Raw genomic sequence first — 110,281 nt, forward strand, 5'->3', positions numbered from 1 at the left:
CGTGAAACGCGCGCTGATGGTGGTGGACATGCCCTTTGCCTCCTACGAGGAAGGCCCCACGCAGGCCTATCGCAACGCCGCCCGCCTGATGGCGGAAACCGGCTGCGGCGCGGTCAAGCTGGAAGGCGGCCAGCACATGGCCGAGACGATCCATTTCCTGACGCAGCGCGGCATCCCCGTCATGGGCCACGTCGGGCTGACGCCGCAATCGGTCAACACGCTGGGGGGCTACCGGGTGCAGGGCAAGGGCGCGGATGCCACCCGCGTCATGCACGACGCGCAGGCAGTGGCACAGGCTGGAGCCTTCAGCGTGGTGCTGGAGAAGGTCCCCGCGCGGCTCGCGGACGAGATCACCGCCACCATCGACGTGCCCACCGTGGGCATCGGCGCCTCTGCCGGCTGTGACGGGCAGATCCTCGTGATCGACGACATGCTGGGGCTCTTCGATGCCTTCAAGCCGAAATTCGTGAAACGCTATGCTGCGCTTGCCGATGACGCCCGCGCCGCGATTGCCGCCTATGCCGAGGAGGTGCGCGCACGGCGCTTCCCCGCGGCCGAGCATATCTTCGAGGACCAGAGCAAATGAAGATCATCCGCGACAAGGCAGAGCTGCGCAAACTGGTGCGCGACTGGCACCGCACCGGCGAACGGATCGGCGTCGTGCCGACCATGGGCGCCCTGCACGCCGGGCACCTGAGCCTCGTGGATGCCGCCAACGGGCGGGCCGAACGGGTGATCGTGACGCTCTTCGTGAACCCCAAGCAGTTCAACAACCCCGAGGACCTCGACAAGTACCCCCGGACCGAAGAGGACGATGCCAAGAAGCTCGCCCCCTACGGGATCGACGTGCTCTATGTGCCCGGGCCCGAGCAGATGTACCCGGACGGCTTCTCGACCAATATCTCGGTCGCAGGCGTCAGCGAGGGGCTCTGTGGCGCGGCGCGTCCGGGCCATTTCGACGGCGTGGCGACGGTGGTGACGAAGCTGCTGTTGCAGACCGGCGCGGATTTCGCCTTCTTCGGCGAGAAGGATTACCAGCAGTTGCAGGTGGTCAAGCGGCTGGTGGCGGACCTCGACATCGACGTGGAGATCATCGGCTGCCCCACCGTGCGGGAAAAGGACGGTCTGGCGATGTCCTCGCGCAACCTCCGGCTGGGCGACGGCGCCCGGGCCGAGGCGCCGGTGCTGCAGGAGGAGATGCAGCGCGCGGCAGACGCAATTGCCGGCGGGACCCCGGCGGCCGAGGCGATGGCTGCGCTGCGGTCGGCGCTGGAGGCGGCGGGTTTCGGCGAGGTGGACTATGCCGAGGTGCGGCGCGACGGCGATCTGGCGCTGGTGGAGGGCCAGCCGGACAGTGCCGCGCGGGTCTTCGTGGCGGTCTGGCTGGACGGTGTGCGGCTGATCGACAACGTGGAGATCGGGGACCTGCGGTCTCTGGCTGCGGAGTGAGGTGGCGGGCGCGCTCTGTCTCGCCCCCCTGTCCATCACCCACCCGCCCGGCCTCAGGCCGGGCAGCGCCGTCCCGCCCCCATGGGGCGGCGCTTATGCGCCACCCCGCGGGACGGCGCTGCCCTTCGTGGTCGATCGAGGACGAGGCATGCCGCCCGGCATCCCTCGCACTTGATCAATAGACGTAGGGCGATTTCGTCAGCACTTCGTTCCCGTCCTTGCCGATGATCAGGATATCCTCGACAAAGGCCGATCCCACGCCCTCGTCGGCGAGGAAGGCCTCGACGCCGAAGACCATGTTCTCGCGCACCACGTCCTCCGGCTCGGACATCACGGTGGAAATCCGCGGCTGTTCGAAGCTCAGCCCGATGCCGTGCCCGTAAAAGGGGAAGTTCTTCATGATCGCGGACTCCGTGCCGCCGAAGGCAGCTGTCAGCCGGTCCCCCTCTGCCGCCACGTCCAGAAGCTTCACCCCCGGCCGCATCATGGCCGCGAGCGCCTGCACGATCTCTGCCGTCGCCTCCATCAGCCGTGATTGCCGTGCGTTCGGCGTGCCGCAGACCGCCGTGCGGCCCGGGTCGAGGTAATAGCCCTGCTGGAACGCCGCATGGACCGTCCCGCGCACGAGGTCGCCCGGCGCGGGCGCATCGGCGGCAGAGCCGGTCAGCGGGAAGCGATAGTCGTAATCCATCGTGTCGCCGTGGTTGGTGCCGATGGCCTGCACCCGGCCGCCGCGCGCGACGACGACACGGGACGCCTCGCCCGCCGCCTCGCGCTCGATCCGGCCAGCCACCAGCGCCTGCATCAGCACGTCGGTCGCCTCGGTCGCCGCTTCGCCCGCGATCCGGTAGGTGTCGAGCTCCCGCGGGCTCTTGATGGCCCGGGCCCGGCGCACGAGGTCGTCCACGTCGATCCACTCGATGTCGGGCGTGGCTGCGGCCAGCTGACGCCAGAACTTCACCGGCGCGAACCAGCTGCCGCAGAAGGCGACGCGGCCGGTGATGCCGCGTTCGTTCAGACGCCGGGCGATCGACAGGAACGGGTGGTTGTCGCAATAGACGCTCTCGACGCTCACCAGATCGCGGCGCGGCTCGGGCTCGTCGATGTGCAGCTCGGGCGCGTGGCCCTTCTGCAGGATGATCCCCGAGAAGGCCCGCGCCGACCAGAGGCGCGAGTCCATCCCGCCGCTGACCGAATAGTGGTTCGAGAGGTAGAGAATATCCCCGCAGTTATCCATCGTACCGCCCCCGCGGCCGATCACCACGGCGGCGTCGAACCCGTCGCCGGTCATGATCTCTTCCACCCGGCTCCAGCGGGCTTCGTATTCGTCGAGGGGGAAATGGCGCAGCATGGCGGTCTCCTGCGAGGGGTCGTCGAAAGAAAAGGACGGGACAGGCCCGAAAGCCCGCCCCGCCAAGGTCATCCACGGGAGAGGATGTTCGCTTAGGGGAAGATGGTGCGGATCGGGTCCTTGGGGGCCACGTCCACGCCGATGAGCTCTTCCGTCAATGTCGCATAGGTGCCGTCGGCGATCATGTCAGCCAGTGCGCCGTTCACCGCCTTGGCGAGGTTCGGCTTGCCCATCTTGATCGCAAAGCCCTTCTGGATGGAGCTCACGGGCTCTTCCACCAGCTTGAGCGGCAGGTTCGAGGTCTGGATCGCGTAGGCAGCGGCCACTGCATCGGTGATAATCGCGTCGACCTGGCCGTTTGCGAGGTCCTGCATGGCGTCGGATTCCGCCTTGTAGGATTTCACCTCACCGCCGAGCTCTTCGGCGATCTTGGTCCAGTTCGAGGCGACCAGGCCGCCGACTTTCTTGCCCTTCACGTCTGCGGGCGTGGTGATGTCGCTGTCCTTGCGCACCACGACGCGGCCGCCGGATTCCAGCCAGCCGTCCGAGAACATGACCTTCTGCTGGCGCTCTTCGGTGATGTCCATGGCGACCGAGACGATGTCGTACTGGTCGGCTTCCAGACCGATGAGCACGGATTCCCATTTCACGAGGACGGGCTTGTACTCGAGGCCGAGGCGCTTGGCGATCTCGCCCATGACGCGGATCTCGAGGCCGTCGAGCTTGCCATCGGGGGCGCGCATCGAGAACGGAGGATAGGTGCCCTCGGTCGCCGCCGACAGGACGCCGGGCTCCAGCAGTTCGAGGTCGCCGTCCTGCGCCTGTGCGGCGCCGAAGGGCAGAAGGAGGGTCGCGGCGAGGGCCGCAATCGTGTGCTTGATCATGGGTCGGTTCCCTGTTGGGTCGTCGGTTTCGGTTTCTTGTTCTCTGCGGGCGGAGGTCCCGCGTGGCGCGGCGGCGGACCGCCGCACCGGGTCGTCTGGGCCCTGAGCGGGTGCTCAGTAGAGCCGGGCGTAGCGACGCTCGAAGAAGGCCGCCAGCTGGGTGAGGATCGTGGTGAGCACCAGGTAGATGATCGCCACCGCGATGTAGAAATCGAACGGCCGGAAGGTGGCCGAGATCAGCGTCTGCGCGTAGAGCGTCAGTTCCACAACCGTGATCGTGGAGAGGAGCGAGGTGTTCTTCAGGGTCGAAAGCGCCTCGTTCGTGATCGCGGGCAGGATGATCCGCGCCACCTGCGGCAGGATGATCGTGCGCATGGTCGCCCGCTGCGAGAAGCCGAGCGCGAGCGAAGATTCCATCTGCCCCTTGGGGATCGCCTGCAGACCAGATCGAATGATTTCAGTCACATAGGCGCCGGAGTTGATGGCAAGCGCGAGGACACCAGCGGTGTAGGGCGAGAGCCGGATACCAAGCTGCGGCATCCCGAAATAGACGATGAAGATCTGGATCAGCGCGGGCGTGCCCCGGATGAACCAGACGTAGAAGGCCGCGATGGCGCGGACCCAGGCCAGGTCCGACCGCTGGCCAAGGGCTGCGGCAAGGCCGAAGACCCAGCTGAGAACGATGGTCAGCAGCGTGAGCCAGAGCACCGTCCAGGCGGCCGTGAGGAAGCCCGGGCCATAGACCTGGATGTCGTTCAGATAGCCGCTCATTGGATCAGCCCCTTCCCGGCGCCGGCCTGCGAAAGATCGTCATGCAGGATGGAGTGGAGGAACTGCCGCAGCCGCGGGCTCTCGGGATCGCGCAGCACCTTGGAGGGCGCGCCCTCCTCGCCGATCACGCCCCGGTCGAAGAAGAGCACGCGGGAGGAGACATCGCGGGCAAAGGACATCTCGTGGGTCACCAGCAGCATGGTCATGCCTTCCTTGGCGAGCGAGGCCATGAGCATCAGCACCTCGTGCACCAGTTCCGGGTCGAGCGCAGAGGTCACCTCGTCGAAGAGCATCAGCCGGGGTTTCATGGCAAGCGCGCGGGCGATGGCCACCCGCTGCTGCTGACCGCCGGAGAGACGCTGCGGCGAGCTGTCCTTCTTGTCGTAGAGCCCGATCCGGTCGAGCAGCGCGCCCGCCACCTCGGTCGCCTCGGCGCGGGACTGGCCGAGGACATTCATCGGCGCGTGGATCACGTTCTCCAGCACTGTCTTGTGGGGCCAGAGGTTGTAGCTCTGGAACACCATGCCGATCCGGGCCCGCAGCGCCTGCAATTGCCGCGCCGTGGGATAGAGACCGGAGGCCCGGTCAAAGTCGAACTGCTGGCCGTCGAAATCCATCGTGCCGCCGTCGGCGGGTTCGATGGCGTTGATCGAGCGCAGGAACGTGCTCTTGCCGGAGCCGCTGGCCCCGATGATCGACACCACCTCGCCCTTCGCCACGTCGAGGTCGATGCCCTTGAGCACCTCCAGATCCCCGAACGACTTGCGGATATTGCGCAGCTTCAGCAGCGGGGCTGGCGCTTCTTCGGTCATGCCTTGTCCTTCTTTCGCCGGCCTGATGCGGGAGACTCACCCCCGCGCCGGTCACTTCGTTGTGCCAGCGGTATACTGAAAAAATCGGCCTATACACCCGTTCGGTATACCAGCGGCACTTATCGGGCCGATTTTTCCGCAACGCCGCACAAGAATTAGGCAGCGCACTGCGCACCCACCTCAGGGTTGTGCAAAGGCGGCGATGGTGACGCCATTCGCCTCCAGCGCGCTGCGCAGGGTGCGCGCGATTTCAACCGCGCCGGGGGTGTCGCCATGGACGCAGAGCGTGGCCGGCTCCACAGGAAGACGCGCGCCGCCGGTGGTCGGTATCACGCCGTTCACAACCATTTCCAGCACCTGGTCGAGGCTCTGCTGCGGGTCGTGGATCACCGCGCCGGGCTCGCTGCGCGGGGTCAGCTCGCCCGCATCCGTATAAGAACGGTCGGCATAGATCTCGCAGGCGACGGCAAGGCCCAGCTTCTCCGCTGCGGCGTAGGTTTCGGAATAGGGCAGCGAAATGAAGGTCAGCGACGGGTCCACCGCATGGACCGCGCGCACGCAAAGCGCGGCGAGGTCCGGGTCCACAGCGGCCATGTTTCCAAGGGCTCCGTGGGTTTTCACATGGGTCATCCGGTGGCCTTCCACGGCGGCCATGCCCTGCATCGCGGCAATCTGGTAGATCAGCTGCGCCTCCAGATCCTCGGGCCGCTCGCCGCTGATCCGCCGCCGCCCGAAGCCGTAAAGGTCGTTGAACGAGGGGTGCGCCCCGATCGAGACACCGGCCGCCTTCGCCATGCGGATCGTGCGGCGCATCACCACCGGTTCCCCGGCGTGGAACCCGCAGGCGATGTTCGCCGTGCTCACCAGCTCCAGCATGGCGGCATCCTCGCCCAGCTTGTAGGCGCCAAAGCTCTCGCCCATGTCGCAATTCAGATCCAATGTGCGGGTCATTTACTCTCTCCGGGTGGGGATGTGCCGCTGGGTGCACAAGTTTCGATCAGACGCCAATTAGAACCAGCTGAACCGGGCGCTGCTCTTTCCAATCGAGTACAAGTGGTATACCGAAATGACAAGTCCGGGGCCTCCCGCCCCGAAGACACGCAAGAGACAGATGACTTCCACCCCTCCCTCCACAGACGCCGCCCGCCAAGGCCCCATCATTCTTCCGCTCGGCGACAGCGCCGTCAGTGTCGAATTCGGCCGCAGCATCGACCCCGATATGAACGAGGCGGTGATCGCCCTCGCCGCGCTGCTCGACGCCGCCCCCTTCGACGGGTTTGTCGAGGCGGTGCCGACCTACCGCTCGCTGCTGGTGGCCTATGATCCGCTGGTCATTACGGGTTCGGAGGTCGAGGCCCTGCTACGCGATCGGCTGACCGGGGGCGACCGCCCTGCCCGCCCGCGACGGCTTTGGCGCATCCCGGTGCATTACGGCGGACCGGCGGCGCTCGATCTGGAGGACCTCGCGCGGGAGAAGGACATGGAGGTGGCCGAGGTGATCGCGCTGCATTCCGGCGCCGACTACCGCGTCTACATGATCGGCTTCGCGCCGGGCTTTGCCTATCTCGGCGGGCTGTCGGCGGCGCTGCATACGCCGCGCCTGCCCGTGCCGCGCCAGTTGATCCCGGCAGGCGCCATCGGCATCGGCGGGCAGCAGGCCTCGGTCAACTCGGTGCCCGGCCCCTCCGGCTGGCGCTTCATCGGCGAAACCCCGGTGCGTGCCTACGATCCGGCCCGGGCCGCGCCCTTCCTCTTCGCCGCGGGCGATGCCCTGCGGTTCACCCCCATCAGCGCCGAGGAGGCAGCCGACCTTGCGGCGCGCCGCGACGCGGGCGAAGAGATCATCACGGCGGAGGCGCTGCAATGAGCCTGACCGTTCTCTCCGCCTCGCCCATGCTCACCGTGCAGGACCGGGGCCGCCCCGGCTGGCGTCAGTTCGGCGTCTCTGCCGCGGGTGCGATGGATCCGGGCGCTTTGCGGCTGGCCAATGCGCTCTGCGGCAATGACACGGGTGCTGCGGCGCTGGAATTCGCGGGCTTCGGCGGCCGGTTCAAGACCGAACGCGCCCTGCGCTTTGCCGTCACCGGCGGTGCCTGCGACATCCGCGTGGGTGACCGCCTGCTGCAACCGGACGAGAGCCACAAGCTCGAACCCGGCGAGGTCCTCTCCATCGGCGCGATGCGCGGCGCGACATGGGGCTATATCGCGGTCTCGGGTGGGATTGCCACGGCGGAGGTGATGGGCGCGCGCAGCACGCATCTGCGGTTCGGCGTCGGCGGGCTTGACGGGCGGCGGCTGCAGGATGGCGACAGCCTGCCCCTGCACGACGACACGCCCGGCCCCCTGCTGCGCGCCCCCGCCCCCGCGCCTGCCCGCGCGGATCAGCCGATCCGGGTGCTGGCCGGTCCGCAGGATGATTACTTCGACGAAACCATACTCGCGCGTCTGGAATCCGAGGATTTCTCCCTCACCGCGCAGCGCGACCGGATGGCCAGCGTCCTCGACGGGCCCGATCTGCCCGCGCAGGGCGGCCATGACATCATTTCCGACGGCACGATGCCCGGCGCGATCCAGGTGCCCGGATCCGGCAAGCCCATCGTCCTGATGGCGGAATGCCAGACCACCGGCGGCTATCCCAAGATCGCCACGGTCATCACCGCCGACCGGCCCCGGCTGGCGCAGATGCCCACCGGCACGCGCTTCCGCTTTGCCCGCGTCACCCGGGACGAGGCCGAGGCCGCGTTGCGGCAGGCGGCAGGCGCGCTCGACGCACGGATTGCCGCGCTTGCGCCCAAGCCCGCCGATCCCTTCGCCTCGGACTACCTGTTGTCCTGCGATCTTGTGGGCGGCATCTTCGATCCCGAGGCCCTGATGGAGGGAGGACCGTCATGACCGCCACCGAGACCGCACCCGGCAACCGCGCCCATGAGGCGCACCGGCGCATCCTGCAGATGATCCTCGACGGGACGCTGAAGCCCGGCGAAATCCTGCAGGAGGCCGCCCTTGGCGATCAACTGGACATGTCGCGCACCCCGGTCCGCGAGGCGATCAAGCGCATCCTCTCAGAGGGGCTGGCCGAGGTGCAGGGCCGGTTCACCCGCGTCCGGCGCCTGACCCCCGACGATGTGGACGAGATCTTCTTCCTCCGGCTTGTGCTGGAGCCCGCCTGCGCCCGCGAGGCGATCAACATCGATCGCGAGGCGCTGGACGACATGGAGGCGCGGATCATGGCCTTGATGCGCGCGGGCCCGGGTGAGGATGACGTGGAATGGACCACCGACAACGCCTTCCACCGGATGATCTGCGACGCAGCGGGCAACCGTGCCATTGCGCGCCAGATCGCGGACCTGCACCGGCGGACCTGTATCTTCGACCATACCCAAGTGCCGGCGCGCTTCCTGAAGGGTTGCGCCGAACACCTTGATATCATTGACGCACTGCGCCACCGCGACGGCCCGAGGGCCGAGGCGGCGATGCGGCTGCACCTGACCGGCGCGCGCGATGCGATCTTCCGCCGCCTCGATGCCATAGAGACCGAAAGGGCCAAGACCGAATGAAATGCCTCATCGTTCAGCCGATCCATGAAGAGGGTCTGGAGATGCTCCGCGCCGCAGGCGTCGAACCGGTGCGCCCCACCGGAACCGATGGCGCCTCGCTGGCCTTGGCCGTGCGCGGCTGCGATGCCGTGATCACCCGCGATGCGGGCTTCCCGGCGGCGGCCTTCGAGGGCGCGGACCGGCTGCAGGTGGTGGTGGTGCATGGCACGGGCCATGACGCAGTGGACAAGGTCGCGGCCGCCTCCAAGGGCGTGCTGGTGGCCAATACCCCTGGCGCCAATGCGCGTTCGGTCGCGGAACATGCGCTTGGCCTCATGCTGGCCGCCGCGCGCGGGATCGCGGGCGCAGATGCGGCGGAACGCGCCGGGCGGACCGGGTTCCGCGAAAGCCGCGACTTCGCGGAGCTGGAGGGCAAAACCGCCCTCATCGTCGGCTGGGGCGCGATTGGCAGCCGTCTGGGCCGGATGCTGGATGCGGCCTTCGGGATGCGGGTGCTGGTCCACTCGCCCAATGCCAAGGACATCGGCGGGTTCGAACGCGCCGCCTCGCTCGAGGCCGGTCTGGCCGAGGCCGACGTGATCTCGCTCCACACGCCGATGAGCCCGGAAAAGTACCACATGATCAACTCCGCGCGCCTCGCGCTCGTGAAACCGGGTGCCGTGCTGGTGAACGTCGCCCGTGCGGGCCTCGTGGACGAGGCCGCTTTGGCCGAGGCCATGGCCACAGGCCGGATCGCGGGCGCGGGGCTCGACGTCTATTCCCACGATGCGCCCAAAGGCCCGCTGGCGGATCACGCGGTGGTCTTCACCCCGCACCTCGGCGCCACGACCGAGGAAGCCCTTGCCCGCGTCGCCCGTGGTGCTGCCGGTCACGTGCTGACGGCACTGTCGGGTAAGCTGCCCGAGACGGTGCTGAACCCGGAAGTGCGGAGCGCGGCCCAGTGACGTCAAACCCCGTGAATACGACGCCCGTGACGGCAACGCCCGCCCTCCGCCCGGCGGCCTGCGCCGTGATCCGCGAGACGATCACCCGGGGCCTTGCTTCGGTCAACGCGCTCTCCGAACCGGGGCCCGGCTGGACGCGGCCCTCCTACGGCGATCTGGAAACCGAGGCCCACGGGCTGATCGAGGCGGAATGCCTCGCCCTTGGCCTGACGGTCACGCGCGACGCGGCGGGCAACCTCTTTGCCCGGATGCCGGGGCGCGATCCCAAGGCCACACCGCTCTACATCGGCTCCCACCTCGACACGGTCTCCATGGGCGGCGCCTATGACGGTCAGGCCGGGGTCGTGGGTGCGCTCGCCGTCATCGCCGCGCTGAAGGCGCAGGGCGTGACACCGGCCAGCGACCTGATCCTGATCATCACGAGGGCCGAGGAAAGCGTCTGGTTCCCGGTCTCCTACATCGGCTCGCGCGCCGCCCTCGGCCTGCTGCTGCCCGAGGATTTCGACGCCACCCGCGCCGACACCGGACGCACGCTGGCACAGCACATGGCCGAACAGGGCTATGACGCCGAGGCGGTGCGCAGCCTCACCCCGCCGCCGCCGGCCCGCTTCCTCGAATTCCACATCGAACAGGGTCCGGTGCTCTACGACGCGGGCGAGCCCTATGGCATCGTCACCGCCGTGCGCGGCGGGCTGCGCTATCGCAACGCCATGGTGAAGGGCACCTGGGCCCATTCCGGGGCCGCCCCTCGTCAGGGCCGCGCCGATGCGGTGGTGGCCCTGGCCGAATTGATCGTCGCCATGCAGGGCGTGTGGGACCGGATGCTGGCCGAGGGCCATGACCTGACCGTCACCTTCGGCAAGGTCGATGCCGCCTCCCCGGCGCACGCCATGGCCAAGGTCGCGGGCCGCGCGGGCTTCGTCCTCGACATGCGCTCGGGCGATCCCGAAACGCTCGACGCCGCCGATGCCGCCTTCCGGGACGAGATCGCGCGGATCGAGGCAGCCCATCCCGGCGTCACCTTCGACCTCGGCGCGCAGAGCCGGTCGAAACCCGCACGCCTCGCCGACAGCATGGTGGAGTTCGTCGCCCGTGGCGCCGCCGCGCAGGGCGACAGCCCGCGCCGGATGCTCTCGGGCGGGGGTCATGATGCCGCCGCCTTCGCCACTGCCGGCTGGGACAGCGTGATGGTCTTCATCCGCAACTGGGACGGCTCCCACAACCCCGACGAGGGCATGGACGAGGCCGACCTCGTCCGCGCGGTCGAGGCGGTGACGCTGGCCGTGATCGGAGAGGCCGGATGAGCGGTGAAACCCTGTCCCAGAGCGCCTATCGCAGGCTGAAGGAGGATATCGTCGAGGGGCGTATCCCGGCGGAATCCGTGCTCTCGGAACGGGGTCTGGCCGACAGCCTCGGCATCTCGCGCACGCCGCTGCGCACCGCCGTCTCGCAGCTGGAGGCCGAGGGCGTGCTGGACCGCCTGCCCAACGGCGTGATCCTCGTGCGCTCGATCACGGTCGAGCAGCTGATGGAGATCGTGAAGATGCGCCAGCTTCTCGAAAGCGCCGCGGCGGGCCGGGCCGCGGGCTTCCCCATGACGCCCGACCTCGCCGCCAGCCGCGACGAGATGCAGGCCCTCGCCGAGGGCGAGGCCGTGGTCTTCGACCGGTTCTGGGAGAAGGACGAGGTCTTCCACATGGCCGTGGCCCGGGCCGCCCGACTGGCGCTTCTGCCCGACATCCTCGTGGAGCAGCGCGCCATCGCACGGCGCTGCTCGCTCACCCGGACCTATGACAGTTTCCGCGATCAGGCCCGCGAACACGTCGCCATCGCCGATGCCATCGCCGACGGCGACGCCCCGCGTGCCCACGCCGCCATGTGGCACCACTTCGACAACGTACGGGCCCGTTTCCTGCAGACTTTCGGGGGCTAGCCCCCGCCCGACATTTCAAACCCGATTGCTTCGCGCATCACCTCCACTCACGACAACAACCATATGGAGACGTTCATGAAATCGCTCTTCCACCTCGCTATCCACGTCAAGGACCTCGACGAGACCCGCGCCTTCTACGGCGGTGTCCTCGGCTGCGAGGAAGGCCGCTCGACCGACACCTGGGTCGACTTCGACTTCTTCGGCCACCAGCTCTCGTTCCACCTCGGCGAGCCCTTCCCGACCACCCGCACCGGCAAGGTCGGCGATCACATGGTGATGATGCCGCACATGGGTGCGGTGCTGGCGCTGGACGACTGGTTCGCCCTTGCGAAACGTCTCGAAGACGCGGGCATTGCCTTCGACATCCCGCCCGTCGTCCGCTTCGAAGGCCAGCCCGGCGAACAGCGCACGATGTTCTTCTTCGACCCCTCGGGCAACCCGATCGAGATCAAGGGCTTTGCCGATTTCGCCGGTCTCTTCGCGAGCTGAGGCCCCCATGACGACGATCACCCTCGCCGCCCGTATGGGCGGCGCCTACCGCATGAAGGCGGGCCAGACCGTCCGGATCGAGAACCCCTATGGCACGCAGGCGGTGGACGCCTGGGCGCTTGCCGATGACGGGGCCGAGACCGGCGATGGCACGGTGCAATATTCCTCGATGGAGCACACCCGCTCGGTCAATTCCTCGATCTACGTCGACAGGGGGCTGGCCGTGATGGGGATGGACCGTCGTCCGCTCTTCACAATGGTGGAGGATACGACGCCCGGCCATCATGATACCCAGCTCTGCCCCTGCAACGGGCCGCTTTACGCGGACCTCGACCAGCCGGCGGAGCATCGCTCCTGCGCGGGCAACTTCCACGATGCGCTGTCGCAGATCGGCCTCGCGATGCCCTTCACGCCCGCCTCGCTGAACCTCTTCATGCGGGTCGCCGTGGGCCCCGAGGGCGAGGTGCTGCGCCAGCTGCCCGAGGCCAAGCCCGGCGATCACGTGACCCTGCGCGCGGACCGCGACATCGTGCTGGTGCTCTCCGCCTGCCCGCAGGACGTGACGCCGATCAACGGGCCCGACTGCATCCCGCGCGAGATCGTCCTGCATTTCAGCGAGGCCGCATGACCACCGCCCCCACGGACAGCCTGAACGTCCCCCGCTTCGTCGGCGTGCCGACCTTCATGCGCCTGCCGCTGCGCGAGGCGGCCACCGGCCTCGACGCCGCGATCCTCGGCCTGCCCTCGGACAGCGGCGCGCCCTTCCGCACCGGCGCACGCATGGGGCCGAACGCGGTGCGGCAGGCCTCGATCATGCTGCGCCCGTTCAACCCCTATCGCGGGAATATCGACGTCTTCGACGTGCTGAAGATCGCCGACGTGGGCGATGCGCCGGTCGTGCCCGGCTACGAGATGGAAACCCTCGACTGGCTGGAGCAGAGCGTGACCCGCGTGGTCGAGGCCGGGGCCGTGCCCTGCTGTATCGGCGGCGACCATTCCGTCACGCTGGCCGAGCTGCGCGCGGTGGCGAAAAAGCACGGGCCGCTGGCGCTTGTGCATTTCGACAGCCACACCGACACTTGGGACAAGTATTTCGCCGACAAGAAGTACTCCGCCGGGACGCCCTTCCTGCGCGCGGTCGAGGAAGGCATCGTCGATCCGCACCGCTCGATCCAGCTGGGCATGCGCGGCTCGCTCTTCCGCGACCGGGACATCACCCAGTCGCTGGAGCTCGGCTACGAGGTGATGACCACCGACGACATCTTTGCCGCCGGGCTGGAGGCCACCGCCGCGCGGATCTCCGAACGGGTGAACGGCGCGCCGGTCTTCCTGACCTTCGACATGGATTTCGTCGATCCCTCCGCCGCGCCCGCCGTCGAGACGCCCGAAGCGGGCGGCCCGACGGCCCGCGAGACGCTGGCGCTGCTGCGCGCGATCAAGGGCCTCGACATCCGGGGCTGCGACGTCGTCGAGATCACGCCGACCTACGATGGGCCGGGGCAGATCACCTCGCTCCTCGGCGCGACGGTCATGGCCGAGATCCTCGCCATGATCGCCGAGGCCAAACTGGGCTGAGCCCGCGCGGCCCCGGGACTCCGGGCCAGAAGACACCCAAGACCCGCGCCCGGCCTCGCCCCGGCGCGGGTCCCTCTCACTGATACGTGACGTCGCCCCTAGCCATATGCCGCGCTGCGGCGTAAAAATAGGTCATGTGTCCTGCCCCAGTTCCGATTCCCACCGAATACAAGCGCCCCCACACCCCGCTGGAGGATGTGCAGGGCTTTGCCATCGGCCTGCTGACCGCCTCGGTCGGGCTGGTGATCCTCTCGTCGCTGGGGTTCATCACCGGGCAGACGGCGGGGCTGGCGCTGATCATCTCCTACCTGACGGGATGGTCCTTCGGCGTGGTCTTCTTTGCCGTGAACCTGCCGTTCTATGCCTTCGCGTGGAAGCGGCTGGGGGCGGAGTTCACGCTGAAGAGCTTCTTCTGCGTCACAGCCCTCTCCGTCATGGTCGAATGGCTGCCGCGGGGCATGCAGTTCGAGTACCTCAACCCGATCCTCGGCACGACGATCTTCGGCGTGCTCACCGGCTTCGGCCTTCTGGGCGTGTTCCGGCACAAGGGCTCCCTCGGCGGGCTCGGGGTGATCGCGCTGATGATCCAGGACCGGACCGGCTTCCGCGCGGGCTATGTACAGCTGATCATCGACGCGGTGCTCTTCAGCGCCGCCTTCTTCCTTTTCGAGACGCGGGTCGTGCTCTATTCCCTCTACGGGGCGTTGATCCTGAATGGCGTCATCGCCTTCAATCACCGCCGCGATCGGTATATCGCAGATTGAGGCAGAGATGAGCGAGACGACGGAGAAGACCGCCAAGAAAGCCAGCGGCAAACATGGCCCGCTGGAGGACGCGCAGGGCATTTTCTACGGCACCGTGATGGCGGCCTTCGGGATCGTCATGCTGACCCACATGGGGCTGGTGACCGGCCAGACCGCGGGCCTCGCCGTGCTGCTGAGCTACGTGACGGGCCTCTCCTTCGGCACGGTCTTCTTCCTCGTGAACCTGCCGTTCTACTGGCTGGCCTTCCGCCGGATGGGCGTGCCCTTCACGCTGAAAACCTTCCTCTCGGTCGGTCTGCTCTCGCTCTTCGCGCAGCTGCTGCCCAAGGTCGTGAGCTTCGACATGCTGCACCCCGCCGTGGGGGCGGTGATCTTCGGGCTGATCACCGGATCGGCGCTGCTGGCGCTCTTCCGGCACGGGGCCTCGCTGGGGGGCGTCGGCGTGCTGGCACTCTACCTGCAGGAAAAGACCGGCTTCCGGGCCGGGCTGACGCAGCTGCTCTTCGACCTCTGCGTCTTCACCTTCGCGCTCTTCGTGCTCGACCTGCCGTCGGTGCTCTACTCGCTGCTCGGGGCGGTGGTGATCAACTTCGTGATCGCGGTGAACCATCGGAAAGATTGGTACGTGGCGACCTGAGCGAGCGATGCGCTTGAGGAGAGCGCCGGGGGCTGTCTGCCCCCGGACCCCCGAGGATATTTTTGAACAGTGGATGAGGGGCGGCCGCGCCCCTCTTCTCTTTGGGGGTCAGAGCCTTAACCAACGTCGTTCAGGCGCTTGATCAGGCTGGACGTGTCCCAGCGGCCGCCGCCGAGCTTCTGGACGTCCTTGTAGAACTGGTCCACCAGCGCGGTGACGGGCAGCGAGGCGCCGATCTCGTCCGAGGTGTCGAGGCAGATGCCGAGGTCCTTGCGCATCCAGTTGACCGCGAAGCCGTGCTCGAACTCGTCCGCCAGCATGGTCTGGTAGCGGTTCACCATCTGCCACGAGCCTGCGGCGCCCTGGCTGATCACCTCCACCACGGCGGCGCCGTCGAGACCGGCCTTCTGGGCGAAGTGGAGCGATTCCGAGAGACCCTGCACGAGGCCCGCGATGGCGATCTGGTTGCACATCTTGCACATCTGGCCCGCGCCGCTTTCGCCGAGGCGGCGGCAGATCTTGGCGTAGGCCGCGATCACCGGCTCGGCCGCGTCGTAGTGGTCCTGATCGCCGCCGCACATGACGGAGAGCACACCGTTCTCGGCCCCCGCCTGGCCGCCGGAGATCGGCGCGTCGACGAAGCCGAAGCCGGCCTCCTTGGCGATCCCGTAGAGCTCGGCCGTGACCTTGGCCGAGACGGTGGTGTGATCGACCAGAATCGCGCCGGGCGCCATGCCGGCGAAGGCCCCCTCGGGACCGGCGCAGACGGCGCGCAGATCATCGTCGTTGCCGACACAGGTCATCACGAAATCGGCACCCTTGGCGGCCTCGGCCGGGGTCGTGGCGAAGGCCCCGCCGTGCTGTGCCACCCAGGCTTCGGCCTTGGCGGTCGTGCGATTGTAGACCGTGACGTCGTGCCCCTTGGCGGCCAGATGGCCCGCCATCGGATACCCCATCACGCCCAAGCCCAGAAATGCGATCTTTGCCATGGTCTTTCCCCTTGCATTCAACTGTCCTAAGAGTTCTGGAGACCGCGAACAGGAATGGCAAGCCGGGAGGCCGTAGAATTGGGGATCGTCTTTCGCTGGCTGCTGAGGATCGCAACAGCTTTGGTCGCCCTCGTGGCCCTCGGGGCTGTGGTGGTATACTTCCTCGCGGCACGCTCTCTGCCCGAATACGACAAGACGCTGGTGGTGCCGGGCATCACCGCGGAGGTCGAGATCGTGCGCGACCACGCCAACGTGCCGCATATCTTCGGCAAGACCGACGCGGACGTCTATTATGCGCTCGGCTATGCCCATGCGCAGGACCGTCTGTGGCAGATGATCACCATGCGCCGCACGGTGCAGGGCCGGCTGAGCGAGATCTTTGGCCGTCGCACCCTCCGCATCGACCAGCTGATGCGGCGCTACGATTTCTACACGCTGGCGCGCGAGGCCTACCAGTACCAGGACGATGACACCAAGGCCGCGCTCAGGGCCTATTCGGCGGGCGTAAACGCGCGGCTGCAGGAGGTGAACGAGGAGTCGCTGGGACGCGGCGCGCCCGAGATGTTCCTCTTCGACGTGGCCGTGGCACCCTGGACCCCGGCGGACAGCCTCGCGATGATCAAGCTGATGGCGGTGCAGCTCTCGGGCCAGATGGCGGACGAGGTAAAGCGGGCCCGCGTGTCGCTGGCCCTGCCCGATCCCGACCGCATCAAGGACATCATGCCGGATGATCCCGGCTCGGGCCTGACCGCCCTGCCCGAATATGCCGCGCTCGCGCCCGGCTTGCCCGCCACGCTGGATTATGCCACCGACGATCCCGTGCCGCTCTTCCCGGACGAGCCGCTCTCGCCCTTCCCGAGCGAGGACCTCGCCGGGGCGTCCAATGCCTTTGCCGCGGCGCCCTCGCGCTCGGCCAGCGGCGGGACGCTGCTGGCGAATGACCCGCACCTCGGCTTCACCGCGCCGACGATCTGGTACCTCGCCCGGCTGGAGCTGCAATCGGGCGGCGTCATCGGCGCCACGATCCCCGGCATGCCGCCGATCCTGATCGGGCGCTCGGCCAAGCTGGGCTGGGGGCTGACCTCCTCCTACCTCGATGATCAGGACCTGCACATCGAGGAGATCAACCCGCAGAACCCCGACCAGTACCGCACCCCGGACGGATGGAAGGACTTCCGCACCCGGCGCACCATCGTCAACGTGAAGGACGACACCGCCGTCACCATGACGCTGGCCTGGACGGACAACGGGCCGGTGATGCCCTCGTCGCTCTACTCCCTCGGCGAGGTGACTCCGCCGGGCCACGTGATGTCGCTGAACTGGACCGCGCTTTCCGCCGAGGACCGCTCGATGACCGCGGCACTGAAGCTGATGCAGGCAGGCTCGGTCCAGGAAGGGATCGACGCGGGCGAGGATTTCCTCGCGCCCTCGCAGAACCTGACGCTGGCCGACAAGGAGACCATCGCGCTCAAGACCATCGGGGCCATGCCGCGCCGGGACGCGGGCAGCGAGGCGCAGGGGCGGATGCCCTCGCGCGGCTGGGTCGAGGCGAACCGGTGGCAGGGCATGTTGCCCTATTCGGCCAACCCGGCCTTCGTCTCGCCCGCGGGCGGGATCCTCGGCAACACGAACAACAAGCTGCTGGACCGGCCCTTCCCGCTCCATGTCTCCTACAACTGGGGTGACACCCAGCGGGTGCATCGCTGGGAGCGGCTGATGCAGTCGCGCGAAGTCCACACCCGCGACAGCTTCATCGAGGCGCAGCTCGACACCGTCTCCTACACCGCGCGGACCCTGCTGCCGCTGATCGGCCGCGACCTGTGGTTCACCGGCGAAGCGGCCCCCGACGGCACGCCCGAGCGGCTGCGCCAGCGGGCCCTGACCCTGCTGGCGGACTGGAACGGCGAGATGAACGAGCATATGCCCGAGCCGCTGCTCTATGCCGCCTGGCTGCGGGCGCTGCAGACCCGGCTGATCCAGGATGACCTCGGCCCGCTGGCGGATGAGTTCACCCATGTCGATCCGATCTTCATCGAGCGGGTCTATCGCAACATCGACGGGGCCGCGGAATGGTGCGACGTGCGCCAGTCCGCCCCCACCGAGACCTGCACCGAGATGGCGCGCCTCGCGCTCGACGATGCGCTCGTCTGGATCAGCGACAATTTCGGCACCGCGCTGGAGAGCCTCCGCTGGGGCGATGTCCACCAGGCGACCCACGACCACCAGACCCTGAAGGACGTGCCGGTGCTGCGCTACTTCGTGAACATCCGCCAGAGCACCTCGGGCGGGGACAACACGCTGATGCGCGGGATGACCAAGGGCTACGGGCCCGATCCCTTCCTGAACGTCCATGGCGCGGGCTATCGCGGGGTCTACGACTTCGCGGACCCGGACAGCTCGGTCTTCATCCTGTCGACGGGGCAATCGGGGCATTTCCTATCGCGCTACTATGACGACATGGCGCAGCTGTGGCGGCGGGGGGAGTATATCCCGATGTCGCTGGATGCGAATCTGGCGCGGGCGGCAGCCGTGGGCGTGACGAAGCTGGAGCCGGCGGAGTAAGGGCGGGCTGATACTGCGCGGCCTGCACAGTGGATACTGGCAACGGGCGTCGCTCCGAGGTGCACCTCCGGCTGAGACTTGGAACTGCTCCGGCCTACCGGCTCTCGACAAGGGCAGCGCCGTCCCGCGGGGTGGCGCATAAGCGCCGCCCCAGGGGGGCGGGACGGTCAGAGGGCAATGTGATCAGGCGCATAAGGCGGTCAGGCAGCTAGAGACCCCAATAGCGAGACCTAACCCTCCAAACGTCCCACTGTCGGAGCAACCTGTATCGCGACGCGCGTCGCCACGAGCCCCCAAACGAAAAAGCCCGGCGAAACGGCCGGGCTTTTCGTCGTTCTGTTCGGTGCCTCACGCCCGGCCGAGCGCCTTCATCCGGTTCTCCCGCAGGCGGGCGAAATCGTCGCCTGCGTGGTAGGACGACCGCGTCAGCGGCGTGGCCGAAACCATCAGGAAGCCCTTGCCCCAGGCGGCCTTCTCGTAGGCCTGGAACTCCTCAGGCGTCACGAAGCGTTCCACCGCGTGGTGCTTGGGCGTCGGCTGGAGATACTGGCCGATGGTCAGGAAGTCGATCGAGGCCGCGCGCATGTCGTCCATGACCTGCAGCACCTCGGGGCGCTTCTCGCCAAGGCCCACCATGATCCCCGACTTGGTGAAGATCGTCGGGTCCAGCTCCTTCACCCGCTGCAGCAGCCGCAGGGAGTGGAAGTAGCGCGCGCCCGGGCGGACCTCGGTGTAGAGGCCCGGCACGGTCTCAAGGTTGTGGTTGAAGACGTCCGGCTTGGCCGCCACCACGGTTTCGAGCGCCGAGGCATCGCACTTCAGGAAGTCCGGCGTCAGGATCTCGATCGTGGTCGCCGGCGAGCGATGCCGCACGGCGCGGATCGTCTGGGCGAAATGCTCCGCCCCGCCATCGTCGAGGTCATCGCGGTCCACCGAGGTGATCACCACGTGGTTAAGGCCCAGCTTCTCGACCGCATGGGCCACGCGGCCCGGCTCGAAGGCATCGAGGCTGTCAGGGCGGCCCGTGGCGATGTTGCAGAAGGTGCAGCCGCGGGTGCAGATGTCGCCCATGATCATCATGGTGGCATGGCCCTGCGACCAGCATTCGCCCGCATTGGGACAGCTGGCCTCCTCGCAGACCGTGACCAGCATGTTCTCCCGCATGATGTCGCGGGTCCGCTTGTAGCCTTCGCTGGTCGGCGCTTTCACGCGGATCCAGTCGGGCTTGCGAGGCTGGGCGTTGTCGGGGCGATGCGCCTTCTCAGGGTGACGCTGCTCGGGGATCTTGAGATCACGCACGGGTATTTGTCCGTTTCTGGCCGTGTCAAAACTTTGCCCACCATACCGGAACTGACGGCAGAGGCAAAGCGACGCAGCGCCGCAATGCGCGCGACGCAATGCAGCCCCGACCTGAGCGCAAGGCACGATATGCAGCCGCAGCATCGCACGGCAGGAAACCCTTGCCGATCAGGGCACTACGCCCTCAAGTCACGGTAAAAATTCAGGAAACCGCATTTCGCAGGCGCGGCAAAGACCTTGCGGCCAGTTTTGAACGATTTTAAGTTCCGGGCCATCCCATCATCCCCAACCATCCAATTGGAGGTTCAGACATGCAAGCTGGCGCAAAGCTTCCCGAGGTCACGTTCCGCACCCGCGTCCGTGACGAATCCATCGGCGGCCCGAATCCCTTCCGCTGGGAAGACAAAACCACCGCAGACTACTTCGGTGGCAAGCGCGTGATCCTCTTCTCGCTGCCCGGTGCCTTCACCCCCACCTGCTCGACCTACCAGCTGCCCGGCTTCGAGAACAACGCGGCCAAGTTCGCCGAGCTCGGCGTGGACGAGATCTACTGCATGTCGGTCAACGACAGCTTCGTGATGAACCAGTGGGCCAAGGCCCAGGGCATCGAGAACGTGAAGGTCATCCCCGATGGCTCCGGTGAGTTCACCCGCCGCGTCGGCATGCTGGTCCGCAAGGACAACCTCGGCTTCGGCCTGCGCTCCTGGCGCTATGCGGCGATCATCAACGACGGTGTCGTCGAGGCTTGGTTCGAAGAGCCCGGCATCTGCGACAACCACGGCGAAGACCCCTATGGCGTCTCCTCGCCCGAGAACCTGATGAAGTACCTCGAAGAGGCCAAGGCAGCCGCCTGAGCCCTGCGCTGAGACCTTCAGACGGCCCGCCTATGGCGGGCCGTTTTCGTTTCTGGGGCCGCCTCTCCGGCGGGCCGTTTCCGTTTCATCGGCCGCCGATCCGGCGAGCCGCTGGCGCGAGATCGCCCGGCCCGGTCAGGCCCGCGCCCGCCGGACGCGGGTCATCCGCAGGCCGTCGCGCATGTTCAGCACCAACAGCGTGATGTTCACGGCGCCCGCCAGCAGTTCCACCGCCTGCAGCGTGTAGAACGTGGCATCGAACCGCCCGGCCCCGGCGCGCTGCGCCAGCAGCAGCGCCATGGGCACCAGCACCAGCAGCCCGTTGGCGGCGATCACCTGCATCCGCCGCGCCTTGACCCCGAGGAGCCCCTGCCTGCGCCCCCCGGCCAGTCGGAACCCGCTGCCGCCTGTCGCGGCCATTGCCGGGATCAGCAGCAGCAGCCCCCAGGGGATCGCGCGTTTCACCGCCACCACCTGCGCCGGGCCCAGCAAGAGCTCCGACACCAGCGTCGCGCTCCAGAACGTCGTGATCAGCAGCAGCGCGAGCGCCCCTGCCACGGGATGTATCCGTCGTGTCATGTTGCCTCCAATTTCCATCGTGAACATGGGGAATCGATATTTGGATAGCATGCTATATGTAATTGCATAGCACGCTATATGAGTGCTATGCCAGCCCCATGACAGCCTCCGACACATCCTTCGACCGCGACACATCCGCCGGCTATCTCGTCAACCACATGGCGCGGCTCTTTGCGCGCGAGCTTGAGGCCGGCCTCAAGCCGCTCGGCATCGGGATCGGCATGTTCCCGGCCCTGCTTCAACTGTGGGAGAAGGATGGCCGCACCCAGCGGGAGCTGGTCACCGCGCTGGATATCGAACAGCCGACGCTGGCCAACACGCTGACCCGGATGGAGAAGAAGGGCCTCATCACCCGCAAGCCGGATCCGGAGGACGGACGCGCACAGCGCATCCACCTGACGGACCGTGGCCGGGCGCTTCAGGCCGAGGCAGAGGCCCGGGCGACGGCAGTGAACACACGCGCCCTCTCGGGTTTCAGTGAGAGCGAAAAAGACCGCTTCCTGAAGGACATAGGCCGCGTCATTGACGCGATGAAAGCACCGACCTGAGGGCGGTCAGGCGGCCTCGGGCGCGGTGCCGCCGTGGCGCACCTTCTGCACGACATCCTCGCCCACCTTGGCGAGGATGTCGCCCAACTCGGTGAACCAGCCATCGTCCGGGCTGCTGCTGCGCCGGATCAGCCCGATGGTCCGGAACGGTTCCGGCGCGGCAAACCGGTGAAGCGCAAGGTCCTCGGCCTCTTCCCGCACCGCCAGTTCCGGCAGCAGCGTCAGCCCGAAGCCCGCCGCGACCAGCCGCGACAGCGTGGCCAGCGACGAGGCCCCCATGTTGATCTGCGCCGCACTCCGATCCCGGTGGCAGACCTCCAGCGCCTGATCGGTCAGGCAGTGGCCATCCTCCAGCAACAGCAGCTGCGTCACGCCGATCTCGTCCGGGCGCAGGCTGTCCAGACGCGCGCCCATGGAGGCCAGCCGCTGGGGCGAGCCCGCCAGCAGGAAGCGATCCTCGAAGAGCGGCCGTTCCACCACGTCGAGCCCGCCCGAGGGCAGCGCCACGACGGCGGCGTCCAGCTCTCCGACCATCAGCACCTGCAACAGCCGGGCGGTCTTGCCCTCCTGCACCTGCACGTCGAGGTGAATGTCCCGGGTCCGCAGCTGCGCGAGGGCACCGGGCAGGATGTAGGGCGCGATCGTCGGGATGATCCCCAGCCGCAACTGGCCGGACAGCCCCTTTTTCCAGCGCGCGGCTTCCTTCAGCGCCTGCATCTCGTCCAGCACCTTTTCTGCATGGGCCAGGATGATCCGGCCGAAGGGCGTCAGCACCACGTCGCGGGCCTGCCGCTCCACGAGGGCACCGCCGAGCGCGGCCTCCATCTCGCGGATCTGCACGGAGAGCGCAGGCTGCGAGACATGGACGACACCCGCCGCCCGGCCGAAATTGCGCTGCTCCGCGAGGGCCTTGAAGTACAGCAATTGGCGCAGAGAGATATTCATAGGGTTTGATTATCACAACGCCGGAAATAGGCAATTGGAACCTATGACGGGGCCATGACAGGGCCGACGGCCGCACCCGACGGGCACCGGCGGAGGGCCGGAGGTCTCAGTCCGGCTGGCAGGTCGCGGCGATGCTGGCCCCGCGCGCGGGCGAGCCGCCCTGCCCGGTCATCGGCGCTTCCCACGCCAGTTCGCCAAGCCCGGTGGCATCCATCCGGAAGAGCACACGCGGCTTGTCCCCGCTGCCCTGGTTGCGCCAGATCCCGAAGCCGGCAAAAGGTTGCGGCTGCCCACCGGCAACGGCCAGCGTGCCGCGGGCAAAGAAGGTGGCATCGGGATGGGTCGTCAGGCGCACGTCGATCACCCGCGCGGCCGGTCCCGCGCCGGTGCCGTGGCACTGCCAGTCGCCGACGACATCCGCGTCGGTGGCAGGCGCAAGACCCGCGGGCAGGCACAGCGCCGCGGCCAGGAAGACGGTCAGGTAATTCATCTTTCGAAAATCCAATCTGTCGCGGAGACGAGACTCGCGCCCGAAAATGCGGACGCGGCGAAGATAGGTGCTGCAATGCGGCATCTGCAACCCCCGGTTCGCGGGGGCGCGTGCCGCCGCCGATGGACAGGCCCCGGCCGCGCGGTCTATCACCGCAATAGCCTTGCCGGAGAGCCAGATGACCACGGTCCAGCCAGACGACGCAGAGCGCCCGCTCGGGCGGGTTCAGGAATACCTCAAGCAGATCGTCTATGGCGGCAACGACGGGATCGTCACCACCTTTGCCATCGTCGCGGGCTTTGCCGGGGCCGGTGCCGAGGGCGCAGGCCGGATCGGCGGGCTGGCGGTGCTGGTCTTCGGCCTCGCCAATCTCTTTGCCGATGCGGTCTCCATGGGGATGGGCGATTTCCTGTCGGACCGGGCGCGGGCCGATCTCTACCGCGCACGTCTGAGCGCGACGCGCCGCACGCTGCGGGCCGATCCCCGCGCGGCCATCCGGGCGGTGTCGGAGGCGCTGCGCAGCCGCGGCCTGCCCGAGGCCGAGGCCGCCGAAGTCGGCGCGATCCTCGCCCGTCACCCCGACACGGCAGCGGACCTGCACCTGACCATCACCGAGGGCATGACGCCCCCGGACGAGGCCCACCCCTTCCTGTCCGGGCTGGTGACCTTTTGCAGTTTCGTGCTGTTCGGATCGGTCCCGCTGCTGCCCTACTTCGTACAGGGCGCGTCGGGCGGCTCCTTCGGGCTGTCGCTCACCGGCGCGGCGTTCGCGCTTGCGGGTCTCGGCCTGCTGCGGTGGTACGCCACCGGGCTGAGCCTGCTGCGTTCGATCGGGGAAACATTGGCCGTCGGGGCGGTCTGCGCCCTCGTCGCTTTCCTCGTGGGGTTCCTCGTTGGCGCCTGATCGATGCCGTATCGGAAACGCTGACCAGCGTCGGCGTGCGCGGTTGCGATCATGGCTCAGACATTCGTTGCCTCAATGGCGACAATTCAGCCAATCAGGCCAGCTTTGTCCCCAAGCGCCTCATAATGTGCCTTCAAGCGCTGGAGCGCGATGCGCAGCACGATCTTGCCCGACCGCGCGGACCAGCCCATGCGTTTCTCCGCGCTTTCGAGCCCTTCGAGATGACAGCAGCACCGCAACGCCACATCCCCGAGACCGGGCCCCAGCTCGCGCAAGGCACCGATCACCCGGGCGCGCGCCGCCTCTGCGCCGCGCAGGCCGTCGAGGTCCGGCAGCCCGCCAGAGGTTCCGGCGGTCAGGAACCGATCCCAGTTCTGCGTGGTCCGCGGCTCCATCTGGGCCAGTTCGAAATCCTCGCGCAGGCGCTCTCCGGCCCGGACGAGATCGGCCGACAGGAAGGGTTCACCATCCCGGTCCCGGCGACGGGCCAGCGCCGACACCGGGCTGTCGATCCCGGCAAAGCGCAGCCATCGGGTGCAGACATCCCCCACGGAGGCGCCGTCAAACCCTTGCTGAGCCTCGGAAAACCCGGAGGCGCCCCGCGGTCCGTCGATCATGTCACGCAGGGCGGCACGCCCGGCGGAGGTGATCTTGTAGCGCGAGATCCGGCCCGGCACCTCGCAGGCGATCCAATCCTTCAGGGCCAGGGCCTGCGCGAGGCCACGTTCCACCACCGCGCGGCGCAACGTGCCGCCGTCGGGCTGATCGCGCACCACCACGGCCTTCTCCATATCCTGCGCCACCGCCAGCACCGCGCCCTGTTCACACAGGCGGCGCAGCACGCGTCGGCCCTCACGCATCAGGGTTTCATCGTCGGGCGTTTCCGCCTCTGGCAGGTTGGGCAGTGACGTCATGGCCTTGCTTTCCTCAGCTGGTCCCCGCGTGGTGGCGCGCACCAGCCCGAGGCACCGCAGCGCCCCGTCCACGAGGAGGTCATCCCGCTGGGTCTCGATCCGCCGGATCTGCCGTAACACCGTAGAGGCGTGACAGCCCCCGGACCGCGCCAGCGACCGGATGGATTGCCCCTCCTCGGTATGTGCGATGTAGCGTTTGGCCGATACCGGTACCCACGCAGGAAGGCGCCCGCCCTCGGCAGGCTGAATTCTATTTCCCGACATATGTCCCCCCAAAGGTCTTACCCCTCCGCCCTCTGATGTGGCGGTAGTTGTCCCCAGAATTATCCACAGCCTAAAAAGGGATTGGTTTCTGAGAGGTTAACAGTCCACTTGTCGGACCATCATTGTTTCCACTGGATAAATAAATCTTCTCGCTGCGTGCGCGATTGTGGCCCAATCCGCAACGCCCGCAAGGGTTGTGCAAGCATGGTCCTCCCCGGTGCCGCGTGCACCGCGACTGGAGGCAAGACCATGCAAGACATCTGGACCCGCCTGACGGCCCTGACCCGACCGCGCCTGCTGATCCGCGCGGCGCGGATCGGCGCAGAGGAGTATCGCCGCACACCGCAGTTGCGGCGGCTGCTGGGGATGCAAGTGCCGGGGACCGGCGCCGCGCTTCTGCAGTTGTTGGAGATCGAGCAGGAACTCGACCAGAGCCGCCGACATGGCGACGCGGCCTATTCCGTGCAGCGCCACGTGGAGGTGCTGATCGCTCTCGTGGCCGAGGCGCGCCTTTACCGCGCAGGACTGTGTACAGCCCTGATCCATAGCTGATCCGGCCCCGAACTGGCCCCAAATTGGCCGGGTGGCCCGGACGAGCCCGGGCCGTCTCTCGCGCGGCGGGGTGTTATCCCAGGCCGCGCGGCAGGTCTTACATGAAGGCGTCGGGCATCTCGGCCTTGCGCCGTGCGATATAGGCGCTCAGCGCCTCCGCCACCGACGGGTCCATCTGCGGCTGCTGGTAGCTGTCGAGCATCTTGCGCACCCGGGCCGCGGCCAGCACCTGGCTGTCGCGCGCGCCTTCCTCGTCCCAGGTCTCGAAGGGCTTGTAGTCCAGCACCTCGGTCCGCCAGAAGGCGGTCTGGAAGTTGCGCTGCGTGTGGCCACAGCCAAGGTAATGGCCCCCCGGCCCCACCTCGCGGATGGCGTCCATGGCCTGCGCTTCTGTGTCGTGGGACACGCCCGCCGCCATCCGGTGCAACATGCCCAGCTGATCCGCATCCAGCACGAACTTCTCGAAGGAGGAGACGAGGCCGCCTTCCAGCCAGCCGCAGGCGTGGAGCATGAAGTTCACGCCCCCCAGCAGCGCCGCATTCAGCGTGTTCGCCGTCTCGTAGGCCGCCTGCGCGTCGGGCAGCTTGGAGCCGCACAGCCCCCCGCCCGACCGGAACGGCAGCCCCATGCGCCGGGCCAGTTGCCCCGCGCCATAGAGGATCTGGCTCGCCTCCGGGGTGCCGAAGGTCGGCGCACCGGAGTTCATGTCGATCGAGGTCACGAAGGCGCCGAAGATCACCGGGGCACCGGGGCGGATCAACTGCGAATAGGCGATGCCCGCCAGCACCTCGGCCAGCACCTGCGTCAGCGTGCCCACGACCGAGACCGGCGCCATGGCGCCGCCCACGATGAAGGGGCTGATGATCGCGGCCTGATTGTTGCGGGCATAGACTTCCAGCGCGCCCATCATCACGTCGTCGAAGGTCAACGGCGAGTTGATGTTGATGAGCGAGGTCATCACCGTGTTCTGCTGCACGAACTCCTCACCGAAGAGGATGTTGCACATGTCGACGCAATCCTGCGCCCGGCTCGGCTCGGTCACGGAGCCCATGAAGGGCTTGTCGGACAGGGTCATATGGGCGTGTAGCATGTCGAAATGCCGCTTGTTCACCGGCACGTCGGTCGGTTCGCAGACCGTGCCGCCGGAGTGGTGCAACCACTTCGACATGTAGCCCAGCTTCACGAAGTTGCGGAAATCCTCCATCGTCGCGTAGCGGCGGCCGCCGTCGATATCGCGCACGAAGGGCGGGCCATAGACCGGGGCCAGCACAAGGCTCTTGCCGCCGATCTCGACGCTGCGCTCGGGGTTGCGGGCGTGCTGGGTGAAGCGTGCGGGCGCCGTGGCGCAGAGCTTGCGGGCCAGACCGCGGGGAATATGCACCCGCTCGCCCCGGACATCGGCCCCGGCATTGCGCCACAGCTCCAGCGCACCGGGGTTGTTGACGAAGTTGACGCCGATCTCTTCCAGCACCGTTTCGGCGTTGGTCTCGATGATCTCCAGCGCCTCGTCCGAGAACATGTCGAGGTTGGGAATGTTGCGCTCGATGTAGCGCGCGGTGTCGAATTTGACCGAGGTCCGCTCGGCCCGGCGGGCCGCCCCGCCGCCGCCGCGGGTCCGTCTGCGTTGGGTCACTTCAGTCATGGCGCGAATCTCCCATCCCGGAATTGCCTTCCTTTGTAGCCCCGCCGTCCGGGGTGCTGATCCCCAAGAACGGCATCAATGGTTGAAAAACGACACCTGACCTGAGGCTTGCGCCCCCGCGCCAACCGGCTAAACAGGCTCTTTCCCTTACCGTGCACGGGCCCCTTGCCTGATGCGCCCGAGCCGAATAAACGGAGCCATGAGCCAGACATCCCATGACCGCCTCCTGATCATCGACTTCGGCAGCCAGGTGACGCAGCTGATTGCGCGTCGTCTGCGGGAGCTGAACGTCTATTGTGAAATCCATCCCTACCAGAACGTCACCGACGCGTTCCTGGCCGAGTTCGCGCCCAAGGCCGTGATCTTCTCGGGCGGGCCCGACTCGGTGGTGCGCGAGGGCTCGCCCCGCCCGCCGAAGAGCGTCTATGACCTCGGCGTGCCGATCCTTGGCATCTGCTATGGCCAGCAGGTCATGATGCAGGACCTCGGCGGCATGGTCGAAGCGGGCGAAAGCCACACCGCCGAATTCGGCCGCGCCTACGTGAACCCGACCGACGACCGGATCGACCTGCTGAACGGCTGGTTCCTGGACGGCGCGGGCCGCGAGCAGGTCTGGATGAGCCACGGCGACCACGTCAGCAAGATCGCCCCGGGCTTCACCGTCTACGGCACCTCGCCGGGCGCACCCTTCGCGATCACCGCCGATCTGGACCGCCGTTTCTACGCCGTGCAGTTCCACCCCGAGGTGCACCACACCCCGAACGGCGCGACGCTCTATGAGAACTTCGTGCGTGACGCGGGTTTCACCGGCGACTGGACGATGGCGGCCTACCGCGAAGAGATGATCGCCAAGATCCGCGAACAGGTGGGCTCCTCCCACGTGATCTGCGGCCTTTCCGGCGGCGTCGACAGCTCGGTCACCGCGATCCTGCTGCACGAGGCGATCGGCGAACAGCTGACCTGCGTCTTCGTGGACCACGGGCTGCTGCGGCTCAACGAGGCGACCGAGGTCGTCAAGATGTTCCGCGACAACTACAACATCAAGCTGATCCACGCGGATGAGAGCGACCTCTTCCTCGGCGCGCTCGAAGGCGTCAGCGACCCGGAAGTGAAGCGCAAGACCATCGGCAAGCTCTTCATCGACGTGTTCCAGAAGTACGCCTCCCAGATCGAGGATGCGACCTTCCTGGCGCAGGGCACGCTCTACCCGGACGTGATCGAGTCGGTCTCCTTCTCGGGCGGTCCCTCGGTCACCATCAAGTCGCACCACAACGTGGGCGGCCTGCCGGAGAAGATGGGCCTGAAACTGGTCGAGCCGCTGCGCGAGCTCTTCAAGGACGAGGTTCGCGCGCTTGGCACCGAACTGGGCCTGCCGTCCAGCTTCATCGGCCGCCACCCCTTCCCGGGGCCGGGCCTCGCGATCCGCTGCCCCGGCGAGATCACCCGCGAGAAGCTGGAGATCCTGCGCAAGGCCGACGCGGTCTACATCGACCAGATCCGCAAGCACGGTCTTTACGACGAGATCTGGCAGGCCTTCGCCGCGATCTTGCCGATGCGTACCGTGGGCGTGATGGGCGACGGTCGGACCTACGACTATGCCCTCGCGCTGCGTGCCGTGACCTCAGTCGACGGGATGACTGCCGATTACTACCCCTTCACGCATGAGTTCCTGGGCGAAACCTCGACCCGGATCATCAACGAGGTGAAGGGCGTGAACCGCGTGTTCTACGATTGCACCTCGAAACCGCCGGGGACGATCGAGCTGGAGTGATCCGGCCACCGGACCGAAACAGGAAACGCCGCGGACCCGCTCCGCGGCGTTTTTCGTTCTCGGCCTGCCACGCCCGCGACGCCTCTTCCGGGGCCGATTGATCACAGGGTGAGCGCCGCGCCTATGGCAGAAGCGCAACAGGAGAGCGGCGCGCAAATCCAACTTTTTAACGTAATTTCAGAATATTAAACCCCGCTGCAAAACCAGAACATCAGCCCGCCGCGCCACCTCCGTTGCCAAGCAGCGCTCCCAAGGCGACCATCCGGGGCTATAGAGGGTCTGAAACCACGAGCGGTGCCCGAATGTCGAACTTCCTGCTGCGCGATCCCGACTGCATCCTGATCCACATCCCCAAGACCGGCGGGTCCTCGATCCGGCGCGGCGTCTGGCAAAGCCGCTACGACGGGCCCGCCTTCGGCGAGATACCGGCCGACTGGCCACAGGTCTTCCGCTTTGCCTTCGTCCGCCATCCGCTGGAGCGGTTTGTTTCGGCCTATGCGGATTTCACCCAGATCCGGGGCTACAAGGGCGACATGGAGACCTTCGCCGCCATCACGATGGACGACAGCATCGCCTATGGCGAAGAGCGCTCGGGCCGGCAGGAGCGCATCCGCCACCACACGATCCCGCAGACCCATCCGTTCAACTGCCTGCACCTTGCGGACGAGATCTACCGCTACGAGGATTACGCCAACGAGGTGAGCCGCCTTGCCGCCCGGACCGGCGTCGCGTTCGGCGAACTGGCTCACCGCCGCAAGACCGACCACGCGGGCTGGGAGGCGCAGATCCCCGATGCCCTGCGCGCGCCCCTCATTGCGTTCTACGCGGAAGATTTCACCCGCCTCGGCTATCCGCTGCCCTGAGGGCGGCGCGTGGCATTGCCCCTTGCCTCTGCCTGTCGCAATTTGCGATGAAGGAAGCCCCGAACCGAAAGGGCGCCGCATGGCCGAAAGAGACCCGATCCTCGCGCGCTGCGAATCCCACGGTCTGCGCATGACCGAACAACGCCGCATCATCGCGGGCGTGCTGGACAGTTCGCGCGACCACCCGGACGTGGAGGAGCTCTATGCCCGCGCCTCGGCCCGTGATCCGCGGATCTCGCTGGCGACGGTCTACCGGACGGTGAAGCTCTTCGAGGAATCGGGCATTCTGGAGAAGGTCGATTTCGGCGATGGCCGGGCGCGTTACGAGGACGCGGAGCGCGCGCATCACGATCATCTCATCGACATGACCACCGGCAAGGTGATCGAATTCGTCGATCCCGAGATCGAGGCCCTGCAGGAAAAGATCGCCGCCAAGCTGGGCTACAGGCTCAAGGGCCACCGGCTGGAGCTCTACGGCGTCCCGATTGCCAAGTCCGAGGAGGACTGAGACCCCGGCACGCGCTGGCTGCGCGCCCCTCGGAGGTGTGGCGCAAGGGGTCGAACCACCTGCGCGGGACGACGGTCACAAAGCTGGCATCTCCCGTGAGGGCAGGCTATCAGGCGGCAAGGCCAGCCCCGGCCGCAGCCCCCTCATCCCTCCGGAGCCTCCCCCATGCAGAACCTGCGCGGCATCCTCTATGTCGTCCTCGCCATGCTCATCTTCACCATCGAGGACGGGTTCAACAAGGCGCTCAGCGTGACGATCCCCACCGGGCAGATCGTTCTGCTGCTCGGGATCGGGGGCACGCTGATCTTCGTCGTGGCCAGCCTGATCGGCCGCCAGCCCTTCCGCCGGGCTGAGGTGCTGCATCCCCTGACGCTTGTGCGCTCCGCCTCCGAGGGTGTGGCGACCATGTCCTTCGTGGTTTCGCTGGCACTGGTGCCGATCTCCACCGTGGCCTCGGTCTTTCAGGCCGCGCCGCTGGCGATCACGCTGGGGGCCGCGCTCTTCCTCGGCGAAAAGGTCGGCTGGCGGCGCTGGACGGCCGTTCTGGTGGGCTTTGCCGGTGTCCTCGTCATCATTCGCCCGGGCATGGCGGGCTTCCAACCGCAGGCCCTCGTGGTGCTGCTGGCGGTCTCGGCCATCGCCGTGCGCGACCTCTGCTCGCGCCGCCTGCCCGCCGGCCTGCCCTCCACCGTGGCCTCGGCCCTCGGCTTCAGCGCGCTGATCCCTGCAGCGCTCGGCCTGAGCTTTGCCACAGGCTCCGGCTTCGTGGCCATGGACGCGCGCGAATGGCTCTACATGATTGCCGCGATCGTCACCTTTGCGGTGGCCTATTACTTCCTCGTCAGCGCCACGCGCCTTGGCGATGCCTCGGCACTCACGCCGTTCCGCTACACCCGGCTGATCTTCACGCTGATTCTGGGCGCCCTCGTCTTTGGCGAACGTCCCGACCTGCCGACCTATTTCGGGGCCACCATGATCATCGGATCGGGTCTCTATACCTACCTGCGAGAACGGCGACTGGCCCGCAGCACGCTGAAGCGGAAGCCGACAGACGGGATTGTCTGACGCAAACATCGCGCTGTTTGCGCTAATCCTGCCGGCTCTGCCTTTCCAAGCGGCAGAGGTCAGACTAAAAGCGCGATCAAAGGCTTGGACAGAGGGATTAGACCCAATGAGCACGATTATCGACATTCACGCCCGCGAGATCCTCGACAGCCGCGGCAACCCCACGGTCGAGGTGGACGTGATCCTCGAAGACGGCACTCTGGGCCGCGCGGCAGTGCCCTCGGGTGCCTCCACCGGCGCCTACGAGGCCGTGGAAAAGCGCGACGGTGACAAGTCCCGCTACATGGGCAAGGGCGTGCTGGACGCCGTCGCCTCGGTCAACGGCGAGATCGCCGAAGCCCTCGTCGGCATGGACGCGACCGAACAGGTCGGCCTCGACATGGCGATGATCGAACTGGACGGCACCGACAACAAGGGCCGCCTCGGCGCCAACGCCATCCTCGGCGTGTCGCTGGCCGCTGCCCGCGCCGCTGCCGACTTCACTGCGCAGCCGCTCTACCGCTATGTCGGTGGCACCTCGGCCCGCGTCCTGCCCGTCCCGATGATGAACATCATCAACGGCGGCGAACACGCCGACAACCCGATCGACATTCAGGAATTCATGATCATGCCCGTGGCCGCGGAGAACATCCGCGACGCCGTGCGCATGGGCTCGGAAGTCTTCCACACGCTCAAGAAAGAGCTCTCGGCCGCGGGCATGTCCACCGGTCTGGGTGACGAGGGCGGCTTTGCCCCCGAGCTGGGCTCCACCACCGACGCGCTCGATTTCATCCTGAAGTCGATCGAAAAGGCCGGCTACAAGCCCGGCGAGGACATCTACCTCGCGCTCGACTGCGCCTCGACCGAATACTTCAAGGACGGTGCCTACGTCATGAAGGGCGAAGGCAAGACGCTGACCTCGGCCGAGAACGTCGAATACCTGCAGAAGCTCTGCGCCGCCTACCCGATCATCTCGATCGAGGACGGCATGGCCGAAGACGACTGGGACGGCTGGAAGATGCTGACCGACGCCCTTGGCGACACGGTGCAGCTGGTGGGTGACGACCTCTTCGTGACCAACCCGGCACGTCTGGCCGACGGCATCAAGCGCGGCGTCGCGAACTCCATGCTGGTCAAGGTGAACCAGATCGGCTCGCTGACCGAAACGCTCAAGGCCGTCGATATGGCCCACCGCGCACGCTACACCAACGTGATGTCGCACCGCTCGGGCGAGACCGAGGACAGCACCATCGCCGACCTCGCCGTGGCCACGAACTGCGGTCAGATCAAGACCGGCTCGCTGGCGCGGTCCGACCGGCTCGCGAAGTACAACCAGCTGATCCGGATCGAGGAAATGCTGGGCGAGACCGCGGAATACGCAGGCCGTTCGATCCTGAAGTAAGGGATCGGGACAGGACTGAGAAAGGGCGCCCCGGGGCGCCCTTTTGTTTTTGCAGCGGCTGTCTATCGGTTCAGCGGCGGACGGGCCCTCGCCGGCAGATGCCGTCTCTGGCAGCCACAGGGCAAGACGCTTTCCACGGCGCAGCTCAGCGGCACTGACACCCACGAAGGGCAGCGCCGTCCCGCGGGGTGGCGCATAAGCGCCGCCCCAGGGGGGCGGGTCGGCGCTGCCCGGCCTGAGGCCGGGCGGGACTTTCCAGCGATGTCGAGCCTCGGGCGCTTCCGTTTGGAAGGGTTCTCTCCGCCGATGCGATGTGCGGAGGACATCCGGACCACCGCCATACAGACAGCAAAAGGGCGCGGCCGCCCTTCCGGTCCGACCGCGCCCTGCGCTCTTCGTATCACTCCCGGATCAGATCCGGCCCAGCACCTTCTCGACCGTGCTCAGCAGGCGATCCACATGGGCCTCCGTAAAGATCAGCGGCGGGCGGATTTTCAGGATGTTCGCATCCGGCCCCGTGGCCGAGATCAGCACCCGTTCCTCCCGCATCCCGTTCACGCAGGCCCCGGCGGTTGCCGCATCCGGCGTTTTGGCCGCGTGGTCGGTCACGAACTCGCAGGCCACGTAGAGGCCCGAGCCGCGCACATCGCCGATCCGGCCGTCCTTCTTGGCGATCGCCTCCAGCCCCTCGCGCATCAGCGTGCCCATCTTCAGCGAGTTCTCCTGCAACTTCTCGTCGCGGATTGTGTCGAAGACTGCCTGCGCCGCGGCCACCGCCACGGTGTTGCCGCCGAAGGTGTTGAAGTAGCGCGTGTCGGCGCCGAAGCCCTCGATCACCTCGTGGCGGATCGCCATGCCCGCCACCGGGTAGCCGTTGCCCATGGGTTTGCCCATGGTCACGATATCGGGGTCGAGCCCGTGGCGCTGATAGCCCCACATCGCCTCGCCCGAACGGGCAAAGCCCGACTGGACCTCGTCCGCGATGTAGAGACCGCCATGTTCGCGCACCACGGCCGCGACCGGGGCCAGCAGGTCGGTGGGATGGGAATAGATCCCGTCCGAGGAGAAGAGCCCATCGGCGATGAAACAGGCGATCCCGTCGCCGTGGCGTTCCAGTTCGAGGATCTGCGCCTTGACCTCGGCTGCCATCTTCTGCCCCAGCGTGGCGGGGTCGTAACGATAGCTGTCCGGCCCGGCCACGCGCCGCACCCATGCGCCCAGAGGCGACTTGCCCCCCAGCGAGGGCGAATAGCCCGCCGTCAGATGCGAGTTGCCGTGATAGGCCTCGGCGGTGACGATGATCCCGCGCTTGCCGGTCTTGTGCATCGCGATCCGCGTGGCGAGGTCATTCGCCTCGGAGCCGGTGCAGGTGAACATCATGTGCCCGTCCCGCGCGATCGTGCCGCCGAAAGAGGGCAGCATCGTCTCGGCCAGCGTCAGGATGCTCTCCTGCACATAGCGGGTGTGGGTGCAGAGCACGCCCAGCTGTTTCGTGATCGCCTCCACCACGCGGGGGTGGGAATGGCCCAGCGACACCACGTTGTTGTAGGCGTCGAGGTAATCGTTGCCCTCGGGATCGAAGAGCAGCGCGCCCTCGCCCCGGGCCACGGTCAGCGGCTCCTTGTAGAACAGGCGATAGGCCGGCCCCAGCAGACGCTGCCGCCGCTCGATCCGGTCCGCGAGGACGGGATCGAGGTCGCGGGTCGTGCCGGGATCGAAGCTGTTGACCATCTTGCCGCCGGAGGGGGCGCTCTGGGTGTTCATGGCAATGTCCTTCAGGTGGGTCTGGGCAGGAGAAGGGCCGAGATCTCCTCGACCGGGCGCGCGATGAACCATCCCAGCTGTCCCCAGCTCGGCCCGGAATTGCGCAGGATGTACTCGCGGTTACTCGGCATCAGGGCAGCGCGCCATTCGTTCATCACCGCGCGAAGCAGCACGCGGGCCATGACGAGGTGCGGCACCATGGCCAGCTCTTCCTCGCCGATGGGAGCATGGGCGGCATAGCCCTCCACCACCGCGCGGGAGGGGGCGAAGATGTCGGCCTCGGGCGGGAACTCCCGCAGCATCTGGTTCATCACGGCGGTGGAGAGGTCGATGGCCACCGCGGTTTCCACCACGTCGCCGAAGTCGATGATGCCGGTGATGAACTGAGGCGCGGCGGGATCGCCGACGAGGTTGTTGCCACGGAAATCGTTGTGCACCACCTGCCGTGGCAGCGCGTCGATCCGCGTCTGCAGCGCAGCCAGCCGGTCAAAGACCGCCTCGGCCAGGGCGACACGTTCGGGCGTGGTCTCGATCTGGGTCAGCAGCGGGCGCAGGATGCCCGCATGGCGCACGTCCCAGGCCAGCACGCGGGCCTGCGCGGGATGCGAAAAGGTGGCGAGCGCCAGACGCAGCTCGGCAAGGGCGCGGCCGTAGTGATACCGCTGGGTGGCGTCCAGCCCGGCATCCTCGACCATCTCGCCCTCGACGTAGGTCATCATCCGCACCATCCGGTCAGAGCCCGCCAGCCGCGCGATATAGCCGCCCGATGTCAGAGGCACGGCGCGGGGCACGTCGATGGGGAAGCCGGTCTCTTCGAGGTGCCGCAGGGCCGCGAGTTGGAGGTCCAGCTCGCTCTCGGCCTCGTCGGGGTTGGCCACCTTGAGGATGAAGCGCCCCTGATCCGTGGTCAGGCGGAAGGTGTCGTCCTTCTCGGTATCCAGCCGGTCGAGCGAGCCTTCCATCCCGTAGAGATCGCGGCAAATGGCTGCGGCCTCCTCGGCGGTCAGACGGGTGAAATCGGTGGCAAGACCACCCTGCCCGGCCAGCTCCAGCGCCCGGGTCAACGCTGCATCGCGTTCAGTCATTCTCTTCTGCTTTCGCTGTCGGCCGGGCCCGTGACGGGGCCCGGCCTGTTGCCTTGAAGCCTCAGCCGCGCGGGGCCGAGGGGAAGGCCTCGGGGTGCATCGCCTGATAGGCGGCGGCGAGGGCCAGAACGGTCTCGTCCTCGAACCAGCGGCCCACGAACTGCAGGCCAATCGGCAGGCCATCGGCATCGAAGCCGCAGTTCACGGACACGGCGGGCTGCTCCGTCATGTTGAACGGATAGGTGAAGGGCGACCAGTCGGTCCACTCGGTCATGCCCGAGTCGCGCGGGACGTCCACACCGGCCTCGAAGGCCACCAGCGGCATCGTCGGCAGCATGAGCGCGTCGTAGGTCTGGTGGAACTTGGCCATCGTGACCTTGAGCTGCGCGCGAACCTGATCGGCGGCGATGAAATCGCGGGCCGACAGCAGGCGCCCCTGCTCGGTGATCGAGAGGAATCCGGGGTCCATCTTCTCGCGCTGCTCGGCCGTGGGGTTCGCCTGTTCGACGGCCCAGGCCTGTGCGGCATACCAGAGGTCCAGCAGCGCCTTCTGCGGCGAGGCGAAGCCGGGATCGGCCTCCTCGACGATGGCGCCCATGGCGGCCATGCGCTCGGCCGCGCGGTCCACGGCAGCGGCGACCTGCGGGTCAACCGGCGCGCCGGCCAGCGTGCGGGCATAGCCGATGCGCATGCCCTTGATGCCTTCGGGACCCTTGCGGCAGGCCGCGGCGAAGTCCGGCACCTGAGCGGGCGAGCGGCCGTAGAGTGCGTTGACCGAGGGACCGGCGACCGCGTTCAGGAAGAGGCCCGAGTCCTCGACCTTGCGGGTCAGCGGGCCGCGGTGGGCCAGTTCAGCCAGACCGGTGGGCGCGGTGGAGGGCACCCAGCCGAAGGTCGGCTTGATCCCGAAGACGCCGCAGAAGGAGGACGGAATGCGGATCGAGCCCGCCCCGTCAGAGCCTTCGTGCAGCACGCCCATGTTGAGCGCCGCCGCAACGGCCGCACCGCCCGAGGAGCCGCCCGAGGCGCGCGTGATGTCCCAGGGATTGGTGGTGTTGCCGCCCACGGGGCCGTGGGTCAGGCCCTTCCAGCCGAACTCCGGCGAGGCGGTGGTGCCGAGGATCGGCGTGCCGGCCTCGCGCAGTTTCACCACGATCTCCAGATCGGTCTCGGAGGGTTCCGTTTCACCCAGGATCGAGCCCTTGCGGAAGGGAATGCCCTTCACGCGGGTCAGTTCCTTGATCGTCGCCGGCACCCCGTCGATGGGCGAGAGCGGCTTGCCCGCCTTCCAGCGCGCCTCCGAGGCGCGGGCCTCGGCGATCGCCTCGTCCGCGACCACGGTGACGAAGGCGTTGACCGCCCCGTCGAACTTCTCGATCCGTGCCAGTGCCGCCTGCACCGCCTCGACCGGCGAGGCCGTGCCCGCGGCATAGGCCGCGGTCAGCTCGGTGGCGCTCATTTCGCCCAGATCGGTCTTTTCCATCACGTCGGCCATCGGTCTCAGGCCTCCTCAGCCAGCTCGGCGACCAGACCGTCGAGGGCCCGCTCAACGGCGTCGAACATGTCGTTGATCTGCTCTTCGGTGATGATCAGCGGCGGGCAGAAGCACAGCGCGTCGCCGATGGCGCGGCAGATGACACCCTGCTTCAGCAGATGCGCCTGTGCCTTGGGACCGATCAGGCCCGGCTTCTCGCCCGGCTTCAGCTCGATCGCGCCGATCAGGCCCACGCCACGCGACCACAGGGCCGCCTCATGCGCTTCCAGCTTCTTCAGCCGGGCCAGGAACGGGGCTTCCAGACGCGCGGCATTGCCGACGAGGTCCCGCTCTTCGATGATCTTGACGTTCTCGAGGCCCACGGCGGTGGCGACCGGGTGGCCCGAGGCGGTGAAGCCATGGCCGAAGACGCCCAGACGGTGGCTCTCTTCCGCGATCGGGCGGTAGAATTCCTCGGTCATCAGGATGGCGGAGAGCGGCATGTAGGAGGACGACAGCTGCTTCGACGTGGTCATGACGTCGGCCTTGATGCCGTAGGTCTCGCAGGCAAACATCTTGCCGGTCCGGCCAAAGCCGCAGATGACCTCATCCGCCACCAGCAGGATGTCGTATTTCTTCAGCACGGCCTGGATGCCGTCCCAGTAGCCCTTCGGCGGAACGATCACGCCGCCAGCGCCCATGACCGGCTCACCGAACATGGCGGCGATGGTCTCGGGGCCTTCGGCGAGGATCAGGTCTTCGAGCGCCTGTGCCATGCGGGCCGAGAACTGCTCCTCGGTCTCGCCCTCGAGGTGATCGCGGGGGTAGTCCGGGGTTTCGGTGTGGATCATGCGATCCAGCGGCAGGTCGAAGCTGGTGTGGTTCGGCGCGAGGCCCGTGACGGAACCGGCGGCGATGGTCACGCCGTGGTAGGCCCGCTTGCGGCCGATGATCTTCTTCTTCTCGGGCTTGTTCAGCGCGTTCGAGCGGTACCAGATCATCTTGATGATCAGGTCGTTCGCTTCCGAGCCGGAGGAGGTGAAGTGCACCTTCTTGATGTGCTCGGGCGAGATTTCCACCAGCTTCTCGGCGAGGTCCACGGCGGGGCCCACGGCCTTGTAGTTGAAGTTGTGGTAATAGGGCAGCTTGCGCATCTGCTGGTAGGCCACGTCGGCGAGGCGTTCCTCGTCGAAGCCAACGGCAACGGACCACAGACCGGCAAGGCCTTCGATGTACTTGTTGCCGGCGTTGTCGAAGACGTAGATCCCCTTGCCCTTCTCGATGATCAGGCCGCCCTCGTCCTCATAGCGCTTCAGGTCGACGGAGGGGTGCATGTGGTAGGCGATGTCGCGCGCCTCGGGGGAGTTCGGTGCGGGTTTGACCTTCGCATCCATGGGAGAGTTCCTTCACTGATGGTGTCCCCCGCCCGGCCTGCGGGCGGGGTATGCTGATATGCCTGTCGCGGACGGCCCTCAGGCCGCCTCTGCGTCCCAGTCCTTGCCCGGGATCGCCTCGATGAGGGACCGGGTGTAGGGGTGGCTGGGGTTGTCGAAGACTTGCGAGCCCGGGCCGATCTCGACGCATTCGCCCTTCTGCATCACCATGACGCGGTCACAGATCTGGGCTGCGACGCGCAGGTCGTGGGTGATGAAGACCAGCGAGAGGTCAAGTTCGCGCTTGAGTTCGTCGAGAAGCTCCAGCACCTGCGCCTGGATCGACACGTCGAGGGCCGAGACGGCCTCGTCCGCGACGATCACCTGCGGCTTGAGCGCAAGCGCGCGGGCAATGCCGATCCGCTGACGCTGACCGCCCGAGAACTCGTGCGGGTAGCGCTTGCCGGCGCCGGGCAGACCCACCCGTTCCAGCAGGGCGTCGGCCTCGGCCATGGCCTGATCGACGGGCGTGCCGTGGGCGATGGGGCCGTCCGCGATGGTGCGGCCCACGCGGATGCGCGGGTTGAGCGAGCTGTAGGGGTCCTGGAAGATCATCTGCACCTTGGCGCGCAGTTCCTGCAATTCCTTGCCCTGCGCCTTGGTGATGTCCTGATCGCCCAGAAGGATCTGGCCCTGATCGGTGTCCTGAAGCCGCACGAGGCAGCGCCCGAAGGAGGACTTGCCCGAGCCGCTTTCGCCCACGATGCCGATGGTTTCACCGCGGCCGATGGTCAGGTTGATGTCCTTCACCGCGTGCACTTCGCGCACCGGACGGAAGAGGCCACCGCCGGAGCGATAGGTCTTGGAGACGCCCTTCACCTCCATAAGCGTTTCGCGCGCAGGCGCGGCGGCGCGCCCTGCCCGCAGCTTGGGGATCGCGTCGATCAGCTTGCGGGTATAGGGGTGCTGCGGGTTCGACAGCACCGTGGCCGCGGGGCCTTCCTCGACGATCTTGCCAAGCTGCATCACCGTGACGTGGTCCGCGATCTCGGCCACGACGCCGAAGTCGTGGGTGATGAACATCACGGCCATGTTCCGCTCCACCTGAAGCGTGCGGATCAGTTCGAGGATCTGCGCCTGCGTCGTCACGTCGAGCGCGGTGGTCGGCTCGTCCGCCACCAGCACTTCCGGCTCCAGCGCAAGCGCCATGGCGATGACCACACGCTGCCGCTGCCCGCCCGAAAGCTGGTGCGGATAGGCCCGTGCGGCGCGGGCCGGATCGGGCAGCCCGACCTCGGTCAGCAGTTCCACGGCGCGCTTCTTGCGCTCGGCCGGTTTCAGCAGGCCATGGGCCTCGAAGACCTCGGCGATCTGATCCTCGATCCGCATCAGCGGGTTGAGGGCCGAGAGCGGCTCCTGGAAGATCATCGCGACGCGGCGGCCGCGCAGGTCGCGCATTTCCTCATCGGTCAGCCCGACAAGGTCACGCTCGCCGAGGCGGATGCGCCCGTCGGAGACATGGACGCCCTCGGGCAGCAGACCCATCAACGCGTTGGCCGACATGGACTTGCCCGAACCGGACTCGCCCACCACGCAGAGGATCTTGCCGGGGAAGAGATCGAAGCTGCAGCGATCGACGGCATAGGGACGGTCGGCCCCTTCCGGCAGCGCGATCTTCAGTTTTTCGATACGAACGATCGGATCGGTCATCTCAGCCCCTCCGTTTGGCAAGGCGCGGGTTCAGGGCGTCGTTCAGCCCCTCGCCGATCAGGTTGAAGGCAAGCACGGTCAGCAGGATCGCAACACCGGGGAAGAAGCTGATCCACCACGCCTGTTGCAGCACGGTCCGGCCAGCGCCGATGATGTAGCCCCAGCTCATCACGTTCGGATCGCCAAGGCCCATGAAAGAAAGCGCGCTTTCCGTGAGGATCGCCGTTGCGACCATCATTGAGGCAAGAACGATCACCGGAGAGATCGTATTGGGCAGGATCTGGCGGGTGATGATGGTGAAACCCGACTGGCCCGAAAGCTCTGCCGCCTCGATGAACTCGCGGTGTTTCAGCGACATCACCTCGCCGCGCAGCAGACGGGCCACGGGGGGCCAGCTGACGACGGCGATGGCGACGATCATGGAGGTGATCGAGGGCTCGAAGATCGCGACCAGCACGATGGCGAAGGCGAAGGACGGGATCACCTGGAAGAACTCGGTGATCCGCATCAGGACGTCATCCACCCAGCCGCCGAAGTAGCCTGCCGCGGCCCCGAGGGGGATGCCGATGCAGAGGCTGACGATGGTCGAGACGAAGCCCACCAGCAGCGAGATATAGGCGCCGTGTGCCAGACCCGCGGCAATGTCGCGGCCCAGCGTATCGGTGCCGAGCGGCACGGAGCTGTCCACGCCGGGCGCCATGAAGGGCATGTTGACCATGTCCCAGGGCGAGGTGGTGTAGAGCATCGGGGCAAAGATGCTGGCCAGAAGAACGATCGCGAGGATGACGAGACCCACCACGGCGCCCTTGTTGCCTTTGAAGGTTGTCCAGAAGTTGCTCATTTCAGGCGGATCCTCGGGTCGACGATACGGTAGGTGAAGTCCGTGATCAGGTTGAACATCAGCACGAGCGCGGCCGAGACGGTGAAGACGCCGAGCAGGACGTTGTAGTCACGGCTCTGAAGCGCTTCGAACATCAGCCGGCCGATGCCGGGCCATGCAAAGACGGTCTCGATCAGGACCGCGCCGCCGACAAGCTGGCCAGCATGCAGACCGGCAAGGGTGACGACGGGCAGGATCGCGTTGCGCAGCACGTGGCGGCGCTGGATGACCGAGGGCTTCAGCCCCTTGGCGCGGGCCGTCTTGACGAAGTCGAGGCGGTTCACCTCCAGCATGGAGGCGCGGGTGATCCGCACATAGGTCGCCATGAAGAAGAGCCCCAGCACGACCGCAGGCAGGATCAGGTGATGCGCGATGTCGAGGATGCGGGTCAGCCCGGTGAAGTCGGAGGCCGCGGTCTCATAGCCGAAGGCGGGCATCCAGCCGAGCTGGACAGAGAACAGCAGCACCGCCATCAGCGCCATCCAGAAGAGCGGCGTGGCGTAGAACAGCAGCGCGATGGTCGAGATGATGCTGTCGGAGGCCTTGCCCTGACGGGCCGCGGCGATGACGCCGGCGACAACGCCCAGGACGAGGGAGATCACGAAGGCCGAGATCGACAGAAGCAGGGTCGCAGGCAGGCGGTCGAGGATCAGTTCGCTGACCGGCATCTGCTGGCGATAGGAGAAGCCGAGGTCGCCGGTGGCGAAATGGCTGACATAGGTCCAGAGCTGCACGATGAACGGCTTGTCGAGGCCGAATTGGGCGCGCAGGTCTTCGATGAATTTCGGGTCGGCATCGCCGGCTTCCCCGGCCATGACAAGCGCGGGGTCGCCCGGCGCCATGTGAATCAGGCAGAAGTTCAGGATGGTAATGGCCAGAAGGATCAGAGCGATCTTGACCATCCGTCCCAGGATGAATCGGAGCATGGGTCAGGTCCCGTGGTCGGGGGTAGTGAGGGAGCCGGATGCGTGGAGGGCACGCACCCGGCTGGGGAGAAAACGATCAGGAAGGGTTACTTCTTGATCCAGGTCTCGCCGAGCGAGTTGCCGATGCCGTTCGCCGTGGAGACGAGACCCTGCACCGAGCAGTCGTAGAGGGTCGGGAAGCTGAGCTCGGTCAGCCATGCGACCGGCACGTCTTCCTGCAGGATTTTCTGCACCTCGGTGTAGGCTGCCTGGCGCTCCTCGTCGGAGGGCGCAGTCGCCGCCTTTGCAAAGAGTTCGTCAACCTTCGGGTTCGAGTAGCCCTCGACGTTGTTGAACGGGTTGCCGAGCGCGATCTGGCTGGTGATGTAGTTCCGCGCCACGCCGATTGCCGGGTCACCGTTCTCGTAGAGATAGGTGAAGGCGAGGTCATAGTCCCACTGCGAGGTCTTCTGGTTCCAGCCGGCCACGTCGGTGGATTCGATCTCGACCGGGATACCGACGGCCTTGAGGTTCTGCTTCACGACCTCGGCCCAACGCTGCCAGGTTTCGCCGTAGGGCAGCGGCAGCAGGCGCAGGGCCTTGCCGTCGTAGCCGATCTCTTTCAGCAGTTCCTTGGCCTTGTCGGGATTGTACTCGTAGGTCGGCTCGACCGCGTCGTAGAACGGGATGGTCGAGGTGATCGGGCCGGTGGCGACCTTGCCATAGCCGTTCCACAGCACCTTCAGCATCATCTCGCGGTTCATCGCGTACATGATCGCCTGACGGAACTTCTTGTTGTCCATCGGTGCGGTGCGGTTGTTGATCCACATCCACGACAGGGGGGCGTTGTATTCCCAGCCCTTTTCCGTGGTGCAGACGCCCTCTTCGGCGGCCAGACGCGGGATGTCGAAGTTCTCGACCGAGCCGCCGGGCAGAACGGAGACGACGCGGGTCTCGAAGGCCGTGGCGCGCGAAGCGGCATCGGGCACGACGTGATAGACGACGTCATCGAGGTAAGGCAGGCCTTCGCGCCAGTAGGTCGGGTTCGCGTCCAGCTCGATGTAGGAGCCGCGCTTCCACTCGGCCAGAACGTAGGGGCCGGTGCCGATCGGTTTGTCGTTCGCCGGGTTGGTCGCGAATTCCGTGCCCTCGTAGATGTGGGCGGGGACCATCGGGGCCACGTTGTAGCTGAGCGAACGGATGAAGGGGCCGAAGGGCTCTTTCATGGTGACGACGACGGTGTAGTCGTCGGTCGCGGTCACGTCGGCGACCGGCTCCATGATGGCGCGCCACTTGGACTTCGTCTCCATGAGGAAGTCCTTCATGGTGAAGACGACGTCCTTGGAGGTGAAGGGCTCACCGTCGGAGAAGGTCACGCCTTCCTGCAGGTGGAACGTGTAGGTCAGGCCGTCTTCGGAGATCTCCCAGCTCTTGGCCAGCGACGGCATCGGCTCGAGGTTCTCGTCGTAGCGCAGCAGGCCTTCGTAGATCGAACCGCCGACCAGCAGGCTGGGCCCGTTGGTGGTGATGCCGATCATCAGGCTGGTGGGTTCGGGCTGCACAACCAGGTCAAGCCGGCCACCCTTGACGGGCGTCTCCTGGGCAAAGCTGGCAGTGGCAGCGAACGAGCAAGCGGCAGCGATCGCCGCGCGTCGCATCGCGGTCGTTGAAAGCATCTTATAGACCTTCCTGTTGAAGTGGCCGTGTGTCCGGCCTTGTCTGGGTGAGCGCGCCCGGTTGGGAGGCGCCAGAGGGGTGAGGACGTAACGTCGTCCTGAGGATCAGACTGCGAACCGCGTTCCATTATGTCGAATTATAATGGCAAATAGATCGCATTAAGCGGGGCTATGATCCGCCATGCGGGACATGAAAACACCCCCGGCCTATGGCACGGGGGCGTCATAATTCCCTTACATTGAAGGATTTTAGGCCTGTGTCGCGCTGCGCTGTCCGTAGACGCGCGCCTCGGGCGGACGTTTGTCTGCCTGTTCGGCAAAGGCGCGGTGGAGTTCATTTTCTATGCGACTGCGCAGAGACGGCGGATGGGTGACGAAGTAGATCTCGGCCCGCGGGGTCCCCTCGAAGGGCGGCAAACGCCAGAGTCGACCCGCCAGAACATCCGCCTCGACACAATGGACCGGCAGCGGCCCGATGCCGAAGCCCGCGATCACCATGCGCTTGACCTCTTCGAGGTTGTGCGACGTGCCCACCACCACCGGGTTGAGCCCGGTGCGCAGGCGCAGCGCCGCCAGTTCCCGCATCGCCTGATCGCTGCGTTCGGTCAGGTAGCCCACGCTGTCCTGCCCCGCGAGGTCCGCCATGGTCAGGTCGCTGCGGCCATAGAAGGGGTGCGTCGGCCCGCAGTAGAGGCCGAAATGCTCCTGAAAGAGGAAGTTGTATTCGAGCTGCGGGTTCCGCTGGCCGATCAGGCAGACGGCCATCTCGGCCTTGCGGGCCGCCACCATGGCAAGCGCCTCGCGCGAGGCCTCGACCTGCAGCGTCAGGCGGACCTGCGGGTGACGGCGGTGGAAGGCCGCCAGCCCCGCGTCGAATTCATCGCAGGTGATATGGGAGGCCATGACGATCGTCGCCTCGCCGGTCAGCACCTTTTCCGCCTCGCCAAGGCAGGACGGCAGACGCGAGACCGCCGCCGTGATCTCCAGCGCCTCGGCCAGCAGGCTGCGCCCCGCGGAGGTCAGTTCGAACATCGTCGAGGAGCGTTCGATGAGCCGGTGACCCACCTGCTCTTCCAGCCGTTTCAGGCTGACCGACACCGCGGGCTGGGTCAGGTGAAGCCGCTGCGCGGCATCGGTGATGGAATTCGACTGCGCGATCGTCACGAAGGTGCGCAGCAGGTTCCAGTCGAGGTGGGAAAACCCAACGTCCCGCATCAATTGTCCTCATGTCAGGTGGCCCGGCCGGTGTCCCAGCCTAGGGCGGGACCGGACGAAAGTCCACTGATCAGGCGCCGACCGGAAGGTCAAGCGCCCGTGAGGACCGCGGGCGACAGGCACCGCGGTTGCGGGAATTTCCATCGGATCGCCCGTCGCAACGGGCAATCCGCAGGCATCTGGCCCGGCTCAGGCGGCGGCGTCGCGGACCATCGCCAGCAGCAGCTCCGCCCCCTTCGCGGCCTGTTCCGCCGTGCACCATTCCGCCTCGCTGTGGGACACGCCCCCCCGGCAGGGCACGAAAATCAGCGCCGTGGGGCAGCGATCCGACAGCGTCAGCGCGTCATGGGCCGTCAGCGTGGGCATGGTCTTGCAGGCAAACCCCATCTCGGCCGCCTTGGCCACGCCCGCCGCGATCAAGTCGGCGTCAAAGATGCAGGGCTCGCGGTAATGCTTGTGCTCCAGCGCGATGTCGAGCCCGGTTTCAGACATGATCCGGGCCACCTCGGCCTCGATCCGGGCCACGATCTCTTCGCGGCCTGCCGGGTCCTGATGGACGACGGCCCAGCTGAGCTTGGTGAGATGCGGGATGTTCACCCGGTTGTTGGGCCAGTTCTCCACCACCGAGGCGCTGACCATCCCCTCGGGCGCGACAGAGGCGCCGATCGCCTCGATGGCGAGGATCATCTGCGCGGCGGCGACAAGGGCATTGCGGCGCAGCGGCATGGCCAGCGTTTGGGTGTGGCCGTTCTGGCCGTTGATCGTGGCATAGCCCGAACACATGGCGGAGGAGCGGGTGACCATGGCCACGTCCAGCCCCTCGGCCTCCAGTTCCGGCCCCTGCTCGATGTGCAGCTCGTAGTAGGCCTCGGGCGCCTCGCCGGGCACGGCCGCATCGCCCGCCTGCCCCGTGCGCTCCAGCTCGGCCCCCAGAACGCGGCCCTGCGGGTCGGTGCGCGCCAGTGCCTCTTCCAGCGCCAGCGTGCCGGCGTGGACGGCCGATCCCATGACACCGGGCTGGAAGCGCGCGCCTTCCTCGTTGGTCCAGTTCACCACCTCGATCGGGCGCGTGGTCTCGACCCCGGCGCGGGTCAGCGCGCGGCAGACCTCCAGCCCTGCCAGAACCCCCAGCACGCCATCGAACTTGCCGCCGGGCATCTGGGTGTCGAGGTGGCTGCCGATCATCACCGGCTTGGCCGTGGGGTCCGTCCCCGGGCGGCGGGCAAAGATGTTGCCGATCCGGTCGGTGCGCAGCTCCAGCCCCGCCTCCTGCGCCCAGTGACGGAAGAGCGCGCGCCCTTCGCGGTCCGCATCGGAGAGCGCGGGCCGCATGGAGCCGCCACCCGCCGTACCGCCGATGGCCCCCATGGTCATCAGGTCGGACCAGAGCCGGTCCTGATCGATTCCCGTTCCAACCACCTGCCCTGCGTCCATGATCCCTGTCCTTTGTTTCGCGGCGCGGTTCCCTGACCTGCGCCTTCAATTTGCGCCGAGCGAACCATGTCCCGCGACGCCCGGCCAATAAAAGCTGCGGATAGACCGCATGACCGCGATCTATGACCCCTGCCCTTGCCGCCCCGTGCCAGAGCTGCAATCCTCTTGTTAACAAGGGAGTTTTCCATGACTGCAGACGAGATCATCGCCCACCTCGACCTCGCGCCGCACCCGGAGGGCGGATATTTCCGCCAGACGTGGATTGCCGAAAGCGCAGGCGATGCCCGTCCGGCAGGCACATGTATCTACTTCCTGCTGAAGGCCGGAGAGAGCAGCCACTGGCACCGGGTCGATGCGACGGAGATCTGGCACTACTACGCCGGGGCGCCCCTAATCCTGCGCATCGCCGCCACCGAGGCAGGCCCGGCGCAGGCGCTGCGCCTCGGGCCGGATCTGGCGGCGGGTGAAGTACCGCAGGGCATTGTCCCCGAGGGCCACTGGCAGGCCGCGGCCACCACCGGCGACTGGACGCTGGTGGGCTGCACCGTGTCCCCGGCCTTCCTGTTCGAGGGGTTCGAACTGGCCGCCCCCGACTTCGACATCCCGGGCGCCTGACATCCGCGTGCCTGGCCTCCGGGCCACCCCGCCGGGCGGTTTCCGACCACTGGATAAAAAATTCTGTCTCAGGTTGAAACTCTTCCGCCCCCACCCGCGTGGCTTGGGGCGATACGGGCAAGCATCCCGGCCCGTTCAGGAGAGCAAGACCATGAAGATCGCCAGAAAGGTGAAAGCGCCGCCGAAACCGCGGCCATCCGCAATCCCGATCGTCGCGAAATACCTGACGATCTTTCTGTGCCTGTGCATTGCAGGCGCTGCGTTCGCAGAACCCTCCGCGACGCCGACTACCCCTCTCCAGACGCAGGTTTCAGTCGTCGAAACTGGGATCGGAGCTCAGAGCATCCCCTCGTGAGGCCTCCGATGTCAGACGCTTCGGCGTCGCCCCGGCCGCGGATTTCGCGGCCGGGGCTTCTTTTTGTGCGCGTTTGGGTGTGGGGCCCTGTGTTTCAGCTGTGCCTCAGCCCTCGGGACCGCCGGCGCGGAAGTAGCCCGCCAGCATCGCCGTGGAGCCGTCGAGCGCCGCATCCCCGCCGGTGCCCTCCAGCACCGGTTGCAGCGACAGCGCCAGTTCCTTGCCCAGTTCAACGCCCCATTGGTCGTAGGAGTTGATGCCGAGGATCACCCCCTCGACGAACACCCGGTGTTCATAGAGCGCGACGATCTGGCCGAGGCGATAGGGCGTGAGCTGCGGATAGATCAGCGTGGTGGAGGGACGGTTGCCCGGGAAGACCCGGTGCCGCGCCTGCCGTTCCAGCTCCTCGCCCTCCAGCCCCTTGGCGGCCATCATCGCCCGCGCGGTGTCGATCGAGCGGCCGGTCATCAGCGCCTGCGACTGCGCAAGGCAGTTGGCCACCAGCAGCAGGTGCTGGTGCGCAAGGTCCTCCTCCTGACCGCGCGCGGCCACGAGGAATTCGCACGGCACAACCCGCGTGCCTTGGTGGATCAGCTGGTAGAAGGCGTGCTGCCCGTTGGTGCCCGGCTCGCCCCAGACCACGGGGCCCGCGTTCACCGTCAGGTCGCTGCCGTCCATGGCGACGGACTTGCCGTTGCTCTCCATCTCCAGCTGCTGGAGGTAGGCCGGCAGGCGCAGCAGCCGCTGGTCATAGGGCAGCACGGCCCGGGTGCCATGGCCCTGCCCCTGATTGTGCCAGATCCCCACCAGCGCCAGCAGAACCGGCAGGTTCTCCGAGAAGGTGGCGGTGAGGAAGTGCTGATCCATCGACTCGCCGCCTGCAAGGAAGGCGCGGAAATCCTCAGGCCCCACGGCCAGCATGACGGAAAGGCCGATCGGCCCCCAGACCGAGTAGCGCCCGCCGACCCAATCCTCGAAGCCGAAGACGCGCGAGGCGTCGATGCCCCATTCCGCCGTCTTATCGGTGTTGGAGGACAGCGCCGCGAATTGCGCCCCGGTGTCGGTCACCGCCTCGGCCATCCAGACACGGGCGGTTTCGGCGTTGGTCATCGTCTCGATGGTGGTGAAGGTCTTGGAGGCGACGATCACCAGCGTCGTCTCGGGGTTCAGCCCCTGCAGCGTGTCGTGGATATGCGCCCCGTCCACGTTCGAAACGAAATGCACCCGCGGCCCGTCGCAATAGGGCGCAAGCGCAAGCGCCGCCATCACCGGGCCAAGGTCCGACCCGCCAATGCCGATGTTCACCACATCGGTGATTGCGCCGCCCTGCCCGGTGAAGCTTCCTGCGCGGACCGCCTCGGCAAAGGCCTCCATCCGGGCCAGCGTCTCCAGCACGCCGGGCATCACGTCGGCGCCGTCGACCTCGACCTTGCGGCCCGAAAGGTTGCGCAGCGCAGTGTGCAGCACCGCCCGGCCCTCGGTCTCGTTGATTTTCGCGCCCGAGAACATGGCATCCCGGCGCTCGGCCACATGGGCGGCACGCGCCATGTCCAACAGGGCGCGCCGGGTCTCCACGTCGATGTTGGTCTTGGAGTAGTCGAAGATCATCCCCTCGTAGGCGGCCGAGAATTCGGTGGCCCGCGCCGGGTCCTCCTCGAACAGCGTCGTGATCCGACGATCCGCCGTGGCGGCAGCGAGGGTTTCAAGCTTTGCCCACATCTGTGAAAATCCCGTAGAATATACTTTGATCAATCTGCGTAATGGACCTGCGCCCCGTCGAGGATCGCAGCCACCGGCGCCTTGAAGGTCGGCAGCTTGCGCGCGGCCTCCATCGCGGCCTTCTTCTCGGCCCCCATGATCAGCAGATGGGTCGACATCGCCCCCTGCAACACGGGCGCGGTCATGGTGATGCGCGGCTCGCCCGCGCCCTCGGCCCGCATGGGCAGCAGCAGCGGTGCCTTGGTCGACAGCCCCTCCTCCAGCCGATCCGCCCCGGGGAAGAGCGAGGCCGTGTGCATATCCGCCCCCATCCCCAGCAGCAGAACCGTCAGCGGCAGATGCGGCTTGAGGCTGGCGGCAAGGGCCTCCAGCGCCTCTTCGGGCGTGTCCACCGGCTGATAGAGCGGCAGCAGCGTCGCGGCGGCGGCGCGGTTCACCAGCAGCCGCTCGCGCACCAGCTTGGTGTTCGAGCGCGGGCTCTCCACCGGCACCCAGCGTTCGTCGCTCAGCACCACGTCGACGCGGCTCCAGTCCAGCGCCACGTCACAAAGCGCATCGAAGACCGGCCCCGGCGAGGTGCCGCCCGGCACCGCCAGCGTGACCCGCTCCTCGTGGCGCAGCGCCGCCGTCAGCTCGCTGGCGATCGCATCCGCCAACGTCAGCGCCAGCAGATCGCGGTCGGGGTATTCGTGCAGCTTCATGCCCGGATCTCCCGCCAGCGGCGCCCGTCGCGGAACATCAGCGCAAGGCTGTCGTCCGGGCCGGAGGAGCCGGTGTCATAGGGCTGCGGCTCGTCCCGGCGCGCCTCCCAGTCCTCGATGATCGGATCGGTCCAGGCCCAGGCGGCCTCCACCTCGTCGCCGCGCATGAACAGTGTCTGGTTGCCCCGGATCACATCCATGATCAGGCGTTCGTAGGCGTCGGGAATATCCTCGGCATCGGGGCCGAGCGCATCGGCAAAGGTCATGTCGAGCGGCACATCCACAAGGCGCATGCCCCCCGGGCCCGGCTCCTTGATCGTCACGCCGAGGTCCATGCCCTCGTTCGGCTGCAGGCGGATCGTCAGGATGTTGCGGTGCCGCCCGGCCTCGGGGCCGAAGATCGAATGCGGCGTTTCCTTGAAGACAACGGCGATCTCCGAGGTGCGCGCCCGCAGGCGCTTGCCCGTGCGCAGATAGAAGGGCGTGCCGGCCCACCGCCAGTTCGAGATTTTCAGCTTCATCGCCACGAAGCTCTCGGTCCGGCTGTCGGGATGGCCGACATGGGCGCGGTAGCCCGGCAGTTCCTCGGTTTCGGAATACTGGCCGCGCACGATGTCGCCCGGCTCCACCGGATCGAGGGCGCGGATCACCTTCAGCTTCTCGTCGCGCACGGCGTCGGGGTCGAATTTCGCCGGCGGCTCCATCGCGATCAGGCAGAGCAGCTGCATCAGGTGGTTCTGCATCATGTCCCGCATCGCGCCGGAGCGGTCGTAGTAATCGCCCCGCCCACCGACGCCCACCGTCTCGGCCACGGTGATCTGGATGTGATCGACGTATTGCGCGTTCCATAGCGGCTCGAACAGCATGTTGCCGAAGCGGACCGCCATGAGGTTCTGGACCGTCTCTTTCCCGAGGTAATGGTCGATCCGGTAGAGCTGGCTTTCGTCGAAATGCTGCGCGAGGCTCTCGTTCAGCGCCCGGGCCGAGGCGAGATCGCGACCAAAGGGTTTCTCGATCACGATGCGGCTGTCGGGCGTGGCCATGCCGAAGCGGTGCAGCCGTTCCGCCAGTTCGCCGAAGAGCCTAGGTGCCACGGAGAAGTAGAAGGCGGTGATCTTGCCCACATCCAGCAGCTTGGCCAGATCGGCCCAGCCATCCTCGCCAAGCGCGTCGATCGTCACGAAATCCAATGCCTCAAGAAAGGCATCCAACTCCTTGGGATCGTACGCCTTTCCATTGCCGAACTCTTCGATCGCCTCGCGGGTGAACTGGCGATAGCCCTCCGCATCCAGATCCGCCCGCGCCGCGCCGATGACCCGGCTGCCCGGCCCCATCTGGCCGGCCACGAAGCGCCGGAACAGCGCCGGCAGGATCTTGCGCCGTGCCAGATCGCCCGTGCCGCCAAAGATCACGAGGTCGAACGTGTCGACCGGAATGACTCTCGAGACCATGAAACTCCTCCTTTATGCCCGGTCAGGGCACCCGGATTGAGCAAATACCAAGCTTCTGAGCAATTGCCAATCTTCTGCCATCCGCCTGCTGCGGCCTTCCGGGGCGAGCCTAGCAGATTGAACCGATGGTACAACGCCTTACCCGCCCCCGCGAAGCTGTTGCTCAGGCCTGCGTTTTCAAGGGCTTGCTCACCTGACCGCCGCCCACCGACATTTTCACGCCGGTGGTCGAGGGACAGGACGTCGGCAGGCCGCGCGCGACCCGCACGGCGAGATAGGCAAAGGCCTGCGCTTCCAGCATGTCCCCGTCGAGGCCGACCTCCTCCACCGCCATCACCGGGCAGTCGAGCGAGACAGACAGCATCTCCATCAGCACTGGGTTGCGCCGCCCGCCGCCGGTGACCAGCACCTTCTCAGGCGGGGTCGGGCAATGCTCCATCGCGCGCATCACGGCCGCCGCAGACATGGCCGTCAGCGTGGCGGCGGCATCGGCATCGCCCAGCTCCTTCACCAGCCCCACCATGTCGCCAAAAGCGTTGCGGTCCAGCGACTTGGGCGGGATGCGGCTGAAGTAGGGATCGTCGAGGAAAAGCTCCAGCGCGCCCTCCACCACGGTGCCCTGCGCCGCCAGCCTGCCGTCCCGGTCAAAGGGCTCGCCCCGCCGGGCCTGCATGAAATCATTGAGCGGCGCATTCGCGGGGCCGGTGTCGAAGGCCAGCAGCGCGCCCTCTGCCTCGGGCTTGGCAAAGCTGGGATCGACATAGGTGATGTTCCCGACGCCGCCCATGTTCAGGAAGGCCACCGGGGCCTTGGCGCCGATGTACTTGGCACAGGCGAAATGGAAGAAGGGCGCCAGCGGCGCGCCCTCGCCCCCAAGCTGCACGTCGGTCGAGCGGAAGTCCCAGACCACGGGCAGTTGAAGCCGCTCGGCCAGCTCCGCCCCGTCGCCCGCCTGATGGGTGCCGCGCCCGCGTGGCTCATGCATCAGGGTCTGACCGTGGAAGCCCACGATGTCCACGTCGCGAAACCGGCTCAGAAGCGCCTCGTGCGCCGCCATGACGACCTGCGTCGCCTCGGCCACGTCGTCCTCCCACCACAGCCCGAGGGCCGCGCTCAGCACCGCCCGCTGTTCCGGGGTATACTCGAGGTAATCGCTTGGCCCGAATGCGAAAATCTGCTCGCCATCGGTCTCCACCACTGCCGCGTCCACCCCGTCCAGCGAGGTGCCCGACATCGCCCCGAGCGCGCGCATGCGCAGCGTCCCGGTCTTCGGCTTCAACATGGTCTTTTCCTTTGCCTGCCTGCCGCCTATACAGTGCCGCGCAACCAAACCCGGGACAAGAGCCATGACATACCATCCCAAGTCGGACTTCCTGAACGTCATGATCGAGCGCGGCTTCCTCGCCGACTGCACCGATTATCAGGGTCTTGATGACGCCCTCATCAACGGCGTCGTCCCGGGCTATATCGGCTTCGACGCGACGGCGAAATCGCTGCACGTCGGCTCGCTGATCCAGATCATGACCCTGCGGTGGCTGCAGAAGACCGGCCACCAGCCGATCACCCTGATGGGCGGCGGCACCACGAAGGTGGGCGATCCCTCCTTCCGGGCCGATGAACGCCCCCTGCTGACCCCGGCGCAGATCGACGAGAACATCGCCGGCATCAAGCAGGTCTTTGCCGCCTACATCGACTACGACAGCGCCGCGCCGAACCGGGCCTTGATGCTGAACAACGCCGAGTGGCTGGACGATCTGAACTACCTCGAGTTCCTGCGCGACATCGGGCGGCACTTCTCGGTCAACCGGATGCTCTCGTTTGAATCGGTGAAATCGCGCCTCGACCGCGAGCAGTCGCTCTCGTTCCTCGAGTTCAACTACATGATCCTGCAGGCCTACGACTTCCTCGAACTGAACCGGCGCTATGGCTGCCTGGTGCAGTTCGGCGGCTCGGACCAGTGGGGCAACATCGTGAACGGCATCGACCTGACCCGCCGGGTCATCGACCGGCAGATCTTCGGGCTGACCACGCCGCTGCTGACCACCTCGGACGGCAAGAAGATGGGCAAGAGCGCCGATGGCGCGATCTGGCTCAACGGCGACATGCTGGCGCCCTATGCGTTCTGGCAGTTCTGGCGCAACACCACCGATGCCGACGTGGGCCGCTTCCTGAAGCTCTACACCGAGATGCCGGTGGCGGAATGCGAACGGCTCGGCGCGCTTGGCGGGTCCGAGATCAACGAGGCCAAGAAGATCCTCGCCAACGAGGTGACCGCCCTGCTGCACGGGCCCGAGGCTGCGGCTGCCGCCGAGGCCACCGCGCGCGAGGTCTTCGAGAAGGGCGGCATGGGCGACGACCTGCCGACGCTGGAGCTGACCCCGGCGGAACTGGCCGAGGGGATTTCCATCGTGCAGCTGATCGTGCGCACCGGGCTTGCCAAGTCCGGCAAGGAGGCCAAGCGCCTGATCACCGACAACGGCGCCCGTCTCGACGACGCGCCGCTCACGGACGCAGGGCTGATGCTCGACGCGGGCGCCCTCGCCTCGCCGATCAAGCTCTCTGCCGGCAAGAAGCGCCACGCGCTCGTCAAGCTGGCCGAGTAACAGACAAAGGGGCCCTCGCGGCCCCTTTTTTCCGGCGTCCGTCTTCCGGATCAACCCGCGCCCCCTCTCGCCCGGCGTGGCCAGCCCTCAACGGGCACCCAAATTTCTTCGAAGAAATTTGCCAAGAATTTTCGAAAATTCTTGATAGCGCGCCGGTGCGGCCGCGCGTGACGTCAGGGGTTTGTCCCCGGCAAAGGGCACGCCGTCCGACAACTTCCCCCTTTAAATCCCCCGCGTCCCGGCCTATATCTGCCCTGTCGCTTCGGCGACTATGGACATAAACGCGCTCGTAATAAGCGGCTCGGACCCGGGGGCGGTACCCGGCGGCTCCACCAAACATCCCTTGTTGGGGGATCATGGGGCCGAAATAGGATCGACGGACGTCTAAAGGGGTTTTGCTTTGTCTCGGCTGTCTGCCACCGTTACCGGCGAAAAAAGTACAATTGCCAACAACAATCGTGCTCCGGTTGCTCTGGCTGCGTAAGCAGTCCGAAAAACCGATCTTTAAGCCCTTGGGCCTAGCAGCTTAAGGCGGGGTTCGCAGGTACCTGGCAACAGAAACCTGCACTTTCCTCCCTTTGCCATCATGACTTTGCCGCGCAGGCACGCGCAAAACCGTCGCGACCGTATGGTCAGCGACGTTATTTCGCTTGGCACCCCGTCAGCGCACGCCGTTTGCGCCCACATTAGCCGGCCCGAGGCGGAAAACCAACCGGCAGCGTATGGTCACCACTGCCCTTGCAGCACCACACACCGTTTGGGGCCATCACAGCCCCGCCACCCTGCCCGTTTTCTTCGAAGAAAACGGACCGGAATTTTCGAAAATTCCGGCCAGTCCTTCGACCGAGCCTACCGCCCGCTTACTCCGCGTCTTCCTCTTCCAGATGCGCCACCCGGCCGCCGGCCTTGTTGGTGGTCACCACGTTCAACGACTTCAACTTGCGGTGCAGCGCCGAGCGTTCCATGCCCACGAACTGCGCCGTGCGGCTGATGTTGCCGCCAAACCGGTTGATCTGCGTCAGCAGGTACTCCCGCTCGAAGGCCTCGCGCGCCTCGCGCAGAGGCAGCGTCGCCAGCGACCCGGCCAGCACCACGCGGCCCTCGCCGCCCGCCTTCTCTTCCTCGCCCGGCACCTCGCGGGCCTCGATCTCGTCCGCGCCGTCGCCCAGGATCAGGATCCGCTCCACCACGTTGCGCAGCTGGCGCACGTTGCCCGGCCAGGTCATCGTCTGCATCAGCGCCGCCGCCTCGTCGGACAGCGCGCGCTGCGGCAGGCCCTGCGACCGGTGCAGATGGCCGATGAAATGCTCTGCCAGCAGCGGGATGTCCTCGCGCCGTTCCTCCAGCGCGGGCACCGCGATCGGCACCACGTTCAGCCGATGATAGAGCTCCTGCCGGAACCGCCCGGCCTCGATCTCCTGCTCCAGCACCCGGTTGGTGGAGGAGATGACCCGCAGGTCCACCCGCACCTTGTCAGAGCCGCCCACGCGCAGGAACTGCTGGTCCACCAGCACCCGCAGCATCTTGGATTGGGTTCCCAGCGGCATGTCGGCCACCTCGTCGAGGTAGATCACCCCGCCGTGCGCCTCTTCCAGCAGGCCCGGTTCGATCCCGCGCTCGGAGGTTTCGCGGCCGAAGAGCACCTCTTCCATCCGCTCCGGCTCGATCGTGGCGCAGGGCACGGTGACGAAGGGCCCCTCCGCCCGGCCCGACCGGCTGTGAATATAGCGCGCCGCCACTTCCTTGCCCGCGCCTGCGGGCCCGGTCAGCATGATGCGGCCGTTCGACTTGGTCACCTTGTCGAGCTGGCCGATCAGCGTGCGGAAGGCCGCCGACTTGCCCACCATCTCGGAGGATTGGTTGTCCTTGCGGCGCAGCTGGTTGTTCTCGCGGCGCAGGCGCGAGGTCTCCATCGCGCGGCGGATCACCACCATCAGCTGGTCGATGTTGAACGGCTTCTCGATGAAGTCGTAGGCGCCCTGCTTGATGGCAGCCACGGCGATCTCGATGTTGCCATGGCCGGAAATGATGACCACCGGCACATCCGGGTTGTCGCGCTTCACGTGCTTCAGGATGTCGATCCCGTCCATCCGGCTGTCCTTCAGCCAGATGTCGAGGATCATCAGCCCCGGCGGCTCTGCGTTCAGCTCGGCCATGCACTCGTCCGAGTTCCCCGCGAGCCGGGTGGTGAAGCCTTCGTCTTCCAGAATGTCCGAGATCAATTCCCGGATGTCCCGCTCGTCGTCCACGATCAGAATATCGGTCATCAGCTGTCTTCCTCAATCAAAGCGTGGGCGCTCCGTTTGGCCGGCCCGGCCTGCAATGGCAGGCGGATCACGGCCATGGCGCCGTTATGGCTGCACCCGTCAAAAAGGGGCGCATCTTCGAGGGCAAGGCTGCCGCCGTGCTCCTCGATGATCTTCTTCACGATGGGCAGGCCGAGGCCGGTGCCCTTGTCGCGTGTCGTCACGTAGGGCTCGAAGAGCCGCGAGCGGTCCTCCGGCAGCCCGATGCCGTTGTCGGCGATGGAAATCAGCGCGACCGGCTGGCCAAGCTCATCCTCGGCCACCTCGGCGGCCACGCGGATCTCGGGCGCATAGCCCTCGGGCGCGCCTTTCTCCTGCAGCGTTTCGGTGGCCTCGCCTGCGTTTTTCATCAGGTTGGTCAGGGCCTGACCGATCATCGTCGCGTCCACCTCGGCGGCCATCGGCGCCTCCGGCAGGTCGGCGCGGATGGTCACGCCGGGCTGGCCCGACTGTTGCAGAAGGACCGTGCCGCGCAGGATCTCGCCCAGCTCGACCTGCTTGCGGTCGGGCTCGGGCATCCGCGCGAACTTGGAAAACTCGTCGACGATGCGGCGCAGGTCGTTGGTCTGACGCACGATCACCTCTGTCAGGCTTTCGAGGTCACTGCCCAGCTGGTCGTCCAGATGGCGGCGGAACTTGCGCTTGATCCGCTCGGCCGACAGCTGGATCGGGGTCAGCGGGTTCTTGATCTCATGGGCGATCCGCCGGGCCACGTCACCCCAGGCGGCGCTGCGCTGTGCGGCCACCAGATCGGTCACGTCGTCGAAGGCCACCACGTAGCCTTCGCGCCGATCGTCGGCATTGCGCCGGGTGGACATCCGTACCAGCAGGTTCTCGGCCCGGCCCTGACGGGTCACCTTGATCTCTTCCTGCGCGATCTGCTGCGGCCCCTCGCGGAGCTTGTCGAAGAGCGCGCCGAACTCCGGCACGGCCACGGAGAGCGGCAGGTCCTCCTTGGCCTCGGTCCAGTCCAGCAGACGCTCGCCCGAGCGGTTGACGAACATCACCCGCCCCTCGGCGTCGAGCCCGACCACCCCGGAGGTGACGGAGGAGAGCACGGAATCGAAGAGCCGCCGCCGCCCCTCGATCTGGCGCGTGTTCTGGAGCAGGGTTTCCCGCTGCCCCTTTAGCTGCTTGGTCATCTGGTTGAAGTAACGGCTGAGCATGGCGATCTCGTCGTCGCCCTCTTCCTCGATCACCTGCACGTCGAGGTCCCCGGAGCCGACCTGCTGCGCCGCCGCCGTCAGCCGCCCCACCGGGCGCGACAGCCGTTCGGCGAACCACAGGCCCAGCCAGATCGCGGCAAGGATGAGGATCGCGGCAAATCCGAGGTAGAGCAGCCCGAACTCGAAGAGCACCCGGCCGCGCTCGCTCTCCAGCTGCTGGTAGAGCCGCACGGTTTCCTGCGTGTCATCCAGCAGAGACAGGATCTGCCCGTCCACCTGCCGCGAGACATAGACCAGCCGGTCGGCGTAATCCGCCAGCGGCAGCAGGGCGCGGAACTCGTTGTTGTCCCAGTCCTCGATCACGACGATGCCCTTGGCGCGCGCCTCGGCGATCTGCGCCGCCGTGGGTTTCTCGAAGTCGAAGAGATAGGAGCGTTCGCCTCGGGCCCGGATCTCGCCGGTGCCGTCGATGATATAGGCCTCGCGCAGCCCGCGCTGGATCTGGTTCTGCCCCTGCGTGAGATATTCGCGCAGTACCGCGTCGGAGACATAGACAGAGGTGGAGCGCGCGGCATCTAGCAGCCGGGCAAGGGCGCGACCGTCCTGCATCAGGTCCTGCCGGTGTTCGTCCTCATAGGCCTGCGCCGCATCGAGCGAGGTGGACACCACGCTGCGCACCCGTTCCGAGAACCAGCCCTCAAGGCCGACGTTCACCGTGAGCACGGCAAAGACCGCGACGGAGACCGTGGGCAGCAGCGCCATCAGCGCAAAGACGCCGGTCAGCCGCAGGTGCAGCCGAGAGCCCGCCGAGCGCGCGCGCCGGGCCGACACCATCTGCGCCACCCGTTGCAGCACAAGGGCCGCCACGACGAGGACGTAGACGAAATCCGCCAGCAGCACGAGCCGCAGGCCCAGTGACGAGGCCCCCTGATCGAAGGGCCCCAGCACGAGGAATGTCAGAAGCGTCAGCGTGGGGCCGAGTACGACCAGCCCCAGCGTTGCCGCGTTCTGTATGCGCCGCTGTCTGCGGAGCCGGCTGAGCCGGTTCCACGTAGAGCGCTGTGCTCGGGTTGCCACAGGCTTCCCCCGCCTTGATGTGTCGCTTTACGCGACGACCGCCATATCCTGTGGCTCATTGCGGGGATGATCCCCGACGGCCACGGTTCTGTTGCGGTTTTACATCAACTTCCGGCGGCGTGTCACGCGAATATCCAGATCGGTGATCTTCTTGCGCAAAGTATTGCGGTTGATTCCCAGAAGATCGGCACATTTCGCCTGATTTCCGCCCGTCGCATCGAGAGCGATCTCGATCAGGGGCATCTCCACCTCTTTCAGGATACGGCCATAGAGACCCGGCGGCGGCAGCATGTTGCCGTGCAGGTCGAAGTAGCGCCGCAGGTGACGGGCCACCGAGGCCGAGAGCTTCTCGGCATCGCCGCCGCCCATGGCGGGCTCCATCTCGGGCTGGTTGCCCAGCACCATCTCCACCTCGGCGCGGGCGATCTCGTCGGTGCGCGCGGTCAGCACGAGGCGGCGGATCGCATTCTCCAGCTGCCGCACGTTGCCGGGCCAGGAGTAGGTTCGCATCATCTCGAGCGCATCCTCGGCCAGCCAGCGTTTCGGCGCGCCCTCGCGCTCGGCCCGCTGCAGGAAATGGTCCACCAGCAGGGGGATGTCGTCGACGCGCTCGCGCAGGGCCGGCACCTGGATCGTCGCGCCGGAGAGGCGGTAATAGAGGTCCTGACGCACCTCGCCCCGCTCCATCGCCTGGTTCGGGTCGGTCTGGCAGGTCGCCATGAAGCGCGGCAGGTTGTCGGTGGGGCCGTCCATCATGCGCACGATGCGGGCCTGCACCTCGATGTCGATATCGCTGATCTCGTCGAAGAGCACGGTGCCACCCTTGGCGCGCGCCAGCACCCTTGCCGGGCCTTCAAGGTCCTGCAGATCGGCCGCGGTGGCCACCACGAAGGGCAGGTTCCGCCGATCCGAGAAGTCATGGATCGCCTTGGCGATCAGCGACTTGCCGGTGCCGCTTTCTCCCGCGATCAGCACGGCGAGGTCGGTGTTCATCACCCGCGCCACGAGGCGGTAGAGTGCCTGCATCGCCGCGGTGCGGCCGATCAGCGGTAGCTCGTCGGGGCGTTCGACCTCTTCCACCTTGGTGCTGGAGGGCGCGCGGCGGCGCGCTTCCAGCGCCCGCGCGGTCCGCTTCATCAGGTCCGGCAGGTCGAAGGGCTTGGGCAGGTAGTCATAAGCTTCGGCCTCGGCGGCCTGGATCGCGGTCATGATCGTGTTCTGGGCCGAGATCACGATCACCGGCAGCCCGGGGCGGTCCTGCGAGATCTTGGGCAGCATTTCCAGCCCGTTCCCGTCGGGCATCATGACGTCGGAAATCACCACGTCGCCCTTCCCTTCGCCGATCCAGCGCATCAGCGTGGTCAGCGACGAGGTGGCGTGCACCTTGCACCCTGCCCGGGTCAGGGCCTGGGTCAGCACGGTGCGGATGGTGCGGTCGTCATCGGCGACAAGTACAGTGCCGTCCATCAGGTCTTCTCCTTGTTCTTCTTACGGGGCACCATGGGCAGAGAGATACGGAACACCGTCTTGCCCGGCACCGAGTTGACGGAAATCCACCCGTCATGGTCCGAAATGATCTTACTCACCAACGCCAGCCCCAGCCCGGTGCCGTTTTCACGGCCCGAGACGAAGGGATCAAAAATATCGTCTGCAATATCCTGCGGCAGGCCCGGGCCATCGTCGATGACCTCGATCTGAAGCGGCAGGGATTTGCCGCCGCCGTCTGCCCGGCGGAGACGGAAGGAATGCTCGAAGAAGCTGCGCAGGCGGATCGTGCCGCCCTGCGGGCCCGCGGCCTGCGCGGCGTTCTTCAGAAGGTTCAGGATGACCTGCAGCAGCTGGTCCGGATCACCGAGCGCCAGCGGCAGCGAGGGGTCGTATTCCTCGATGATCTTCATGTTGGCGCCAAAGCCCAGCAGGGCCGAGCGCCGCGCGCGGTCCAACACATCGTGCAGGTTGACCGGGCGCATGTCGGGCATCGTCAGGTTGCCGAACTGCTCGACCTGCTCCAGCAGCTTCACGATGCGGCGGCTTTCGCCCACGATCAGGTCGGTCAGCTCGCGGTCTTCGGCCGAAAGCCCCATGGAGAGCAGCTGTGCCGCGCCGGTAATCCCGGCCAGCGGGTTCTTGATCTCATGCGCCAGCATCTCGGCCATGCCGATCGCGGATTTGGCGGCGGATTTCACCGTGTGGTCCTGCGTCAGATGCCCGGCCAGTTCGCGCGGCGAGATCAGGAACAGCATGTAGCCCGGCATATCCGCATAGGGCGCGATCTGGAGGTTGCAGTGCAGCGGCGAGCGGTCGCCGGTGCCCACGTCGATGTCGTTCACGAAGAGCGGCGAGGCATTCTGCTTGGCCTTCAGGAACGCCTTTTCCAGCGCCCCGTTGATCATCACCCGTTCCCAGACCAAGTGGCCCTTGATCGACTTGGAGGAGGCATTGAGGAAGCCCTCTGCCGCCGGGTTGATCGCCTCGATCCGGTCCTCCGGATCAAGCAGGAGCGCCGGAACCGGCAGGGACGCCCAGAGGGCGGAATCGTCGTCAGTGATCATGCAGCCTTGCGCCTTTCCATTGCCAGCGGCCCCGCCTCCAGCGCGGGCCGCAGCAGGCGGATCACCTCGGCGCTATCGAAGCTGCGCAAGATACGTCCGCGCAGCTCCGAAGCGGTGTCCGCCTCATCCATGTACCACCCCAGATGCTTGCGCGCGACGCGCAGCCCGAGGGCCTTGCCGTAAAAGCTCAGGATCGCCTCGTAATGCCCTGAAACCATGTCGTGATACGCTTCCCCCTGCGGTATCGTCGGCGCCGGTGCGCCGTAAATCTCATGCCCGATCTGGGCCGGCAGCCAGGGCTTGCCCTGTGCCCCGCGCCCCACCATCACGCCGTCCGCGCCAGACAGGCGCAGCGCCTCGCGGGCGGTGTCGGCGCAGGTGATATCCCCGTTCACGATCACCGGAACGGAGACCGCCTCCTTCACCCGGCGCACCGCCGCCCATTCGGCCCGGCCCTTGTAGAACTGGCACCGGGTCCGGCCGTGGATGGTGAACATCGCCACCCCGGCCGCCTCGGCCCGGATCGCAAGCTCGGGCGCGTTCAGGTCGCTGTCGTCCCAGCCCAGCCGGGTCTTCAGCGTCACCGGCACCTCGACCGCCTCGGCGACCGCCTCGACCAGCCGCAGCGCGAGGTCCAGATCGCGCAGCAGCGCCGAGCCGGAGAGGCCCCCCACCACCTTCTTGGCGGGGCAGCCCATGTTGATGTCGATGATCCGGGCACCCTCGCCCGCGATCTGGCGTGCGGCCTCGGCCATCCAGTCGGGATCGCGCCCGGCCAGCTGCACCGACGTCCGGTCCCGGCCCACGCCGAGCTCCGCCTTTTCCCGTGTGCCGGGCCGTGCGCAGAGCATCTCGGTGCTTGCCACCATCTCGCTCACCACGAGCCCCGCGCCGAATCCGAGCACGAGGTCCCGCGTGGGAAGATCCGTGATCCCGGCCATCGGGGCCAGCATCACCGGCGGGGTCAGCTGTATGTCGGAGATGTCCAGCGGCATCTGCTTAATCCTTGTGCACGTGATCGGTCCTAACGCATCGACGGGAGCCAAACAACAAATCGGGCCGCTTTCCGCACCATTCAACAGGCGCTCCGCCTATTTTTTGTGCGCTGCGTTGCGGCATTTCTTGGCGATAAGCGGACAGACCTGCTGCCCATGCCCACATCCTGCGGGACGGAGGGCGCCATTGCCCCCGGCCGCGCAAGCGCCTAAGAGGGGCCGATCGCCCTGCTCTGCGCGCGCCCGTCGCGCCGTTGCGGACCGGGGTTTGCCACAGGAAGAGGGCCCGGGAAAGACCCGTGAGCACAGCCGCGATCATCGTTGCCGCAGGCCGCGGCCTGCGCGCCGGGGGCGGACAGCCCAAGCAGTGGCGCCCGCTGGCCGGACGCCGCGTGGCGGACTGGACGCTGGCCGCCTTCGAAGCGGCGGGAATCGCCCCCGTGGTGCTTGTCCTGCATCCGGACGACCTTGAGGTGCCCCTGCCCGGCGACCCGATCCGCGTGACCGGCGGCGCGACGCGCGATGCCTCCGTGCGGGCCGGTCTGGAGGCGCTGGAAGGCACCGGCACCACCCGCGTGCTGATCCATGACATCGCCCGGCCCTGCATCTCTCCCGCGCTCATCGCCTCTGTCGCTGCCGCGCTGGAGGACCACGAGGCCGCCGCCCCCGGCGTGCCGGTGACAGATGCGCTCTGGATCGGGCAGGACGGCGCCGTGGCGGGCACGCAGCCGCGCGACGGGCTCTTCCGGGCGCAGACCCCGCAGGGCTTCCACCTCGCCCCGCTGCTGGCCGCGCACCGGGCCCACCCGGGCGGTGCGGCCGATGACGTCGAGGTGGCCCGCTGGGCCGGGATGCGCGTGGCGATCCTGCCCGGCGACGAGGACAACCTGAAAATCACCCACCCCGGCGATTTCGCCCGGGCAGAACGCATACTGGAGGGCTGAGGATGGATATCCGGCTGGGCAATGGCTACGACGTGCACCGCTTTTGCGAGGGCGATCACGTGATGCTCTGCGGCGTGGCCGTGCCGCATGACAAGGGGCTCGACGGGCATTCGGATGCGGATGTGGGGATGCATGCCATCACCGATGCGATCTATGGCGCCCTGGCCGAGGGCGACATCGGCCGCCACTTCCCGCCCTCCGATCCACAGTGGAAGGGCGCCGCAAGCCGCGTCTTTCTGGCGCATGCGGTGCAACTGGCCACGCAGATGGGCTACGCTATTTCCAACATCGACTGCACGCTCGTCTGCGAGCGTCCCAAGGTCGGCCCCCACGCCAATGCCATGGCGCAGGCGCTGTCCGAGATCATGGAGCTGGATGTGACACGGATTTCCGTCAAGGCCACCACGAGCGAGAGGCTGGGCTTCACCGGTCGCGAGGAAGGCATCGCCGCCATCGCCACCGCCGCCCTGGTGCGGCCATGAGCGGCACGCGCCTGATCGCCACCGTTCTGGGTGTGGGCAACCTGCGCCCGGCGCCCGGCACATGGGGCAGCCTCGCCGCCCTGCCGCTGGCTTGGGCCCTGCATCAGCTGGGTGGCTTCTGGCTGCTGGCGGCCGCGACCCTGCTGTCGCTCTTCGGCGGCTGGTGGGCCATCGCCCGGGAAACCGCCGACACTCCCGGTGCCGATCCCTCCGAGATCGTGATCGACGAACTCGTCGGCCAGTGGATCGCCCTCTGGCCGGTGTCCTATGGGGCGATGATGATGGGCGCGGATATCACCCGGCTCTGGCCCGGCTGGATCGTGGCCTTCGTCGGCTTCCGGCTCTTCGACATCTGGAAACCCGGCCCCGTCGGCTGGGCCGACCGGCGCCATGATCCCCTGGGCGTGATGCTGGACGATGTGATTGCGGGCGTGATGGCCGGGATCGTGGTGATCGTGCTGGCCGCGCTCGCCCATGGAGTGCTGATGCGATGAGCGGGAGCGAAGCCCTAGCCACCAAGGTGCTGGAGGCTGCGCGAGCGGCCGGCCTGACCCTTGCCACGGCGGAAAGCTGCACCGGCGGGATGGTCGGCGCGGCGCTGACCGATATCGCCGGCTCCTCCGACGTGATGATGGGCGGGGTGATCTCTTACTCCAACGAGGCCAAGCAGGCGCTGCTCGGCGTGAACGCCGAGACGCTGGCGGCGCAGGGCGCCGTGTCGGAGCCCGTGGCCCGCGAGATGGCAGAGGGCGCGCTCAGGGCACTTGATGCCTCGCTGGCGGTCTCGATTACCGGGATCGCAGGCCCCGGCGGGTCCGAGCACAAGCCCGAGGGGCGCGTCTGCTTCGGCATCGCCACCACGGGCCACCTGCAGACCCGGACCGAGACCCGCGACTTCGGCGCCCTTGGCCGCGCCAACGTGCGTAAGGCGGCGCGCGATCACGCCCTTGCCCTGCTCCTCGACATGGCGCTGGAGCTGTCGGCGGAGTGATCCGCCCGCAGGCCCCCACCGAACAGCAAAAGGCCCGCCGGAGGGATCGGCGGGCCTTTTGCTATTGAACTATGCGGTCCGGGAGCCGGATCAGCCCGGATCAGAAGGACATGTCCATGCCCTGACCAGCTTGGGAGGAGCTGGCACCGCTTGCCGCTGCGGCCGCGTAGGAACTGCTGCCGGTCTTGGCGTCGGTCTTCAGGTTCAGCGTATAGCTGCCCGGATCCTTGGCCATCGATTCCGCCATCATGTCTTCCAGCATGCGCTTCTGGGTCGCGATCGCCTGATCACGGGCCCGGTCCACGTCATAGGCAGCCTCTTCGGGCTCCTCTGCGACATAGCGCGTGCCGGCGGTCTCTTCCGGCTCAGCGGCCGCCTGCGTGGTGCTTGCGGTCTCCTCGGCCGTTTCGACCAGTTCGACGACAGCAGAGCCTGCGCCTGCAGCGGTTTCGGTTGCGGTATCGACAGTGCCGTTACCGATGGTTTTATTGTCTTCGCTCGTCTCGGACCCCTGGCCAGAACTGGCCGAGGTGTCGCCCGAGCCGAACGACGGAACCAGAACGGCCCCGATGCTCGAAATCGGATTAATCATATCTACCCATTGTCTATTTTTGCTTCACTGTCTGCCACATCGCCTTGAAAAGAGGTCGAAATGTGGCGCAGCAAAGGTCTTAACGGGTCATTGAGGATGAATTGGGAACAACGCGCGGATTGGCATCGGGATTAACCGTTTAACCAAAAACAATTCGCGCGCATTCAACCATAGAGTGTATCGGCGCGCGTTTCGAAAGCGCGAACAATGCGCTGCATGGCCTCATTGAAAACCAGCCCGATGATTCCCTGCAGCACGGCATTCTTGAATTCGAAGTCGGTAAAGAAGTTGACCTCGCAACCGCCCTCGATATCGCGGAAGTCCCAGCGGGACTTCATGTAGCGGAACGGCCCGTCGAGATATTCGGTATCGATGCGCGAATGGTTCGGGTGCAGCACCACGCGGGAGCCGAACTTCTCCCGGAAGACCTTGAAGGAAATGACGAGGTCCGCCTCCATCACTTCCAGCTCCCCCTCGGGCCTGCGCGACCGGATACGGGCGGCCGCGCACCACGGCAGGAATTTCGGATAGGATCCCACGTCGGCCACCAGATCGTACATCTGTTGCGCGCTGTAAGGCAGGGTCCGTGTTTCCGAATGGGTCGGCATGACGCCTCGTTCCGTGTTTCTCTTGCGGCCCCCATGTCCTAAACTGTGCCCGGAAGTTCAAGAGGCAACCATGACACAACGTCCCTATGTCATCGACCGGATGATTTCGGCGAAGGCAATCGCGGCCCGGATCGAGGCGCTTTGCGGAGAAATCAGGCGGGAGTTCCCCTCCGACCAGCGGCTGGTCGTTGTGGGGCTGCTGCGTGGCTCCTTCATCTTCATCGCCGATCTGGTGCGCGAACTCGACCGCGACCTCGAGGTCGATTTCATCGAGGCCTCCTCCTACGGCAACAGCACCGAAAGCTCGCGCGAGGTGCGCATCCTCAAGGATCTGCGCGGCGAGATCGAGGGCCGCAACGTGCTGGTGGTCGAAGACATCGTCGACACCGGCTATACGCTCTCCCACGTGATCCACATCCTGAAGGCGCGCAATCCCGCCAAGCTGCGCACCATCGCCCTGCTGGACAAGCCCGCCAGGCGCGAGGTGGATTTCAAGGCCGACTGGATCGGCTTCGATATCCCGGACGAATTCGTCGTGGGCTATGGCATCGACTATGCGCAATCGAACCGGAACCTGCCCTATATCGGCAAGGTCCGTTTCACCGACGACTGATCCCATGGACCGATGGCTGCTGCGCATGGCGCGTTGGGCCCGCAACCCGCCCTCTCCGGGGCGGGTCCGGCTGGTGCTGATCGTCGTGGCGATCTGCCTCGCGGTCGTCCTGCTGGAACAGGTCTTCGGCTTCCCCGAGGAGCTGGTGCCGGCCAAGACCCGCTGGCGCTGAGGGCCGTGCCTGCGGCTCTCGCCTGCGCGGATCACCGCCACCCCGGGGGGCGCCAGCCGCCTCGCGCCTCCTCTGGCCCCGCCGTTCACCCCATCGTCACGATTTCGTCAGATTGACCGGCGCAAACTCCTGCTACCTTTCCCAAAGGATATCCAGCCAGGAGACTGCCAGATGAAGACAGCCGCCCTCACCCTCGCCCTGCTTGCCGGTCTCGGCACCGCGGGCACCGCCTTCGGCCAGGACGCCGCCAAGGGCGCCATGGAAGCCCGCAAGAGCGTGATGCATATCTACGCCTACAACCTCGGCATCCTCAGCGGGATCGCCAAGGGCGAGGCCGAATACGACAGCGAGGTCGCCATGGCCGCCGCGTCGAACCTTGCCACCGCCTCCTCGATCGACCTGACCTACATGTTCCCCGCAGGCAGCGAAGCGGGCGCGCTCGAAGGCTCCGAGGCCGGCCCCGCCGCGCTGAACGACATCGCCGGCGTCAAGGAGGACCAGATGGCCCTGCACGAGGCCGCGGCCGAGCTGGAAGCCGCCGCGGGCGAAGGCCCCGAGGCAATCGGCGCCGCCCTGAAGACCGTGGGCGGGGCCTGCGGAGCCTGCCACAAGGCCTACCGCCAGAAGAACTGATCCCCCGGGCGGGCCCCGCACCGGACAGCCCCGGTCCGCGCCCCCAGCCGGGCCCGTGTTCTGGGCCACCGAGCTGGCCCGTCCAACAGCGGTCCGCAACCGCCCCCATCCGATCCGGCGCGCCGGGGCCTCACGCCCCGGCGCAGCCATGCCAGCCACCGCACCCGCCCGTCTCAGGTCAATGCCCCTCGGCCCCGCCCCTCCGACGCCCCTCCGCACAGGACCCCGCCGATGTACACCCTCCTCCGCCTCGTCTTCGTCGCCCTGCTTGTCGCCGCTCTCGGCGCCGGCGCCTTCTGGGTGCTCACCCGGCCCGGCTCGGTCGACACCGCCGCCTTCGCCAGCCTTCAGGGGGATGCGGGGCACGGCAAATGGGTCTTCGACGCGGGTGGCTGCGCCTCCTGCCACGCGGCCCCCGGCGCCAGCGGCGAGGCCAAGCTAACGCTGGCAGGCGGCAAGAGCTTCGCCTCCGACTTCGGCACCTTCCTCGCCCCCAACATCTCGCCCGATCCCAAGCAGGGCATCGGCGCGTGGTCCCTCGTCGATCTCGCCAATGCCATGCAGCGCGGCGTCTCTCCCGAGGGGCGGCACTATTACCCCGCCTTCCCCTATACCGCCTATATCCACGCCACGCCGCAGGACATCGCGGACCTCTGGGCCTACCTGCAGACCCTGCCGCCCTCCGACACCCCCAGCCAGCCCCACCAGGTAGGCTTCCCCTTCAACATCAGCCGGGGCATCGGCCTGTGGAAGGCGCTCTACCTCACCCCCGACTTCGTCCAGACCTCCACCGACGAGGAGGTCCTGCGCGGCCGCTACCTCGTGGAGGCGCTCGGCCATTGCGCCGAATGCCACACGCCCCGCAACGCCCTCGGCGGTCTCGAGAAAGCCCAGTGGCTCACCGGCGCCCAGCTTGCCGGCGGTGCGGGCCGCGCCCCGGGGCTGACGCCCGATCACCTCGACTGGTCGGCAGAGGAGATCGCCGAGTATCTCTCCTCCGGCTTCACCCCCGATTTCGACAGCGCCGGCGGCGAGATGACCGACGTGGTCGAGAACACCGCCAAGCTCTCCCAGCCCGACCGCCTCGCCATCGCCGCCTACCTCAAATCCCTGCCCACCCCCTGATCCATCCACTGTTCCGAAATATCCTCGGGGGGAATTGGTCCGCGCCCGCGGACCAAGGGGGGCAGACAGCCCCCAGCCCCGGTCCCGAACGTCCCTCCCATCTTTCGCTTCCAAATAGCCTCGGGGGGAATGTGCCGCAGGCACATGGGGGGCAGACAGCCCCCCGACCCCGCCCGCCGCAGGCGCAATGCGCTCGGAAACCCCACCCATCCCGCCGCCCGACCCTCTCACGCCCCATTGGCGGCCCGGAATTTTCCCTGTATAGCGCCACGAAACCGCCGCGCAGGAGAGCAGTATGGGCCCCGAAGACAAGCCGCAGATCTATCTCATCTCCCCGCCGGAGTTCGATCTTTCGACCTATCCTGATCAGCTGGCCTCGGCGCTGGACGCCCATGAGGTCGCCTGCGTGCGCCTTGCGCTCGCCACCCGCGACGAGGACCGCATCCTGCGTGCGGCCGATGCCCTGCGCGAGGTGACCCATGCCCGCGACGTGGCACTGGTGCTGAACTCCCACTTCCTCCTCGCCGAACGCATCGGCCTCGACGGCGTCCACCTGACCGACGGGGCCCGCTCCGTCCGGCAGGCGCGCAAGGCGCTCGGACAGGATGCCATCGTGGGCGCCTATGCCCATGCCTCGCGTCATGACGGCATGAGCGCGGGCGAGAACGGCGCGGATTACGTCTCCTTCGGCCCGGTCCGGGACCTCGGCCTCGAAGACGGCACCGTGGCGGATGCAGAGCTCTTCTCCTGGTGGACCGAGATGATCGAACTGCCCGTCGTCGCCGAAGGCGGCCTGACGGAAGAGATCGTCGGCCAACTGACCCCGATCACCGATTTCTTCGGCATCGGCGATGAGATCTGGCGCGAGGACAACCCCACCGCCGCGCTCGGCCGGTTCATCGCTGCCATGGGCTGAGCCCGGCACCGGGCGCGCGCGGCCCCCGCGCCGCCCCGATCCTGCAGGCGGATTGACGGGCGCTCAAGCGCCGGTCCGACAGATGCAGCACAGCGCGAAGACAATCGCGCATCACCCTGATTAAAAATATAATTCCGGCACCAATATTGCGAGCCTTACCCGGCCCGCGACCGTTCCCGGCCCGCGTCCGCCACGCGCCACTTCCGCTTCACATCCCGCGCCGGTCCTCGGGCATCCCCGCGCGCACGGCCGCTTCTGCAGCGCGGGCAAGCGCCTTGCGATCCGGCAGGTCGGCGACCTGCAGCGGCGGGTGGAATACCACCTCCACCGACCCGTTGCGCCATGTGGCCAGCACCTTCAGCAGGTGGCCGCCGAAGTCCATGTCGCCCCACCAGCCATAGAACCGCACGGGCGCACCTTCGGGGGCGCGGTAGATCACCGACATCGGCTGCACCCAGAGATGATCGCGCAGGCTGTCGCCGGTGAAGGCCGCGAAAAGCGTGGTCTTGAACGGCAGCACCCGCAGCCCGTCTGTCGAGGTGCCTTCCGGGAAGAAGAGCAGCCGGTGCCGGGCCTCCAGCCGCTGGTGGAAGACATCCTGCTGCGCTTTCGCCTCGCGCCGGTCGCGGTTGATGAAAACGGTGCCGGTCGCCTTTGCCAGCCAGCCGATGCCGGGCCATTTGGCCACCTCGGCCTTGGAGACGAAGTAGAGCGGCGCGGTGGCGTTCAGCGTGTAGATGTCGAGCCAGGAGGAATGGTTCGCCACGAGCGCCCCGCGATGGCGCATCGGCGTGCCGGTGATCTTCAGCCGCAACCGCATGACCTTCAGCGAGGTGCGGCAGACGAAGACCGTGATCCAGGGCGTCACCGGGCGGTTCACCCCGCAAAGCGGGCGCTCCAGAAGGCGGCAAAGCAGCAGCAGCGCGAGACAGCCGAAATTCACCACCACCAGCACCGGCGCGCGCAGGGCGATCAGCAGCCAGCCAAGCGCCCCCGGCTTCTGTGGCGCATCGGGCGGCACGCCCTCTCCCCAGGTGCTGCTCACGGCTGGCCTCTCCTGACGGGGCACCGGCCGCTCATGCGCCGGGCCGGTCCTTGGTGTAGATCGCCCGCTGGGTCGCGCTCATCCGCGCGGTGTCCAGCACGAGGCAGACATCGGTGGTGTTGAAGGCGTGATCCACGAAGGCGCCCTCGCCCACGAAACCGCCAAGCCGCAGGTAGGCCTTGATCAGCGCGGGCACCTCGCGCATGGCGGCGGGCCGGTCGATCTGCTCTGGCGGGATCAGGTCCATGGGCTGGAAATGGGCCTCCTGCGCCCGGACGCGCAGCTCCGGCGGCGCAAGGTGGCGGTCATGGAGCAGCGAGAGCGAGGGCGCGAGCGTCGCGATATCCGTGCCGTGGAAGGAGGCCGTGCCAAAGAGCACCTCGATCCCGTGTTCGGCCACATAGGCCGCAAGCGCCTGCCACATGTGATACATGGCCGTGCCGCCGCGATACTCTGTGTCGAGACAGGACCGCCCCAGTTCCAAGAGCCTGCGGCCCGACTGCTTCAGCAGCGTCAGGTCGTATTCATCCTCGGAGTAATATTGCCCGATCCGGGCCGCCTGATCGTCGCGCAGCAAGCGGTAGACGCCCACCACCTCGCCCGGGCGCGCCGCGTCCAGCAGCAGGAGGTGATCGAAGAAGGGATCAAAGCGGTCTTTCTCAAGCCCCGCGGCATGGTCCACCATCTCGCCGCCGCCGCCCAGTTCCTGCACGAAGACCCGGTAGCGCAGCCGCTGCGCCGCTTCCAGATCGGCGGCATCGCGCGCGAGGCGCACGGAGAACTCCGGCGCTGCGGGCTTGGGCTGCGTTAGCGGCATTGGCACGGCATCTCCCTGACGACCTGCGGGCGTTTTAGGGAAGCCCATCGACATAGGCAATCCCGCCCATGCGGGGCCGACGCGACGGTGGGCCGGATCGGACACACGTGCTACGCTACCGGACGGCCAGACCCGGCGGAGGGAGGCGTCGCCGGGCGCGCATTAAGAGTTCAGAAACCAGTTTCATGGTTCAAACACGGGGAGGAGTGCAATGCGGGAGCTATCAATGACAATCTTGCCGGCGTCCGGGAAATTCACGGTCACCTTGCCGCCGATGTTGGACTGGACCTGCCCCGTGCCCCAGTCCGGCTGTCCCGGATGGCGCACCCGCATGCCCGGTTCGAGAATGGCGTTGAGATCGTCCATGGTCAGGTCCCCTGCGGGTCCCTCGCACAGCGGAGGGCCCTTCGATGTGGCAGTCTAACCACAACCTCGCCTCGCTGATAGGGTCCCGCATCTGCCATGACCTGATCTCGCCGATCGGGGCGATCCAGAACGGGGTCGAACTGCTCTCGCTCGACAGCGCCGCCTCGGTTAGTGGGCCCGAGATGTCGCTGATCTCCGACAGCGTGAACCATGCCTCGGCGCGGATCCGGTTCCTGCGGGTGGCCTTCGGCGTCGCGGGCTCCGACCAGCAGATGAGCGCGAGCGAGATCGCCTCCATCCTGGACGCGATTTCAGCGGGCGCGCGGGTGACCTTCGACTGGACACTGACCGAGGCCGCGCCGCGCAGCGAGGTGCAACTAGTCTTCCTCGCGCTGCAATGCTTCGAAAGCGCGATGCCCCACGGCGGCACGGTGACGGTGACGCGGCAGGCGGACGATGCGGGATGGGAGATCTCGGGCCCCGCCGATCCCGCGCGCCCCGATCCCCGGCTCTGGCGCACGCTCGACGATCCGGCGGCGCAGGCCGCGATCCTGCCGGCGCAGGTGCAATTCGCCCTGCTGCCCGCGCTGCTGACGGATCAGGGACGCCGTATCCTTGTCCAGACCCAGCCCTGCAGCGTGACCCTGCGGTTCTGACCGGTCACTCGGGGCGGGCCCCTTTGGGCGGGTTCCGGCGACCGCCCCAGAGGGCCGGTCGCGTGTCGAGGCGCGGGTCCCCGCGCCCGAACGCCGGTGGCTCAGGCCGTGACCACCGAGGCCGGCACCCGGCGCATGCCAAGGCCCACCAGCACGAGGCCGAGCGCCGAGACGCCGTATTCCAGCCCCCAGCCCGCCATCTCGTGCAGCGGCGCCATCATGGCCAGACCGATGACGGCCCAGCCCCCGCGCAGGAGCGCCGGAAGCGGCTGGCGGGCATGGCCGACGATCGCCCCGGTGACCAGCACCATGGCCGCCACCGCGCTGACGAAGACGTAGACCACGTCCCAGACGCTGCCCTGCATCAGCAGGCCCGGCTTGTAGATGAAGAAGAACGGCAGCAGGTAGGCGATCCAGCCAAAGCGGAAGGCCTCCAGCCCGGTCTTGACCTGCGACGCCCCCGAGATCGAAGCCGCGGCAAAGGCGGCAAGCGCGATCGGCGGCGTGATCATCGACAGCATGCCGTAGTAGAAGACGAACATATGCGCGTTGAGATCAGGAATGCCGAGCTGCACGAGCGCGGGGGCGGCCAGCGAGGCCAGCAGCAGGTACACCCCCGAGGTCGGCAGCCCGAGGCCCAGCACGATCCCCACGAGGCCGGTGACCAGCAGCAGGCCAAAGAGGTTCCCCTCGCCGAAATCCAGCAGGTAGTAGCTGAGCGCGAAGCCAAGCCCGGTGACCGAGAGCAGCCCGATGATCATCCCGGCGGCGGCGGTGATCAGCAGCACGTCGCAGGTGGTGCGCCCGGTGGCCACGAAGGCCTCCAGCAGCTTGGCGGGTGACGCCCCGCCAAGCCGCGCGAAATGCGCCCCCGTCCCGAGGAGCGCGATGGTGAAGACCGTCCAGACCGCCGCCGCCTCGGCCCGCATCCGCATCTCGAAGATCAGCAGGATCAGCACGGCGAAGGCCAGGACGGGAATCCAGCCCCGGCGCAGGATCGCGAGCATCGGCGCGCGCTCCACCCCGTCGAAGGCGGCGATCCGGTCGCGGCGCGCGATGAAGTCGATCTGGGTGAAGATGGAAACATAGTAAAGCGCCGCCGGCAGCAGCGCGGCCAGCAGGATCTCGCGGTAGGGAATTTGCAGGATCTCGGCCATCAGGAAGGCGGCGGCGCCCATGATCGGCGGCATCAGCTGCCCGCCGGTGGAGGCGACGGCCTCGATGGCGCCCGCCTGCTCGGGCCGGAAGCCCGCGCGTTTCATCAGCGGGATGGTCATCACGCCGGTCGACATGACGTTGGACACGGCGGAGCCCGAGACGGAGCCCATCAGCGCCGAGGCCCCGACCGCCACCTTGGCGGTGTTGCCCGGCCCGTCGCCCGCGGCCTTCAGCGCCACCTGCGTGAAGAAGTCGCCGCCGCCGACGCACATCAGCATGCCCCCGAAGAGGACGAAGACCACCACGATGAAGGCCGCGATCTGCAGCGCCTGCCCCCATGTCGCCGTGCTGTCCGCGCCGAGGAAGCCCAGCACATCCCCCAGCGGCATCGGCCGGCCCGCGATGGCCGCGGGCGCGAGATCCCCGAAGAGCGCGTAGAGCAGGACGACGGCGAAGATCACCACCAGCGTCCAGCCCACCACCCGGCGCAGCCCTTCCATCACAAGGAGGACGACGATGAGGCCGAGGGCCGCGCTTTCCGTGGGATGCATGAACTGGCCCTCCGAGAGGACCGGGAAGCGGATGAAAACCCAGAAGGCGAGCGCCGTGGAGGCCGCCGCGAGGCACAGGTCGATGGCAAGGCGCAGGCCCGTCAGAACCTTGACGTCGCGCAGGAAGACGACCGACATCGCCGCGCCCAGCATCAGGCTTGCCACCTGCTCGGGATAGATCAGGAGGCCCATCCGCTGCGGCAGGGACAGCACCCAGACGATCGCGAGCAGCGGGGTGATCACGCAGAGCGCGGAGCCATAAAGGGCGGCGGAACGGGCAAGCGGCGAAGGGGCGGTCACGGTCAGTCTCCGGAAAGTCAGGTCCCCGCGCCGGAAGAGGTCTGGCGCGGGGAGACGGGGCCGTGGGCAGCCCCGGGGTGTGGGTCGTTTACTTGGCCGGCCAGACGCCGACGCTCTCGTAGTAGGCCTTGGCCGCCGGATGGTAGGGCAGCGTCTGGGCCGAGGCCATCAGGGCGGGATCGAACTCGGCCCAGAGGGGCCCGTGGGACTTCAGCGCCGCCTCGCCCTCGTAGAGCGCCTTGGCCGCCGCGGTGACGACCTCATCCGAGGCCTCTGCACTGGCGAAGAGCATGTAGGGATAGCTGAAGGTCACGGTCTCGGCGGTAATGCCGGGCATCTCCTTGGCGCCTTCCCAGGTCTTCAGGACGGTGCCGGGCAGCGCTTCGTCCAGCACGGCCTCGTCGCCCTCCTTGAGGCTGAGGTAGGTGACGCCCCCGACGGCGGCCTCGATGTCATAGGTCGGCTGCGAGCCCACGGTGGCGATGGTCACATCCGTGAGACCGTCCTTGATCGCCTGGAACATGGCCGGGAAGTTCGCCGTCGGCACCGGGGTCACGTCGTCATAGGTCAGCCCCGCGGTGGAGAGCACGGCCTTGATGACGTAATCGCCAAGCGCCCCGTCCTGGAACTTGGGCACGCGCTTGCCGGCGAGGCCCGCGATGTCCGAGATCTCCAGCGAGGACGGCACCAGCAGACCCACGTTGAAGGGGATCAGCGTGGCGACCATTTCGAGGCCCGGCATGGCATGGCCTTCGGACATGGCGATGCCCTTCACAGCGAAACTGGCCTGCGGCAGGTTGGCGATGCCGAACTCGACGCGGCCGCTGTCTACCAGCGGCAGGTACTGCGAGGTGTTGGCCATCGCCTGCGGGCGCACCATCAGCTCGGACCCGTCCGAGATCACGGCGGCAAGCGCGTTGGAGACCTGCGCCGTGGCGCCGCCCTTGGTGGTGCCCATGGCAACGGTCTGCGCGGCGGCCATCCCGGCGGTGCCGAGCGTCAGCGCGGCCGTCAGCGTGGCGGTCTTGAGGAAACGGGAATGGAACATCTTAACTCTCCTTGTGGGACGTGCTGGCCGCCCGGCGCCTGTCCGGGCGGCAGTCAGGGTCACTCGCACTTATCTGCGGCGGCTTCGGCGAACTTGGTCCACTGACCGTCCTTGATCTCGATGACATAGCCGGGAAGCTCGGCGTCATGCCCGGCGAAACAGATGTCATCGCCCACGATGCCGTTGAAATGGACACCTTCCATGGCCGCTGCCAGTTTCGCACGCTCTTCCTCGACCATCTCGGGGTCGCCGGTGACGCCGGTGGCCTCCATCAGCTGCTTGAGCAGGTAGACACCGTCATAGGCCTGCGCATCCGTATGGTGCGCGCCCAGCTTGTGGATGCCCTTCTCTTCCAGCAGGGCCAGCAGCTCTTCGTTGAAGGCGGCGGCCTGCGGGGTGCGGTCCTTCCAGAAGCCCGCGACGACGATGGTGCCTTCGCCTTCCGGGCCGAAGAGTTCGGTCACGTTGGGATCAGCGAAGATCTGCGACCCGATCACCCGGCCCTCGTAGCCCTGACGACGCAGTTCCTTGATGACCTTCGAGGCGGATTCCGGCAGGCCTGCTACGGCGACGATATCGGGGTTCTTCTGCATGATCGTGGCGACCTGCGCCGACATGTCGAAGGATTTGTACTGCACCGGGATAGGTTCGCCGGTCTCGATGCCTGCTGCCTTGAGCAGCGCGGGATAAAGCTGCGTGCCGGCGGAGTTGGCGACCACTTCGTCCGAGACATAGACGATCTCGGCGGTCTTGTGCGGGATGTCGGAGGAGGTCAGCGCGCTCAGCAGCCGCGAGAACTGCTTCTGCTCGTCCTCGGTCAGGCGCCAGCTGTAGGTGCGGCCCTCGGTCAGGCCGGGGGCCGAGGCGGCGGTGGGGATCATCAGCGTCTTGAACCGTTCCGCATCGTTCATCGCCACGCGGGATTCGCCCGAGGAGAACGGCCCGAGGATGGCGAGGACGTCGTCATCCTGGATCAGCTTGCGTGCCCCGACCGAGGCCTGCCGCGGGTCCGAACCGCTGTCGAAGCGGATCAGCTCGATCGGTTTGCCGTTCACGCCACCGGCGGCGTTGATCTCTTCCACCGCGATGTCGAAGGCGGTGATCGCCGTTTCGCCCACGCTCTTCAGGAAGCCCGATGCGGCGACGATGTTGCCGATCTTGATGGTGTCCTGGGCGTAGGCCGGCAGCGCGACCACGATCGCGGCGGCTGCAAGCAAGTGCGTGCGAAGTTTCATGTTTTCCGGCTCCTTGTTGGAATTTGTTATCTTTTGTTGATTGTCTTGATGTGTGTTTTTCGTCGGATGATCGGATTACGCTGCGCCGAGGTAGGCCTCGGCCAGGCTGGGATCCGCGGCCAGTTGCGCCGCAGGCCCCGAAAGCGTCGCGCGGCCCAGTTCCAGCACCACGCCCCGTGCCGCCACGGAGAGCGCCATATGCGTGTTCTGCTCCACCAGCAGGATCGAGATCCCGCTGCTGTTCAGTTCCTCGATCAGGTCAAAGAGGCGCTGCACGAAGAGCGGCGAAAGCCCCAGCGAAGGTTCGTCCAGCATGATCAGGCGGGGCCGCGAGACGAGCGCGCGGCCCACCGCCAGCATCTGCTGCTCCCCGCCCGAGAGGACCGAGGCGCGCATGTCCTTGCGCGAGGCGAGGTTCGGGAAGCGGTCATAGATCCCCTCGAGGTCGCGCTTCACCTCGCCATCGGTGCGCAGGTAGGCCCCCATCAGCAGGTTCTCCTCGACCGTCATGGAGACGAAGATCTGCCGCCCCTCGGGCACCAGTGCCATGCCGCGCGCCACCCGGGCGGAGGCCGTCATGCCGGTCAGGTCCTCGCCGTCAAAGAGGATCTGTCCACCCTGCGGCTTGCGTGCCCCCTGAAGCGCGCGCAGCAGCGAGGTCTTGCCCGCGCCGTTGGCACCCAGAACGGTGACGATCTCGCCCGCCGCGACGGAGAGCGACACGCCCCGCACCGCCTTGGTCCGGCCGTAGGTGACCTCCAGGTCCTTGACCTCAAGCAACATTTTCGGCCTCCTTCGCGCTGTCCTCCGCGTGGCGCGGGCCGAGATAAGCCTCCAGCACCAGCGGGTCCTTCTGCACGTCGGCCGTGCTGCCATCGTAGATTTTCTGACCGAAGTTCAGCACCACCGCCCGGTCGCAGAGCGACCGTACGAGGCCCATGTCATGCTCCACGACCAGCAGCGTCACGCCGCTGTCGGAAATCCGGTCGAGGAAGGCCATCAACTCACCGGTCTCGGTCTCGTTGAGGCCCGCGGCGGGTTCGTCCAGCAGCAGCAGACGCGGACGGGCGGCGAGTGCGCGGACCAGTTCGATCTTCTTGCGGATGCCATAGGGCAGCGTCGAGACGTCCTGCCCCGGCGCGACCTCCACGCCCATCTCGGCCAGCAGGGCCTCGGCCTCGGCCCGGGCGCGGGAGCGGCCAAAGATCGAGAGCGGCGCCAGCAGACGGCCGGGGCGATCCGGGCGCGCGTGCTGCCCCATCATCACGTTCTCCACCACGGAGAGGTGCGGCATCAGGCGGATGTTCTGGAACGACCGCGCCATGCCATAGCCGATCCGCTTGCGGCTGGGGACATCGTCGATGACCTCGCCGCCCAGACGGATATGGCCCGTGTCCTGCCGGTAGACGCCCGAGAGCAGGTTGAAGATCGTCGTCTTCCCTGCCCCGTTCGGCCCGATCAGCGCCAGACGCCCGCCCTCTTCGAGGTCGAAGCTGACACCGTCGATGACCTTGAGGCCGCCGAAGGAGATCGAGAGGTTCTCAACAGAGAGAAGTGGCCCGGTCATCACAGCGCCTCCGACTTGGTGCTGCGGAACGGGTGGCTGATGCGTTCGACCATGGTCCGGGTGATCAGCCCCTCGGAGCGGAAGACCATCATCAGTACCGTCACCACGCCAAGCGCCACGAAGCGCCAGCTTTCATCCGGGGGCGACATGGAGCCGTCGGCCCCGAAAAGCCCGTAGAGGCTGGATTTCAGCGCGGGCAGCGTGTTGCGCAGCAGTTCGGGCAACAGCGTGAAGAAGGCCGCCCCCGCCAGCGGGCCCCAGGCCGTCTGCGCGCCGCCCAAAAGGACGTAGAGCAGCACGTAGATCGAGAGCGAAGCGTTGAAGGTCTGCACCTCGACGTAGGTGTAGGCATGGGCATAGAGCCCGCCCGCGAAACCTGCGAGCGCCGCGCCGAGGGCGAAGAGCGCCACGCGCACCAGCCGCACGTCCACGCCCAGCAGGTCGCAGACCACGTCGTCGTCATGCACCGCGCGCACCGCCAGCCCCAGCCGGGTGGACATGAGGTAGAAGCAGAAGAGCGCCACGCCGACCGCCGCGATCGCGGGCACGTGCCAGTCGATATATTCGGGAACCGGCAGGCCCATGGCCCCGCCGAGCGCATCGGAGTTGATGATGACCCCCGCCACGACCTCCGCGAAGGCAAAGGTGCCGAGGACGAGGTAGACGCCTTTCAGCCGCAGGATCGGGAAGGCAAAGGCAAAGCCGATGCCGCCCGCCACCACGGCCGAGGCCCCGAGGGTGGCCCAGATCGGCCAGCCCTGTTCGGCACAGAGCCAGGCCGCGGCATAGGCGCCAAGCGCCTGAAAGCCCGCCCCGCCGAGGTTTAGCTGGCCCGTGGCCACGGCAAGGTAGATGCCATAGGCAAAGACCACGTTGATCGACAGCAGGGTGATGATCCCGCTCCAATAGCCGCTCATCACAGTTTCCCCTTGCCGATGGCGTTATGTCCGAAAAGCCCCTGCGGGCGGATCAGCAGCGTGATCAGCAGCGCGCCCCAGACGGCGGCCTGCACGGTGTCCGCGCCGAAGAAGTGAATGGTGAGCATCTCGATCAAGCCGACGATGACGCCGCCCGCGACCGCGCCCCAGAGCGAGCCCAGCCCGCCGACGACCATGCCCGCGATGGCCTTGGAGCCGATGTCCTCGCCCATCTGCGGGCTGACCTCGCCGTAGTTCACGGCAAAGAGCGCCCCTGCGAGGCCACAGAGCATCCCGGTCAGCATGAAGACGATGGGCACGATGCGGTTGGGTTCGACCCCCAGCAGCGCCGCCGCGTCGGGGTTTTCCGCGATGGCGCGCAGGCCGCGCCCCGTGCGGGTGGCGTTGATCACCCAGACCAGGCCGAGGATCAGCCCGATCACGAGGACGAAGCTGACCAGCTGCGGCACGCGGATGAAGATACCGCCGATATTGGCGGTCAGATCCGCGCCCGGCCCCGGGAAGCGCTGCGCGTCAGAGCCGTAGGAGATCCGCACGAGGTTTTCGAGGATCAGCAGGAAGCCCAGAGAAGAGACCAGCGGGATCGCATGTTCCGTGGAATCGCCGTGTTTCATCTTCATGTAGCGGAAGGTGAACCGCTCCACGATGAGCGAGCAGGCCACCGCCACGGCGATGCCCGCGGCAAGGGCCAGCGGCCAGGGCAGCGGACCGCCAAGGCCGAAGGGCAGCCCGAAGAAGGCCAGCCCCCAGCCCACCATGCCCGCGACCATGAAGAGCGTCGGAATGGTGAAGTTCAGGAAGTTGAGGATGCTGATGGTCAGCGTGAAGGCCACGGCCACGGTCACATAGACCGAGCCGAGCATCAGGCCGTTCACGATCTGCTGGATCAGAAGCATCCGCGATGCCCCGCCGAGGGATGAAAAACGGTATACATTCGGAGGGGCCCTTTCATCTTTGACTGGACAAATCGGAACAACAAATTTCGGCACCGGTCCAGCCAAACTGAGCGCGCGCAGCCGCGTCAGACGAAAAAGAGCACCTTCGATGCACAATAATTCACCGGAAACGGCCCCAGATATCGTCTTGTGGACGCAAAATCCCTCAATTTGACGGTTTTCAGGCCGAGCCAGCCGATCTCGCCCTCGGCCTGGCCAAACCGCCAAAAAGCAGGCGTTGGCGCGGTATCCGCAGACAACATCGCTGTTCCGAATTGATTTGTCCTTACATTATGTGCACAAAGTCTGACACCAAATCACTCCCAGGACCCGTTGCCGCGCAAGGACTCGAATCACGATGACACAGACCGAAAAGACCGTTCCTCAAAGGGTTATCGTGGTGGGCGCCGGCCCCGTGGGCCTCGTGGCGGCCGCCTCCCTGGCCCGCGAAGGCATCCCGGTGACGATTCTCGAAAAGAGCCGTGACCTGCCCAAGGACCTGCGCGCCTCGACCTTCCATTCGCCGACGATGGACATGCTGGAGCCCTTCGGCGTGATGCCCGGGCTGATCGAAAAGGGCCTCGTCTGCCAGCACTGGCAGTTTCGCGACCGCGAGGAAGGCGTCATCGCCACCTACGACCTCGGCCTGCTGGAGGGCGCCACGAACTATCCCTACCGGCTCCAGTGCGAGCAGTGGAAGTTGACGGAAGCCTTGAGGGATATCCTCGAAGCCTCTGATTCCACGGAACTTCTCTATAACCTCCGTGCCACCGGCGTGACGCAGGACGACGACGGCGTGACGCTGACGGTCCAGCACGACGATGGTTCGGTCGAAGAGATGAAGGCCGCCTATGTCATCGCCTGCGACGGGGCGCATTCGGCGCTGCGCAAGGCGCTCGACGTGCCCTTCGAAGGCATGACCATCCCCGAGATCTTCCTCTCCATGTCGACCACCTTCGACTTCGGCGCGGCGATCCCCGACCTGACCCCGATCGCCTATCTGACCGATCCGCAGGAATGGGCGGTGCTGCTGCGCACGCCCTCGCTCTGGCGGGTGCTGCTGCCGACCGATCCCAACATGTCGGAAGAGCAGATCAAGGACCCGGCCCTGATGGAGAAGCGGCTGCAGGCGCTTTGCCCCAAGGAGGGCCCCTACGACGTGGTCCATGCCACGGCCTACCGGGTGCACCAGCGGGTCGCGAAGAGCTATGTCGCGGGCCGCGTCTTCCTTGCGGGCGACAGCGCGCACCTGAACAATCCGCTTGGCGGGATGGGCATGAACGGCGGCGTCCACGATGCGGTGAACCTCGTCGGGAAGCTGGCCAAGATCTGGCGCGGTGAGTCCGGGCTGGAGCTGATGCAGCTCTATGACGCGCAGCGCCGCAAGGCCTGTATCGACACGGTGCAGAGCCAGTCGATCCGCAACCGCCGCATGATGGCCGAGACCGATCCCGAGGCCCGCAAGGCCTATCACGCGGAACTGCGCGAGGTGGTCGCCGACCCCGAGAAACACCGCGCCTTCGTGATGCGCTCCTCCATGATCCAGTCGCTGCGCGACGTGGAGGCGCTGGAAGAGGCCTGAGACAAAAGGGCTGAGGCCCAGAGACACGCCCGGCAAACGGGCGCCGACATCGGGCCGCTGGCCCGTGCATCATCCAACAGAGGAAAGACAATGACCGACAGCCTTGGCTACCGCATGAAATTCGGCGTCATCGCGCCCTCCACCAATACCTCGGTGCAGCCGGAATTCGACGACATGCGCCCGGTGGGGGTGACCAACCACTTCTCGCGCATCATCATCCCCGATGAGCCCGTGCACAGCGACGAGGATTTCAACAACCTCGTCATGGGCATCCGCGCGGCCACGATGGACGCCATCGACGCGGTCAAGACCTGCTCGCCCGGTGCAATGATCATGGGCATGTCGGCCGAGACCTTCTGGGACGGCAAGGAACGCGCCGACAAGCTGCAGGCCGAGATCATGGAACGCGCGGGCATGCCCGTGGCCATGGGCTCCGACGCGTGCATGAACGCGCTGAAATGCTTCGGCGACATCAAGAAGATCGCCGTCATCACCCCCTACATGCCCATCGGCGACGCACAGGTGGAACGCTACTTCACCGATTGCGGCTTCGAGGTGGTGCAGGTGAAGGGGCTGAAATGCCAGTCCCCCATGCTGATCGCCCATGAGACCGAGAAGACCCTGCGTGACGCGCTGATCGAGGTGAACGACCCCTCGGTCGAGGCGATCATCCAGGCCGGGACCAACCTCGCCATGGCGCGCGTCGGCGGCATCGCGGAGTTCTGGATGGACAAGCCGGTGATCGCGATCAACACCGCGACCTACTGGCACGCGCTGCGCATGAACGGGATCCAGGACAAGGTGCAGGGCTTCGGCTCGCTCCTGTCGCATTACTGACGTGACTGGCCGGGCGCGGCCCCTTCCCGCCCGGCCCCTTTTTCTGCCCCGGCCCTCTCACCCTCTCCGGTGCGCGCCCCCTGCCGCCCCGGCCCCCAAGGACACCGCCCGATGCACTACGATTTCGTCCCGCTCCCCGATCGCAAGCCGCTGAAATGGCCCAATGGCAAGAAGCTGGCGGTCATCCTGACCACCAACCTCGAATACTGGGATCAGGAACGGGACGATCCGGCGCCCTATTACCCGGGCGGCCCCGGCATCGTGGGCGGCACCCTGCCCGGCGATGTCTATGACAACCCGAACTGGACGTGGCGGGAATACGGCCAGCGGGTCGGCGTCTGGCGGATGTTCGATCTCTTCAAGGCCGAGGGCGTGCCGACCTCCTGCACCATGAACGCCAAGATGGGGATCGAGCGCCGCAAGGTCGTGGAGGCCGCGCTTGCCAATGGCTACGAGGTGATCCCGCACAACTACGTGCAATCCGACCTGCTGACCGACTTCGCCAAGGACAAGGAGAAGGAGCGCGCCGTCATCCGCGAGACCCTGAAGGTCTACGAGGAGGTCTGCGGCAAACCGGCCAAGGGCTGGCTCTCCTCCTCGTTGCGCTCGACGCTGAACACCGCCGACATCCTCGCCGAGGAAGGGCTGCTCTTCTTCACCGATCTGCTGAACGACGATCAGCCCTACATGGTCCAGACCGAGTGCGGCCAACCTCTGGTCTCGATCTCCTATACGTCCGAGGTGAACGACTTCACCGTCTTCATGCGGCAGGGCATGGACGTCGAGGGCGCGGCCCGGGTCTTCATCGAACAGTTCAACTGGCTGCGCGAGGAGGCCGAGGCCAGCGGCTCGGGCCGGTTCATGAACATCGGCCTGCATCCCCATGTCATCGGCCAGCCGTTCCGCATCCGGGCGATCCGGGAATTCATCCGCCACGCCAAGCAATTCGACGACATCTGGTTCGCCACGCGCGAAGAGCTTGCATCCTGGTACGTCGAGAACCACGCTTCGCATATCGGCTGAAGAGGAACGGAGTCCGCAATGCCCGACCAAGGCCCCCTGATCCCCGGCTTCCCGTCCGAGGGCGCGCTCGACGAGCTGTCCGACATGAAACCGGCGGACCGCGCCTACCACGTGATCCGCGCGGCGATCCTGTCCGGCGAACTGGCCCCCGGGTCCCATCTTGCGGAAAGCCAGCTGGCGACCATGTGCAATTCCTCGCGCACCCCCGTGCGCGAGGCCCTGCAACGGCTGACGGCAGAGGGGCTGGCGCTCTCCGAGGGCCGCAGCCGGTTCGTAGCGAATTTCACCTACCACGAGGTTTCCATCGTCTTTGACCTGCGCGCCCGGATCGAGGCCTACGTCGCCCAGATCGCCGCCCGTCACATCACCCCGCGCGAACTCGACATGATGGAGCAGCTGGTGGAGGAGATGGACCGCCTCGACCGGGGCGAGATCGAGGCCTTCCACAACCTCAACGGCGAGTTTCACGATTGCATCCTGCGGGCCGCGCGGTCGGAACAGCTTCGCTCGGTCACGCGGCAGGTCTTTGCCCTGCCCCTGACCGTGATCAAGCAGTCCTTCTGCAACCAGCCGATCGACATCGTCCGCTCCAACGCGCAGCACAAGGATATCCTCGGCGCGCTGCGGGCGCGGGACGAGGGCTGGGCCTCCTCGGCGATGCTGGTGCATCTGCTCTCGACCAAGCCCGCGCCGCCGGAAGACGCCGCGAACCCGGGCCTCGCTGGCCTGCTGCCGCCGGGGCTGAGCACTTCCTTCCCGCCGCGCACCTCCTGATCCCGCAAGGCCCGCGCCACGCCCTGCCGCCCCACCGGAGTTTCCGCAATGCTACAGCTTGGCCCCGACCTGACCCTTGAGCGGGCGCTGGACCTCTCGCCCTTCGTCCTGCCGATGGACCTGCTCTTTCCCGGCCGCGACATCGCGGATCTGGCGGGCGCGCGGGACTGGCTGGAGCCGCTCCACGTGGATTTCACCGCGCAGACGATCCTGCTCGACGTGCAGAGCCACATCCTGCGGATCGGCGGCAAGGTGATCCTGATCGACACCTGCGTGGGCGAACACAAGCACCGCCCGCGACGCCCCGACTGGCACAACCGCGCCGCCAGCGGCTACCTCGACCGGCTGGCCGCGCTTGGTCTGCGGGCCGAGGATGTGGACGTGGTCTTCTGCACCCATCTGCACACCGATCACGTGGGCTGGAACACCCGGCTGGAGAACGGCCGCTGGGTGCCGACCTTCCCCAACGCCCGCTACCTCGTGGGCGAGGCGGAGCTAGCCTATTGGCTGGCCGAAGAGGCCCGCGCCCCGGACGAGGCCAACCACGGGTCCTTCGCGGACAGCGTCCAGCCGGTGCTCGATGCCGGGCTGATGGAAACCGTGGCCGATGGCGCCGATCTCTGTTGCGGCATGGCGCTGGAGGCCACCACGCTCACCGTCACGCCGACGCCCGGCCACACGGTGGGTCACCGGGCGCTGACCCTCAAACGCCGCGACGTGACGGCCGTGCTCTGCGGCGATGCGATCCATACGCCGGCGCAGCTTTACCGGCCCGAGTGGTATTCGCGGTTCTGCTCCGACGGGCCGCTGGCGGTGGCGACCCGGCGCGCGCTGCTGGAGGCCGCCGCCGGTGACGGCCATATCCTGATCCCCGGCCACCTGCGGGGTGCGATGGGGATGCGGGTGCAGCCGGTGCAGGCCCCCCATGGCGACGTCTGGAGGCCGGAATGGCTCTGACGCCCAGCCACCGGGGCCCGGCGCGGCGGGCCGAAAGGCCCCGCGTGCCGCTGCGGTCAGGCCTGCCCGCGGTTGCGCTTGATATGCATCTTGTAGCTCAGCTGTTCCGCCGGGTGCCAGTTGCACGAGGTGATCACCACCCCTTCCGACGAATGGTAACGCCGCAGCAGTTGCAGCGCGATGGCGCCCGGCGCCAGCCCGAGGTAGCGCTGCGCCTTCTCCGGCATCGGGGCGGCGCTGATCTCCTGCTCGCATTCGTCGATCGGAACGGCGGAATGGCTTTCCAGCAGCGAGAAGAACGCCCCCTGGTGGCCTTGGAACTCGGGAACGTATTTCGCGAAACGCGCGGGCACATAGCTTTCGATGAAGGCCAGCGGACGGCCGCCCGGCTCGGTCCAGCGGACGCCTTCGACACGGGTCCAGGTCTCGCCCGCCTTGCCGCCGACGACCTCGGCGAGGGATTTGTCCAGAACAACCTCCTCCGTGTGCATGACAACGTAGTAGGTCTCCACCGCCACCTGGAACAGCTCCTGAAGGCTGTCGAAGGTCTGGCTGTAGCGCATCTGCGGCTCGGTCGAGATGACCCGCGTGCCAAGCCCCTGCCGCCGCTCGACAAAGCCGGTCTCGGTCAGGTGGCGCAGGGCCTCGCGGACGGTGAAGCGCGAGGTGTCGAATTCCCCGGCCAGCTCGATCTCCGTCGGCATGAGCGAGCCCACGGGATAGGTGCCGTCACGCAGGCGGGATTCAAGGATTTTCTGAATGCGCGCATAGCGGGGGCCGGTGCCCTCGTCCTGCGTCTGCGTCGTGTTGCCGTCCTGTACGCTCATATGCTGCCTCTTTCCTCCCCCGATGTCGCCCCGTCTGCGAGCGGGCGTTTGGAGAGCATCTGCCCTTTTTTGTCCACTTGTCCAGCCAAACGCGCCAGAACCGGACATTTATCACACCAACCAAGCCATATGTATGGACATACTCATCCAACCATGTGACGTATTAGCGAACAAACACGGGTTCCGGCAAACGGAATCGGAGCACTTGATGACCCAGACTGTCCTGTCCCCCTCCCGTCCCGGCCGCCGTCAGCTCAGCTATGGCCAGCTGGGGCGCCTCGGCCTGATCTGCCCGCCCACCAACACGGTGAACGAGGCGGAATGGGCCCAGCTCATGCCCGCGGGCGTGACCTTCCACAGCCATCGGATGAAGCTGCACTCCGACACCACGAGCGCGGAGGGCCTCGCCGGGCTGCACGCGGATCTCGACGCCGCCATCGCCATGCTGAAGGTCGCGGATGTGGACGTGGTGGCCTATGCCTGCACCGCGGGCTCCATGATCTCACCCGCGCGCGCCCTGCCCGACGCGCTGACCGCCCGCAACGGGATCGCCACGGTCACCACCGCGGCCGCCATCGTGAGTGCGCTGAAGGCGCTTGGCGTGACGAAGATCAGCGTGGCCACGCCCTACCACGATGCGCTCAACGATCACGAGGTGCATTTCCTCGCCGATCACGGGATCGAGGTGCTCTCCATCGCGGGGCTCGGCCTTGGCGCCAAGGGTCCTGTGGAGTTCCCTCTGATCGCCCAGACCCCGCTCGACATGGTCGCGGCCCATGCCCGCGCCACCTTCGTGGAAGGGTCGCAGGCGCTGCTCCTCTCCTGCACCGATTTCCCGACCCTGCCCCTGATCCCGGTCCTCGAGGCCGAGCTGGGGGTGCCGGTCATCTCGTCCAACACCGCCACGCTGCACGGGGCGCTTGCCGCCGCGGGGCTGGAGGGCCTCGCCATTGCCGGCGCGGGGCGGTTGCTGGGCGGCGCCAACGTCTGAGGAGGAGACAAAATGGCAGATCCCACCCTGCGCAAGAAACTGGAGGCAGGAGAGTTCATCCTCGCCCCCGGCATCTATGACCTGATCTCGGCGCTCTTTGCCGACCGGGGCGATTTTCCCGCGCTCTATGTCACCGGCTACGGCACCGTGGCCTCGCACCTCGGCCTGCCCGATGCGGGGCTGGCGACCTACAGCGAGATGCTGGGCCGCATCGCGCAGATGGTGAAACGGACGACGAAACCGGTCATTGCCGATGCGGACACCGGCTATGGCGGGCTGCTGAACGTGCGCCACACGGTGCAGGGCTACGAAGATGCGGGCGTCACCGCGATCCAGATCGAGGATCAGGAATTCCCCAAGAAATGTGGCCATACCCTTGGCCGCCGGGTGATCGCCGCCGAGGATATGGCCCGCAAGATCGCCGTCGCCGTGGACAGCCGCCGGTCCGAGGATTTCCTGATCATCGCCCGCACCGATGCCCGCACCACGCTGGGCCTCGACGAGGCGATCCGGCGCGGCAAGCTCTATGCCGAGGCGGGCGCGGATATCGTCTTTGTCGAAAGCCCCGAAAGCGTGGAAGAGATGACCCGCATCGCCAGCGAGATCGACCGCCCGCTGGTCGCCAACATGGTGCAGGGCGGGCGCACGCCGATGCTGAGCGCCGAGGAACTGGCCGCCATCGGCTACCGTATGGCGATCCATCCGGCGGCGGGCTTCCTTGCCACCGGCGCGGCCCTCTCCGCGGCCTATGCGGATCTGGCCGCCCATGGCGCGATGACAGACGCGGTGCCGCTGCACCCGTTTTCCGATTTCAACACCCTTGTCGGCTTCGAGGATGTCTGGGCGTTCGAGAAACGCTTCCCCGAGGTTGGCCCGAACATGCAGGACAGGACACAGGAATGAGCGAAGATCTTGGCGACAACTATGCCCGCGCCTATGGCAAGAAGGCCGGCTACGGGCAGCGCCCGGCGCTGGTGCTGGTGGATTTCGCGCAGGCCTACTACGACCCCGACTGCCCGCTCTACGGGGCCGAGGGCTGTGTAAACGCGCTCGCCTCGGCGCTACGCATCCGCGAGGCCGCGCATAAGGCGGGCCTTCCGGTGATCCTGACCGAAGTCTACTATCCCGATGACCGCGGCCTTACCGCCGGGCGGTTCTGGCAGAAGGCCAAGCCGCTGGCCGCCTTCGTCAAGGGCCGCAGCACTGCCGCCTTCGCCGATGGCCTCGTGCCGCGCGAGGACGAGGTGATCGTCAGCAAGCAGTATCCGTCGGCCTTCTTCGGCACCTCGCTGGCCCCGATGCTGACGGCCATGGGCGTGGACAACGTGATCCTCACCGGGCTGACGACCTCGGGCTGTGTCCGCGCCTCCTGCGTCGACAGCATGAGCCATGGCTTCATCACCACCGTGGTGGGCGATGCCTGCGGTGATCGGCATCCCGGCCCCCACGAGGCCAACCTCTTCGACATGAACGCGAAATACGCCGACGTGGTGAGCGAGGCGGAAATCCTCGACCACCTCGCCACCCTCGCCTGATCCCCCGCGCCGAAAGGACCCTGCCATGACGACCCTCTCGCCCGCGGCCCCCAGTGGCCGCACCATTGCCGTGCTTGGCGGCGCCGGTGGCATCGGCCGCGCGCTCGTCGCCTCGCTGGAGGCCCTCGGTGACCGGGTCATCGTGCTCGACCTGCCGCGGGCGCTGGAGCATCACGGCATGGCAGGGATCGGGCTGGACGCGGGCGACGAGGCCGCAGTCGAGGCCGCAGCCGCCGCGCTGAAGGAGATGGCGCCCGAGGGGCTCGACGGTTTCGTGAACCTTGCGGGCTGGAACAGCGAGATCCGGCCGGTGAGCGAGACCCCCGCCGCCTATTTCGACGACGTGGTGCAGGGCAACCTGCGCTCCACCTTCCTCACCACCAAGGCCATCGCGCCGCTGATGAAGGACGGCGGCGGCATCGTCCTGTGCTCCTCCGGGCTGGGTCAGTTCATCCGGCCGGGGTTCGGCGCCTACGCGGCCTCCAAGGCCGGTGTCATCGCGCTGACCAAGACCTTTGCGCTGGAACTCGCCCCGCGTCTGCGTGTAAACGCCGTGGGGCCGGCCGTTGTCGACACCGCCTTCCTGCGCGGTGGCACCGGGCGCTCGGACGAGAGCGCCGAAAATATCCTCGACCTCGACCGGTACAAGGCAATGACGCCGCTGGGACGCGTGGCACAGCCCGACGACGTGGCCGGGCCGATCCGTTTCCTGCTGGGGCCGGACGCCGGTTTCATGACCGGGCAGATCCTCTGGGTCAACGGCGGCGGCTACATGCCCTGATCTCTTCGGCGCCAAGGTGGGCCTGCTCCCGGCCCCGCACGGCGCCTTCTGCTTTCAGGGACCGGGCCCCTCGGCCCGGTTCCGTCTCTTTCCGCGAGGCTTTCGTGACCATCACTTCCGAGACCGTATCCCCCGCCGTCCCCGCGCAATGGCTGCGCGGCCCAATGCGACTGGGGGTGATGTGGCTGGCGCTCTTCGGGCTCTCGGCGCTCCTCGCATGGGCGCTGGAGATGGTCCACCTGCCCGCGGCCCTGCTGCTGGGGCCGATGGTGGCGGCGATCACGCTGGCCTCCAGCGGGCTCACCTCCGCCAACCACGTGCTGCCGCGCTCGATGGGGCTGCCGCGGGTGATCTTCGCCCTCGCGCAGTCGGTGGTGGGCACGATGATCGCCACGACGATCCCGGTGGAAACCCTCGGCGGCGTGCTGCAGGACCTGCCGGTCTTCCTCTTCGGCGTAATCTCGGTCATCGCGGCCTCGGCCTGGCTGGGCTATGCGCTCACCAAGCGGCAGGTGCTGCCGGGCGCAACGGCGGTCTGGGGCTCCACCCCCGGCGCCGCGCAGGCCATGGTTTTCCTCGCCGAGGCCAACGGCGCTGACATGCGCCTCGTCGCCGTGATGCAATACCTGCGCGTCGGCATGGTCGCCGCGGGCGCCTCGCTGATTGCGCGGTTCTGGCTCGGCGCGCCGGAGGTGGCGGCAGAGCCGATCAACTGGTTCCCCGCGCCGGATTTCGCGCTCGTCCAGGCGCTCGGCCTGATGGCCATCGGCATGGTGCTGGGCCGGGTCTTCAAGCTGCCCGCCGGGGAGTTTCTCGGCCCGCTGCTGATCGGCACGGCGCTTCAGGGCTTCGGGCTGATTTCGCCCGAAGTACCGCACTGGATGCTGGCCCTCGCCTTCGCGGTGGTGGGCTGGACCATCGGGCTGCGGTTCACCAAGGCGATCCTGCTGCACGCCTGGAAGGCGCTGCCCCGGCTGGTGTTCTCGATCCTCATGCTGATGGCGCTTTGCGCCGGGTTCGCGGTGCTGATCTCGGTCACGATGGACGTGGACCTGCTGACCGCCTACCTCGCCACCAGCCCGGGCGGCGCGGATTCCGTGGCGGTGATCGCCGCGTCGAGCGACGTGGACATCGCCTTCGTCATGGCGATGCAGACGCTGCGGTTCATCCTGGTGCTGATCTCGGGGCCGATGATCGCGAAGTTCGTGGCGAAGAAGGTGGGCGCTCTGGCGCAGGGCTGATGGCTTGCCTTGAACGGGCCGGGTGTGGGGGCGCCCCTCAATAGATTGCTGGGGCGGACTTAACCCCTTCCACCGCCTCCCCAACCGCGAAGCCGCGCATCGCCGGCGCGCGCGGAGGCGATCCGGACCTCTCTGGCTCCCACTTTATGGCAGCCAAGCTCGCCGCTCCTTCTCAAGGGACCGCCCAGCCTCACCAAATCGCCGCCGCGTGGGGGCGCGCCGGCGATGCGCGGCGGCCTGCGGCCTTGTCCCGCGCAGGAGACAGTCGAAACCGGAGGAAGGGCGCGGCATCTGCGATATTTGAGCCCCGTCAGTTCAGCTGCCGTCTCGTGAGCGCCATCCGTTCTACGCCCAAGCGAAACCCCTTCCGGAACCGCACCTCCAACGCCAAAAACAGAAAGGGCCGCCCCTCGGGACGGCCCTCTCGATCTCCAGCAAACCGCAGCGTTACTTCCGCACGGTCCCATTGCCCTCGACGAGATACTTGAAGCTCGTCAGCTGCTCCGCCCCGATCGGGCCGCGGGCATGCATCTTGCCGGTGGCGATGCCGATCTCCGCGCCCATCCCGAACTCGCCACCATCGGCGAACTGGGTCGAGGCATTGCGGATCAGGATCGCACTGTCGAGCTCGTTGAAGAACCGTGCCGCCGCCGCGTCGTCCTCGGTCAGGATCGCGTCGGTATGGGCCGAGTGATGCGTGCGGATGTAGTCGAGCGCCTCGTCGAGGTCCTCCACCACCCGCGCGGCGAGGATGCTGTCGAGGTATTCCTTGCCCCAATCCTCCTCGGTCGCGGGCACCACGCCCTCGATCTTCTGCAACGTCGCATCGCCGCGCACCTCGACGCCGAGGTCCAGCAGCGCCCGCACGACGCCCTGCCCGATGGTGTCCACCACGTCGCGGTGGATCAGCAGGCATTCGGCCGCGCCACAGATGCCGGTGCGCCGGGTCTTGGCGTTGATCACCACGTCCAGCGCCTTCTGCGGGTCGGCGGCCTTGTCGAGGTAGATGTGCACGATCCCCTCGAGGTGGGCAAAGACCGGCACCCGCGCCTCGCGCTGCACCAGCCCGACGAGGCCCTTGCCGCCGCGCGGCACGATCACGTCGATATGCTCGACCGCCTGCAGCATCGCCTGCACGGCGGCGCGGTCGCGGGTCGGCACCAGCTGGATCGCCGCTTCGGGCAGGCCCGCCACGCGCAGCCCCTCGACGAGGCAGGCATGGATGGCCGAGGAGGAATGGAAGCTCTCGGAGCCGCCGCGCAGGATCACCGCATTGCCCGCCTTGAGGCAGAGCGCGCCTGCATCGGCGGTCACGTTCGGGCGGCTTTCGTAGATCACGCCGATGACGCCAAGCGGCGTGCGCACGCGGCGGATGTGCAGGCCCGAAGGCTGGTCCCACTCCGCCAGCACGGCGCCCACCGGATCGGCCTGCGCCGCGACCGAGCGGAGGCCGTCGCAGATGCCCTTGATCCGCGCCTCGTCCAGCATCAGCCGGTCCATCATCGCGGGGCTCAGGCCCTTGTCACGACCGTAGTCGAGGTCCTGCGCGTTGGCCTCGATGATCTCCTTGCGGCGCGACCAGACCGCGTCGGCGGCGGCCTCGAGCGCGCGGCGCTTGGTCTCTGCTGGGGCCGTGGCGAGGATCGCGGACGCCTTGCGGGCAGCCTGGCCGATCTCGTCCATAAGGGCAGGAATGTTCTCCAAGTCCTTCATATCACGGGCCTTTCTCAAGCAGTTTCATCAAGGTGAAGGTGGTGCGCCGTCACGACCATATCGTCACGATGCACAAGCGCTGCGCGGCCGGGATAGCCCAGCAACGCCTCGATCTCGTCCGAGCGGTGACCGGCAAGCGCGCGGGCCTCCTCGATCGTGTAGCGCGTCAGGCCGAGGCCCAGCATCGCCCCGTCAGGGGCCAGCAGCGCCACGGGATCGCCGCGGCCGAACTGGCCGGTGACCAGTGTCACGCCGGCAGGCAACAGCGACTTGCCCCGGCCCATGGCGCGCACGGCGCCTGCGTCGAGATGCACGGCGCCCTTGGGGCTCATGGCCGCGATCCAGCGCTTGCGGGCCGCCTGCGGGTCTTCCTGCGCGGTGAACCAGGTGGCGTTGGCACCCTGCTCCAGCGCCTGCAACGGACGCAGGACAGAGCCCTCGGTGATCGCCATGGCGCAGCCCGCGTTGGTGGCGGTCTTGGCCGCCATCAGCTTGGTCTTCATGCCGCCCTTGGAAAGGCCCGAGCCCGCATCGCCCGCCATCGCCTCGATCTCGGGCGTGATCTCCTCGATCACCTCGTAGCGATGCGCGGTGGGGTCCTGCTGCGGGTTGGCGGAATAGAAGCCGTCCACGTCAGACAGCAGGATCAGCTGATCCGCCCCCACGGTCACGGCGACCTGCGCCGCCAGACGATCGTTGTCGCCATAGCGGATTTCATCCGTGGCGATCGTGTCGTTCTCGTTCACGATGGGCACGACGCCGAAGCTCAGCAGCGTTTCCAGCGTGGCGCGGGAGTTGAGGTAACGGCGCCTGTTCTCGCTGTCCTCCAGCGTGACCAGCACCTGCGCGATCTTGATCTGGTGCGGCGTCAGCACCCGCTCATAGGCGGCGGCAAGGCCCACCTGCCCCACGGCAGCGGCGGCCTGGCTCTGCTCCAGTGCGAGCGCGCCAAGCCCGAGGTTCAGCACGCCCCGGCCAAGGGCGATGGAGCCCGAGGAGACAAGGATCACATCCGCGCCCCGGGCCTTGAGCATCGCCACGTCTTCGGCCAAACCGGCCAGCCAATCGGCCCGCAGCTGGCCGGTGGTGCGATCCACCAGCAGCGCCGAGCCGATCTTGATGACGATACGCCGTGCCGCGCTCAGGGTTGCCAAGGCGCGTCCTCCTCGTCCTCCGTCTGCTTCATGCGCAGCCGGTCGGCCGAGATTTCCTTGCGCAGGGCGCGCAGCACATCGTCCACCCCCTCGCGCGAGACACCGGACATCAGCATGACGGGCCCGCCGACGGCCGCCTCGACTTCCTCCTTGAGGAACTCGCGCTCTTCGTCGTCCAGGGCGTCGATCTTGTTCAGCACCGTGAGGCGGGGCTTTTCGGCCAGAACGCCACCGTAGGTTTCGACCTCGTTCACGATGGTCTTGTAGTCCTCCACCAGCGTGCCGGACGTGCCGTCCACGAGGTGCAGCAGCACCGCGCAGCGTTCCACGTGGCCGAGGAAGAGATCGCCCAGACCCCGGCCTTCGCTGGCGCCCTCGATCAGGCCGGGAATATCGGCCACGACGAATTCCGCCCCGTCGATCCCCACCACCCCGAGGTTCGGGTGCAGCGTGGTGAAGGGGTAATCCGCGATCTTGGGACGTGCGTTGGAGGTGGCGGCGAGGAAGGTCGACTTGCCCGCGTTCGGCAGACCCAGCAGACCCACATCCGCGATCAGCTTGAGCCGCAGCCAGATCGTGCGCTCCACCCCCGGCTGGCCGGGGTTGGCGCGGCGCGGTGCCTGGTTGGTGGCCGACTTGAAGTAGGCGTTGCCGAAGCCGCCGTTGCCGCCCTTGGCCAGCAGCACCCGCTGGCCCAGTTCGACCATGTCGGCGATGACGGTCTCGCCGTCTTCTTCCAGCACCTCGGTGCCCACGGGCACGCGCAGCACGATGTCATCGCCGGTATAGCCGGTCTTGAGACGGCCCATGCCGCCCTGACCGTTGTCGGCGAAGAAGTGCTGTTGATAGCGGAAGTCGATCAGCGTGTTGAGGCCGTCCACGGCCTCGACCCAGACGTTACCGCCGTTGCCGCCGTCCCCGCCATCGGGGCCGCCGTATTCGATGAACTTCTCCCGCCGGAAGCTGATGCAGCCCGATCCGCCCGAACCCGAGCGAATATAGACCTTGGCGAGATCGAGGAACTTCATGTCTCTCTCCTGCCGCCGAGGCCAGTTTCAGGCCGTGTGGCGGTTCAATCCAGTTTGCGGCTGTAGGTCCAGGTCGCCACCTTGGCGGCGCGGGCTACAGAATACGACTCGGCATCACCGATATAGGCGAAACCGCAGTTGGTCAGAACCCGCGCCGAGGCGGGGTTGTCCTGAAAGACCGAGGCGAAATACGTCCGGTGCCCGCCCGGGTTCGCCGCGATCAGCGCGTTCAGGGCGGCAGTGGCAATGCCGCTGTTCCAGAACGCCGGGCCGACCCAGAAATGCACCTCGGCCTGTTCACTGGCGCCGGTGTCGGGAATGCCCGCCTCGCCATCCGCATCCGCGGGGCGCAGCGTGATCAGGCCCATGACCTCGGCCCCGCCATGGGCGGCGGCGTCGATGGTCCAGACATTGCCCTCCTGATCGGTGGTCAGTGCCCGGCGAATGAAGGCTTCGGTCGCGGTCGGCGGCAGCGGGTGCGGCACCTTGCGGGTGTTGCGCGCCACGCGCTCGTCCTTGGTGTAATGCTCGATCAGACCCATGTCCGACAGGCGCAGGGGGCGCAGAACAAAGGTCTCCGCCTCGATCACGGGCAGGTCCCGTGGCTTCAGGTTGCTTTGCCGAACGATCTTGTCGTGCATCATCATGGGCTGTCTCCTCCAGCCTGCGTCATGCGTCAGGCCACGGCCCCGAAAAGGGAAAAGGGGACCGGGCGTTACCGCCGATCCCCTGTTCTGTCTCAAACCTTAAGATCGGCTTACTCAGCGGCCTCCGCCACTGGCAGAACCGAAATGAAGGTGCGGCCCTTGAGGCCGGAGCGGAACTTCACAGCGCCTTCGACCGTGGCGAAGATCGTGTGATCCTTGCCCATGCCGACGCCTTCACCCGGCCACCACTTGGTGCCGCGCTGACGCGCGATGATGTTGCCGGGGATGACGGCTTCGCCGCCGAACTTCTTGATGCCAAGGCGGCGGCCGGCAGAGTCGCGACCGTTGCGGGAGGAACCGCCAGCTTTTTTGTGTGCCATCTCGGTGGTCTCCTTCTATACCTTACTTGGACAGTTCTTTGGCCTGATCAACCCAGCCTTCACGCTCGATACGGCCTTTGAACGACAGTTCTTCGTCGAACTTGGCAATATCGGCTTCGGTCCAGGCAGCGATCTGCGCGAAGCTGGTGATGCCAGCAGCGAGCAGTTTCTTCTCAAGCGCCGGGCCAACGCCCGAGAGCTTCTTCAGATCGTCTGCGCCCTCGGCTTTTTCAACCTTGGCGGCAGCTTTTTTCGGCGCCGGTGCGGCGGCCTCGACAGCTGCGCCCGAAACCGAGCCCGCGCCGATGGCTGCTTTCACGCCCGATGCGTCGCCGCCTTCGGCGAGGATCTCGGTCACGCGGAGCAGGGTCAGCTGCTGACGGTGGCCGCGGGTCCGCTTGGACGAGTGCTTACGACGGCGCTTGACGAACTTGATCGTCTTTTCGCCTTTGATCTGGTCGATCACCTCTGCCTGAACGGCTGCGCCAGCCACGAGGGGCGCGCCGAGAACGGTGTTGTCGCCGCCCAGCATGAGGATGTCGTTGAATTGGACTTTTTCACCGGCCGCAGCGGCCAGCTTTTCGACACGCAGAAGGTCGCCCGACTGGACCTTGTACTGCTTGCCGCCGGTTTTCAGAACCGCGAACATAAGCGTCTTCCTTTTTTCACCGCGTCTCGTGGCCCCTTCGGGATCATGACCCTTCAGGCGTTCGGACCGTTTCGGTCGCCGGTGGACTGCGCGTCCTTACGGACGTCGTTGAACATCATTAATAGGTGCCCGGAACAAGCTGGGCCTGCCGGGTTGCGGGCTTATCTATCGGTTGTACCGTGAAGTCAAGGGAAGTTTCGGGCATTGGCGGATCGCGCGCCCTATGCCCTGCGTGCAAGGTATCTCCGCGGGCCGCGCCCTGCAAGCGCATGGCTCACGGGCAGGTTTCCCCTGCCCGCCTCCCTTGGCGATCAGAGCTCTTCCGAGGCCGCCTCGCTCGCCACGGCGAGGCCGAGCGCGTGGTAGACCTCTTCGTAGACCGCGTTGAACCCGGCAAAGAACGCCCGGTTCAGACGCTGGCCCGGATCGGTTTCCGACAGCTCCACCAGCGTGCGCAGGTCCTCTTCCGCGAGGGGCGCATAGGCGGTGGCAAGGAAGGCCCGCAGCCAGGTGCTGCTTTCCTGCGTCGTCTCCGCCTCGCGGTCCCAGACGTCGTTGACCATCTCGTCCTCGGACATCTGTAGCACACCGCCATCGGCCAGACCGCGGTAGAACTGGTAGTTCGAGTTCATCGCCCCCATGACGTTGTAGGCCACGAGGTCGTTCACCTCGATGTAGCGGTCGATCAGCGCCATCTGGCCCTCGGGCAGCGCCGTGCCCCCCGCGACCGCCTGGCTGGCCGCATCCTCGACGGCGGCGTCGAGGAAGGAGCGCCGCGCCTCGGTTTCGAGGGTGACCACCTGCCGGCCCACCGCGCTGTCGTAGAAGTTGAGGATCGGCGTCAGCTCCACCCCCGCGAGATCGGCCTCGAAGGCGGTGCGCAGCGTCGTCTCCAGCGCCTTGGGCGCGGTGATCTCTTCGACCGCCGTGGTCCAGCCCGGCCCCGGACGCCCGTCCAGATGCGTCTCGGCCAGGTCGCGAGTCAACGCGAGGAGTTCCTCGCGCATGATCTCGAGGGTCTCGGGCATACCCGTCAGCTCGAACAGTCTCTCCTGCGGGCCGGGCATGGGCGCGACCGCCTGTGCCGTCTCCTGAGCCGCTTGCGGCAGTTGCTGGGCGACAGCCGGGGCCGCACCGATCGCGGAAGAGAGGGCGAGGCCGAGAGAAAGGACGAGCTTGCTGGGTGTCATCAGAGATCCTGCGCAGGGGCGAGGCCCCGCATTTCCTTGGCCAGCGCCTCGAAGCGGTTGGCCATGATTTCGAACTGAACGGCATTCATCAGTTCATAAACCCGCTGCATCAAAGGATGTTCCAGCGCCTCTGCATAGGTGTCGAGTTCGCCGTCCGTGAAATCCTTGTAGGTGGCCGCCGAGGCCGCGAGCGATGAGCTCTCGATCGACTTGGCGATTTCCGGGGCGTTCTTGCGCTGCACGTCGCGCAGCTGCTCCTCGTCGATGCGCAGCGTGATGACGCCTGCTGCTTGCGCCGCCAGAATGAAGCGCAGCTCGACCGTCTGCAACGCGCGCACAGAGGTATCGACCGAGCCGATAGCCTCCATCATCCGGCGGATGATCTCGATTCGCTCCGGATCGGTTTCGCCGTAACCTTCGACGAGCGCCTGCCCCTCGGAATACTTGTCGTCCGACTCGCGCAGGTGGGAGTCGTTTTCGGCCTCCACGAGGCGCTTGCCCAGGTCGGAGCCATAGAAGGCCTCGGCATAGTCGAGGGCCTCGTCATCCAGTGCCGCCACGAGAATCTCGGTCCCCATCTGCTGCATGAGGGGCACGTCGAAGACCTCGTCCACCAGCACCTGCCAGCTGGCGCCGAAGTCATCCGCCTCGACGCCCAGCATTCGCGGCGCCTGTTCGGCGGACTGCTTGATGCTCTCCAGCGAGACGTCGAAACCGGTGACCTTAAGGAAGTCTTTGACCCGGGCTTCATCCGCGGCACGCACCGGATGCGCGGCCAGCAGAGGCACCGCCAAAAGGCAGATCTGCAGCAGCGCCAGAGGCCGGAAAGAACGGAAAGAAAGGGGGTTCGGACGCATGGAGGGCTCCTGTCAGGGTCGCGGTATTGCGCAGACCTTTCCGGCCCCCGCGGAGGGTCCGGATGGCGTGATGCGGCAAGCGTAGGACTTTTCTACGTCACGGCAATGCAAATCACCTCTTGCGCCCGTGAGCTGACCTGTGTAGATCGCCCCCCACGACCCCCGCGGAGAGGTGCCGGAGTGGTCGAACGGGACGGTTTCGAAAACCGTTGTACTCGCAAGGGTACCCAGGGTTCGAATCCCTGTCTCTCCGCCACTTCCCCTTAGGGGGAAGAGCCGTCCCTGGGTGTTGGTCCGAAGTTTTCCTCTCGGATCAACGCATTACCCCCGCCATATGATGCAAGACGCGAAGGTCGCCAGCCGCGGCCCCCGCGTTCATGTTCTGGCGCACTTGCCTGACATCGCCAATCGCCCCGCCGTGATGCGCCGCGCTGCCGACGCCGCAACCCGCCCCCATGGCGATCCCTGCGCGCGCCGCCAGCATAGGCCTCCCACCCCGCGGTCCGCACGCGCAGGTTCGCAGGTGTCCGCCTTGGCAACGCCGAAGCAGCGCCAGACCGCCTGCCCGGCCCTAACCCGCCCTTGCTCGTGCCGGTGCGGGCGCCGACCGCCGGCGATGCCCTGCCAGCGTGAACTGGCCGATCAGCGCGTTGAGCCGCATCACGTTGTCCCGCAGGGTCGCGGCCTCTGCGGCCGTCTCCTCGCCCATGGCGGCGTTCTGCTGGGTCAGGGCGCCGGTATCCGACACACCCTTGTTAACCTGCCGCACCCCGCTGGCCTGCTGCTCCGTCATGCGGGAAATCTCTTCCAGCAGGCGGTCGATCTCCAGCACCTTGTCCCGGGTCACGATGAGGTCTTCGCTGGTGCGGTTCACCAGAGCCTCCCCCCGATCCACATGGGCCGCACTGTCGTCCATCAGGGTGCGGATGTTCTTGGCCGCCTCGGCGGAGCGTTGCGCCAGGCTGCGCACCTCCGTCGCCACGACGGCGAAGCCGCGCCCCGCCTCGCCTGCGCGCGCCGCTTCGACCCCCGCATTCAGCGCCAGCAGGTTGGTCTGCATCGCGATCGTGTCGATGACCGAGACGATCTGGCGGATCTCGCGCGAGGACGAGGCGATCTCGGCCATGGCGCCGCGGGTCTCGCTCATCTGATCGGCCGAGCCGGTGACCATCGCCCGCGCCTCGCCTGCCGCGGTGGCGGCGGTGCGGCCGCTTTCGTTGGTCTGCGCAAGCGTCTCCGACACGCCCTCCAGTTCGGTGGCGGAGCGGCCGAGCGCCGCGGCCTGCTGTTCGGTGCGGCGGGACATGGCCTCCACCGCGCCGGCAATATGATCCGTCGCCCCCTGCACCTCGGCCGAGGCCTCGACAATCTCTGTCAGCGCGGCGTGCAGCGTCTCGGTGGCGGTGTTGAAATCCTCCCGGGCGCGGGCGATCTTGGCCGGTGCCTCCTCTCCGACGCGATGCGTGAGATCCCCGCGGGCGAGCGCCTGCAACGCCTGCCCCAGCACATCCATCGCGCGGCGGTCCTCCTCCGCCTCTGCCTCGAAGAAGTGGTGCATGGCCACCGCCACATCGGCAAAGATCGAGTTCATCAGCGACTGGATCAACGCGGGAGAGAGCGCCCCGCGTCCCTCGGCGGCGGAGAGCGCCACCATGAGGTTGCCCGCGTAATGGGCGTAGCCCGCCAGATAGGTCGGGAAATCCACCCGGGCGGCAATGTCGCGCGCCAGCCCGCGCTGCAGGGTGAAATAGGCGGGAGAGAAATCCCCGGTGGAGATATGCGCGAACTTCGCCTGTTCATCGCGCCACAGCGCATCCGGCAAGGTGGTGAGCGCGGGATCGACCACCCGGTAGGCCTTCAGCAGCACCTCCCGCAACTGGCCCTCGATCGCGCGGCGCACTTCGGCCCCGGTCGCCTTTTCCGCCGCGGTCCAAGGGCGAATCCTGTCCTCGATGTTCACGTCTGTCTCCCTGCTGCATGGATGCGGGGCATCGTGGCAGCACGGGCTTTCCATAGCGTAAACGCCGGCCCTGCCCCGCGACGGCCCGGAAAGCGCCCGACAGGTCGCGAAAGAGCCTCATTTCCGGACGGGCAACGCTCTTTTTCTGCCATCGAAACATCTTAGCGATGGTAAAACAGATGCAGAGGGACCTGCTGCCATGACACCGCCCCACACCATCCGGCCGTCCACGGACGATGCAACAGTGCGCCATCAGCGCCTGTTCGAATACCTGCGCCAGACGGACCTGTCGCGAGACACGCTGATCACGGGCGATCAGGACGATCCCTATCCGGCTCAGAATATGGCCCAGAAGATGATGCAGGAGCGGCTGCGCGCCGCCGGTCAGCCGCCGATGGGCGCCTCGCTTGCGGATTGGGCCCGTGCAGCGGCCGCCACCTTGCAGCCCGCCCTGCCCGAGACGCCCACCCAGACATCCCCGCGTCCGGGCCTCGCGGCGCGGCTCCCCCGCCTGCCGTGGCGCCGGGCCTGAGGGTTACTCCGCCTCGGACCCGTTTCCGCGATAGCCGGTGGCGACCACGAATTTCTCCGAGCTGTCCGAGCGCGACGAGGGCGGCTTGACGTTGGCGACCTTGTCGAACTTCTGCTTCAGCAGCTTCTGCAACTCGCCCTCCGCACCGCCGGCGAGGACCTTGGCCACGAAGGTGCCGCCCACCTCCAGCACGTCGAAGGCGAAATAGGCCGCCGTCTCGCAGAGCGCGATGATCCGCAGGTGATCGGTCTGCTTGTGGCCCGAGGAGGAGGCCGCCATGTCGGACATGACCACGTCTGCCTTGCCGCCGAGCCACTCCTTCACCTTCAGGTCCGCATCGTCCTCCATGAAGTCGAGTTGGTAGACCTCGGCCCCGGGGATCGGCTCCACCTCCTGCAGGTCGACGCCGATGATCGTGCCGATGGCCTTGCCCTTCTTCTCGCCAAGGGCGTTGATCCGGGGCACCGCCACCTGGATCCAGCCGCCGGGCGCGCAGCCGAGGTCGACCACGCGGGCCCCGGGCACGAGGAAGCGGAACTTGTCGTCCAGCTCCATGATCTTGAAGGCCGCGCGGCCGCGATAGCCCTCGGCCTGCGCGCGGCGCACGTAGGGATCGTTCAGCTGGCGCTGCAACCAGCGGGTCGAGGAAAGCGAACGGCCACGGGCGGTCTTCACCTGCACCGTCAGGTCGCGCTGCCCGCGCCCCGAGGTGTTCTTGCCCGTGGGCTTCTTGCCGCCGGCCTTACCGGCCCCGCCGGCACCTGACTTGCTTCCACCGGGTTTCTTGGCCACTGGACCGCCCCTTCATCTTTCCACAAATACCTCCGGGGGAGCGTGCCTTGGCACGCGGGGGCAGCGCCCCCACCCGGACCCCGCCTAGAACACCACATTTGCGGGAGAGTCAAAACCTCCCAATGCGTTTGCAGAGGCGGTTGGCGGGCTGAGTGGCGCGCAGGCCCGGGTACGTCCTGCAGATCAGACCCCGCACCGGGTCTCGTTCGACACCCCGCGCCACGCCGACGGGCGGGGTCCAACGGGACAAAGCGCCAGAGCCGCCGCGCCCCGCGCCGTTTCAGAACGGGCCATCCTCCAGCACGCCATCGGCGCTCATCTGGGCATAGAGCAGCCCCTCGCGCAGGCCCCGGTCCGCGACCGAGAGCCGGTCCGTCGGCCAGCAGCGCAGCAGCGCCTGCAGGATCGCCGCGCCCGACATGATCAGCGCCTGCCGGTCCTGCCCGATCCGGGGATCGCGGCGGCGGCCTTCGGGGCCCATGTCGAGATAGGAGCGGATCACCTTGTCGATCTGGTCCGAGGTCATGCGCAGCCCGTCGACCTTGGTCCGGTCATAGCGCTTCAGCCCGAGATAGCTGGCCGCCACCGTGGTCACCGTGCCGGAGGTGCCGACGATCTGGAAGCCTTCGCGGGTCTGTTCATCCTTGTAGGGCGCGAACTCGGCGAGGCTTTCCTCGAAGTACCACGACATCAGCGCGAAGCGCGCGGCATCGTCCTGCACGTCCCGGAACTGATCGCGCAGCGTGGCCACGCCGAGGGGAACCGAGATCCAGTCCACCACCTTGGCCGCCGGGAACGGGCTCTGCGGCGGGTGGAAGCCCGCGTGCAGCCGCATGATCGCCCGGGGGCGTTCGCGGGCGGGTACGGAGGTGAGGTCGATCCAGACCAGCTCGGTCGAGCCGCCGCCGATGTCGACCACCAGCAACTGCTCGGTCTTGGTGGAGACCAGCGGCGCGCAGGAGATCACGGCGAGGCGGGCTTCCTCCTCGGGCTCGATGATCTCGAGCCTGAGGCCGGTTTCCCGTTCGACGTTCTTGATGAACTTGCGCGCGTTGCAGGCGCGGCGGCAGGCCTCGGTGGCCACCAGCCGCATGCGTTCCACCTTGTGGCGCTTGAGCTTCTGCTGACAGACCCGGAGCGCCTGCACCGTGCGCCCCATGGACGCCCGGGACAATTGCCCAGAACTCTCCAGACCGGTGCCGAGCTGCACCGATTTCGAGAAGCTGTCGACCACATGAAACTGAGAGCCCTTCGGCTGGGCAATCAGCATGCGGCAAGAGTTGGTCCCCAGGTCCAGCGCAGCATACAGCTCCGCCGGATCGGGCGGGTTTGGCGCGGGGCTCTCTACCGGTTTCGGGAACGCGCCCGCGCTATTCGGACGCCTGGGCGCCATGGTTGCGCCCTCCATATCGTGTTGCTCTCAAGGTAGACGTTCCGGGGTGCGCGTGCAAGCGGTGACACATCCCGTGTCCGTGATGCGAGGGGGGACGGCGCGGATTTGGTCAGGGGCATGGGCCGGGGTGGCGCATCCGGGGGCAAGGCAAAGAGGTGGGGTTCCGGCGGTCGCGCTTTCGGCGGGCCGTGGCGCGTCACGGTGGGTCGTGGCGGGGGGCTGTCTGCCCCCCTTGGCCCCTCGCGGGGCCAATTCCCCCCGAGGATATTTGCGAACAGTGGATGGGGGCGGCCCGGACGCGTGGGACTGGCGGGAGGTGACAGCCGGCGGTTGCGGGGGGCATGATCCCGGCAGCGACATCGCGCAGGTCGCGGGTGGGCCCTGTCATGTCGAAAATGGCCCGGGGGCCGTGCCTGACGTCGCGTAGGACTGAAGAACCGGAGAGAGGAATCGCCATGCCCGAGGTCACCATCGTCTACTGGAGGGACATCCCCGCGCAGGTGATCGTGGGCAAGGGCCGTCGCGGCACCAAGCAGGTGCTGGCCGAACGCTTCGAACAGGCGATCGACCGCGCCGCCATGAAGGCCGGTGCCGCCGAGACCGATGCCTACCTCGCCGAATGGCGCAAGGCCGCGCCCTACCCGGTGGAGGGCGACGCCGCCGAGATCGCCGCGGCAGAGGCCGCGCGGATCGAGGCCGAGTATGACCAGGGCCGGCTGAAGGCGCTGATCGAGAAGGACGGATGGGCCTGAGCGCCCGGGGCATAAGGGAGGCCGTGATGGCTTTGCTGAACTTCACCCGCCGCAAGGGCGGATCGGACGGGCCGGCGGATCTCTCCTCCGTGCTGGCGGGCTATTCGATCGAGGTCATGCCGCGCACCGCCGCCAAGGTGGAGGATTTCCGCGCGCTGCTGCCCGAGGGCACCCGGGTCTACATCGCCCATATCGAGGGCACGCCCATCGAGGAGATGGTGGCGACGGCGAAACGGCTGGCAGAGGACGGCTTCCCGGTGATGCCGCATTTCCCGGCACGGATCATCAAGGACAAGGCGACGCTGGCCGAGTGGATCAAGCGGTACCAGGGCGAGGCCGGGGTCCGGCAGGCGCTGCTGCTGGCCGGGGGCGTCGCGCAGCCGCACGGCACCTTCGACAGTTCGATGCAGCTGCTGGAAACCGGGCTCTTCGACGCCCATGGCTTCACTCACCTGCACGTGGCGGGCCACCCAGAAGGCAACAGGGACATCGACCCCTCGGGCGGCGACCGCGCGGTGATGGAGGCGCTGCGCTGGAAGCAGGCCTTCAGCGAACGGACCGATGCGCAGATGGCCATGGCGACGCAATTCGCCTTCGAGGCCGCACCGATCCTCGGCTGGGCCGACCGGTTGGCGGCCGAGGGCATCACCCTGCCGATCCACCTGGGCATCGCGGGCCCGGCCAAGCTGCAGACGCTGATCAAGTTCGCCATCGCCTGCGGTGTCGGCCCCTCGCTGAAGGTGCTCCAGAAACGGGCGATGGACGTGACCAAGCTGATGCTGCCCTACGAGCCGACCGAGGTTCTGGCCGATCTCGCCGCCGGACAGGCCGCGGGCCGGGGCGCGCTGATCGAACAGGTCCACCTCTTCCCGCTTGGCGGGATCAGGACCTGTGCCGATTTTGCCAACGCACAGCTCTCCGGCCCGGCGACCGCGCGGCAGGGCGATCGCGGGCGCAGATGACGGGGCGCGGGCGCATCGCCAGCCGGGCGCTCTGCCTGCGCGACAGGCAGAGCGCTGCTGCCTCCCCGCACGCGCGTGATCGGGCTTTGGGACAACGGCCCGCCCTGCGCTACACTGGCGGTGTTTTCACACCACCGGATTTTAGCGCTCATGTTTCGTCCCATTCTTCTCGCGGCCGCGCTGACGGCCTGCCTTCCCTCCGCTGCAACCGCCCAGTCCTTCAGCCCCGTGGGGGTCTGGCGCTGCATCATGGAATCCGTCGTCGTCCTGATGGACGTGGTCTACCAGCTCAACCCGGACGGCAGCCTCGCCGGTCAGGGGTCGATCCTCTACAAGCAGACCTCCTCGGGGTTCTACCAGTTGCAGGGCTACGGCCGCTGGCTGGCCAATCCCACGACCGGGATGGTCACCATCCAGCTTGTGCCGCAGAACCACTCCGCCTTCTCGATCGAGGTGATGCCGCAGCAGGACCCGTCCTTCATGTACTACAACGCGCCGAACACCTTTTCGGGCGGCATGACCCAGACCACCTGCCAGCGGGCGCGCTGACGGCCCCGCCTTCGGGGAGGGCGTGACATGGTCTCGGCCCTGCTCTTCGATCTGGACGGGACGCTGCTGCACAGCGATCCGCTGCACCGCCGGGTCTTTGCCGAGATCCTCGCGCCCTCGGGCCGCGTGGTGGACGACGCCTTCTATGCCGCGCATATCCACGGCCGCCACAATCTGGAGACTTTCGCCGCGCTGCTGCCCGGGGAGGATGCCGCCTGGTGGGACGTGGAGAAGGAGGCCCGCTTCCGCCGGCTGCTGGCGCAGGAGGGCGCGACGCCCCTGCCCGGCCTCACCACCCTGCTGGACCGGGCCGCGGCAGCGGGCCTGCCCGTGGCCGTCGCCACCAATGCCGCGCAGGAGAATGCCGAGGCGATGCTGGAGGCCATCGGCCTGCGCGCTCGCTTCGAGGTCGTGGTCTGCGCCGATCAGGTGGCCGCGCCCAAGCCCGCCCCGGATGTCTACCTCACCGCCGCCCGCCGCCTCGGGGCCGATCCCGCCCGGGCTCTTGCCTTCGAGGACAGCCCCTCGGGCCTTGCCGCCGCGCGGGCCGCGGGCTGTACCGTCGTGGGGCTGGCCACGGGCCTGTCGCCCGAGACCTTACGCGCCAAGGGCGCAACCCATGTCATCACCGATTACACAGACCCCGGGCTGGACGTCTTGCTGGGGATAACGAGAGGAGCGCACGCATGACCCGGACCGTACTGGAGTCCAAGACCAAGACCGTCACCATCGGCTTCGACGAGCCCTTCTGCGTGATCGGCGAGCGGATCAACCCCACCGGGCGCAAGAAGCTCGCCGCTGAACTGGAGGCGGGCGACTTCTCCACCGTCGAGAAGGACGCGCTGGAGCAGGTGGCCTGCGGGGCCATGGTGCTCGATGTGAACGCGGGTGTTGTCTACAACTCCAACCCCAACCCGAACGAGACCGAACCGCCGCTGATGACCAAGGTGATCGAGCTGGTGCAGGGCCTCGTGGATGTGCCGCTGTGCATCGACAGCTCCGTCCCCGCCGCGCTGGAGGCCGGTCTTGCCGCCGCCGAGGGCCGCCCGCTGCTGAACTCCGTCACCGGCGAGGAAGAGCGGCTGGAGCTCGTCCTGCCGCTGGTGAAGAAATACAACGTCCCCGTGGTGGCGATCTCCAACGACGACACCGGCATCTCCGAGGACCCGGACGTGCGCTTTGCCGTGGCGAAGAAGATCGTCGAACGGGCCGCGGACTTCGGCATTCCCGCCCATGACATCGTCGTCGATCCGCTGGTGATGCCCGTGGGCGCCATGGCCACCGCCGGTCAGCAGGTCTTTGCCCTCGTCCGGCGCCTGCGCGAGGAACTGGGCGTGAACACCACCTGCGGCGCCTCCAACATCTCCTTCGGGCTGCCCAACCGGCATGGCATCAACGCCGCCTTCCTGCCGATGGCGATCGGCGCGGGCATGACCTCGGCGATCATGAACCCCGTGCGGCAGGTGGAGATGGAGGCGATCAAGGCCGCCAACCTGCTGATGAACCATGACCCCCACGGCGCCGAATGGATCGCCTTCTCGCGAATTCTGGATGCGGTGAAGGAAGGCGCCACCTTCCCCGAGGCCGCCAAGGCCAGTGCCGCCGCAGGCGCAGGCCGCGGCGGACGCCGCCGTCGGCGCGCCTGAGCCGGGCCCATAACGCACCCCACCACGTCCGGGGCCCTTCGGGGCCCCTTTTTCCTGCCGCCCGGCCCTCCGGCCACCCTGCCCCGGCCCGGCCCAGCCACCGCTGACACGGCGCTTCAACCGCGCCCTTTCCCCTGCCGCACGCCCGGTCTACTCTGCCGCCACGACCGGAGGAGAGGCCCATGGACTACCCCTATCTGCTTGCCGACATCGGCGGGACCAACACCCGTCTGGCCCCTGCTGCCCCGCCTCTGCCCGGCGAGGCCTGGCCGCGCCTCGGGCCGGTCACGCGCCACCGCAACGCCGATTTCCCCAGCCTCGAAAGCCTCCTCGCCGCGACCGGCCCGTGGCAGCCCGAGGCACTGTGCTTTGCCGCCGCCGGTCCGGTCGCGGGCGACAGCGTCACCCTGACGAACCACCCCTGGACGATCACCGCCGACAACCTGCGCCTTGCCCTGCCGGGCCTCGACCGGGTGGTTCTGCTGAACGACCTGCAGGCCGTCGGCCATGCGCTCGCCGCGCCGCCTGCGGGGACCGTGCTGCACCCCGGCCAGCCCGATCCCGCAGGCCCCCGCCTCGCCGTCAACATCGGCACCGGGTTCAACATCGCGCCCTGGTATCCCGGCCCCGGCGGGCCCCGTGTGCCCGCGGCCGAGGCCGGCTTCTTCCGCATGGCCTTCGAACCCGGCGAGGCGCCCCTGCGCGATCATCTCCGGGCCGAGACCGGCCGCCTGCCGGTGGTCGAGGATCTGCTCTCCGGGCGGGGCCTCGAATCCCTTGGCCGGTTCTGCGGCTGCGGGGCGCGCAGCGCACCTGACATTGCCCGCGGCAGTGATGACGCGGCCCGTGCGACGCGCAGCCTCGCCACCGTGATCATCGCCCGGGTGCTGGCCGATCTCGCCATGATCCACCGCCCGACCGGCGGCATCTACCTTGTCGGAAGCGTTGCCACCGGACTTCAGGAAGAGCTCTCAAGCCCTTCTTTCCGCGAGGCATTTCTGCAAGACCACCCCTATCATGCACTGCTCGAGGCGACGCCCGTCGTGCTGCTGGACGACCCGGACCTGCCGTTGCGTGGCACCGCGCTCTGCCTGCTGAACGGCTGACGGCCCGCCGCGCGGACAGCGCGAATTCCTCTGACTGCGTAACCCCGTCTTAACGGACCGCCCCCTAGAACCACGGGGACGGAACGCAGCAAGGGGATGGCCGGTCGATGCCCTGCCAGAAGCGCCGGGGGGAGCCCCCCAGATGACAGTGAACATGACCCTGCCCGCGCGGCTTGACGTGGCCGCCGCCGGCCAGTTGGCCGAGGACCTGCGCAGCCGCCTCTCCGACACCGGGGACATCGTGATCGACGCGGGCCCCGTGGCCCATCTCGGCGCCCTCTGCCTGCAGGTCCTGCTGGCGGCGGCCACCTCCGCCCATGCGGCCGGACGCGGATTCCGCCTCATCCAGATGAGCGACCGAGTCCTCGAACAGGCGCGTTACATGGGCTTCACCCCGGAAACCATCGCGGAGGGCAAGCCGTGAGTCTGACCGTTCTGGCCGTCGACGACAGCCGCACCATGCGCGACATGATCCGCATGGCCCTGCTCCCCGCAGGCTTCACCGTTCACGTGGCCGAAGACGGCGTGGACGGGCTCGAGGTGCTCGACGGGATCGAGCCCGACGCGATCATCACCGACATCAACATGCCGCGCATGGACGGGTTCGGCTTCATCGACGCGGTGCGCGCGCAGGAACGGCGCCGCGGGGTGCCGATCCTCGTGCTGACCACGGAAAGCGCGCCCGAAATGAAGATGCGGGCCCGCAACGCCGGGGCCACCGGCTGGATCGTCAAACCCTTCGATCCGACCAAGCTGGTCAAGGCCCTGCAGATGGTCGCGGGATAGGAGGGGCGGATGACCGATCACAACGATCCGATGGCCGAGATCAAGGCCTCCTTCTTCATCGAATGCGAGGAGCTTCTCGAAAGCCTGCAGGACGGGCTTCAGGAAATGGACGAAGGCAGCGAGGATCCCGAGACGATCAATGTCGTCTTCCGCGCGGTCCACTCCATCAAGGGTGGCGCCGGGGCCTTCGGGCTGGAGGAGCTGGTCCGCTTCGCCCATCGCTACGAAACCGTTCTGGACGAGGTACGCGCCCACCGGCTGGAGGCCGACAGCGAGGCGCACAAACTCTTCTTCGCCGCGGCGGACCATCTCTCGGATCTGGTCCGCGCCTCCCGCGATGACCTGCCGATGCCGGTGGCCGAAAGTGACCGCCTGCTCACCAGCCTCGAGGCCCTTCTTGGCGACGTCTCCGACGAGGAAGTGCGCCCCGAAGATTTCGAACCCCTCGGCGTCTCCCTCACGCTCGACCTGCCCGATCTCGGCGACCTCTCCGACGTGGAGGAGGCGCCCGAGGCCGAGGAGCCCCCCGCGGACAGCTGGATCGTGCGCTTCAAGCCAGAGGCAGAGCTCTTCGATACCGGTAATGAGCCGCAGATGCTGATCCGCAACCTCTGCGCGCTCGGCGAGGCGACAGTGACATGCGACCTCACCGACCTGCCCCCGCTCGAAAGCCTCGCCCCCGAAACGCCCTACCTCAGTTGGACGATCACCCTTCAAAGCACCTGCGACGAGGCGGAGATCCGCGAGGTATTCGAATTCGTCGACGGGCTCTGCGAACTGTCGATCCAGCGCCCCGGTGCCGCCCTCGAAAGCGAGAGCCTGCCGCCCCTGGGCCCAAGCGTCACCGCCGAGATCGCGCGCCCCCCGGAACCAACCGCCGCCCCGACGGCCGCGACCGATCCCGCCCCGGAACCGCCCGAACCGGCCGCCGCAGCAGCGCCACCGTTTCCCGACGACACCGCAGAGGCCGCACCGCGCAAATCGAAGGACGGCGGCGCCAAGTCCGTGGTCCGCGTCGATCTCGAACGGATCGAGCGCCTCGTGAATCTCGTTGGCGAATTGGTGATCAACCAGGCCATGCTCTCCCAGAGCCTTGGCGAGGCCGGCCTCTCCCCCCATTCCGACGCCATGAACGGGCTCGAGGAATTCCAACGCCTGACGCGTGACATCCAGGACTCTGTGATGATGATCCGCGCGCAGCCGGTGAAATCCCTCTTCCAGAGGATGTCCCGGATCGTGCGCGAAAGCTCCGCCGCGGTCAAAAAGGACGTGCGCCTGATCACCGAGGGGGAATCGACCGAGGTGGACAAGACTGTCATCGAACGGCTGGCCGATCCCCTGACCCACATGATCCGAAACTCCGTGGACCATGGGCTCGAATCCCCCGAGGATCGCGGCAAGGCCGGCAAACCGCCCCAGGGCACCGTCCACCTGACCGCCGCGCACCGCTCCGGCCGGGTCGTCATCGAGGTCTCGGATGACGGCGGCGGGATCGACCGCAAGAAGGTGCATCAGGTCGCCATCACCAAGGGCCTCGTCCCGCCCGACCTGCCCCTCAGCGACAACGAGATCGACAACCTCCTGTTCCTGCCC

General features: G+C 67.2%; 111 protein-coding genes, 1 tRNA gene and 1 other RNA gene (2 of these 113 running past the window's edge). 58 read left to right on the forward strand and 55 right to left on the reverse strand.

Translation table 11 applies throughout. The features are described 5' to 3' along the window. Both panB and panC read left to right on the forward strand, forming a co-directional pair. A protein-coding gene (gene panB, locus LCM32_RS14400; protein ID WP_224821778.1) for a 3-methyl-2-oxobutanoate hydroxymethyltransferase crosses the window boundary here: on the forward strand, positions 1 to 586 show its 3' portion. It extends 236 nt beyond the left edge of the window; the window shows 586 of its 822 coding nt (coding positions 237-822); its start codon lies off the left edge, out of view; it ends in the stop codon at positions 584 to 586. Next, entirely contained in the window at positions 583 to 1,449 is an 867-nt protein-coding gene (gene panC / locus LCM32_RS14405) for a pantoate--beta-alanine ligase (RefSeq protein ID WP_224821779.1), read from the forward strand. The genes panB and panC overlap by 4 nt, the downstream gene beginning before the upstream one ends. A gap of 175 nt (positions 1,450 to 1,624) precedes the next feature. Here panC and LCM32_RS14410 read toward each other — a convergent pair whose 3' ends face one another. The 5 genes from LCM32_RS14410 to LCM32_RS14430 form a co-directional block, all read right to left on the reverse strand. Continuing rightward, on the reverse strand, positions 1,625 to 2,800 hold the full coding sequence (locus LCM32_RS14410; protein ID WP_224821780.1) for a M24 family metallopeptidase: 1,176 nt from the start codon (positions 2,798 to 2,800) through the stop codon (positions 1,625 to 1,627). A gap of 92 nt (positions 2,801 to 2,892) precedes the next feature. Then, a complete protein-coding gene (locus LCM32_RS14415) occupies positions 2,893 to 3,684 on the reverse strand; it encodes a transporter substrate-binding domain-containing protein (protein WP_224821781.1) in 792 nt (263 codons plus the stop codon). Positions 3,685 to 3,798: 114 nt separating this feature from the next. Further along, the gene (locus LCM32_RS14420; protein WP_224821782.1) at positions 3,799 to 4,455 is read right to left on the reverse strand and encodes an amino acid ABC transporter permease; all 657 of its coding nucleotides are present in this window, start codon (positions 4,453 to 4,455) and stop codon (positions 3,799 to 3,801) included. Beyond that, the gene (locus tag LCM32_RS14425; protein ID WP_224821783.1) at positions 4,452 to 5,267 is read right to left on the reverse strand and encodes an amino acid ABC transporter ATP-binding protein; all 816 of its coding nucleotides are present in this window, start codon (positions 5,265 to 5,267) and stop codon (positions 4,452 to 4,454) included. The genes LCM32_RS14420 and LCM32_RS14425 overlap by 4 nt, the downstream gene beginning before the upstream one ends. 180 nt (positions 5,268 to 5,447) lie before the next feature. Beyond that, positions 5,448 to 6,218: a LamB/YcsF family protein gene (locus tag LCM32_RS14430; RefSeq protein WP_224821784.1), complete on the reverse strand. Its 771-nt coding sequence runs from the start codon at positions 6,216 to 6,218 to the stop codon at positions 5,448 to 5,450. Positions 6,219 to 6,378: 160 nt separating this feature from the next. Between LCM32_RS14430 and pxpB the strand changes: the two genes are divergently transcribed. From pxpB to LCM32_RS14485, 11 genes are all read left to right on the forward strand, one after another. After that, positions 6,379 to 7,134 (forward strand): 5-oxoprolinase subunit PxpB, encoded by a 756-nt coding sequence (pxpB, locus tag LCM32_RS14435; RefSeq protein WP_224821785.1) that lies wholly within the window; start codon positions 6,379 to 6,381, stop codon positions 7,132 to 7,134. Next, on the forward strand, positions 7,131 to 8,159 hold the full coding sequence (locus LCM32_RS14440; protein ID WP_224821786.1) for a biotin-dependent carboxyltransferase family protein: 1,029 nt from the start codon (positions 7,131 to 7,133) through the stop codon (positions 8,157 to 8,159). The genes pxpB and LCM32_RS14440 overlap by 4 nt, the downstream gene beginning before the upstream one ends. Further along, positions 8,156 to 8,824 carry a GntR family transcriptional regulator gene (locus tag LCM32_RS14445; RefSeq protein ID WP_224821787.1) on the forward strand — a complete coding sequence of 223 codons (669 nt, stop codon included), beginning with the start codon at positions 8,156 to 8,158 and terminating at the stop codon, positions 8,822 to 8,824. The genes LCM32_RS14440 and LCM32_RS14445 overlap by 4 nt, the downstream gene beginning before the upstream one ends. Then, complete coding sequence (locus LCM32_RS14450; RefSeq protein ID WP_224821788.1) at positions 8,821 to 9,768, forward strand: hydroxyacid dehydrogenase; 948 nt, start codon at positions 8,821 to 8,823, stop codon at positions 9,766 to 9,768. Before LCM32_RS14445 ends, LCM32_RS14450 begins: the two co-directional genes overlap by 4 nt. A gap of 26 nt (positions 9,769 to 9,794) precedes the next feature. Then, positions 9,795 to 11,072 (forward strand): Zn-dependent hydrolase, encoded by a 1,278-nt coding sequence (locus LCM32_RS14455; protein ID WP_224821789.1) that lies wholly within the window; start codon positions 9,795 to 9,797, stop codon positions 11,070 to 11,072. Beyond that, positions 11,069 to 11,701, forward strand: coding sequence for a GntR family transcriptional regulator (locus LCM32_RS14460; RefSeq protein ID WP_224821790.1), 633 nt, complete (start codon positions 11,069 to 11,071; stop codon positions 11,699 to 11,701). The genes LCM32_RS14455 and LCM32_RS14460 overlap by 4 nt, the downstream gene beginning before the upstream one ends. Before the next feature lie 75 nt (positions 11,702 to 11,776). After that, the gene (locus LCM32_RS14465) at positions 11,777 to 12,190 is read left to right on the forward strand and encodes a VOC family protein (RefSeq protein WP_224821791.1); all 414 of its coding nucleotides are present in this window, start codon (positions 11,777 to 11,779) and stop codon (positions 12,188 to 12,190) included. Between the two features lie 7 nt (positions 12,191 to 12,197). Next, entirely contained in the window at positions 12,198 to 12,818 is a 621-nt protein-coding gene (locus tag LCM32_RS14470) for a DUF1989 domain-containing protein (protein WP_224821792.1), read from the forward strand. Further along, a complete protein-coding gene (gene speB / locus LCM32_RS14475; protein ID WP_224821793.1) occupies positions 12,815 to 13,765 on the forward strand; it encodes an agmatinase in 951 nt (316 codons plus the stop codon). Before LCM32_RS14470 ends, speB begins: the two co-directional genes overlap by 4 nt. 134 nt (positions 13,766 to 13,899) lie before the next feature. Then, positions 13,900 to 14,529, forward strand: a complete 630-nt coding sequence (locus LCM32_RS14480) for a YitT family protein (protein ID WP_224821794.1) — start codon at positions 13,900 to 13,902, stop codon at positions 14,527 to 14,529. Between the two features lie 7 nt (positions 14,530 to 14,536). Continuing rightward, positions 14,537 to 15,166, forward strand: a complete 630-nt coding sequence (locus LCM32_RS14485; protein ID WP_224821795.1) for a YitT family protein — start codon at positions 14,537 to 14,539, stop codon at positions 15,164 to 15,166. A gap of 116 nt (positions 15,167 to 15,282) precedes the next feature. Here LCM32_RS14485 and LCM32_RS14490 read toward each other — a convergent pair whose 3' ends face one another. After that, positions 15,283 to 16,155, reverse strand: a complete 873-nt coding sequence (locus LCM32_RS14490) for an NAD(P)-dependent oxidoreductase (protein ID WP_224821796.1) — start codon at positions 16,153 to 16,155, stop codon at positions 15,283 to 15,285. A 54-nt stretch (positions 16,156 to 16,209) separates the two neighbouring features. On the opposite strand from LCM32_RS14490, the gene LCM32_RS14495 reads away from it, so the two are divergent. Then, positions 16,210 to 18,717, forward strand: a complete 2,508-nt coding sequence (locus LCM32_RS14495) for a penicillin acylase family protein (RefSeq protein ID WP_412070688.1) — start codon at positions 16,210 to 16,212, stop codon at positions 18,715 to 18,717. A 348-nt stretch (positions 18,718 to 19,065) separates the two neighbouring features. Here LCM32_RS14495 and lipA read toward each other — a convergent pair whose 3' ends face one another. Next, entirely contained in the window at positions 19,066 to 20,016 is a 951-nt protein-coding gene (lipA, locus tag LCM32_RS14500; RefSeq protein ID WP_224821797.1) for a lipoyl synthase, read from the reverse strand. A 311-nt stretch (positions 20,017 to 20,327) separates the two neighbouring features. Between lipA and LCM32_RS14505 the strand changes: the two genes are divergently transcribed. Further along, positions 20,328 to 20,870, forward strand: coding sequence for a peroxiredoxin (locus tag LCM32_RS14505; RefSeq protein WP_224821798.1), 543 nt, complete (start codon positions 20,328 to 20,330; stop codon positions 20,868 to 20,870). A 135-nt stretch (positions 20,871 to 21,005) separates the two neighbouring features. Here the strand turns inward: LCM32_RS14505 and LCM32_RS14510 are convergent, their stop codons facing one another. Then, positions 21,006 to 21,449, reverse strand: a complete 444-nt coding sequence (locus tag LCM32_RS14510; RefSeq protein WP_224821799.1) for a hypothetical protein — start codon at positions 21,447 to 21,449, stop codon at positions 21,006 to 21,008. Between the two features lie 98 nt (positions 21,450 to 21,547). On the opposite strand from LCM32_RS14510, the gene LCM32_RS14515 reads away from it, so the two are divergent. Next, complete coding sequence (locus LCM32_RS14515) at positions 21,548 to 21,997, forward strand: MarR family winged helix-turn-helix transcriptional regulator (protein WP_224821800.1); 450 nt, start codon at positions 21,548 to 21,550, stop codon at positions 21,995 to 21,997. Between the two features lie 6 nt (positions 21,998 to 22,003). On the opposite strand, the gene LCM32_RS14520 is transcribed toward LCM32_RS14515, so the two are convergent. After that, complete coding sequence (locus tag LCM32_RS14520; RefSeq protein ID WP_224821801.1) at positions 22,004 to 22,942, reverse strand: hydrogen peroxide-inducible genes activator; 939 nt, start codon at positions 22,940 to 22,942, stop codon at positions 22,004 to 22,006. A gap of 106 nt (positions 22,943 to 23,048) precedes the next feature. Further along, the gene (locus LCM32_RS14525) at positions 23,049 to 23,432 is read right to left on the reverse strand and encodes a hypothetical protein (protein WP_224821802.1); all 384 of its coding nucleotides are present in this window, start codon (positions 23,430 to 23,432) and stop codon (positions 23,049 to 23,051) included. Positions 23,433 to 23,610: 178 nt separating this feature from the next. Between LCM32_RS14525 and LCM32_RS14530 the strand changes: the two genes are divergently transcribed. Continuing rightward, entirely contained in the window at positions 23,611 to 24,336 is a 726-nt protein-coding gene (locus LCM32_RS14530) for a VIT1/CCC1 transporter family protein (protein ID WP_224821803.1), read from the forward strand. Positions 24,337 to 24,422: 86 nt separating this feature from the next. Here the strand turns inward: LCM32_RS14530 and LCM32_RS14535 are convergent, their stop codons facing one another. Further along, the gene (locus LCM32_RS14535; protein ID WP_224821804.1) at positions 24,423 to 25,514 is read right to left on the reverse strand and encodes a DUF6456 domain-containing protein; all 1,092 of its coding nucleotides are present in this window, start codon (positions 25,512 to 25,514) and stop codon (positions 24,423 to 24,425) included. 249 nt (positions 25,515 to 25,763) lie between these two features. On the opposite strand from LCM32_RS14535, the gene LCM32_RS14540 reads away from it, so the two are divergent. After that, on the forward strand, positions 25,764 to 26,066 hold the full coding sequence (locus LCM32_RS14540; RefSeq protein ID WP_224821805.1) for a DUF6477 family protein: 303 nt from the start codon (positions 25,764 to 25,766) through the stop codon (positions 26,064 to 26,066). 97 nt (positions 26,067 to 26,163) lie between these two features. Here LCM32_RS14540 and LCM32_RS14545 read toward each other — a convergent pair whose 3' ends face one another. Beyond that, positions 26,164 to 27,708 (reverse strand): trimethylamine methyltransferase family protein, encoded by a 1,545-nt coding sequence (locus tag LCM32_RS14545; protein ID WP_224821806.1) that lies wholly within the window; start codon positions 27,706 to 27,708, stop codon positions 26,164 to 26,166. 199 nt (positions 27,709 to 27,907) lie between these two features. On the opposite strand from LCM32_RS14545, the gene guaA reads away from it, so the two are divergent. The 5 genes from guaA (at position 27,908) to eno (ending at position 33,296) form a co-directional block, all read left to right on the forward strand. After that, a complete protein-coding gene (gene guaA, locus LCM32_RS14550) occupies positions 27,908 to 29,479 on the forward strand; it encodes a glutamine-hydrolyzing GMP synthase (protein ID WP_224821807.1) in 1,572 nt (523 codons plus the stop codon). A 302-nt stretch (positions 29,480 to 29,781) separates the two neighbouring features. Then, positions 29,782 to 30,342: a sulfotransferase family 2 domain-containing protein gene (locus LCM32_RS14555; RefSeq protein WP_224821808.1), complete on the forward strand. Its 561-nt coding sequence runs from the start codon at positions 29,782 to 29,784 to the stop codon at positions 30,340 to 30,342. A gap of 79 nt (positions 30,343 to 30,421) precedes the next feature. Further along, positions 30,422 to 30,850, forward strand: a complete 429-nt coding sequence (locus LCM32_RS14560) for a Fur family transcriptional regulator (protein ID WP_224821809.1) — start codon at positions 30,422 to 30,424, stop codon at positions 30,848 to 30,850. Positions 30,851 to 31,015: 165 nt separating this feature from the next. Then, positions 31,016 to 31,915: a DMT family transporter gene (locus LCM32_RS14565; protein WP_224821810.1), complete on the forward strand. Its 900-nt coding sequence runs from the start codon at positions 31,016 to 31,018 to the stop codon at positions 31,913 to 31,915. Between the two features lie 106 nt (positions 31,916 to 32,021). Beyond that, positions 32,022 to 33,296: a phosphopyruvate hydratase gene (gene eno, locus LCM32_RS14570; protein ID WP_224821811.1), complete on the forward strand. Its 1,275-nt coding sequence runs from the start codon at positions 32,022 to 32,024 to the stop codon at positions 33,294 to 33,296. 411 nt (positions 33,297 to 33,707) lie between these two features. On the opposite strand, the gene LCM32_RS14575 is transcribed toward eno, so the two are convergent. The 10 genes from LCM32_RS14575 to LCM32_RS14620 all read right to left on the reverse strand — a co-directional run bounded on the left by LCM32_RS14575 (position 33,708) and on the right by LCM32_RS14620 (position 46,812). Further along, on the reverse strand, positions 33,708 to 35,060 hold the full coding sequence (locus tag LCM32_RS14575; protein WP_224821812.1) for an aspartate aminotransferase family protein: 1,353 nt from the start codon (positions 35,058 to 35,060) through the stop codon (positions 33,708 to 33,710). A gap of 11 nt (positions 35,061 to 35,071) precedes the next feature. After that, positions 35,072 to 36,145, reverse strand: coding sequence for a phosphotransferase (locus LCM32_RS14580; RefSeq protein WP_224821813.1), 1,074 nt, complete (start codon positions 36,143 to 36,145; stop codon positions 35,072 to 35,074). Between the two features lie 61 nt (positions 36,146 to 36,206). Continuing rightward, a complete protein-coding gene (locus LCM32_RS14585) occupies positions 36,207 to 37,640 on the reverse strand; it encodes an amidase (RefSeq protein WP_224821814.1) in 1,434 nt (477 codons plus the stop codon). A gap of 5 nt (positions 37,641 to 37,645) precedes the next feature. After that, complete coding sequence (locus tag LCM32_RS14590; protein ID WP_224821815.1) at positions 37,646 to 39,013, reverse strand: aspartate aminotransferase family protein; 1,368 nt, start codon at positions 39,011 to 39,013, stop codon at positions 37,646 to 37,648. A 78-nt stretch (positions 39,014 to 39,091) separates the two neighbouring features. Then, a complete protein-coding gene (locus LCM32_RS14595) occupies positions 39,092 to 40,702 on the reverse strand; it encodes an ABC transporter ATP-binding protein (protein WP_224821816.1) in 1,611 nt (536 codons plus the stop codon). A gap of 1 nt (position 40,703) precedes the next feature. Further along, positions 40,704 to 41,543, reverse strand: coding sequence for an ABC transporter permease (locus tag LCM32_RS14600; protein ID WP_224821817.1), 840 nt, complete (start codon positions 41,541 to 41,543; stop codon positions 40,704 to 40,706). Next, positions 41,540 to 42,508, reverse strand: a complete 969-nt coding sequence (locus tag LCM32_RS14605) for an ABC transporter permease (RefSeq protein WP_224821818.1) — start codon at positions 42,506 to 42,508, stop codon at positions 41,540 to 41,542. Before LCM32_RS14605 ends, LCM32_RS14600 begins: the two co-directional genes overlap by 4 nt. Positions 42,509 to 42,594: 86 nt before the next feature. Continuing rightward, the gene (locus LCM32_RS14610; protein ID WP_224821819.1) at positions 42,595 to 44,163 is read right to left on the reverse strand and encodes an ABC transporter substrate-binding protein; all 1,569 of its coding nucleotides are present in this window, start codon (positions 44,161 to 44,163) and stop codon (positions 42,595 to 42,597) included. A 249-nt stretch (positions 44,164 to 44,412) separates the two neighbouring features. Continuing rightward, on the reverse strand, positions 44,413 to 45,378 hold the full coding sequence (locus tag LCM32_RS14615) for a LysR family transcriptional regulator (protein WP_224821820.1): 966 nt from the start codon (positions 45,376 to 45,378) through the stop codon (positions 44,413 to 44,415). A 189-nt stretch (positions 45,379 to 45,567) separates the two neighbouring features. Beyond that, on the reverse strand, positions 45,568 to 46,812 hold the full coding sequence (locus tag LCM32_RS14620; protein ID WP_224821821.1) for a M20 family metallo-hydrolase: 1,245 nt from the start codon (positions 46,810 to 46,812) through the stop codon (positions 45,568 to 45,570). A 186-nt stretch (positions 46,813 to 46,998) separates the two neighbouring features. On the opposite strand from LCM32_RS14620, the gene LCM32_RS14625 reads away from it, so the two are divergent. Then, positions 46,999 to 47,427 carry a cupin domain-containing protein gene (locus LCM32_RS14625; protein ID WP_224821822.1) on the forward strand — a complete coding sequence of 143 codons (429 nt, stop codon included), beginning with the start codon at positions 46,999 to 47,001 and terminating at the stop codon, positions 47,425 to 47,427. A 151-nt stretch (positions 47,428 to 47,578) separates the two neighbouring features. Then, a complete protein-coding gene (locus tag LCM32_RS14630; RefSeq protein ID WP_224821823.1) occupies positions 47,579 to 47,782 on the forward strand; it encodes a hypothetical protein in 204 nt (67 codons plus the stop codon). A gap of 105 nt (positions 47,783 to 47,887) precedes the next feature. Here the strand turns inward: LCM32_RS14630 and pgi are convergent, their stop codons facing one another. The 4 genes from pgi to LCM32_RS14650 form a co-directional block, all read right to left on the reverse strand. Further along, the gene (pgi, locus tag LCM32_RS14635) at positions 47,888 to 49,501 is read right to left on the reverse strand and encodes a glucose-6-phosphate isomerase (protein WP_224821824.1); all 1,614 of its coding nucleotides are present in this window, start codon (positions 49,499 to 49,501) and stop codon (positions 47,888 to 47,890) included. 29 nt (positions 49,502 to 49,530) lie between these two features. Further along, on the reverse strand, positions 49,531 to 50,202 hold the full coding sequence (gene pgl / locus LCM32_RS14640) for a 6-phosphogluconolactonase (protein WP_224821825.1): 672 nt from the start codon (positions 50,200 to 50,202) through the stop codon (positions 49,531 to 49,533). Beyond that, the gene (zwf, locus tag LCM32_RS14645) at positions 50,199 to 51,653 is read right to left on the reverse strand and encodes a glucose-6-phosphate dehydrogenase (RefSeq protein ID WP_224821826.1); all 1,455 of its coding nucleotides are present in this window, start codon (positions 51,651 to 51,653) and stop codon (positions 50,199 to 50,201) included. Before zwf ends, pgl begins: the two co-directional genes overlap by 4 nt. A gap of 163 nt (positions 51,654 to 51,816) precedes the next feature. Then, positions 51,817 to 52,935 carry an anhydro-N-acetylmuramic acid kinase gene (locus LCM32_RS14650; RefSeq protein ID WP_224821827.1) on the reverse strand — a complete coding sequence of 373 codons (1,119 nt, stop codon included), beginning with the start codon at positions 52,933 to 52,935 and terminating at the stop codon, positions 51,817 to 51,819. Positions 52,936 to 52,999: 64 nt separating this feature from the next. On the opposite strand from LCM32_RS14650, the gene tyrS reads away from it, so the two are divergent. Both tyrS and ssrA read left to right on the forward strand, forming a co-directional pair. Then, positions 53,000 to 54,256, forward strand: coding sequence for a tyrosine--tRNA ligase (gene tyrS, locus LCM32_RS14655; RefSeq protein WP_224821828.1), 1,257 nt, complete (start codon positions 53,000 to 53,002; stop codon positions 54,254 to 54,256). A 217-nt stretch (positions 54,257 to 54,473) separates the two neighbouring features. Further along, positions 54,474 to 54,825: a transfer-messenger RNA gene (ssrA, locus tag LCM32_RS14660) on the forward strand. A gap of 291 nt (positions 54,826 to 55,116) precedes the next feature. Here the strand turns inward: ssrA and LCM32_RS14665 are convergent. The 5 genes from LCM32_RS14665 to dusB all read right to left on the reverse strand — a co-directional run bounded on the left by LCM32_RS14665 (position 55,117) and on the right by dusB (position 62,352). Further along, on the reverse strand, positions 55,117 to 56,523 hold the full coding sequence (locus LCM32_RS14665) for a sigma-54 dependent transcriptional regulator (RefSeq protein WP_318246197.1): 1,407 nt from the start codon (positions 56,521 to 56,523) through the stop codon (positions 55,117 to 55,119). Next, a complete protein-coding gene (locus LCM32_RS14670) occupies positions 56,523 to 58,805 on the reverse strand; it encodes a sensor histidine kinase NtrY-like (RefSeq protein ID WP_224821829.1) in 2,283 nt (760 codons plus the stop codon). Before LCM32_RS14670 ends, LCM32_RS14665 begins: the two co-directional genes overlap by 1 nt. 99 nt (positions 58,806 to 58,904) lie before the next feature. Continuing rightward, positions 58,905 to 60,272 carry a response regulator gene (locus LCM32_RS14675; RefSeq protein ID WP_224821830.1) on the reverse strand — a complete coding sequence of 456 codons (1,368 nt, stop codon included), beginning with the start codon at positions 60,270 to 60,272 and terminating at the stop codon, positions 58,905 to 58,907. Beyond that, positions 60,272 to 61,357, reverse strand: a complete 1,086-nt coding sequence (locus tag LCM32_RS14680) for a two-component system sensor histidine kinase NtrB (RefSeq protein ID WP_224821831.1) — start codon at positions 61,355 to 61,357, stop codon at positions 60,272 to 60,274. Before LCM32_RS14680 ends, LCM32_RS14675 begins: the two co-directional genes overlap by 1 nt. After that, positions 61,354 to 62,352, reverse strand: coding sequence for a tRNA dihydrouridine synthase DusB (gene dusB, locus LCM32_RS14685; protein WP_224821832.1), 999 nt, complete (start codon positions 62,350 to 62,352; stop codon positions 61,354 to 61,356). Before dusB ends, LCM32_RS14680 begins: the two co-directional genes overlap by 4 nt. A 299-nt stretch (positions 62,353 to 62,651) precedes the next feature. On the opposite strand from dusB, the gene ispD reads away from it, so the two are divergent. Genes ispD through LCM32_RS14705 form a run of 4 tightly spaced genes read left to right on the forward strand, consistent with a single transcriptional unit; the run spans position 62,652 to position 64,769 of the window. Beyond that, positions 62,652 to 63,296: a 2-C-methyl-D-erythritol 4-phosphate cytidylyltransferase gene (gene ispD / locus LCM32_RS14690; RefSeq protein ID WP_224821833.1), complete on the forward strand. Its 645-nt coding sequence runs from the start codon at positions 62,652 to 62,654 to the stop codon at positions 63,294 to 63,296. Between the two features lie 2 nt (positions 63,297 to 63,298). Continuing rightward, positions 63,299 to 63,778: a 2-C-methyl-D-erythritol 2,4-cyclodiphosphate synthase gene (gene ispF, locus LCM32_RS14695; protein WP_224821834.1), complete on the forward strand. Its 480-nt coding sequence runs from the start codon at positions 63,299 to 63,301 to the stop codon at positions 63,776 to 63,778. After that, positions 63,775 to 64,272: a phosphatidylglycerophosphatase A gene (locus tag LCM32_RS14700; RefSeq protein ID WP_224821835.1), complete on the forward strand. Its 498-nt coding sequence runs from the start codon at positions 63,775 to 63,777 to the stop codon at positions 64,270 to 64,272. Before ispF ends, LCM32_RS14700 begins: the two co-directional genes overlap by 4 nt. After that, positions 64,269 to 64,769 (forward strand): CinA family protein, encoded by a 501-nt coding sequence (locus tag LCM32_RS14705; protein ID WP_224821836.1) that lies wholly within the window; start codon positions 64,269 to 64,271, stop codon positions 64,767 to 64,769. Before LCM32_RS14700 ends, LCM32_RS14705 begins: the two co-directional genes overlap by 4 nt. A 100-nt stretch (positions 64,770 to 64,869) precedes the next feature. On the opposite strand, the gene LCM32_RS14710 is transcribed toward LCM32_RS14705, so the two are convergent. Together LCM32_RS14710 and LCM32_RS14715 are read right to left on the reverse strand one after the other, a co-directional pair. Next, positions 64,870 to 65,361 carry a hypothetical protein gene (locus LCM32_RS14710; protein WP_224821837.1) on the reverse strand — a complete coding sequence of 164 codons (492 nt, stop codon included), beginning with the start codon at positions 65,359 to 65,361 and terminating at the stop codon, positions 64,870 to 64,872. Between the two features lie 164 nt (positions 65,362 to 65,525). Next, the gene (locus LCM32_RS14715) at positions 65,526 to 65,969 is read right to left on the reverse strand and encodes a type II toxin-antitoxin system RatA family toxin (protein ID WP_224821838.1); all 444 of its coding nucleotides are present in this window, start codon (positions 65,967 to 65,969) and stop codon (positions 65,526 to 65,528) included. 70 nt (positions 65,970 to 66,039) lie between these two features. Between LCM32_RS14715 and hpt the strand changes: the two genes are divergently transcribed. The 5 genes from hpt to LCM32_RS14740 all read left to right on the forward strand — a co-directional run bounded on the left by hpt (position 66,040) and on the right by LCM32_RS14740 (position 69,428). Further along, positions 66,040 to 66,582: a hypoxanthine phosphoribosyltransferase gene (gene hpt / locus LCM32_RS14720; protein WP_224821839.1), complete on the forward strand. Its 543-nt coding sequence runs from the start codon at positions 66,040 to 66,042 to the stop codon at positions 66,580 to 66,582. Positions 66,583 to 66,586: 4 nt separating this feature from the next. Then, entirely contained in the window at positions 66,587 to 66,754 is a 168-nt protein-coding gene (locus LCM32_RS14725; RefSeq protein ID WP_224821840.1) for a hypothetical protein, read from the forward strand. Between the two features lie 171 nt (positions 66,755 to 66,925). Then, a complete protein-coding gene (locus LCM32_RS14730; protein ID WP_224821841.1) occupies positions 66,926 to 67,387 on the forward strand; it encodes a cytochrome c in 462 nt (153 codons plus the stop codon). Positions 67,388 to 67,618: 231 nt separating this feature from the next. Next, a complete protein-coding gene (locus LCM32_RS14735; RefSeq protein ID WP_224821842.1) occupies positions 67,619 to 68,512 on the forward strand; it encodes a c-type cytochrome in 894 nt (297 codons plus the stop codon). A 295-nt stretch (positions 68,513 to 68,807) separates the two neighbouring features. Beyond that, positions 68,808 to 69,428: a thiamine phosphate synthase gene (locus LCM32_RS14740; protein WP_224821843.1), complete on the forward strand. Its 621-nt coding sequence runs from the start codon at positions 68,808 to 68,810 to the stop codon at positions 69,426 to 69,428. A gap of 208 nt (positions 69,429 to 69,636) precedes the next feature. Here the strand turns inward: LCM32_RS14740 and LCM32_RS14745 are convergent, their stop codons facing one another. The 3 genes from LCM32_RS14745 to LCM32_RS14755 all read right to left on the reverse strand — a co-directional run bounded on the left by LCM32_RS14745 (position 69,637) and on the right by LCM32_RS14755 (position 71,656). Further along, the gene (locus LCM32_RS14745) at positions 69,637 to 70,473 is read right to left on the reverse strand and encodes a lysophospholipid acyltransferase family protein (RefSeq protein ID WP_224821844.1); all 837 of its coding nucleotides are present in this window, start codon (positions 70,471 to 70,473) and stop codon (positions 69,637 to 69,639) included. A gap of 31 nt (positions 70,474 to 70,504) precedes the next feature. Further along, positions 70,505 to 71,290, reverse strand: a complete 786-nt coding sequence (locus tag LCM32_RS14750) for a GNAT family N-acetyltransferase (protein ID WP_224821845.1) — start codon at positions 71,288 to 71,290, stop codon at positions 70,505 to 70,507. A gap of 183 nt (positions 71,291 to 71,473) precedes the next feature. Further along, positions 71,474 to 71,656 carry a DUF3553 domain-containing protein gene (locus LCM32_RS14755; RefSeq protein WP_224821846.1) on the reverse strand — a complete coding sequence of 61 codons (183 nt, stop codon included), beginning with the start codon at positions 71,654 to 71,656 and terminating at the stop codon, positions 71,474 to 71,476. 44 nt (positions 71,657 to 71,700) lie between these two features. Between LCM32_RS14755 and LCM32_RS14760 the strand changes: the two genes are divergently transcribed. Then, positions 71,701 to 72,312 carry a histidine phosphotransferase family protein gene (locus LCM32_RS14760; RefSeq protein ID WP_224821847.1) on the forward strand — a complete coding sequence of 204 codons (612 nt, stop codon included), beginning with the start codon at positions 71,701 to 71,703 and terminating at the stop codon, positions 72,310 to 72,312. A gap of 101 nt (positions 72,313 to 72,413) precedes the next feature. Here LCM32_RS14760 and LCM32_RS14765 read toward each other — a convergent pair whose 3' ends face one another. From LCM32_RS14765 to LCM32_RS14795, 7 genes are all read right to left on the reverse strand, one after another. Continuing rightward, the gene (locus LCM32_RS14765) at positions 72,414 to 74,321 is read right to left on the reverse strand and encodes a TRAP transporter permease (RefSeq protein ID WP_224821848.1); all 1,908 of its coding nucleotides are present in this window, start codon (positions 74,319 to 74,321) and stop codon (positions 72,414 to 72,416) included. An 88-nt stretch (positions 74,322 to 74,409) separates the two neighbouring features. Further along, entirely contained in the window at positions 74,410 to 75,369 is a 960-nt protein-coding gene (locus tag LCM32_RS14770; protein ID WP_224821849.1) for a TAXI family TRAP transporter solute-binding subunit, read from the reverse strand. Between the two features lie 59 nt (positions 75,370 to 75,428). Continuing rightward, positions 75,429 to 76,604: an ABC transporter substrate-binding protein gene (locus LCM32_RS14775; RefSeq protein ID WP_224821850.1), complete on the reverse strand. Its 1,176-nt coding sequence runs from the start codon at positions 76,602 to 76,604 to the stop codon at positions 75,429 to 75,431. A gap of 75 nt (positions 76,605 to 76,679) precedes the next feature. After that, entirely contained in the window at positions 76,680 to 77,387 is a 708-nt protein-coding gene (locus tag LCM32_RS14780) for an ABC transporter ATP-binding protein (RefSeq protein ID WP_412070689.1), read from the reverse strand. Further along, on the reverse strand, positions 77,377 to 78,171 hold the full coding sequence (locus LCM32_RS14785; RefSeq protein WP_224821851.1) for an ABC transporter ATP-binding protein: 795 nt from the start codon (positions 78,169 to 78,171) through the stop codon (positions 77,377 to 77,379). The genes LCM32_RS14780 and LCM32_RS14785 overlap by 11 nt, the downstream gene beginning before the upstream one ends. After that, the gene (locus LCM32_RS14790) at positions 78,171 to 79,088 is read right to left on the reverse strand and encodes a branched-chain amino acid ABC transporter permease (RefSeq protein WP_224821852.1); all 918 of its coding nucleotides are present in this window, start codon (positions 79,086 to 79,088) and stop codon (positions 78,171 to 78,173) included. The genes LCM32_RS14785 and LCM32_RS14790 overlap by 1 nt, the downstream gene beginning before the upstream one ends. Further along, on the reverse strand, positions 79,088 to 80,005 hold the full coding sequence (locus LCM32_RS14795) for a branched-chain amino acid ABC transporter permease (protein WP_224821853.1): 918 nt from the start codon (positions 80,003 to 80,005) through the stop codon (positions 79,088 to 79,090). Before LCM32_RS14795 ends, LCM32_RS14790 begins: the two co-directional genes overlap by 1 nt. 397 nt (positions 80,006 to 80,402) lie before the next feature. Between LCM32_RS14795 and LCM32_RS14800 the strand changes: the two genes are divergently transcribed. The 5 genes from LCM32_RS14800 (at position 80,403) to LCM32_RS14820 (ending at position 85,217) form a co-directional block, all read left to right on the forward strand. Beyond that, the gene (locus tag LCM32_RS14800; RefSeq protein WP_224821854.1) at positions 80,403 to 81,626 is read left to right on the forward strand and encodes an FAD-dependent oxidoreductase; all 1,224 of its coding nucleotides are present in this window, start codon (positions 80,403 to 80,405) and stop codon (positions 81,624 to 81,626) included. 90 nt (positions 81,627 to 81,716) lie between these two features. Further along, positions 81,717 to 82,463, forward strand: coding sequence for an arylmalonate decarboxylase (locus LCM32_RS14805; protein ID WP_224821855.1), 747 nt, complete (start codon positions 81,717 to 81,719; stop codon positions 82,461 to 82,463). Between the two features lie 111 nt (positions 82,464 to 82,574). Beyond that, entirely contained in the window at positions 82,575 to 83,486 is a 912-nt protein-coding gene (locus tag LCM32_RS14810) for a polysaccharide deacetylase (RefSeq protein ID WP_224821856.1), read from the forward strand. Positions 83,487 to 83,504: 18 nt separating this feature from the next. After that, positions 83,505 to 84,260, forward strand: coding sequence for a GntR family transcriptional regulator (locus LCM32_RS14815; RefSeq protein WP_224821857.1), 756 nt, complete (start codon positions 83,505 to 83,507; stop codon positions 84,258 to 84,260). A gap of 48 nt (positions 84,261 to 84,308) precedes the next feature. Further along, positions 84,309 to 85,217, forward strand: a complete 909-nt coding sequence (locus LCM32_RS14820) for an MBL fold metallo-hydrolase (protein WP_224821858.1) — start codon at positions 84,309 to 84,311, stop codon at positions 85,215 to 85,217. A 56-nt stretch (positions 85,218 to 85,273) separates the two neighbouring features. Here the strand turns inward: LCM32_RS14820 and LCM32_RS14825 are convergent, their stop codons facing one another. Further along, on the reverse strand, positions 85,274 to 86,044 hold the full coding sequence (locus LCM32_RS14825; RefSeq protein ID WP_224821859.1) for a GntR family transcriptional regulator: 771 nt from the start codon (positions 86,042 to 86,044) through the stop codon (positions 85,274 to 85,276). 208 nt (positions 86,045 to 86,252) lie between these two features. Here LCM32_RS14825 and LCM32_RS14830 point away from each other — a divergent pair, with 208 nt between their 5' ends. The 5 genes from LCM32_RS14830 (at position 86,253) to LCM32_RS14850 (ending at position 90,592) form a co-directional block, all read left to right on the forward strand. Beyond that, positions 86,253 to 87,035 carry a hypothetical protein gene (locus LCM32_RS14830; protein ID WP_224821860.1) on the forward strand — a complete coding sequence of 261 codons (783 nt, stop codon included), beginning with the start codon at positions 86,253 to 86,255 and terminating at the stop codon, positions 87,033 to 87,035. Between the two features lie 12 nt (positions 87,036 to 87,047). After that, positions 87,048 to 87,938, forward strand: a complete 891-nt coding sequence (locus LCM32_RS14835) for an isocitrate lyase/PEP mutase family protein (protein ID WP_224821861.1) — start codon at positions 87,048 to 87,050, stop codon at positions 87,936 to 87,938. After that, positions 87,935 to 88,570 (forward strand): isochorismatase family protein, encoded by a 636-nt coding sequence (locus tag LCM32_RS14840; RefSeq protein ID WP_224821862.1) that lies wholly within the window; start codon positions 87,935 to 87,937, stop codon positions 88,568 to 88,570. The genes LCM32_RS14835 and LCM32_RS14840 overlap by 4 nt, the downstream gene beginning before the upstream one ends. A gap of 25 nt (positions 88,571 to 88,595) precedes the next feature. Then, on the forward strand, positions 88,596 to 89,351 hold the full coding sequence (locus tag LCM32_RS14845) for an SDR family NAD(P)-dependent oxidoreductase (protein WP_224821863.1): 756 nt from the start codon (positions 88,596 to 88,598) through the stop codon (positions 89,349 to 89,351). Positions 89,352 to 89,455: 104 nt separating this feature from the next. Beyond that, positions 89,456 to 90,592: an AbrB family transcriptional regulator gene (locus tag LCM32_RS14850; protein WP_224821864.1), complete on the forward strand. Its 1,137-nt coding sequence runs from the start codon at positions 89,456 to 89,458 to the stop codon at positions 90,590 to 90,592. 447 nt (positions 90,593 to 91,039) lie between these two features. Here the strand turns inward: LCM32_RS14850 and LCM32_RS14855 are convergent, their stop codons facing one another. The 8 genes from LCM32_RS14855 to LCM32_RS14890 all read right to left on the reverse strand — a co-directional run bounded on the left by LCM32_RS14855 (position 91,040) and on the right by LCM32_RS14890 (position 98,210). After that, a complete protein-coding gene (locus LCM32_RS14855) occupies positions 91,040 to 92,305 on the reverse strand; it encodes a glutamate-5-semialdehyde dehydrogenase (RefSeq protein WP_224821865.1) in 1,266 nt (421 codons plus the stop codon). 14 nt (positions 92,306 to 92,319) lie between these two features. Next, positions 92,320 to 93,459 carry a glutamate 5-kinase gene (gene proB / locus LCM32_RS14860; RefSeq protein ID WP_224821866.1) on the reverse strand — a complete coding sequence of 380 codons (1,140 nt, stop codon included), beginning with the start codon at positions 93,457 to 93,459 and terminating at the stop codon, positions 92,320 to 92,322. Then, positions 93,447 to 94,487: a GTPase ObgE gene (gene obgE / locus LCM32_RS14865; RefSeq protein WP_224821867.1), complete on the reverse strand. Its 1,041-nt coding sequence runs from the start codon at positions 94,485 to 94,487 to the stop codon at positions 93,447 to 93,449. The genes proB and obgE overlap by 13 nt, the downstream gene beginning before the upstream one ends. Positions 94,488 to 94,531: 44 nt before the next feature. Beyond that, positions 94,532 to 95,131 carry a GNAT family N-acetyltransferase gene (locus LCM32_RS14870; protein ID WP_412070691.1) on the reverse strand — a complete coding sequence of 200 codons (600 nt, stop codon included), beginning with the start codon at positions 95,129 to 95,131 and terminating at the stop codon, positions 94,532 to 94,534. A gap of 113 nt (positions 95,132 to 95,244) precedes the next feature. Continuing rightward, positions 95,245 to 95,514, reverse strand: a complete 270-nt coding sequence (gene rpmA, locus LCM32_RS14875; protein WP_224821868.1) for a 50S ribosomal protein L27 — start codon at positions 95,512 to 95,514, stop codon at positions 95,245 to 95,247. A 22-nt stretch (positions 95,515 to 95,536) separates the two neighbouring features. After that, entirely contained in the window at positions 95,537 to 96,163 is a 627-nt protein-coding gene (locus tag LCM32_RS14880; protein ID WP_224821869.1) for a 50S ribosomal protein L21, read from the reverse strand. 311 nt (positions 96,164 to 96,474) lie between these two features. Then, a complete protein-coding gene (locus LCM32_RS14885; protein WP_224821870.1) occupies positions 96,475 to 97,353 on the reverse strand; it encodes a DUF2059 domain-containing protein in 879 nt (292 codons plus the stop codon). Then, positions 97,353 to 98,210 carry a DUF2059 domain-containing protein gene (locus LCM32_RS14890; RefSeq protein WP_224821871.1) on the reverse strand — a complete coding sequence of 286 codons (858 nt, stop codon included), beginning with the start codon at positions 98,208 to 98,210 and terminating at the stop codon, positions 97,353 to 97,355. Before LCM32_RS14890 ends, LCM32_RS14885 begins: the two co-directional genes overlap by 1 nt. A 166-nt stretch (positions 98,211 to 98,376) precedes the next feature. Here LCM32_RS14890 and LCM32_RS14895 point away from each other — a divergent pair. Further along, positions 98,377 to 98,466 (forward strand) — tRNA-Ser (locus tag LCM32_RS14895). Positions 98,467 to 98,781: 315 nt separating this feature from the next. Here LCM32_RS14895 and LCM32_RS22110 read toward each other — a convergent pair. Then, positions 98,782 to 100,170: a methyl-accepting chemotaxis protein gene (locus LCM32_RS22110; RefSeq protein WP_224821872.1), complete on the reverse strand. Its 1,389-nt coding sequence runs from the start codon at positions 100,168 to 100,170 to the stop codon at positions 98,782 to 98,784. A gap of 199 nt (positions 100,171 to 100,369) precedes the next feature. Between LCM32_RS22110 and LCM32_RS14905 the strand changes: the two genes are divergently transcribed. Continuing rightward, positions 100,370 to 100,702, forward strand: a complete 333-nt coding sequence (locus LCM32_RS14905; protein ID WP_224821873.1) for a hypothetical protein — start codon at positions 100,370 to 100,372, stop codon at positions 100,700 to 100,702. 3 nt (positions 100,703 to 100,705) lie between these two features. On the opposite strand, the gene LCM32_RS14910 is transcribed toward LCM32_RS14905, so the two are convergent. Together LCM32_RS14910 and LCM32_RS14915 are read right to left on the reverse strand one after the other, a co-directional pair. After that, on the reverse strand, positions 100,706 to 101,494 hold the full coding sequence (locus LCM32_RS14910; RefSeq protein ID WP_412070690.1) for an RlmE family RNA methyltransferase: 789 nt from the start codon (positions 101,492 to 101,494) through the stop codon (positions 100,706 to 100,708). 280 nt (positions 101,495 to 101,774) lie between these two features. Beyond that, positions 101,775 to 102,887, reverse strand: coding sequence for a Ppx/GppA phosphatase family protein (locus LCM32_RS14915; RefSeq protein ID WP_224821874.1), 1,113 nt, complete (start codon positions 102,885 to 102,887; stop codon positions 101,775 to 101,777). 455 nt (positions 102,888 to 103,342) lie between these two features. On the opposite strand from LCM32_RS14915, the gene LCM32_RS14920 reads away from it, so the two are divergent. The 9 genes from LCM32_RS14920 to LCM32_RS14960 all read left to right on the forward strand — a co-directional run. After that, positions 103,343 to 103,639 (forward strand): virulence factor, encoded by a 297-nt coding sequence (locus LCM32_RS14920; RefSeq protein WP_224821875.1) that lies wholly within the window; start codon positions 103,343 to 103,345, stop codon positions 103,637 to 103,639. A 26-nt stretch (positions 103,640 to 103,665) separates the two neighbouring features. Further along, positions 103,666 to 104,601, forward strand: a complete 936-nt coding sequence (locus tag LCM32_RS14925) for a methylenetetrahydrofolate reductase (RefSeq protein WP_224821876.1) — start codon at positions 103,666 to 103,668, stop codon at positions 104,599 to 104,601. Between the two features lie 150 nt (positions 104,602 to 104,751). Beyond that, entirely contained in the window at positions 104,752 to 105,150 is a 399-nt protein-coding gene (locus LCM32_RS14930; RefSeq protein ID WP_224821877.1) for a hypothetical protein, read from the forward strand. A 27-nt stretch (positions 105,151 to 105,177) separates the two neighbouring features. Then, on the forward strand, positions 105,178 to 105,840 hold the full coding sequence (locus tag LCM32_RS14935; protein WP_224821878.1) for an HAD family hydrolase: 663 nt from the start codon (positions 105,178 to 105,180) through the stop codon (positions 105,838 to 105,840). Next, a complete protein-coding gene (locus tag LCM32_RS14940; RefSeq protein ID WP_224821879.1) occupies positions 105,837 to 106,796 on the forward strand; it encodes a methyltetrahydrofolate cobalamin methyltransferase in 960 nt (319 codons plus the stop codon). Before LCM32_RS14935 ends, LCM32_RS14940 begins: the two co-directional genes overlap by 4 nt. Before the next feature lie 182 nt (positions 106,797 to 106,978). Beyond that, complete coding sequence (locus LCM32_RS14945) at positions 106,979 to 107,902, forward strand: glucokinase (protein WP_224821880.1); 924 nt, start codon at positions 106,979 to 106,981, stop codon at positions 107,900 to 107,902. Positions 107,903 to 108,044: 142 nt separating this feature from the next. Next, on the forward strand, positions 108,045 to 108,326 hold the full coding sequence (locus LCM32_RS14950; RefSeq protein ID WP_224821881.1) for an STAS domain-containing protein: 282 nt from the start codon (positions 108,045 to 108,047) through the stop codon (positions 108,324 to 108,326). Further along, positions 108,323 to 108,688: a response regulator gene (locus LCM32_RS14955; protein WP_224821882.1), complete on the forward strand. Its 366-nt coding sequence runs from the start codon at positions 108,323 to 108,325 to the stop codon at positions 108,686 to 108,688. The genes LCM32_RS14950 and LCM32_RS14955 overlap by 4 nt, the downstream gene beginning before the upstream one ends. A 9-nt stretch (positions 108,689 to 108,697) precedes the next feature. Then, positions 108,698 to 110,281 carry the 5' portion of a chemotaxis protein CheA gene (locus LCM32_RS14960; protein WP_224821883.1) on the forward strand. It continues 609 nt past the right edge of the window, so only the first 1,584 of its 2,193 coding nucleotides appear in the window; the start codon lies at positions 108,698 to 108,700; the stop codon falls past the right edge of the window.

Source organism: Pseudooceanicola nanhaiensis (assembly GCF_020171315.1).
Lineage (GTDB): Bacteria > Pseudomonadota > Alphaproteobacteria > Rhodobacterales > Rhodobacteraceae > Pseudooceanicola > Pseudooceanicola nanhaiensis_A.

What these genes read in the sequence shown, in the direction of transcription:
- LCM32_RS14675 (WP_224821830.1), bottom strand. Translation starts at nt 60,272, where the DNA reads ATGGACGGCACTGTACTTGTCGCCGATGACGACCGCACCATCCGCACC.
- LCM32_RS14415 (WP_224821781.1), bottom strand. Translation starts at nt 3,684, where the DNA reads ATGATCAAGCACACGATTGCGGCCCTCGCCGCGACCCTCCTTCTGCCC.
- LCM32_RS14420 (WP_224821782.1), bottom strand. Translation starts at nt 4,455, where the DNA reads ATGAGCGGCTATCTGAACGACATCCAGGTCTATGGCCCGGGCTTCCTC.
- LCM32_RS14530 (WP_224821803.1), top strand. Translation starts at nt 23,611, where the DNA reads ATGACCACGGTCCAGCCAGACGACGCAGAGCGCCCGCTCGGGCGGGTT.
- LCM32_RS14465 (WP_224821791.1), top strand. Translation starts at nt 11,777, where the DNA reads ATGAAATCGCTCTTCCACCTCGCTATCCACGTCAAGGACCTCGACGAG.
- obgE (WP_224821867.1), bottom strand. Translation starts at nt 94,487, where the DNA reads ATGAAGTTCCTCGATCTCGCCAAGGTCTATATTCGCTCGGGTTCGGGC.
- LCM32_RS14520 (WP_224821801.1), bottom strand. Translation starts at nt 22,942, where the DNA reads ATGAATATCTCTCTGCGCCAATTGCTGTACTTCAAGGCCCTCGCGGAG.
- LCM32_RS14750 (WP_224821845.1), bottom strand. Translation starts at nt 71,290, where the DNA reads ATGCCGCTAACGCAGCCCAAGCCCGCAGCGCCGGAGTTCTCCGTGCGC.
- LCM32_RS14700 (WP_224821835.1), top strand. Translation starts at nt 63,775, where the DNA reads ATGAGCGGCACGCGCCTGATCGCCACCGTTCTGGGTGTGGGCAACCTG.
- LCM32_RS14815 (WP_224821857.1), top strand. Translation starts at nt 83,505, where the DNA reads ATGCCCGACCAAGGCCCCCTGATCCCCGGCTTCCCGTCCGAGGGCGCG.
- eno (WP_224821811.1), top strand. Translation starts at nt 32,022, where the DNA reads ATGAGCACGATTATCGACATTCACGCCCGCGAGATCCTCGACAGCCGC.
- ispF (WP_224821834.1), top strand. Translation starts at nt 63,299, where the DNA reads ATGGATATCCGGCTGGGCAATGGCTACGACGTGCACCGCTTTTGCGAG.
- LCM32_RS14755 (WP_224821846.1), bottom strand. Translation starts at nt 71,656, where the DNA reads ATGGACGATCTCAACGCCATTCTCGAACCGGGCATGCGGGTGCGCCAT.
- LCM32_RS14820 (WP_224821858.1), top strand. Translation starts at nt 84,309, where the DNA reads ATGCTACAGCTTGGCCCCGACCTGACCCTTGAGCGGGCGCTGGACCTC.
- LCM32_RS14950 (WP_224821881.1), top strand. Translation starts at nt 108,045, where the DNA reads ATGACAGTGAACATGACCCTGCCCGCGCGGCTTGACGTGGCCGCCGCC.
- LCM32_RS14715 (WP_224821838.1), bottom strand. Translation starts at nt 65,969, where the DNA reads ATGCCGACCCATTCGGAAACACGGACCCTGCCTTACAGCGCGCAACAG.
- LCM32_RS14880 (WP_224821869.1), bottom strand. Translation starts at nt 96,163, where the DNA reads ATGTTCGCGGTTCTGAAAACCGGCGGCAAGCAGTACAAGGTCCAGTCG.
- LCM32_RS14480 (WP_224821794.1), top strand. Translation starts at nt 13,900, where the DNA reads ATGTGTCCTGCCCCAGTTCCGATTCCCACCGAATACAAGCGCCCCCAC.
- LCM32_RS14490 (WP_224821796.1), bottom strand. Translation starts at nt 16,155, where the DNA reads ATGGCAAAGATCGCATTTCTGGGCTTGGGCGTGATGGGGTATCCGATG.
- LCM32_RS14580 (WP_224821813.1), bottom strand. Translation starts at nt 36,145, where the DNA reads ATGACTGAACGCGATGCAGCGTTGACCCGGGCGCTGGAGCTGGCCGGG.
- LCM32_RS14825 (WP_224821859.1), bottom strand. Translation starts at nt 86,044, where the DNA reads ATGAGCGTACAGGACGGCAACACGACGCAGACGCAGGACGAGGGCACC.
- LCM32_RS14680 (WP_224821831.1), bottom strand. Translation starts at nt 61,357, where the DNA reads ATGATCACTGACGACGATTCCGCCCTCTGGGCGTCCCTGCCGGTTCCG.
- LCM32_RS14545 (WP_224821806.1), bottom strand. Translation starts at nt 27,708, where the DNA reads ATGACTGAAGTGACCCAACGCAGACGGACCCGCGGCGGCGGCGGGGCG.
- LCM32_RS14510 (WP_224821799.1), bottom strand. Translation starts at nt 21,449, where the DNA reads ATGACACGACGGATACATCCCGTGGCAGGGGCGCTCGCGCTGCTGCTG.
- LCM32_RS14615 (WP_224821820.1), bottom strand. Translation starts at nt 45,378, where the DNA reads ATGCGGGACGTTGGGTTTTCCCACCTCGACTGGAACCTGCTGCGCACC.
- LCM32_RS14575 (WP_224821812.1), bottom strand. Translation starts at nt 35,060, where the DNA reads ATGAACACCCAGAGCGCCCCCTCCGGCGGCAAGATGGTCAACAGCTTC.
- LCM32_RS14595 (WP_224821816.1), bottom strand. Translation starts at nt 40,702, where the DNA reads ATGACCGATCCGATCGTTCGTATCGAAAAACTGAAGATCGCGCTGCCG.
- LCM32_RS14625 (WP_224821822.1), top strand. Translation starts at nt 46,999, where the DNA reads ATGACTGCAGACGAGATCATCGCCCACCTCGACCTCGCGCCGCACCCG.
- rpmA (WP_224821868.1), bottom strand. Translation starts at nt 95,514, where the DNA reads ATGGCACACAAAAAAGCTGGCGGTTCCTCCCGCAACGGTCGCGACTCT.
- LCM32_RS14610 (WP_224821819.1), bottom strand. Translation starts at nt 44,163, where the DNA reads ATGCTTTCAACGACCGCGATGCGACGCGCGGCGATCGCTGCCGCTTGC.
- LCM32_RS14705 (WP_224821836.1), top strand. Translation starts at nt 64,269, where the DNA reads ATGAGCGGGAGCGAAGCCCTAGCCACCAAGGTGCTGGAGGCTGCGCGA.
- LCM32_RS14430 (WP_224821784.1), bottom strand. Translation starts at nt 6,218, where the DNA reads ATGACCCGCACATTGGATCTGAATTGCGACATGGGCGAGAGCTTTGGC.
- LCM32_RS14805 (WP_224821855.1), top strand. Translation starts at nt 81,717, where the DNA reads ATGACCGACAGCCTTGGCTACCGCATGAAATTCGGCGTCATCGCGCCC.
- LCM32_RS14945 (WP_224821880.1), top strand. Translation starts at nt 106,979, where the DNA reads ATGGACTACCCCTATCTGCTTGCCGACATCGGCGGGACCAACACCCGT.
- LCM32_RS14845 (WP_224821863.1), top strand. Translation starts at nt 88,596, where the DNA reads ATGACGACCCTCTCGCCCGCGGCCCCCAGTGGCCGCACCATTGCCGTG.
- LCM32_RS14810 (WP_224821856.1), top strand. Translation starts at nt 82,575, where the DNA reads ATGCACTACGATTTCGTCCCGCTCCCCGATCGCAAGCCGCTGAAATGG.
- LCM32_RS14725 (WP_224821840.1), top strand. Translation starts at nt 66,587, where the DNA reads ATGGACCGATGGCTGCTGCGCATGGCGCGTTGGGCCCGCAACCCGCCC.
- LCM32_RS14605 (WP_224821818.1), bottom strand. Translation starts at nt 42,508, where the DNA reads ATGCTCCGATTCATCCTGGGACGGATGGTCAAGATCGCTCTGATCCTT.
- LCM32_RS14565 (WP_224821810.1), top strand. Translation starts at nt 31,016, where the DNA reads ATGCAGAACCTGCGCGGCATCCTCTATGTCGTCCTCGCCATGCTCATC.
- pxpB (WP_224821785.1), top strand. Translation starts at nt 6,379, where the DNA reads ATGACTTCCACCCCTCCCTCCACAGACGCCGCCCGCCAAGGCCCCATC.
- tyrS (WP_224821828.1), top strand. Translation starts at nt 53,000, where the DNA reads ATGACATACCATCCCAAGTCGGACTTCCTGAACGTCATGATCGAGCGC.
- LCM32_RS14710 (WP_224821837.1), bottom strand. Translation starts at nt 65,361, where the DNA reads ATGATTAATCCGATTTCGAGCATCGGGGCCGTTCTGGTTCCGTCGTTC.
- LCM32_RS14590 (WP_224821815.1), bottom strand. Translation starts at nt 39,013, where the DNA reads ATGGATGCGAAGGTCAAACCCGCACCGAACTCCCCCGAGGCGCGCGAC.
- LCM32_RS14870 (WP_412070691.1), bottom strand. Translation starts at nt 95,131, where the DNA reads ATGATGCACGACAAGATCGTTCGGCAAAGCAACCTGAAGCCACGGGAC.
- LCM32_RS14790 (WP_224821852.1), bottom strand. Translation starts at nt 79,088, where the DNA reads ATGAGCGGCTATTGGAGCGGGATCATCACCCTGCTGTCGATCAACGTG.
- guaA (WP_224821807.1), top strand. Translation starts at nt 27,908, where the DNA reads ATGAGCCAGACATCCCATGACCGCCTCCTGATCATCGACTTCGGCAGC.
- LCM32_RS14540 (WP_224821805.1), top strand. Translation starts at nt 25,764, where the DNA reads ATGCAAGACATCTGGACCCGCCTGACGGCCCTGACCCGACCGCGCCTG.
- speB (WP_224821793.1), top strand. Translation starts at nt 12,815, where the DNA reads ATGACCACCGCCCCCACGGACAGCCTGAACGTCCCCCGCTTCGTCGGC.
- pgi (WP_224821824.1), bottom strand. Translation starts at nt 49,501, where the DNA reads ATGTGGGCAAAGCTTGAAACCCTCGCTGCCGCCACGGCGGATCGTCGG.
- LCM32_RS14425 (WP_224821783.1), bottom strand. Translation starts at nt 5,267, where the DNA reads ATGACCGAAGAAGCGCCAGCCCCGCTGCTGAAGCTGCGCAATATCCGC.
- LCM32_RS14780 (WP_412070689.1), bottom strand. Translation starts at nt 77,387, where the DNA reads ATGTTGCTTGAGGTCAAGGACCTGGAGGTCACCTACGGCCGGACCAAG.
- LCM32_RS14785 (WP_224821851.1), bottom strand. Translation starts at nt 78,171, where the DNA reads ATGACCGGGCCACTTCTCTCTGTTGAGAACCTCTCGATCTCCTTCGGC.
- LCM32_RS14495 (WP_412070688.1), top strand. Translation starts at nt 16,210, where the DNA reads ATGGCAAGCCGGGAGGCCGTAGAATTGGGGATCGTCTTTCGCTGGCTG.
- LCM32_RS14505 (WP_224821798.1), top strand. Translation starts at nt 20,328, where the DNA reads ATGCAAGCTGGCGCAAAGCTTCCCGAGGTCACGTTCCGCACCCGCGTC.
- LCM32_RS14630 (WP_224821823.1), top strand. Translation starts at nt 47,579, where the DNA reads ATGAAGATCGCCAGAAAGGTGAAAGCGCCGCCGAAACCGCGGCCATCC.
- dusB (WP_224821832.1), bottom strand. Translation starts at nt 62,352, where the DNA reads ATGCCGCTGGACATCTCCGACATACAGCTGACCCCGCCGGTGATGCTG.
- LCM32_RS14925 (WP_224821876.1), top strand. Translation starts at nt 103,666, where the DNA reads ATGGCTTTGCTGAACTTCACCCGCCGCAAGGGCGGATCGGACGGGCCG.
- pgl (WP_224821825.1), bottom strand. Translation starts at nt 50,202, where the DNA reads ATGAAGCTGCACGAATACCCCGACCGCGATCTGCTGGCGCTGACGTTG.
- panC (WP_224821779.1), top strand. Translation starts at nt 583, where the DNA reads ATGAAGATCATCCGCGACAAGGCAGAGCTGCGCAAACTGGTGCGCGAC.
- LCM32_RS14915 (WP_224821874.1), bottom strand. Translation starts at nt 102,887, where the DNA reads ATGGCGCCCAGGCGTCCGAATAGCGCGGGCGCGTTCCCGAAACCGGTA.
- LCM32_RS14920 (WP_224821875.1), top strand. Translation starts at nt 103,343, where the DNA reads ATGCCCGAGGTCACCATCGTCTACTGGAGGGACATCCCCGCGCAGGTG.
- LCM32_RS14830 (WP_224821860.1), top strand. Translation starts at nt 86,253, where the DNA reads ATGACCCAGACTGTCCTGTCCCCCTCCCGTCCCGGCCGCCGTCAGCTC.
- LCM32_RS14935 (WP_224821878.1), top strand. Translation starts at nt 105,178, where the DNA reads ATGGTCTCGGCCCTGCTCTTCGATCTGGACGGGACGCTGCTGCACAGC.
- LCM32_RS14730 (WP_224821841.1), top strand. Translation starts at nt 66,926, where the DNA reads ATGAAGACAGCCGCCCTCACCCTCGCCCTGCTTGCCGGTCTCGGCACC.
- LCM32_RS14535 (WP_224821804.1), bottom strand. Translation starts at nt 25,514, where the DNA reads ATGTCGGGAAATAGAATTCAGCCTGCCGAGGGCGGGCGCCTTCCTGCG.
- LCM32_RS14735 (WP_224821842.1), top strand. Translation starts at nt 67,619, where the DNA reads ATGTACACCCTCCTCCGCCTCGTCTTCGTCGCCCTGCTTGTCGCCGCT.
- LCM32_RS14775 (WP_224821850.1), bottom strand. Translation starts at nt 76,604, where the DNA reads ATGAAACTTCGCACGCACTTGCTTGCAGCCGCCGCGATCGTGGTCGCG.
- LCM32_RS14890 (WP_224821871.1), bottom strand. Translation starts at nt 98,210, where the DNA reads ATGCGTCCGAACCCCCTTTCTTTCCGTTCTTTCCGGCCTCTGGCGCTG.
- LCM32_RS14515 (WP_224821800.1), top strand. Translation starts at nt 21,548, where the DNA reads ATGACAGCCTCCGACACATCCTTCGACCGCGACACATCCGCCGGCTAT.
- LCM32_RS14485 (WP_224821795.1), top strand. Translation starts at nt 14,537, where the DNA reads ATGAGCGAGACGACGGAGAAGACCGCCAAGAAAGCCAGCGGCAAACAT.
- LCM32_RS14905 (WP_224821873.1), top strand. Translation starts at nt 100,370, where the DNA reads ATGACACCGCCCCACACCATCCGGCCGTCCACGGACGATGCAACAGTG.
- LCM32_RS14460 (WP_224821790.1), top strand. Translation starts at nt 11,069, where the DNA reads ATGAGCGGTGAAACCCTGTCCCAGAGCGCCTATCGCAGGCTGAAGGAG.
- LCM32_RS14835 (WP_224821861.1), top strand. Translation starts at nt 87,048, where the DNA reads ATGGCAGATCCCACCCTGCGCAAGAAACTGGAGGCAGGAGAGTTCATC.
- LCM32_RS14800 (WP_224821854.1), top strand. Translation starts at nt 80,403, where the DNA reads ATGACACAGACCGAAAAGACCGTTCCTCAAAGGGTTATCGTGGTGGGC.
- LCM32_RS14885 (WP_224821870.1), bottom strand. Translation starts at nt 97,353, where the DNA reads ATGACACCCAGCAAGCTCGTCCTTTCTCTCGGCCTCGCCCTCTCTTCC.
- LCM32_RS14555 (WP_224821808.1), top strand. Translation starts at nt 29,782, where the DNA reads ATGTCGAACTTCCTGCTGCGCGATCCCGACTGCATCCTGATCCACATC.
- LCM32_RS14410 (WP_224821780.1), bottom strand. Translation starts at nt 2,800, where the DNA reads ATGCTGCGCCATTTCCCCCTCGACGAATACGAAGCCCGCTGGAGCCGG.
- LCM32_RS14855 (WP_224821865.1), bottom strand. Translation starts at nt 92,305, where the DNA reads ATGAAGGACTTGGAGAACATTCCTGCCCTTATGGACGAGATCGGCCAG.
- LCM32_RS14930 (WP_224821877.1), top strand. Translation starts at nt 104,752, where the DNA reads ATGTTTCGTCCCATTCTTCTCGCGGCCGCGCTGACGGCCTGCCTTCCC.
- LCM32_RS14560 (WP_224821809.1), top strand. Translation starts at nt 30,422, where the DNA reads ATGGCCGAAAGAGACCCGATCCTCGCGCGCTGCGAATCCCACGGTCTG.
- LCM32_RS14525 (WP_224821802.1), bottom strand. Translation starts at nt 23,432, where the DNA reads ATGAATTACCTGACCGTCTTCCTGGCCGCGGCGCTGTGCCTGCCCGCG.
- LCM32_RS14740 (WP_224821843.1), top strand. Translation starts at nt 68,808, where the DNA reads ATGGGCCCCGAAGACAAGCCGCAGATCTATCTCATCTCCCCGCCGGAG.
- LCM32_RS14840 (WP_224821862.1), top strand. Translation starts at nt 87,935, where the DNA reads ATGAGCGAAGATCTTGGCGACAACTATGCCCGCGCCTATGGCAAGAAG.
- hpt (WP_224821839.1), top strand. Translation starts at nt 66,040, where the DNA reads ATGACACAACGTCCCTATGTCATCGACCGGATGATTTCGGCGAAGGCA.
- LCM32_RS14940 (WP_224821879.1), top strand. Translation starts at nt 105,837, where the DNA reads ATGACCCGGACCGTACTGGAGTCCAAGACCAAGACCGTCACCATCGGC.
- LCM32_RS14440 (WP_224821786.1), top strand. Translation starts at nt 7,131, where the DNA reads ATGAGCCTGACCGTTCTCTCCGCCTCGCCCATGCTCACCGTGCAGGAC.
- LCM32_RS14600 (WP_224821817.1), bottom strand. Translation starts at nt 41,543, where the DNA reads ATGAGCAACTTCTGGACAACCTTCAAAGGCAACAAGGGCGCCGTGGTG.
- LCM32_RS14470 (WP_224821792.1), top strand. Translation starts at nt 12,198, where the DNA reads ATGACGACGATCACCCTCGCCGCCCGTATGGGCGGCGCCTACCGCATG.
- LCM32_RS14795 (WP_224821853.1), bottom strand. Translation starts at nt 80,005, where the DNA reads ATGCTTCTGATCCAGCAGATCGTGAACGGCCTGATGCTCGGCTCGGTC.
- LCM32_RS14445 (WP_224821787.1), top strand. Translation starts at nt 8,156, where the DNA reads ATGACCGCCACCGAGACCGCACCCGGCAACCGCGCCCATGAGGCGCAC.
- zwf (WP_224821826.1), bottom strand. Translation starts at nt 51,653, where the DNA reads ATGGTCTCGAGAGTCATTCCGGTCGACACGTTCGACCTCGTGATCTTT.
- LCM32_RS14620 (WP_224821821.1), bottom strand. Translation starts at nt 46,812, where the DNA reads ATGGACGCAGGGCAGGTGGTTGGAACGGGAATCGATCAGGACCGGCTC.
- LCM32_RS14450 (WP_224821788.1), top strand. Translation starts at nt 8,821, where the DNA reads ATGAAATGCCTCATCGTTCAGCCGATCCATGAAGAGGGTCTGGAGATG.
- LCM32_RS14650 (WP_224821827.1), bottom strand. Translation starts at nt 52,935, where the DNA reads ATGTTGAAGCCGAAGACCGGGACGCTGCGCATGCGCGCGCTCGGGGCG.
- LCM32_RS14665 (WP_318246197.1), bottom strand. Translation starts at nt 56,523, where the DNA reads ATGACCGATATTCTGATCGTGGACGACGAGCGGGACATCCGGGAATTG.
- LCM32_RS14770 (WP_224821849.1), bottom strand. Translation starts at nt 75,369, where the DNA reads ATGTTCCATTCCCGTTTCCTCAAGACCGCCACGCTGACGGCCGCGCTG.
- LCM32_RS14760 (WP_224821847.1), top strand. Translation starts at nt 71,701, where the DNA reads ATGTGGCAGTCTAACCACAACCTCGCCTCGCTGATAGGGTCCCGCATC.
- LCM32_RS14585 (WP_224821814.1), bottom strand. Translation starts at nt 37,640, where the DNA reads ATGGCCGACGTGATGGAAAAGACCGATCTGGGCGAAATGAGCGCCACC.